General features: G+C 70.9%; 86 protein-coding genes and 1 tRNA gene. 35 read left to right on the plus strand and 52 right to left on the minus strand.

Translation table 11 applies throughout. The features are described from left to right. Nucleotides 1–592, plus strand: a 592-nt coding sequence (locus C4T78_RS36110) for a Scr1 family TA system antitoxin-like transcriptional regulator (protein WP_258958351.1), incomplete at its 5' end; no start/stop codon positions are given. Nucleotides 593–612: 20 nt separating this feature from the next. Then, entirely contained in the window at nucleotides 613–816 is a 204-nt protein-coding gene (locus C4T78_RS20330) for a DUF397 domain-containing protein (protein ID WP_093355896.1), read from the plus strand. A 19-nt stretch (nucleotides 817–835) separates the two neighbouring features. Here C4T78_RS20330 and C4T78_RS20335 read toward each other — a convergent pair whose 3' ends face one another. Continuing rightward, on the minus strand, nucleotides 836–1,000 hold the full coding sequence (locus C4T78_RS20335; protein ID WP_093355899.1) for a mycothiol transferase: 165 nt from the start codon (nucleotides 998–1,000) through the stop codon (nucleotides 836–838). A gap of 132 nt (nucleotides 1,001–1,132) precedes the next feature. Here C4T78_RS20335 and C4T78_RS20340 point away from each other — a divergent pair, with 132 nt between their 5' ends. Further along, complete coding sequence (locus C4T78_RS20340) at nucleotides 1,133–1,555, plus strand: VOC family protein (protein WP_093355901.1); 423 nt, start codon at nucleotides 1,133–1,135, stop codon at nucleotides 1,553–1,555. 61 nt (nucleotides 1,556–1,616) lie between these two features. On the opposite strand, the gene C4T78_RS20345 is transcribed toward C4T78_RS20340, so the two are convergent. After that, complete coding sequence (locus tag C4T78_RS20345; RefSeq protein ID WP_093356293.1) at nucleotides 1,617–2,078, minus strand: DinB family protein; 462 nt, start codon at nucleotides 2,076–2,078, stop codon at nucleotides 1,617–1,619. 176 nt (nucleotides 2,079–2,254) lie between these two features. Continuing rightward, on the minus strand, nucleotides 2,255–3,955 hold the full coding sequence (locus C4T78_RS20350; RefSeq protein WP_177247702.1) for a 2-isopropylmalate synthase: 1,701 nt from the start codon (nucleotides 3,953–3,955) through the stop codon (nucleotides 2,255–2,257). A 177-nt stretch (nucleotides 3,956–4,132) separates the two neighbouring features. Between C4T78_RS20350 and C4T78_RS20355 the strand changes: the two genes are divergently transcribed. Continuing rightward, a complete protein-coding gene (locus tag C4T78_RS20355) occupies nucleotides 4,133–4,810 on the plus strand; it encodes a FadR/GntR family transcriptional regulator (RefSeq protein ID WP_235863694.1) in 678 nt (225 codons plus the stop codon). 48 nt (nucleotides 4,811–4,858) lie between these two features. After that, entirely contained in the window at nucleotides 4,859–5,233 is a 375-nt protein-coding gene (locus tag C4T78_RS36115) for a VOC family protein (RefSeq protein WP_093355906.1), read from the plus strand. A gap of 49 nt (nucleotides 5,234–5,282) precedes the next feature. On the opposite strand, the gene C4T78_RS20365 is transcribed toward C4T78_RS36115, so the two are convergent. The 5 genes from C4T78_RS20365 to C4T78_RS20385 form a co-directional block, all read right to left on the minus strand. Further along, on the minus strand, nucleotides 5,283–5,753 hold the full coding sequence (locus tag C4T78_RS20365) for an SRPBCC domain-containing protein (protein WP_093355908.1): 471 nt from the start codon (nucleotides 5,751–5,753) through the stop codon (nucleotides 5,283–5,285). Next, entirely contained in the window at nucleotides 5,750–6,082 is a 333-nt protein-coding gene (locus C4T78_RS20370; RefSeq protein WP_093355910.1) for an ArsR/SmtB family transcription factor, read from the minus strand. Before C4T78_RS20370 ends, C4T78_RS20365 begins: the two co-directional genes overlap by 4 nt. Nucleotides 6,083–6,353: 271 nt before the next feature. Beyond that, nucleotides 6,354–7,760: an L-lactate permease gene (locus C4T78_RS20375; RefSeq protein ID WP_093355912.1), complete on the minus strand. Its 1,407-nt coding sequence runs from the start codon at nucleotides 7,758–7,760 to the stop codon at nucleotides 6,354–6,356. Between the two features lie 74 nt (nucleotides 7,761–7,834). Continuing rightward, nucleotides 7,835–8,638 carry an AraC family transcriptional regulator gene (locus tag C4T78_RS20380; protein ID WP_177247703.1) on the minus strand — a complete coding sequence of 268 codons (804 nt, stop codon included), beginning with the start codon at nucleotides 8,636–8,638 and terminating at the stop codon, nucleotides 7,835–7,837. Between the two features lie 58 nt (nucleotides 8,639–8,696). After that, a complete protein-coding gene (locus C4T78_RS20385; RefSeq protein WP_093355918.1) occupies nucleotides 8,697–9,884 on the minus strand; it encodes an alpha/beta hydrolase in 1,188 nt (395 codons plus the stop codon). A 246-nt stretch (nucleotides 9,885–10,130) separates the two neighbouring features. On the opposite strand from C4T78_RS20385, the gene C4T78_RS20390 reads away from it, so the two are divergent. Next, nucleotides 10,131–10,706, plus strand: coding sequence for a dihydrofolate reductase family protein (locus tag C4T78_RS20390; RefSeq protein ID WP_093355920.1), 576 nt, complete (start codon nucleotides 10,131–10,133; stop codon nucleotides 10,704–10,706). A gap of 177 nt (nucleotides 10,707–10,883) precedes the next feature. Here the strand turns inward: C4T78_RS20390 and C4T78_RS20395 are convergent, their stop codons facing one another. Beyond that, a complete protein-coding gene (locus C4T78_RS20395; RefSeq protein ID WP_093355923.1) occupies nucleotides 10,884–11,810 on the minus strand; it encodes an NADP-dependent oxidoreductase in 927 nt (308 codons plus the stop codon). Between the two features lie 186 nt (nucleotides 11,811–11,996). On the opposite strand from C4T78_RS20395, the gene C4T78_RS20400 reads away from it, so the two are divergent. Continuing rightward, entirely contained in the window at nucleotides 11,997–12,836 is an 840-nt protein-coding gene (locus C4T78_RS20400) for an AraC family transcriptional regulator (protein ID WP_093355925.1), read from the plus strand. Nucleotides 12,837–12,843: 7 nt separating this feature from the next. Beyond that, a complete protein-coding gene (locus tag C4T78_RS37065; RefSeq protein WP_258958352.1) occupies nucleotides 12,844–12,975 on the plus strand; it encodes a hypothetical protein in 132 nt (43 codons plus the stop codon). A 53-nt stretch (nucleotides 12,976–13,028) separates the two neighbouring features. Here the strand turns inward: C4T78_RS37065 and C4T78_RS20405 are convergent, their stop codons facing one another. From C4T78_RS20405 to C4T78_RS20420, 4 genes are all read right to left on the minus strand, one after another. After that, nucleotides 13,029–14,000, minus strand: coding sequence for a ferric reductase-like transmembrane domain-containing protein (locus C4T78_RS20405; RefSeq protein WP_093355928.1), 972 nt, complete (start codon nucleotides 13,998–14,000; stop codon nucleotides 13,029–13,031). A gap of 125 nt (nucleotides 14,001–14,125) precedes the next feature. Beyond that, nucleotides 14,126–15,352 carry an ATP-grasp domain-containing protein gene (locus C4T78_RS20410; RefSeq protein ID WP_093355930.1) on the minus strand — a complete coding sequence of 409 codons (1,227 nt, stop codon included), beginning with the start codon at nucleotides 15,350–15,352 and terminating at the stop codon, nucleotides 14,126–14,128. A gap of 115 nt (nucleotides 15,353–15,467) precedes the next feature. After that, on the minus strand, nucleotides 15,468–16,616 hold the full coding sequence (locus C4T78_RS20415) for a pyridoxal-phosphate dependent enzyme (RefSeq protein WP_093356296.1): 1,149 nt from the start codon (nucleotides 16,614–16,616) through the stop codon (nucleotides 15,468–15,470). Nucleotides 16,617–16,740: 124 nt separating this feature from the next. Further along, on the minus strand, nucleotides 16,741–17,481 hold the full coding sequence (locus tag C4T78_RS20420) for a class I SAM-dependent methyltransferase (RefSeq protein ID WP_093355933.1): 741 nt from the start codon (nucleotides 17,479–17,481) through the stop codon (nucleotides 16,741–16,743). 299 nt (nucleotides 17,482–17,780) lie between these two features. On the opposite strand from C4T78_RS20420, the gene C4T78_RS20425 reads away from it, so the two are divergent. Together C4T78_RS20425 and C4T78_RS20430 are read left to right on the plus strand one after the other, a co-directional pair. Next, nucleotides 17,781–18,332, plus strand: a complete 552-nt coding sequence (locus C4T78_RS20425) for a DUF1062 domain-containing protein (RefSeq protein ID WP_093355935.1) — start codon at nucleotides 17,781–17,783, stop codon at nucleotides 18,330–18,332. 151 nt (nucleotides 18,333–18,483) lie between these two features. Further along, nucleotides 18,484–19,002 carry a hypothetical protein gene (locus tag C4T78_RS20430; RefSeq protein WP_093355938.1) on the plus strand — a complete coding sequence of 173 codons (519 nt, stop codon included), beginning with the start codon at nucleotides 18,484–18,486 and terminating at the stop codon, nucleotides 19,000–19,002. 58 nt (nucleotides 19,003–19,060) lie between these two features. On the opposite strand, the gene C4T78_RS20435 is transcribed toward C4T78_RS20430, so the two are convergent. From C4T78_RS20435 to C4T78_RS20455, 5 genes are all read right to left on the minus strand, one after another. Then, nucleotides 19,061–19,327, minus strand: a complete 267-nt coding sequence (locus C4T78_RS20435) for a hypothetical protein (protein WP_093355940.1) — start codon at nucleotides 19,325–19,327, stop codon at nucleotides 19,061–19,063. 132 nt (nucleotides 19,328–19,459) lie between these two features. Further along, nucleotides 19,460–19,621, minus strand: coding sequence for a hypothetical protein (locus C4T78_RS36480; RefSeq protein ID WP_177247704.1), 162 nt, complete (start codon nucleotides 19,619–19,621; stop codon nucleotides 19,460–19,462). A gap of 155 nt (nucleotides 19,622–19,776) precedes the next feature. Further along, complete coding sequence (locus tag C4T78_RS20445) at nucleotides 19,777–20,415, minus strand: LysE family translocator (protein WP_235863695.1); 639 nt, start codon at nucleotides 20,413–20,415, stop codon at nucleotides 19,777–19,779. A 190-nt stretch (nucleotides 20,416–20,605) separates the two neighbouring features. Continuing rightward, nucleotides 20,606–20,980 (minus strand): hypothetical protein, encoded by a 375-nt coding sequence (locus C4T78_RS20450; RefSeq protein ID WP_093355944.1) that lies wholly within the window; start codon nucleotides 20,978–20,980, stop codon nucleotides 20,606–20,608. An 867-nt stretch (nucleotides 20,981–21,847) separates the two neighbouring features. After that, a tRNA-Thr gene (locus tag C4T78_RS20455) sits at nucleotides 21,848–21,921 on the minus strand. A 308-nt stretch (nucleotides 21,922–22,229) separates the two neighbouring features. Here C4T78_RS20455 and C4T78_RS20460 point away from each other — a divergent pair. Then, complete coding sequence (locus C4T78_RS20460) at nucleotides 22,230–23,441, plus strand: hypothetical protein (RefSeq protein ID WP_235863696.1); 1,212 nt, start codon at nucleotides 22,230–22,232, stop codon at nucleotides 23,439–23,441. 35 nt (nucleotides 23,442–23,476) lie between these two features. Further along, complete coding sequence (locus C4T78_RS20465) at nucleotides 23,477–23,995, plus strand: GNAT family N-acetyltransferase (RefSeq protein WP_093356299.1); 519 nt, start codon at nucleotides 23,477–23,479, stop codon at nucleotides 23,993–23,995. Nucleotides 23,996–24,010: 15 nt separating this feature from the next. Here C4T78_RS20465 and C4T78_RS20470 read toward each other — a convergent pair whose 3' ends face one another. The 6 genes from C4T78_RS20470 to C4T78_RS20495 form a co-directional block, all read right to left on the minus strand. Continuing rightward, entirely contained in the window at nucleotides 24,011–25,234 is a 1,224-nt protein-coding gene (locus C4T78_RS20470; protein WP_093355949.1) for a DNA polymerase III subunit delta', read from the minus strand. Nucleotides 25,235–25,307: 73 nt separating this feature from the next. Beyond that, a complete protein-coding gene (locus C4T78_RS20475; protein WP_093355950.1) occupies nucleotides 25,308–25,619 on the minus strand; it encodes a hypothetical protein in 312 nt (103 codons plus the stop codon). Beyond that, the gene (gene topA / locus C4T78_RS20480) at nucleotides 25,616–28,453 is read right to left on the minus strand and encodes a type I DNA topoisomerase (protein WP_218161659.1); all 2,838 of its coding nucleotides are present in this window, start codon (nucleotides 28,451–28,453) and stop codon (nucleotides 25,616–25,618) included. The genes C4T78_RS20475 and topA overlap by 4 nt, the downstream gene beginning before the upstream one ends. Before the next feature lie 202 nt (nucleotides 28,454–28,655). After that, nucleotides 28,656–29,249 carry a hypothetical protein gene (locus tag C4T78_RS20485; protein ID WP_218161660.1) on the minus strand — a complete coding sequence of 198 codons (594 nt, stop codon included), beginning with the start codon at nucleotides 29,247–29,249 and terminating at the stop codon, nucleotides 28,656–28,658. Nucleotides 29,250–29,367: 118 nt separating this feature from the next. Then, entirely contained in the window at nucleotides 29,368–29,958 is a 591-nt protein-coding gene (locus C4T78_RS36485; RefSeq protein ID WP_093355952.1) for a hypothetical protein, read from the minus strand. 167 nt (nucleotides 29,959–30,125) lie between these two features. Beyond that, nucleotides 30,126–32,435: a sodium-translocating pyrophosphatase gene (locus C4T78_RS20495; RefSeq protein ID WP_218161667.1), complete on the minus strand. Its 2,310-nt coding sequence runs from the start codon at nucleotides 32,433–32,435 to the stop codon at nucleotides 30,126–30,128. Nucleotides 32,436–32,929: 494 nt separating this feature from the next. Here C4T78_RS20495 and C4T78_RS20500 point away from each other — a divergent pair, with 494 nt between their 5' ends. After that, nucleotides 32,930–35,308 carry a DEAD/DEAH box helicase gene (locus C4T78_RS20500; protein WP_093355957.1) on the plus strand — a complete coding sequence of 793 codons (2,379 nt, stop codon included), beginning with the start codon at nucleotides 32,930–32,932 and terminating at the stop codon, nucleotides 35,306–35,308. A 106-nt stretch (nucleotides 35,309–35,414) separates the two neighbouring features. Here C4T78_RS20500 and C4T78_RS20505 read toward each other — a convergent pair whose 3' ends face one another. From C4T78_RS20505 to ssd, 8 genes are all read right to left on the minus strand, one after another. After that, nucleotides 35,415–36,080, minus strand: coding sequence for a bifunctional DNA primase/polymerase (locus tag C4T78_RS20505; RefSeq protein ID WP_093355960.1), 666 nt, complete (start codon nucleotides 36,078–36,080; stop codon nucleotides 35,415–35,417). Nucleotides 36,081–36,381: 301 nt separating this feature from the next. Further along, complete coding sequence (locus C4T78_RS20510; RefSeq protein WP_093355963.1) at nucleotides 36,382–36,726, minus strand: Rv3654c family TadE-like protein; 345 nt, start codon at nucleotides 36,724–36,726, stop codon at nucleotides 36,382–36,384. After that, nucleotides 36,723–37,109, minus strand: coding sequence for a TadE family type IV pilus minor pilin (locus tag C4T78_RS20515; protein WP_093355966.1), 387 nt, complete (start codon nucleotides 37,107–37,109; stop codon nucleotides 36,723–36,725). The genes C4T78_RS20510 and C4T78_RS20515 overlap by 4 nt, the downstream gene beginning before the upstream one ends. Next, the gene (locus tag C4T78_RS20520) at nucleotides 37,109–37,324 is read right to left on the minus strand and encodes a DUF4244 domain-containing protein (protein WP_218161661.1); all 216 of its coding nucleotides are present in this window, start codon (nucleotides 37,322–37,324) and stop codon (nucleotides 37,109–37,111) included. Before C4T78_RS20520 ends, C4T78_RS20515 begins: the two co-directional genes overlap by 1 nt. 154 nt (nucleotides 37,325–37,478) lie before the next feature. Continuing rightward, nucleotides 37,479–38,180 (minus strand): type II secretion system F family protein, encoded by a 702-nt coding sequence (locus C4T78_RS37070; protein WP_235863697.1) that lies wholly within the window; start codon nucleotides 38,178–38,180, stop codon nucleotides 37,479–37,481. Then, nucleotides 38,177–38,968 carry a type II secretion system F family protein gene (locus C4T78_RS20530; RefSeq protein ID WP_177247706.1) on the minus strand — a complete coding sequence of 264 codons (792 nt, stop codon included), beginning with the start codon at nucleotides 38,966–38,968 and terminating at the stop codon, nucleotides 38,177–38,179. The genes C4T78_RS37070 and C4T78_RS20530 overlap by 4 nt, the downstream gene beginning before the upstream one ends. Continuing rightward, nucleotides 38,962–40,170: a TadA family conjugal transfer-associated ATPase gene (locus tag C4T78_RS20535; RefSeq protein WP_093355968.1), complete on the minus strand. Its 1,209-nt coding sequence runs from the start codon at nucleotides 40,168–40,170 to the stop codon at nucleotides 38,962–38,964. Before C4T78_RS20535 ends, C4T78_RS20530 begins: the two co-directional genes overlap by 7 nt. 207 nt (nucleotides 40,171–40,377) lie before the next feature. Beyond that, nucleotides 40,378–41,466: a septum site-determining protein Ssd gene (ssd, locus tag C4T78_RS20540; RefSeq protein ID WP_093355971.1), complete on the minus strand. Its 1,089-nt coding sequence runs from the start codon at nucleotides 41,464–41,466 to the stop codon at nucleotides 40,378–40,380. Nucleotides 41,467–42,065: 599 nt separating this feature from the next. Here ssd and C4T78_RS20545 point away from each other — a divergent pair. From C4T78_RS20545 to C4T78_RS20560, 4 genes are all read left to right on the plus strand, one after another. After that, entirely contained in the window at nucleotides 42,066–42,905 is an 840-nt protein-coding gene (locus tag C4T78_RS20545) for an HAD family hydrolase (protein WP_093355973.1), read from the plus strand. A gap of 528 nt (nucleotides 42,906–43,433) precedes the next feature. Further along, nucleotides 43,434–45,206 carry a glycoside hydrolase family 3 protein gene (locus tag C4T78_RS20550; RefSeq protein ID WP_235863699.1) on the plus strand — a complete coding sequence of 591 codons (1,773 nt, stop codon included), beginning with the start codon at nucleotides 43,434–43,436 and terminating at the stop codon, nucleotides 45,204–45,206. A gap of 36 nt (nucleotides 45,207–45,242) precedes the next feature. Next, nucleotides 45,243–46,472, plus strand: a complete 1,230-nt coding sequence (locus C4T78_RS20555; RefSeq protein ID WP_093356308.1) for an exo-beta-N-acetylmuramidase NamZ family protein — start codon at nucleotides 45,243–45,245, stop codon at nucleotides 46,470–46,472. A 181-nt stretch (nucleotides 46,473–46,653) separates the two neighbouring features. Beyond that, nucleotides 46,654–48,390: a serine hydrolase domain-containing protein gene (locus tag C4T78_RS20560; RefSeq protein ID WP_093355976.1), complete on the plus strand. Its 1,737-nt coding sequence runs from the start codon at nucleotides 46,654–46,656 to the stop codon at nucleotides 48,388–48,390. A 153-nt stretch (nucleotides 48,391–48,543) separates the two neighbouring features. Here C4T78_RS20560 and C4T78_RS20565 read toward each other — a convergent pair whose 3' ends face one another. Then, entirely contained in the window at nucleotides 48,544–49,395 is an 852-nt protein-coding gene (locus C4T78_RS20565; RefSeq protein WP_235863700.1) for an MBL fold metallo-hydrolase, read from the minus strand. Nucleotides 49,396–49,458: 63 nt separating this feature from the next. Here C4T78_RS20565 and C4T78_RS20570 point away from each other — a divergent pair, with 63 nt between their 5' ends. The 5 genes from C4T78_RS20570 to C4T78_RS20590 all read left to right on the plus strand — a co-directional run bounded on the left by C4T78_RS20570 (nucleotide 49,459) and on the right by C4T78_RS20590 (nucleotide 52,954). After that, a complete protein-coding gene (locus C4T78_RS20570; protein ID WP_093156373.1) occupies nucleotides 49,459–49,872 on the plus strand; it encodes a MarR family winged helix-turn-helix transcriptional regulator in 414 nt (137 codons plus the stop codon). 62 nt (nucleotides 49,873–49,934) lie between these two features. Then, nucleotides 49,935–50,330, plus strand: coding sequence for a RidA family protein (locus C4T78_RS20575; RefSeq protein WP_093355980.1), 396 nt, complete (start codon nucleotides 49,935–49,937; stop codon nucleotides 50,328–50,330). Nucleotides 50,331–50,400: 70 nt separating this feature from the next. Beyond that, complete coding sequence (locus C4T78_RS20580; protein ID WP_093156370.1) at nucleotides 50,401–50,793, plus strand: PPOX class F420-dependent oxidoreductase; 393 nt, start codon at nucleotides 50,401–50,403, stop codon at nucleotides 50,791–50,793. Nucleotides 50,794–51,122: 329 nt separating this feature from the next. Beyond that, nucleotides 51,123–52,043, plus strand: coding sequence for a MurR/RpiR family transcriptional regulator (locus C4T78_RS20585; RefSeq protein ID WP_093355982.1), 921 nt, complete (start codon nucleotides 51,123–51,125; stop codon nucleotides 52,041–52,043). Next, the gene (locus C4T78_RS20590; protein WP_177247707.1) at nucleotides 52,043–52,954 is read left to right on the plus strand and encodes an N-acetylmuramic acid 6-phosphate etherase; all 912 of its coding nucleotides are present in this window, start codon (nucleotides 52,043–52,045) and stop codon (nucleotides 52,952–52,954) included. The genes C4T78_RS20585 and C4T78_RS20590 overlap by 1 nt, the downstream gene beginning before the upstream one ends. A gap of 35 nt (nucleotides 52,955–52,989) precedes the next feature. Here the strand turns inward: C4T78_RS20590 and C4T78_RS20595 are convergent, their stop codons facing one another. The 7 genes from C4T78_RS20595 to C4T78_RS20625 form a co-directional block, all read right to left on the minus strand. Then, nucleotides 52,990–53,355, minus strand: a complete 366-nt coding sequence (locus tag C4T78_RS20595; RefSeq protein WP_093355987.1) for a MerR family transcriptional regulator — start codon at nucleotides 53,353–53,355, stop codon at nucleotides 52,990–52,992. Nucleotides 53,356–53,407: 52 nt separating this feature from the next. Further along, a complete protein-coding gene (locus C4T78_RS20600; protein WP_093355990.1) occupies nucleotides 53,408–53,806 on the minus strand; it encodes a nitroreductase family deazaflavin-dependent oxidoreductase in 399 nt (132 codons plus the stop codon). Next, on the minus strand, nucleotides 53,803–54,021 hold the full coding sequence (locus C4T78_RS20605; protein WP_093355992.1) for an MFS transporter: 219 nt from the start codon (nucleotides 54,019–54,021) through the stop codon (nucleotides 53,803–53,805). The genes C4T78_RS20600 and C4T78_RS20605 overlap by 4 nt, the downstream gene beginning before the upstream one ends. A gap of 84 nt (nucleotides 54,022–54,105) precedes the next feature. Then, nucleotides 54,106–54,621: a cysteine dioxygenase family protein gene (locus C4T78_RS20610; protein ID WP_093355995.1), complete on the minus strand. Its 516-nt coding sequence runs from the start codon at nucleotides 54,619–54,621 to the stop codon at nucleotides 54,106–54,108. Between the two features lie 78 nt (nucleotides 54,622–54,699). Beyond that, nucleotides 54,700–55,605: a LysR family transcriptional regulator gene (locus tag C4T78_RS20615; protein ID WP_093355997.1), complete on the minus strand. Its 906-nt coding sequence runs from the start codon at nucleotides 55,603–55,605 to the stop codon at nucleotides 54,700–54,702. 63 nt (nucleotides 55,606–55,668) lie between these two features. Then, nucleotides 55,669–56,604 carry a nucleoside hydrolase gene (locus tag C4T78_RS20620; RefSeq protein ID WP_093356000.1) on the minus strand — a complete coding sequence of 312 codons (936 nt, stop codon included), beginning with the start codon at nucleotides 56,602–56,604 and terminating at the stop codon, nucleotides 55,669–55,671. Between the two features lie 49 nt (nucleotides 56,605–56,653). Then, nucleotides 56,654–57,400: a Fic family protein gene (locus C4T78_RS20625; RefSeq protein WP_093356002.1), complete on the minus strand. Its 747-nt coding sequence runs from the start codon at nucleotides 57,398–57,400 to the stop codon at nucleotides 56,654–56,656. Nucleotides 57,401–57,616: 216 nt separating this feature from the next. On the opposite strand from C4T78_RS20625, the gene acs reads away from it, so the two are divergent. The 3 genes from acs (at nucleotide 57,617) to C4T78_RS20640 (ending at nucleotide 61,692) form a co-directional block, all read left to right on the plus strand. Next, nucleotides 57,617–59,599, plus strand: coding sequence for an acetate--CoA ligase (gene acs / locus C4T78_RS20630; RefSeq protein ID WP_093356003.1), 1,983 nt, complete (start codon nucleotides 57,617–57,619; stop codon nucleotides 59,597–59,599). A gap of 326 nt (nucleotides 59,600–59,925) precedes the next feature. Then, entirely contained in the window at nucleotides 59,926–61,062 is a 1,137-nt protein-coding gene (nhaA, locus tag C4T78_RS20635) for a Na+/H+ antiporter NhaA (protein WP_235863723.1), read from the plus strand. A gap of 135 nt (nucleotides 61,063–61,197) precedes the next feature. Then, entirely contained in the window at nucleotides 61,198–61,692 is a 495-nt protein-coding gene (locus tag C4T78_RS20640) for a phage holin family protein (RefSeq protein ID WP_093356008.1), read from the plus strand. Between the two features lie 306 nt (nucleotides 61,693–61,998). On the opposite strand, the gene C4T78_RS20645 is transcribed toward C4T78_RS20640, so the two are convergent. From C4T78_RS20645 to nth, 4 genes are all read right to left on the minus strand, one after another. Next, complete coding sequence (locus C4T78_RS20645) at nucleotides 61,999–63,183, minus strand: MarP family serine protease (protein ID WP_093356011.1); 1,185 nt, start codon at nucleotides 63,181–63,183, stop codon at nucleotides 61,999–62,001. Nucleotides 63,184–63,444: 261 nt separating this feature from the next. Then, on the minus strand, nucleotides 63,445–64,146 hold the full coding sequence (locus C4T78_RS20650; protein WP_093356013.1) for an NUDIX hydrolase: 702 nt from the start codon (nucleotides 64,144–64,146) through the stop codon (nucleotides 63,445–63,447). Continuing rightward, the gene (locus C4T78_RS20655; RefSeq protein ID WP_093356016.1) at nucleotides 64,143–64,778 is read right to left on the minus strand and encodes a TlpA family protein disulfide reductase; all 636 of its coding nucleotides are present in this window, start codon (nucleotides 64,776–64,778) and stop codon (nucleotides 64,143–64,145) included. The genes C4T78_RS20650 and C4T78_RS20655 overlap by 4 nt, the downstream gene beginning before the upstream one ends. Further along, nucleotides 64,775–65,596 (minus strand): endonuclease III, encoded by an 822-nt coding sequence (gene nth / locus C4T78_RS20660; RefSeq protein ID WP_235863701.1) that lies wholly within the window; start codon nucleotides 65,594–65,596, stop codon nucleotides 64,775–64,777. The genes C4T78_RS20655 and nth overlap by 4 nt, the downstream gene beginning before the upstream one ends. A gap of 115 nt (nucleotides 65,597–65,711) precedes the next feature. Here nth and C4T78_RS20665 point away from each other — a divergent pair, with 115 nt between their 5' ends. The 4 genes from C4T78_RS20665 (at nucleotide 65,712) to C4T78_RS20680 (ending at nucleotide 68,813) form a co-directional block, all read left to right on the plus strand. After that, the gene (locus C4T78_RS20665) at nucleotides 65,712–65,966 is read left to right on the plus strand and encodes a hypothetical protein (RefSeq protein ID WP_093156579.1); all 255 of its coding nucleotides are present in this window, start codon (nucleotides 65,712–65,714) and stop codon (nucleotides 65,964–65,966) included. A gap of 93 nt (nucleotides 65,967–66,059) precedes the next feature. Continuing rightward, nucleotides 66,060–66,734, plus strand: a complete 675-nt coding sequence (locus tag C4T78_RS20670) for a Crp/Fnr family transcriptional regulator (RefSeq protein ID WP_093156348.1) — start codon at nucleotides 66,060–66,062, stop codon at nucleotides 66,732–66,734. A 169-nt stretch (nucleotides 66,735–66,903) separates the two neighbouring features. After that, nucleotides 66,904–67,161 carry a hypothetical protein gene (locus C4T78_RS20675; RefSeq protein WP_093356018.1) on the plus strand — a complete coding sequence of 86 codons (258 nt, stop codon included), beginning with the start codon at nucleotides 66,904–66,906 and terminating at the stop codon, nucleotides 67,159–67,161. Between the two features lie 419 nt (nucleotides 67,162–67,580). Then, nucleotides 67,581–68,813 (plus strand): MFS transporter, encoded by a 1,233-nt coding sequence (locus tag C4T78_RS20680; protein ID WP_093356020.1) that lies wholly within the window; start codon nucleotides 67,581–67,583, stop codon nucleotides 68,811–68,813. A gap of 87 nt (nucleotides 68,814–68,900) precedes the next feature. Here C4T78_RS20680 and C4T78_RS20685 read toward each other — a convergent pair whose 3' ends face one another. Both C4T78_RS20685 and C4T78_RS20690 read right to left on the minus strand, forming a co-directional pair. Then, nucleotides 68,901–69,689 (minus strand): MBL fold metallo-hydrolase, encoded by a 789-nt coding sequence (locus tag C4T78_RS20685; protein ID WP_093356022.1) that lies wholly within the window; start codon nucleotides 69,687–69,689, stop codon nucleotides 68,901–68,903. Then, nucleotides 69,686–70,516: an NUDIX hydrolase gene (locus C4T78_RS20690; protein ID WP_177247708.1), complete on the minus strand. Its 831-nt coding sequence runs from the start codon at nucleotides 70,514–70,516 to the stop codon at nucleotides 69,686–69,688. Before C4T78_RS20690 ends, C4T78_RS20685 begins: the two co-directional genes overlap by 4 nt. Nucleotides 70,517–70,831: 315 nt before the next feature. On the opposite strand from C4T78_RS20690, the gene C4T78_RS20695 reads away from it, so the two are divergent. Beyond that, nucleotides 70,832–71,719: a Gfo/Idh/MocA family protein gene (locus C4T78_RS20695; RefSeq protein WP_093356026.1), complete on the plus strand. Its 888-nt coding sequence runs from the start codon at nucleotides 70,832–70,834 to the stop codon at nucleotides 71,717–71,719. Nucleotides 71,720–71,867: 148 nt separating this feature from the next. Here C4T78_RS20695 and C4T78_RS20700 read toward each other — a convergent pair whose 3' ends face one another. The 5 genes from C4T78_RS20700 to C4T78_RS20720 all read right to left on the minus strand — a co-directional run bounded on the left by C4T78_RS20700 (nucleotide 71,868) and on the right by C4T78_RS20720 (nucleotide 75,000). Next, on the minus strand, nucleotides 71,868–72,989 hold the full coding sequence (locus C4T78_RS20700; RefSeq protein WP_235863702.1) for a hypothetical protein: 1,122 nt from the start codon (nucleotides 72,987–72,989) through the stop codon (nucleotides 71,868–71,870). Between the two features lie 25 nt (nucleotides 72,990–73,014). Further along, complete coding sequence (locus tag C4T78_RS20705) at nucleotides 73,015–73,593, minus strand: hypothetical protein (RefSeq protein WP_235863703.1); 579 nt, start codon at nucleotides 73,591–73,593, stop codon at nucleotides 73,015–73,017. Nucleotides 73,594–73,953: 360 nt separating this feature from the next. Then, nucleotides 73,954–74,412: a RidA family protein gene (locus C4T78_RS20710; protein WP_093356028.1), complete on the minus strand. Its 459-nt coding sequence runs from the start codon at nucleotides 74,410–74,412 to the stop codon at nucleotides 73,954–73,956. Nucleotide 74,413: 1 nt separating this feature from the next. Continuing rightward, nucleotides 74,414–74,572, minus strand: a complete 159-nt coding sequence (sp36, locus tag C4T78_RS20715) for a Sp36 family protein (RefSeq protein ID WP_093157991.1) — start codon at nucleotides 74,570–74,572, stop codon at nucleotides 74,414–74,416. Nucleotides 74,573–74,673: 101 nt separating this feature from the next. Then, nucleotides 74,674–75,000, minus strand: a complete 327-nt coding sequence (locus tag C4T78_RS20720) for a rhodanese-like domain-containing protein (protein ID WP_093356031.1) — start codon at nucleotides 74,998–75,000, stop codon at nucleotides 74,674–74,676. Between the two features lie 90 nt (nucleotides 75,001–75,090). Between C4T78_RS20720 and C4T78_RS20725 the strand changes: the two genes are divergently transcribed. The 3 genes from C4T78_RS20725 to bagB all read left to right on the plus strand — a co-directional run bounded on the left by C4T78_RS20725 (nucleotide 75,091) and on the right by bagB (nucleotide 77,880). Beyond that, nucleotides 75,091–75,678: a TetR/AcrR family transcriptional regulator gene (locus tag C4T78_RS20725; RefSeq protein ID WP_093356033.1), complete on the plus strand. Its 588-nt coding sequence runs from the start codon at nucleotides 75,091–75,093 to the stop codon at nucleotides 75,676–75,678. 64 nt (nucleotides 75,679–75,742) lie between these two features. Further along, nucleotides 75,743–76,744, plus strand: a complete 1,002-nt coding sequence (bagA, locus tag C4T78_RS20730; protein WP_093356036.1) for an ATPase BagA — start codon at nucleotides 75,743–75,745, stop codon at nucleotides 76,742–76,744. After that, nucleotides 76,741–77,880, plus strand: coding sequence for an ATPase BagB (bagB, locus tag C4T78_RS20735; protein WP_093356038.1), 1,140 nt, complete (start codon nucleotides 76,741–76,743; stop codon nucleotides 77,878–77,880). Before bagA ends, bagB begins: the two co-directional genes overlap by 4 nt. Before the next feature lie 59 nt (nucleotides 77,881–77,939). On the opposite strand, the gene C4T78_RS20740 is transcribed toward bagB, so the two are convergent. After that, on the minus strand, nucleotides 77,940–78,239 hold the full coding sequence (locus C4T78_RS20740) for a WhiB family transcriptional regulator (RefSeq protein ID WP_093157998.1): 300 nt from the start codon (nucleotides 78,237–78,239) through the stop codon (nucleotides 77,940–77,942). A gap of 244 nt (nucleotides 78,240–78,483) precedes the next feature. Between C4T78_RS20740 and C4T78_RS20745 the strand changes: the two genes are divergently transcribed. Further along, nucleotides 78,484–80,889, plus strand: a complete 2,406-nt coding sequence (locus C4T78_RS20745; RefSeq protein WP_177247710.1) for a transglycosylase domain-containing protein — start codon at nucleotides 78,484–78,486, stop codon at nucleotides 80,887–80,889. Nucleotides 80,890–81,071: 182 nt separating this feature from the next. Then, nucleotides 81,072–81,857 (plus strand): siderophore-interacting protein, encoded by a 786-nt coding sequence (locus tag C4T78_RS20750; RefSeq protein ID WP_235863704.1) that lies wholly within the window; start codon nucleotides 81,072–81,074, stop codon nucleotides 81,855–81,857. The last annotated feature ends 312 nt before the right edge of the window (nucleotides 81,858–82,169 follow it).

The following is an 82,169-nucleotide window of genomic DNA, read 5'->3' on the forward strand; positions in this document are numbered from 1 at the left end:
AAAAAAAAACGCTCACGGGCCTGAAACGGGAGGTCGGCGCCATCTGGCTTCGCTACATCGGAATCAGGCGGTGGCGGCCGGTGCACTCCTCTTGCTCCGGTGGCCAGGTGATGGGTTCCGGTGGTTGGTGGAGTGGCGTTTCGGGATGGCGGGTCTCGGCTGCTATCGCGTCGACGAGTTGCCACACCATCACCGTTCCCGGGCCGGCGTGCGCGTGCTGACCGTTTCCGCTGCGCAGCGGGAGCAGAGCGATGATCGCGGCCAGGAGTGCAATCACGCTGAGCGCGACCAGCGCGTTGGCCGGTGTTTGCACCAGGACGAGAACCGTTGTCATCACTGCGCACCTGACCTTGTTCGCGGCTTCGAAGCTGCCGCACACGATGCATTGGGCAGCTCCGACTTCCTCCTGCTGGGTTTTCCCGGGGAGGAGCTACCGAGCGTGCTCTGGCAGGAATCGATCACGTCGACGGTGCTTACAGCAGACGCAGTAACGATTCGCGAGCACTCAATCGCGCTTGCTGGCGCGACGTCGGCCGCTCTCAGTCGCGAAGAATCATTCGAGCTGGTCAGGAAGGCTACCAGCAACCTGTGAGCCCGTCCTACAGTTGAGACATGAGCATTACCCGCACTTCTCGGCGCTTATCCGAGGTTCGCTGGCGGAAGTCGAGCCGCAGCGCCAGCAACGCCCACTGCGTCGAGGTCGCGGTGACGACAGATGTGGTCGGCGTGCGCGACACCAAGGACCGCGACGGCGGCACACTCATGTTCACACCCGAGCAGTGGGCCTCGTTCACCTCCCGCCTGCAGCAGGACTGAGGTGCCTGGTCCGGGTCCGTCACACGCCGGTTGTTCCGTCGGTGGCTTCTCGGATGAGGCCTGCGTGGCCGTTGTGGCGGGCGTACCCGTGGATCATGTGGAGCAGCACCGCTCGCAGGGGTGCCTCTGCGTTCCAGCGGGCGCTGTGCACCGTCACGTCCAGCGATTCCGCCGCCAGCTCGATGCTGCGGACGTCTCACCCGCCCGGGCTCCTCATTCAACCCGGTGAATCGCTACAGAGGTGTCGTGGTTCGTCGGTAGCTTCGCTTCGCGGCGATCGAACAGCCCGATCGGTCGTATCACGAAGGAGCGTCAAGTGGGGTCTCAGGTCAATCCGTGCATCACGTTCAACGGCAACGCGCGGCAGGCGGTGGAGTTCTACCGGGAGGTCTTCGGCGGCGAGCTGGAGTTGAGAACTGTGGCGGACTTCGGCTCACCGGACTCGCCCAACGCTGACAAGGTCATGCACTCCCGTTTGGACACTCCCGCCGGCTACACGCTGATGGCATGGGACCACCCCGATGACAGGCCCGGCCACCCGCCATATCGGCCGGGCAACAATGTCGCGATCTTCCTCGACGGCGACGACCTGGGGCTTCGCGACTACTTCGAGAAGCTGTCCGTCGGTGGCACCGTCACGCTGCCTCTGGAAAAGCAGGTGTGGGGCGACGAGGCGGGCTCGCTGGTCGACCAGTTCGGGATCAGCTGGATGTTCAACATCACCACCCGGAACCGCTGATCGGCGACCGGGTCGCCTGCCTGCGCGGCCCACGGTCCTCACCTGCGAGACCGTGTGCTGGTCACACCCCGGTTGTTCCGTCGGTGGCTTCTCGGATGAGGTCTGCGTGGCCGTTGTGGCGGGCGTATTCGTGGATCATGTGGAGCAGCACCGCTCGGAGGGACACCTCCGCGTTCCAGCGGGCGCTGTGGACCGTCACGTCCAGGGATTCCGCCGCTCGTTCGATGCGGCGGGCGTGCTCCACCTCCGCCTGCCAGGCCTTGAACGCTTCTTCGCGGTCGGCTTTGCTCGCGTCGTAGGCCTGCTGGAAGTCGCCGGTGTCCGACCAGACCAGCGGGAGGTCGTGCTCTCCGTTGATCGTCCGGCGGAACCACGCCCGCTCCACCTCCGCCATGTGCCGGACCAGGCCGAGCAGCGTCAGCGACGACGTCGGCACCGGCTGGCGGCGGAGGTCCTCATCACCCAGCCCCTCGCACTTCATCGCCAGCGTGGCGCGGTGGAAGTCCAGGTGCGCTCGCAGCATCTCGCGCTCCGAACCGTTCGTCGGCGGGCTGATCCTCTCCACAGCTCTCCTTCGGTGTTGCGGCTATCCGGCCGCGTGATGGATTTCCACCCTACGACCAGATGTTGCACCAGCTCTCCGACCACGGGCAGGCCGTGCGCAACGGCGTTCGGCACCGTTGCGCACGACGAACCCGATCAAGCCGCGGCGAGCACTGCGCGGAGGCTGGCCGCGGTGGTGGACACGTCGATGCCCACCGACCAGGCCGTTCCGGAGTTCGTCCGGTACTCCAGGTAGGTGGCCGCGCGCGCTGAGCGGCCCGGCTCGATCGACTGCTGGATCAGGTTGACGATCTCCACCTCGCGGCCGTGCTGCGCCAGCATCAGCACCAGGGCGGACACCGCTCCTTCCGCCGTCACCTCGTGGGTCGTGGTCTCGTCTTTCGTGCGCAGCGTCGCGGTGAGGCGGTCACCGGACGGCACGTGCTCGACCGACCAGCCGACCAGCTCCACCGCCGGTTCGGGGTCCTCCAGGTAGGCCGCGGAGAACAGCTTCCACAGCGTGTCCGCGTCGACCTCGGTGCCGGTCTCGTCGGTGTGCCGCTGGACCACTCGGGCGAACTCGGCCTGCAACCCGCGCGGCAGCTCCAGGCCGTGCTCGGTCCGCATCAGGTAGGCGATGCCGCCCTTGCCCGACTGGCTGTTGACCCGGATCACCGCCTCGTAGTCCCGGCCGACGTCGTGCGGATCGATCGGCAGGTACGGAACCTCCCACCGGGCCTGGGATTCCGGGACGCCGGCTTCCTTCGCCCGCACCGCGTGCCGCTGGAAGCCCTTGCGGATCGCGTCCTGGTGCGTGCCGGAGAAGGCCGTGTAGACGTACTCGCCCGCGTACGGGTGCCGCTCGTGGACGCCGATCCGGTTGCAGTGCACGACGGTGTCGTGGATCGCGTCGACGTCCGAGAAGTCGATCATCGGGTCGACGCCCTGCGAGTACAGGTTCAGCGCGAGCGTCACCAGGTCGACGTTCCCGGTCCGCTCCCCGTTGCCGAACAGGCAGCCCTCGACGCGTTGTGCGCCCGCGAGCACGGCCAGCTCGGCGCAGGCCACGCCGGTCCCCCGGTCGTTGTGCGGGTGCACCGAGAGGATCACGTCCTCGCGGCGGTCGAGGTTCTTGCTCGCGTGCTCGATCTGGTCCGCGTAGACGTTCGGCGTCGCCACCTCGACCGTCGCGGGCAGGTTGATGATGACCGGCCGCTCCGGGCAGGCGTCCCACAGGTCGATCATCGCGTTGCACACTTCGAGCGCGAAGTCCGGTTCGGTCAGGTTGAAGACCTCGGGCGAGAACTCGTACCTGATGCCGGGCCGGTCCGCGCCGCAGCGGAGCACGTCCGCACCGGCGCGGCGGATCAGCTCGCGCAGCTCGTCCCGTTCGGCGCGGAGCACGGCATCGCGCCACAGCGGCGCGGTCGGGGTGTACATGTGGACGACGACGCGGTCCAGGCCGGCGATCGATTCGAAGGTGCGCTCGATGAGATCCCGCCGGGCCGGGGTGAACACCACGACGGTGACGTCCTCGGGAACCAGCCGGGATTCGGCCAGCAGGCGGACGAAGTCGAAATCGGTCTGCGATGCCGACGGGTAGCCGACCTCGATCTCCTTGTAGCCGATGGAGACCATCAGCTCGAAGAAGCGGCGCTTGCGAGCCGGATCCATCGGTTCGGCCAGCGCCTGGTTGCCGTCGCGCAGGTCGACGGGCACCCACAGCGGGGCCTGCGTGATCCGGTTCCGCGGCCACTCCCGGTCGATCTCGGCGACCGGTACGCGGTCGAAGGCGCTCCGGTAGCGGTGGTGGGGCATTCCCGATGGGCCCTGCGGATTCCAGTGGTGGGAGGTCATCTCGCCTTCCGTGTTCGTCGGACGGGTCGCCACCGGCGCACGACTTCACCCCGCAGCAGGGGGCGCCGATGCGATCAACCCCTGCTGCGGCGGGTAAGGCCGCGAGCTCCCAACCACATGATCGGCAACGTACAATAGATCAGGTCCTCAGACAACCTGATATCTCTGGAGGCAGTCGTGTCGCTGCGCCGCTACCCGCTGTCGGAGCAGGCCACCGAGGCGATGTTGCAGCGCATCGCCGGCGGCGACTGGCCGGTGGGCGGGAAGATCCCCAGCGAGACGGCGCTGGCCGCGGAGTTCGGCGTGGGGCGCTCGACGGTCCGCGAGGCGGTGCGCGAGCTCGCGGGCCGCGGTGTGCTCGAACCGCGGCACGGCTCGGGCGTGTACGTGATCCGCACCGAAGCGGTCGAGGACTGGCCCACCACGGTCCGCAAGGCGGTGATCTCGGAGGTCGTGGAGGGGCGCATCGCGGTGGAGGTAGAAGCGGCCCGGCTGGCCGCGACCAAGCGCACCGCCGACGACCTGGTCGCGATCGAGCGGGCCATCGCACGGCGATCGGAACTCCAGGACGGCACGCCGGAGGAGTTCGTCGACGCGGACATCGCGTTCCACCGCGCGGTGGTCGACGCCGCGCACAACACGATCATCACGGGCTTGTTCGACTCGCTGACCGAGCGGGTCCGCGAAGCGATGCTGGACGTGCTGGCCCTGCTGCCGGAACCGCGTCCGGTGGACCACGCCGAGCACCACGAGATCGTCGCCGCCATCACCGGCGGCGATCCCGAAGAAGCTGCCCGGACCGCCCGAGCGCACCTAGAGCAACTGCTCGCCCACGTCGCGCCCCCGCGATCGTGAGTGCTCGAACACCGTTGCGCACGCACGCTTTTCGGCTACGGTGACCGGATGATCCTCCGCCACGTGACCATCGACTGCGCCGATCCGCACCGGCTCGCCTCGTTCTGGAGCGAGGTGACCGGCTGGCCGCTCGCCGACGGCGACGTCCCGGGCGACCCCGAGGTGCTGGTGGTGGCGCCGGAACCGCAGCCGGGCATGCTTTTCATCCGGGTTCCCGAGGGCAAGCAGGTCAAGAACCGCATCCACTTCGACTGGATGCCCACCGAGCGCAGCCGGGACGAGGAGGTGGAGCGCATCCTCGCCCTCGGCGCAACCCTGCACGAGGACCACCGGAAGCCGGATGGGCTGGGCTGGGTCACCCTGCTGGACCCGGAGTCCAACGAGTTCTGCGTGGAGCGCAGCGCCGCCGAGCGCAACGCCTGAACGCGCCCCGTTCAGGATCCGCGCGGTGAAGGGCACCGCGTTCCGGTCTTCACCGGGCGCCCTCGACCAGTGCGGCCAGCTGGGTCGCGACCGTGCCCCAGCCGTCGGCGAAGCCGAGTTCTTCGTGCCGGGCGCGGGATTCCGGGTGGCCGTGGCGGACGACGATCCGGTAGTCCGTGCCGTCCGGGTGCTCGCCGAACGTGATCGTGGCGGTCATCGCGATCGGTGCCGGGTTCGCCGGGCGCCACGAGCTGTCGACCGCGTTGGTGAACACGATCCGCTCCATTTCGTCGACCGCGAGGAAGCACGCGTCCAGGTGCGAGACGAACTCCTCGCCGCCCTCGCTCATCCGCGTCACGAACGCACCGCCGGGCCGGACGTCGAGTCGGTCCACCTGGCAGCGCATCGGCGCCGGGATCCACCACTGCGCGAGCCGGGCCGGGTCGGTCCACGCGTTCCACACGGTCGCGCGCGGGGCGCGGATGATCCGCTCCAGGCCGAGGTCGAGGTCGGGATTCACGAGTTGTCCTCCTCCGTGACGAACTGTTCGAGGCGGTCGGTGCGCTCTTCCCAGATGCGGCGCTGCTCGGCGAGCCAGTCGTCGACCAGGTCGAGCCGCTCGCGCCTGAGCACGCAGGTGCGCACCCGGCCGGACTTGACCGTGCGGATGAGCCCGTTCGATTCGAGCGTCCGCACGTGCTTCATGAACGACGGCAGGGTCATCGGGAACTCGCTCGCGAGGTCGCCGACGCTCATCGGCCCGCGCCCGAGGCGCCGCACGACGGCGCGCCGGGTCGGGTCGGCGAGCGCGACGAACACGCCGTCCAGCTGAGCCGAATACTGTGCCATGAGGCTAAGTATTGCCCGGCCGCAACACTTAGCGCAAGGGCTAAGTGTTGCGGCGGTATTTCTGCCGACGTGCCGCGCCCGCCGGAGCTGCCAGCCTGTTCGGGGCAGCACCGCATCGACCGCAGAACCCCGGAACCCGCCAACGAGCGGGTGCCTCTGCCGCTGACCGACAGCCCGGTGTTCAGCACCGGCCCGGTCCGAGCCGTCACCGACGGCCAGCGGCGCGGAGCTCCGGCCCGGAGGGGCAGGCCGGGTCGGAGCTCCACTCGCGTCACGACACGACGACCGCCACCAGCGCCAGCGCGGCGTACACCGCGGCGGCCACGCCGAGGCCGAAGCGCAGCAAGGTGTGCTCCTCGGTCTTCGCGCGATCTCCGGCCACCGCCAGCACCAGCATGATCATCGGCAGCGAGGTGAACACGGCGTGCCCCGCCGCGCTGTTCTGCACGGCCGCGAACCACTCACCGACCCCGCTGGCCGCTAGCCGCTCCTGCAGCGGCATCATCAGCGCGTTGCCACCGACGTTGGACCCGGTGATGAAACCGCTGAGCATGCCGAGAGCGGGCGCGGCCAGCACGGCGACCAGCGGTGGCGCCGCCCCGACCGCAGCGCCCAGCTCGCCGATCATCCCGCTGCCCGCCATGAGCCGACCGAGCACGACGAATCCGGCCAGCGCGAGCAGCGGCCTGCCGACGCGGGCGAGCGCAGCGCGGACGTCCGGCCCGTGCAACCGCCCCCGGTCCAGCAGCAGCGCGGCGGCGAGCAGCGGCAAGCCCGGCGAGGACAGCAGCGCGAAACTGGTCTCGCCCGCGCGCAGCTCCAGCGGCGGAACTCCGAGCGCGATCGCCGCTCGGCTGGCGGCGATACCGCCGAGCACCAGCCCGTACGCCACCAGAACCGCACGCGGCGGCAACAGCCGCCCAGCCCCGGCGCGGCCCAGCACCAGCGCGATCGCGGTGGTCAGCAGCCCGGCGACGACCCCGGCCGCCTCGACCATGCCCATCCAGTTGAGCGCGAGCAGACCGAGCGACAGCATGCCGCCTACGCCCGCCGCCACCGCAGCGGAGAGGAACCGGCGTCGCGGCCGGACCAGCAGCGTCGCCCACACGGCCACCAGCGGGAAGACCAGACTGCTGGTGATCGCCGTCGCGGTGCCGAGCGCGGCGGTGCCCACGCCCGCCAGCGCGGCGCCGATGACGGTGGCCAGGCCGAGCGTTCCCCACGGCATGATGTTCATGCCGAGCATGGCCTGCCGCAGCGCCGTCGCCGGTGGCGCGAGCGCCAGCAGGACGGGCACGGTGACCAGCAGCGACACCCCGAACCCGGTGAGCGCTTCCACCGTTGGCGCGATGCCCGCGACGACCAGGGCGATCTTCGCCGGGCCGGGCAGCGGCAGCGCCCGCACCCACTCCTGCAGCGACCGGTGCACCTCCCGCCGGGTGAGGACCTGGCTGAGGTAGACGCCGGGCAGCATCACCGCGGCGGCGTTGAGCACCAGCAGCCCCGCGCCGCCCGCGTCCGCCGTCAGGTCCGCGGGCAGCGCGAAGTCCGGCAACCACCAGATCAGGGCCACCGCCAGCACCGTCCCGGCCAGCGCCGCCCAATGCGCGGGCCTGCGCAAACCGGTGATCATCACCAACACCAGGAGCAGCGGGGAAACCGCAGCCGTCCACACCATTTCGCTCGCCTTCCGTCGTGCGCTGGGCGAAGCCTCGCGCCGCGGAGGGTCGGCGGTCTTGAACGAAAGTCCCGCTACGGGCGGATCGCGCCGGGCGTGACGCCGAAGTAGCGCTTGCAGATCCGCGTCAGGTGGGCCTGATCGGCGAATCCGGCGGCGACGGCCACGTCCGCGGGCCGCTGCCCGGCGAGCAGCAGCCGTCGAGCGCGGTTGGCGCGCAACCGGAGCAGGTAGGCGTGCGGCGGCAACCCGTACGCGCGCCGGAAAGCGGCGATGAGCGTGGTCCGCGGCATGCCCGCAGCGGCGCTGAGCTCGGCCACCGTGACCGGATCGGCCCACCGGTCGTGCAGCAGCTGCCGCGCGAGATCGGCGCCCTGACGGCTCTCCGGCCTTCCCACGGCCGACGACGGACCGGTGCGGGCGTGTCGGCGCAGCACCGCGCCCAGCCCTTCGAGCAGCAAGGATTCCGCGGTGAGCGGATCACCGGCCTGCTCCTGCGCCTGGTGAACGCGGCGCATCCGGGAGAACAGGTGCGCATCCCGCACAGCGGTTTCGGGGAACCAGACCTCCGAGGTGCCGAGGTGCTCGCGGGCCAGCTCCTCGACCATCGCGGTGTCGAAGTAGAACATCCGGTAGCGCCAACCGGATTCGGCCGCGGCGAACCCGGTGTGCACCTGCCCGGGGTTGAGGACGACCAGCTGCCCGGCCGGGATCACGACCTTCCCGCCGACCACGTGCAGCCCCTCGGCGCCCTGCTCGATGACGCCGACGGAGAGCTGCTCGTGGCTGTGCCGGTCGAAGGCGAACCGCTCGAACCGCGCGGCGAACAGCTCGACCTGCGAGCTGGCCGCCGCCGTCCACAACCGCGCTTGCTCCACCCGCCCATGCTCACAAACCCGCGAGCCGCGTCCTATGCCGCGGCTCACAGGCGGAAGCTCAGGCGGACTCCACCCGCACCACGTCCGGCACACCGGGCAGCCGCCGCGCGCCGGTCAGCAGCGCGTCCGCGGAGCGGTCGTCCAGGAGGTGGCGGCGGAAGAAGGCGACGGCGTAGCCGGTCGCGATGCGGCGCTGGGTCGCCTCGCCGAGCCGGCGGTGCTCCTGGTTCCGCCCGTCCATGCTGACGCAGTGGCCGGGACGCTCACCGGGGATCGCGTCGTCCGCCGACGCCACCTGCCCGCTCGCCGGGGACCACTGGGTGTTGAAGTAGTTGTGGTTGCCGCCGGTCAGCGTGAAGTCGTAGATCGGAACCCGGTTCCGGCCCGCGTTCCACTCGAAGTACTCACCGGTGTTGACCTGGTCGCAGGTCCCCCACAGGACCGCGAACGGCACCTCGGTGACCGGCTCGGCGTCCAGCGGCGCAGCCGGGGCGAGCGCCAGCGCCGCCTTGATCTCGACGCCGTCGGGCCACTCCCCGTGCCGCTGGTCGGAAACCTGCTGCAACGCACCGCCGCCGCCCATGGAGTGGCCGAGGGTGCCGACGCGCCGGAGGTCCAGGTGCCCTCGGAAGCGCGTCCCGAGCTCGCCCAGCAGCGGCCCGGTGCCCGCATCGAGCTGCCGCCACATCGCGAGGTGCTCGTTCAGCAGCGCGGCACGCGCCCGGTAGACGGATCCGGCCTGCCCGAACCCGGTCGCGTTGAGCCCGTTCGCGCCGGTGGAGACCACCACGAAACCCTGCCGCGCGAGCGCCCGGGCGAGGTAGTCGTAGCCGGAACTGCTGGGCAGCGCGTCGACGCCCGGCGAGCAGGGCCAAGCCCACAACCGATCGCTCGCCTCGTCGATGATCCCCTGCTGCCTGGCCTGCTCGGCCTCGTCCCCGGCTTCCCCGGCCTCGGCCAACGCGTCCTCGGCCGCCTCCAACCTGCGCTGCGCCGGAGCATCCGCGCAGGTCGCCCAGGAACCGTGCTGCATCACGATCACCGGGTGCTTCCCGCGGAGCTTCGCGGGATGGTGCACCACCGCGGCCAGCTCCGACCGGCCCTCGTACGGAGCGGGAGGCGTGAACACCTGGTCACCGAGGTCGTAGGTCGCCACCCGCACGCCCTCCTGAGCGGGAACCGCACCCGCGGCACTCGTGACCACCATCGACGCCGCCAGCACCGCGACGGCCGCCGCCCTCCGCATCCCCACCATCCGCCTCCCGGCTCGCCACCACTGCCGCCGCCCATGCTCGCGCCCGCTCGTGAAGAACCCGCGAAGATCCGGTGCGAAAGCGGTGAGGCGGCGGCACGATCCGCGAAAGCACCCGGGAAAGGCCTGCGACCTGCTTGGATGGGTTCGTCAGAAATTTTTCGGCGGATGTGTCGATTCCTGGGCACCCCGTTCGATGTCCTGACGAGAGCAAGCCGAGAACAACCCAGGAGCAACAAGATGCGCACCCTGATCACCACCGCCTTCGTCTCGCTCGACGGCGTCGTCGAGGCCCCCGGCGGAGAGGCCGGCTACCGCAACGCGGGCTGGACCTTCAACGGCATCGAGTTCGACCCGGCCGCCTTCGAGATCAAGGGGCGCGAGCAGGAGGAGGCCACCGCGCTGCTGCTGGGCCGCGTCAGCTACGAGGCGTTCTCCCCGGTGTGGCCGCAGATGACCGAGGAGTTCGCGGGCTACCTCGCGATGCCGAAGTACGTCGTGTCGACGACGATCAAGGACGAGGACCTGGTCACCAACTGGGGCGAGACGCACATCCTGCGCTCGCTCGACGACGTGGCGGCCCTCAAGGAGACCGAAGGCGGCCCGATCATCGTCAACGGCAGCGCGACGCTGAACCGCGACCTCTCCGACGCGGGCCTGATCGACCGCTACCACCTCCTGCTCTTCCCGGTGCTGCTCGGCGCGGGCAAGAAGCTCTTCAGCGATGCGGACAAGGACAAGCAGAACCTGAAGCTCGTCGAGAGCGAGTCCTACTCCAACGGAATCCAGAAGCTCGTCTACGACGTCGTCCGCTGACCGCCGCCCCCGCACATCCCGAGACGCTGTTGGCGGATTGATCAGCACGGGACGCCCCCTGCACGATCACCTGATCATGCAGGGGGCATCCGTCGTGTGGGAGGAGCCCTGAGAACGGGCTGCTGCAGGTCTCCACCACCACCGCTCACGGCACCTGGTCGATCCGGCCCGGCGGGATCAGGCGGTGAGGACGAGTTTGCCCTGGAGGTGACCGTCGTCGAGCAGCCGGTGCGCGTCGGCGACGCGCTCGAACGGGAATGTCTCCTGCACGTGGACCCGGAGCCTGCCCTGTTCGGCGAGGTCGGCGAGACCGCGCAGGGCGACTGGGTCGGGGTCGACGCCGATGCCGCTGAAGCGCATGCCTGCCGCCTCGTACTCGGCGATGAGCTCGGTGTCCTCGTCGGCGACCGCCGTCACGAGGTGCCCTCCCGGTCGGAGCACACCGAACGAGCGCGCGGCGGTGTCGCCGCCGAGGGTGTCGAGCACGACGTCGATGTCGCGGACCGTTTCGGCGAAGTCGACCTCGGTGTAGTCGATCACTTCGTCGGCGCCGAGTCCCTCGACGAACTCCCGCTTGCTCCCGCCGGCGGTCGTGATCACGTGCGCGCCGCGCGCTTTCGCGAGCTGGATCGCGATGTGGCCGACCCCGCCGCCACCGCCGTGGATCAGGACTCGGTCGCCCGCGGTCACGCCGGCGAGGTCAACGAGGCCCTGCCACGCCGTCAACCCGACGATCGGCAGCGCCGCCGCCTCCACGTGCGACAGTGACGCCGGCTTGCGCACCAGGTGCAGCGCGGGCGCCGACACGACTTCGGCGTACGCGTTGGCCGCCCGGGGGAACATCGGCATCCCGAACACCTCGTCACCGGGCCGCAACCGCCATGTCGCTGCTTCTTCGACCACGCCGCTGATGTCCCAGCCGAGGATGAACGGCGGCTCGCCGAGCAACGGGAACTCACCGGCGCGCAGGCGCGCCTCCAGCGGGTTCAGCCCGATCGCCTTGACCCGGACGAGGACCTCGGTCGGGAGCGGCCGGGGCTCGGGCGCCTCCACGACGGTGAGCACGTCGGGACCGCCGAGCGACTGCTGGGTGACGACTCGCATGACTCTCCTTGCTTCGGGGTGTGCGAACGCGTTGCCGACTTCCGCGGCTGGTGACGGCGCGACCGCCGCCACGAGGCCCGTTCACTTCGACCTACCTCGACGGTGATCGACACAGCGCAGGCGTGCCACCGGTACCCCGCCAGAAAAACCCGATAACCCGCCAAGCGCGGGCTAGGCTGAGCGCTCATGAGCGAAGTGGTCGGCAAGCCGGTGCTCTGGACCGACGATTCGGCGGTCTGCGAGCCACTGGCCCACGGCGAGCAGGTCGCCGCGCACTTCCACGACTTCGGGCAGCTCAGGTATGCCGCTTCCGGAGCGCTTGTCACCGCCACCCGGGCGGGCACCTGGGTGGCGCCGACGAGCCGCATCACCTGGGTGCCGCCTTTCCACGTGCACAGCAGCCGCTCGTACGGACAGACCGATGTCCGGTTGCTCCGGGTTCCGGCGGAACTCGCCGAGCGACTGCCGGCGGAGCCCTCGGTGTTCGTGGCCAGTGCGTTGCTGCGCGAGACCTACCTGGCGTTGCTCAGCGACCGCGAACCGGTCGACAGCCCCCGCACGAGCCTGCTGCTCGAGGTTGTCGTCTCGGAACTCGCTCGCGCCCGGCGGGAACCACTGCGCCTCCCGGAGCCGAGCGACACCCGCCTCAAGGCCGTCACCGACCTGCTGCACGCCGACCCGGCCAACCCGGCGACCCTGGCGGAGCTGGGGCGCCGGACCGGCTCGAGCGAACGAACCCTCAGCCGTCTGTTCGGCAGCGAACTGTCGATGAGCTTTCACCAGTGGCGCACCCTGCTGCGCATTCAGCGGGCACTGCTCGAACTCGGCGAAGGCGCCTCCGTCACCGACACGGCGATGCGGCTGGGCTGGGCGAACCCGAGCAGCTTCATCGATGCGTTCACCGATCTCATCGGCCAGACACCCGGCCGCTACCGCGCCACGGCGCGCGCAGCTCACGACCGGCGCCGGCGTGGCGGGTTAGCTGAAAGTGCCTCCGGCGACGATGCGGCTGACCAGTCCACATGACGCGGAGGTGCGCACCGGCGCCGAACGCGAGACCGGCTGGGACGGGTACGAGGGCCACCTGACCGAGACCTGCGAACCCGATGCCCCGCAGCTGGTCACCAACGTCGCGACCATGACCGGCACACACGGGACTGGCTGAGCGCGCTGTCGTGCTGCGGTTGACGCCGATCTCCACCAGATGCAAGGGCGAACTCAGTCGTGCACGTGGCTGGAAGAGGTGTCCTCGGGAGGCGCTGTGCGGCCGCCGTCGGCTCCGCTGATGATCACGCCGATCAGGGCGGCGATCACGCCGACGATGCCGAGGCGGCCGCTCAGGCGCAGAGCCCAGCCCGTCGATGAGCCGGTGTGGGCGCGAGGGCCGAGCAGCTTCTCCGAGCGCCGGGCCGGCCGCAGCAGGCGCACCAGGAGGAGTGCGGCGATGGGGAGCTGCAGCAACCAGATCGTGGTGCGGAACCAGCCGTCGTACCAGACGTTCGTGCCGTAGAGGAGGGTGTGCCAGACGCTCAGGACGTACACGGCGATCACGAACCGGTGCAGCACGCGCCAGGTCTTGGGGCCGATGCGGTGCCTGACGTAGAAGAGCAGGCCCAGCGGGATGGCCAGGTAGAGGGCCGCCTGCCCGATGGGGATGGCGATCTTGCCGGTGCCCGAGTCGTAGCCGCCGGGGACGAAGGTCTCCACGAAAGCCGTGGCCAGCGCGGCGAACCAGCCCGCGGTGTCGGCCCGGACCAGCTCGGCGGCGAACAGCAGCGCGTGAGCGGCGATGAGCGCGATGGTGTTCAGGCTGGTGGTGCGGTGCAGGCGTTCCAGCCGCTGGCCGGACAGCGGTGCCCAGGAGGGCCGCGGGCCGGAGAGGAGGAGTCCGAGGACGACGGTGATCCAGGCCCACAGCAGGGCGGACCAGCCGAACGCCTGGCTGAGGAAGTACATCCAGAACTTCTCCGCGTCGGCCATGAACGGCATGACGGACAGCGTCGAGGAGGTCCCGGCGAGGATGCGGGCGTAGATGAGCGCGAAGACCGCGCCGGTCACGGCCACGGCGATCAGGCCGTCGGGTATGGAGGCGCGCAGGTCGGACCGCAGGGTGGGGCGCCGCCGGCCACCGGCCCCGGCGACGCGGTCGTCGGCCGGTTCGGAGGCGGGTTGCGCTGGTGATGACGTCATCGTGCAGCCTTTTCGGTCGCTTCGGCAGGTGAGCGGGTGCGTCGCCTTGCCGGGGCACGGCGCGCCAAGACGCACTGTTGGATGAGTCGGAGCGGAGCGGCGAAAGTTCCCGCCGCAGCCGAGGTTCACGCGCCGCTGACGGCGACGACGGGGCGCACGCGGGTGGCCGCGCTCCACGCCCGGTGCTGCGCCAGCTCCGCCGTCGCGGCCTCGGCCAGCACGATTCCGGTGCAGCCGCGCTGGTCGCCCACCTGCGGCACCACGTCGCCCGGCGCTCTGGTCGGGTACCAGCGCACGTTTCCGGGAAAGGCCGCCAGCTCGTCGATCCCGTGCCAGCCCTCGAGAACACCCGGCCGGTCGGCATAGACGAGGACGAAGGCGTGCGCGGGGCCGCTGTGGTCGAGCGGGGCGTCCATGAGGCGCGGTCTGCGGCCCAGCGCCTCCTCCACCACGGCGGTGTACACGTTGGTGCCGAGCGAACGGCACATGACCTCTCCGACCAGGGCTCCGCCGATCCTGCGGTTGATCTCGACCAGTTCCGGCCCCTCGGTGGTGAGGACGAACTCCACGTGGGCGAACCCGCTGCGATGCCCCGCCGCGAGCAGGACCTCTCCGACCCACTGCTCGACGGCGTTCGACTCGGCCTGCGGCAGAGCGACCGGGAAGGCGGCGGCTTCCTCCCGCACCGCGGGCTGCCGCGACGTCTGCCTGCTGAGGACGCCGAGCAGCCGGGTGGCGCCGTTCCAGCTGAGCGTCTCCGCGCTGTAGAGCGGCCCGGCCAGGAACGCCTCCGCGAACAACTCCCCCATGAACTGCTGCTGGGCGGCTTCGCCGAGCGCGCGGCGCAGTGCTTCCTCGTCCTGGGCGATCCAGACATTGCGCGAGGAGGTGCCCGAGGAATCCTTGAGCACCGCCGGCAGACCGACCGCGCGAACCACCTCGTCGGCGCTGCCCGGGCTCGGGGCGACGCACACCGCACCGCTCCGGCTCAACCCTCGGCGGTGCAGCAGCTCACGCACCTGGGACTTGTCGCGCAGCAGCCGCACCGCGGCCGGATCCGGGCCGGGGAGCCCGAATTCGGCCGCGAGGTCAGCGGCCGGAGCGCTCCAGGTGTCGGTGGTGTTGAGCAGGCCGACCAGGTCGGGCAGGGCGGCCAGCGCGCTGCGGGTCGCCGTCTCGTCGAAGGTGTCGACGTCGACGACGGTGAGCGCGTCCTCGGGCAGGGTGCTGAGTTCGTGCCGGTAGACCGACCGGTCCGCGGTGAGCAGGCACAGCTCGTGCCCGGCTTCCGCCGCTGCTGCGGCCATGCGGCCCAGGCCGAAGGACAGGGATTCCAGGGCTGCGATGGTCATGGCCGGTCCGCCTCTCCCTTGTCCGCCTCTCCATTGTCCGCCTCTCCGCGTTTTTCAGTGGTGGTTGCGTTTGGCGTTGCTCTCACGTTCCGCGGTTTCTTGTGGCTGGGTTGCATCACGGTCCCCTGAGATGCGGTTGAGTAGGACTCCGGTTGCACGAGGGCGTCACCTCCACGGGTTCGACGCTGCCCGCGCATCGGCCGGGCCGTGCTGCCGAGGGACCGGGACGCCGTTCCCACTCCATCACCGACCAGGGCGGACGCAGCTCACCGAGGGTGCGGATGCGCCGGGGCCGGAGGGTGCGCATGTCCTGCGCCTCGGCGTGCCGCGCGAAAACCCGCTCGGCGTAGCGGTGGCCGGTGTCCGCGCCCAGGACGAGGTGCAGGCGCTCGGGATCGCGCTGCGCCTCCCAGGACGAGACCAGGTGCGCGGCCCCGGTCGACAGTCCCGCGAAGGTCGCGTGCTCCTGCAGGAGGCCGATCGCCCCGGCCATGGCGTGCCGGAAGTCCAGCCAGTGCACGGTGTCGTACAGCTCGTGCCGCACGTTCTCGAAGGGGATGGAGCTCCCGATGCCCGCGATGATCGCCTCGGGATCGCTGAAGTGCTCGCTGCCGAAGGTGACGCTGCCGAACGGCTGGATCCCCACCAGCCGCACCGCCCGCCCCGCCTCCCGCAGCGTCTGCACCAGACCGCCGGTGGACGCCCCCGTGCCGACGGCGCCGACGACGGTCAGGGGCACGTCGGGCAGTGCTCCGGTGACGAGGTCGGCGAACTCCCGGTAACCGGCGTAGTGGATGGAGTCGTGGTACTGCCGCATCCAGTGGAAGTCGGGGCGATCGGCCAGCAGCTCGCGGACGCGGCGCACGCGACGTTCCTGGTCGAGCCGGAGGTCCTGGGACGGAGGCATCTGGTCGACCGTCGCGCCCAGGACCTCCAGCTGCGCGCGCATGACCGAGTCGACGGTCGTGGACGCCACGATGTGGCAGCGCAAGCCGTAGCGGTGGCAGGCCAGGGCGAGCGCCAAGGCGTAGATGCCGCTGGAGCTGTCGATGACGGTCTGCCCCGGGACGATGCGCCCGCGGTGCAGCAGCGCGCGAACGGCGCCCAGGGCCGCGTAGACCTTCATCGTCTCGAAGCGGGCGAGCACGACGTTGCCGCCGAGCCGGATCAGGTCCGGCGTCTTCAGCGCGTCGGTGATGTGCTCGTGGACGGGTGCGGCAGTGGTGCTGGGCGGCGGATCTTGTTCCTCGTGGTGCGGTGACATCGCGTACCGGTCCTCCAGGGCTGCGAGCGCCAGGCAGTTGGCCACGAGAGGGCGGCGGCGTGCGCGCAAGGCCGCCGTCCTCGCCGGAGCGGGGGCGGACCGCGTGCGGGCCTGACGGTTCGCGTCACTTCTTGCGTCCCCGGACGATCAACCGCCGGGAGTGGTTGTCGTACGCGGAACCGTCGAAGCCGCCGAAGACCTCCACGTCCGCGAAGCCGGCGGCCGCGAAGAGGTCGTGCAGTTCAGCGGCGCTGTAGAGGTAGGACGTCAGGGAGGCCGTGCGCGCCGACGTGCCGCGCACCAGCGTCCAGTCGGTCCGAAGCCTGCGCCAGCTGTCGAAGACGACGTCCCGCTGGACCACGTACGAGCCGTCCGGCAGGTCGACCACCTGGGGCCGACCGATCCAGCCGGCCAGGACCTCCTTGCCCATGACGTCCACGAGGAGCTGCCCGTCGGGGACGAGGCTCTCCCACGCGTTGCGCAGGACCTGGAGGTTGTCGTCCGGGTCATCGAAGTACCCGAAGGACGTGAACACGTTCAGGACGACGTCGAACGCCTCGGGAGCCGTGTAGGTGAGCATGTCCGCTCGCACCAGCCGCACCTCGGCACCGGCTTCCTCGCAGGCGCTCCTCGCGCGCTCCAGCATCGGCTCGCTGAGGTCGACGCCCGTGACCTCGAAACCCCGGGCGGCCAGCGGCACCAGGAACAGGCCCGGGCCGCAGCACAGGTCGAGAACCCTTGCCCCGCGCGGAAAGTCGAGGAGAGGAGAGGTGGCCACCAGCTCGGCAGCGGACGCCGCGCGCGCCGGGGAGAACATGGTGGGCGCGAAGTCGGACCACAGCGAGTCGTCCTGGTACCACTTCAAGGCGCTCGGCCTCCCTCTCGGCAGCTCCTACCGCTCCCGTCATGTCAGTAGTCGGCCGCTTCCGACGGCTGGTTCCCGCCACTTCACGACAGCAGCGACGTGCGCGGCGCCATCGCCCCGAAAACCGGTTGATCGATGCCGCCGTGCGCGCCTACTCTCCGGTGGACCGAGTCGTCGAGCCGAAGGCGTGCCGTTGTACAGCAAGTGAGACCTCCCGAGCGCTGATTCATCGCGCGACGCGCATCCGCGTCGCGCTGATGTCTGCTGCGGAACTTCTCACTTGAAACAGGTGTACATCTGTGCTGAACAACTGGGTGGTCACGCCCACCTGCCTGCCGCTCGTCCGCCGTCGTTGCCACTCGTGCGCCTCCGAGCGCTTCCGGGCGAACGGAAAATTCCGCGTCAACGCCAACCACAAGCTCATCGACGTCTGGCTCCTCGTGCTCTGCACCGACTGCGGGGAAACGGCGAAGCTCACGATCATGGAGCGGGTGCACGTCCGCACCGTGCGAGCCGAGCTGCTGGACCGGCTGCACCACAACGATCCCGACCTGGCCGCCGAACTGCTCCAGGACCCGGTCGTGCAGCGCCGCAACCGCATCGCCCTCGACTGGGCCGGTGCCTGGCGCCTGGACACGGGCGGAACGGAACAGCCCGCGGACGACGAGGCGATAGACGTCGCCGTCCGCTTCGACGCCCGGATCCCGGTCCGGCCGGTACGACTGATCGCTGAGGGCTTCGGATTCTCCCGAGCAGAGGCCGAAAGGCTGCTCGACGAAGGAAGAATCGTCTCGGCAGTCCGGCTGAGCGGCAAGCTCACCGGCGACTTCACCTTCACGCTCAAGCGCTGAGCAACGGGCCTGCCCGGCAACCCACCGGGCAGGTCCCAGTCGCTGCCGATCCGTCAATCGCAGCGGAACGGCGCAGAACCGGCTGAAACCGGATCGCCCCGCAGCGCGTCCTAGGCGTTGATTCCCAGCACTCGGAACGGAGCTCAGCCACATGACCGCCCTCTACCGGATCTCCATCGACGCCAAGACCGACGCGACCGTGCGCGGCCGGTTCCACATGATCAACCCGGATGCCGGGATCCTCCCGGACTACGAAGAACTCGTGCTGGAGATCATGCTCGACGCGTGGCAGCGGATGAAGCACGACAGCTTCTACACCGGCGACGGGCTCACCGACGACGCCCTTCCCGTCTCCGCCGAAGAGGCGGCCGCGATCGCCGACGAGCACGAGCTCCGGGAGGTCTTCGAGAGCGAGGACGACGACGAATCGGACGAAGTCCTCCTCGACCGCTTCGAGGAGATCATCGAGTCCGCCGAGGTGAGCGAACCGCGGAACACGCCGGCCTTCTGGGAGGCGGAAGGGTTCTGGGACAACGCCACCGACGACGACTTCCCGGAAGACGTCGAGGCCTACCCGTACGTCGAGTTCACCTTCACCGCCCACAACGCCCGCCACGTCGCCCACCTGCTCCCCGGCACCCACTGGGCAACGGCGCAGTACTGCGACTGACGACACCGGGCCTGCAACGGAAGCACTTCCCGTTGCAGGCCCGGTTTTTCGGCTACGGCTAGGCGGTGCGGAGCTTGCAGGCGTCCAGAGCCCACTGCTGAGGGCCGTAGTTGTCGCGGAAGATCCGGTAGCAGTCGGTGAGGTTGACCTCGTGGCAGGCGAACGCCGCGAGGTGCTCGTTGCCGCCGTTCGCGACGGCGAGGTCGATGCAGTCGTCGACGCTGGCCAGGACGACCGGCGCGGTGGCCTGAGCGGCGGGCGCGAACCCCAGCGCGGCGGCCAGCACACCCGCCGCCGCCGCGGACCGGGCGAGATGACGAAACATGATCAGCGATCTCCCTCCTGGAACCTGCTTGCAGGAGCGAGACAACCGCCAGAGCACCGACCCGGCCAGTCGGCGTCCACAACCCGGTCGAGATCTTCACCGGAGCGACGGTCACCCCGGCACGCACCGTGATCAACCCGAGCGACGCAGCTTCTCGATCAGCACAGCCACAAGCATCACGGCCACCCCGCAGAACACCGCTCCGGACACCAGCACCGCACGGGGGTAGACGACCCTCGGCCCGGCCGGGACGGCGTTGCGCATCCGCTCTTCCGTCCAGTACCCGTCCTCCACGGGAGGGAGCGTGGTGGAGACGAAGGGCAACTCCGCGCCGGGGTCCTCGCCAGCAGCCCTGATCCGACGTGATCGAGCCAAAACCGCCTCCCGAATCGCTTCCCCGATGGCCGCCAAACGATCATCCCGCATCGCAGCCGCCGTTGGGCCGCAGTTCAGCTGGGTCGGCTGATGGCCATCTTCGCGGCGAAGAAGCCCAGCAGGGTGCCGGATGCGAGACGCTGCGCCTGGAGCACGCGCGGGTGCCGGGCCAGGTACCCGGCGAGCGCAGCAGCGGCAAGCACGATGAGCCCGTTGACGCCCACACCGACCACGATCTGCGCGGCCCCGAGCTGGATGAACTGCCACCACGTCGCGCCAAGGGCGGGATCGATGAACTGCGGGATCAGCGCCGCGTACAGCAGTGCGATCTTGGGATTCAGGAGATTCGTCAGGAAACCCATGCCGAACAACCGCGCGGCGGAGTGCGGAGCCAGCTCACGCGGCTCGAACGGCGACCGGCCACCGGGACGCAGGATCTGCCAAGCCATCCACGCGAGGTACGCGGCACCGAGGAGTTTCACCGCGTGGTAGGCCTCGGGAACGGCCGCGAAGAGCGCGGACAGACCAGCGGCGGCGGCGAGCAGGTACACGACGAACCCGAGAGCGACCCCGGCGAGCGAAACGAGCCCAGCCCGCCGCCCCTGCGAGATGGCCCGCGAAGCCAGGTAGACCATGTTGGGCCCAGGAGTCAGCACCATCCCCAACTCCAACACCACAACACCGAGCAACGAAGCAAGCGGCACGAGTTCCACAGAGCGAACGTATCCGCCGGCACTCGCATTGCCCAGAGACCAAGAGCAACGCCACAGACCACCGGACGATCCTCGACCACCAGCACGTGCTGGAGCGCGTCGTGGGGCAGTCCGCTTCACACTCGCCCCACAGGCCAGACCACTGTGGACGGTCAGGACCGGCTCACCGCACGCGCCTTCCGGGCCGGATTCACGGTGTGCCCTCCGAGGGGTACAAAACATCCCACGCCCTGAGAATATCGTCGATACCCGTGACGCCCAGGAATGCGAATATGGATGCGGCGATGCCGGACAACACGCTCCAGTACACCTCCCAGGGCATCCTCCCCCGCTCGACTTCCTTGCGAAACTGATCCGCAATCAGACCGAGGAAGAACCCAGGACCAAACAGGCATGCGAGCATTAATACGCCCTGCGACCACGGCAATTCGGCATCGCGGGATACTCCGAGGGATAGAAAGTACTTTACGGCTAGGACCATCCCGGCGACAGCACCCAGGAACCACCAGATCACATCTATATCACTGTTGATCTTGTTCTTGTTCTCGTCGTTGTCATCCGCCATACGCCCACTCTCCGTTTCGGCTTGGAAAAGCCGCGAAGCCTTCCATCGCGGATACGTCACGACATGCGACGCACGTCGAGCACATGGCCACACGACGGAGCGGCGATCCGGGGGCCGGCCAGCTCAGGACTTTGCGGGTGCTGTCGGGTGCGCCTTGCGCCATGGTCGTAGATGATCGCAGCCGGGCCCGCCCAAGCGGACGTTTTCGATCAGATGCACTGGAAGAGCGGCCTCCGCCGAAGCGAAGATCCCCCACCGGTTCTGCGAAACGGTTCAGCACCCATCGGCCTAGGCTGAGTGCCGCCCCAGGAGCCACATGTCACGCTGCACGTCAGCGAACGCCGGAATCCGGCCGGCCCACTTCTCAATGCAGACCATCGTGGCGATATCTCGCCTTCGGACAGCAGGGTCCGGAGCCAGCGGTCAGCACTTCGATCGCGGTGCCCTGCGCCGACGACAGCCAGGAATCACCCGCCGAAACGGACTCCGAGATGACCGGTTCTGCGCCCCGCCGCACAGCTGCATCGAGCTTCGGGAAAGCGTCGCAGGACGGAGACGGCGATCTTCGACTACTCGCATTGCATGCTGTACTGGCGCTTGGCAGCGACCCCGTGCATCCGATGCTCGCGGGCCTACGACCCGCCGCGGCCGGTCTGGGTCGACGTAGATGCCTTGGTGTCGTACGAGCGCGGCCGGGTGCCGAGCCCAGCCGAGGTACCGATGATCGTCAAGGCCCGCAGGGTTGATCTCGCTCGATGGCCGACAAGCAGCACGCTTGGCTCCGAACCCCACGAAAACGACACTGCGGCGGGAGCCGAGATCATCGATCTCTTCTCCCGCCGCAGGTCAGCGGGTTGACCGCTGCGGAGCCGCCTGAGGGAATCGAACCCTCGACCTACGCATTACGAGTGCGTCGCTCTGGCCGACTGAGCTAAGGCGGCATTGCGTGGTCAAGTGTAGCTGGCCGTCTCAGGCGCGTGCGCGCGGCCCCCGGGCTCGGCGAACTCGGGCGTCACTCGGGCGTCGGGGCGTCGTTGAGGTCACAGTGATGCCCGTCACTCGACCTGGAGGGGGTCGGATGCGCGCTGTTCGCCGGTTCGGCGTGTGCACCGCCGTGTCGTTGGCCGTAGCTGGGCTTTCGCTGCCCGCCGCCTTCGCTCAGAGCACTCTTCCGACCACTCCCATCCCGTCGCCGGTCGATCCCGGGCAGCCTCCTGCTTCCGTGCCGACTCCGGCTCCTGGGCCGATCGTGGCAGATGCCGGGACGTTGATCGGGGTGGTGCGGATCCTGCCGAACACCGTGCCGAGCGGTTCGGTCGTCGGCGATCCCGACTTCGAGGAGCAGCTGCCGAAGCAGGCCGTCGCCGAGGCCGGGATGGGGCGGGCCGTCGCGCAGGCCAACTCCACCGCTTTCTTCGCCCACGAGCGGGCGGTCGCCGAGGCCTCTCCGTTCGGGGTCGCGGTGCTCGGGAAGTCTCCTCAGCTGCCCGTCGGGTTGGCGCAGGCCGCGCTGCCGGATCGGCCCGAGCCGATCAGTTCGAGCATGCAGCCGCCCAGCTCGCCCGCCGACCAGCTGGTCAAGCTCAGCGGGCTGAACGGCAGCGTGCACGCGCGCTGGGACAAGCAGGCCGGGCCGTGCGTGTCGCCGATCGCCGATGCCCGGTACTCGATGGGCAGCGCGTCGGCCGTGAACGCGCTGCCGGAGGGGCTCTCGCTGGGCGGGCTGCTCGACGGCGGGAAGCCCACCGAGAACGGCACCGGTTCGCTGCTGCACGTGCCGGACACCGCGCAGGCGCACTCCGGCGTGGAGCTCGTCGACGTGCCCGGGCAGGTCGGCAAGGCCGTTCAGGCCAGCTCCGACCTGCAGCTGGCGGGCGTGCGGCTCTTCGCAGACACTCCGCAGGAGATCCGGGTCGACGTGGTCGGCGCGCCGCGGCTGACCGCGACCGCCACCGGTGACCCGGCCACCTCCACTGTGGACTACGAGGCGCCGGTGCTGCGGGTTTCGCGAGGCGGTGAAGAGCTCGGCGTGCTCGACGCCGCGAACCCCGCGCTGGACGTTCCGGTGCCAGGGCTCGACCAGCGCGTGCTCGACGCCGGAGTGCTGCGGCTGAGCGTCGGCGAGCTGAAGCAGGACGTCGTGGGCACCGAAGTCCGGGCCGCCGCGCGGCTTTTCGACCTCCAAGTCCTGCGCGGCCACGCCGTCGGCCTGCCGACCTCGCTGGTGCAGGCCTCCTTCGGCGAGCAGATCGTCCGCGCCGGCGCCCCCGGCGGCGGCGTGGACTGCACGACCGCGCCGGCACCGGCTGCCGCCGCACCGGCCGCGACCCACCCGCAAGCGGTCCAGCCCCTGGCCCTCACCAGCAGCGGCTACTACGCGGTCCCGCTGTTCTGGACCGGCGCAGGCCTGCTGCTCCTGGGCTCGATCATCGTCGCCGCCCTCCCCCGCCGCCGCACCTGAGACTTCGCGGATCACCGCGGCGTATGTTCATCACCATGACTGCTGGCCCGTTGGGCGACGCCTTGGCCCAGGTCCTGCCCGGTGCCGTCACGAGCAGGTTCAGCCCGGAGGATCTGGCCGAGCTGGTCGTGCTGCAGCGGTGCTGCTGGGTTTCCGAGGCCATCGCGAACGACACCTTGGACGTGCACGCGCTGCACGAGACCCACGAAGAGGCGCTGGCCTGGACGCAGTCGTGGACGACCCTCGTCGTGCGCCGGGCGGGACGCCTGGTCGCCGCCGTGCGCGGGCGGCTGACCGCCGAGCAGGACTGGGAGATCGGTCGCCTCATGGTCGCCCCGGACCTGGCCGGAAACGGCATCGGGTCCGCGCTCCTGGCGCTGATCGAATCGCAGGCCCCGGCGTCGGTGCGGCGGTACTCGCTGTTCACCGGAGCCGCGAGTCAGCGCAACATCGGCATCTACCGGCGGGCCGGGTACCAGCTCGACGAGGAGGCATCGCGGGCGCCCGGGCACATCCCCGGCACCGTGCGCATGATCAAGCGAGCGGCCGACTGAAGTCCACTGTGGACGTCATCCGGTGAAGAGGGTGGCCAGCATCGCCTCCACCGCGATGATCGGTTTCACGTTCTGGGTCAGGGCCACTCGGCATTCCAGCACCGCGTCCAGCCGGCGGAGGGCCGACTCCGAGGTCCACTCCTGCGCCGCCTTGACCACCGAGCGCTCGAAGTCCGGGTGGTTCAGCGGGGCGGAGGAACCGGCGCGGGTCACCAGGACGTCGCGGTAGAAGCCCGCCAGGTCCACCAGGGCCAGGTCGAGGGCGTCGCGCTGGGAGCGGGTGGTGCGGGACTTCTGGCGCTTCTCCAGCTCTTTGAGCGCCGCGTTGGCGCCTCGGGTGGCCGCGGCCGTGCCCTTGCCGGTGCCGCCCGCGCCCATCGCCGTCTTCAGCTCTTCCTTCTCCGCCTCGTTGCGGTCCTCGTTGGCCGTGGTCGCCTCCGTCTCGGCCAGCTTCACCAAGCCGGTCGCCGCCGTGAAGACGTCCGAGAACCTCCGCAGGCCCAGCGGGATGCGCAGTACCGACTCGCGCCGCTCGCGCGCTTCCTCATCGGTCGCCAGCCGCCGCGCGCGGCCGATGTGCCCGCCGCACACCGAAGCCGCCCACTGCGCCAGCTCGGCGTCAACGCCGTCGCGCTCGTGCAGCACCTCCGCGATGGCGTTGGACAGCGGCGTGCGCAACTGCACCACTCGGCACCGGGAGCGAATCGTCACCGACACGTCTTCCGGGTGGTCCGATGGCGCGCACAGCAGGAACACCGTGCGCAGGGGCGGCTCTTCGACCGCCTTGAGCAGCGCGTTCGCCGCGCCCTCGGTGAGACGGTCGGAGTCCTCGATGAGCACTACGCGCCAGTGGCCGGTGGTCGGTCGGCGCGCCGCGGCCTGGACCAGAGAGCGCATCTCCGCGACGGAGATCGACAGGCCCTCGGGCGCGACGAGGCGCACATCGGCGTGGGTGCCGTGCATGACCGTCCGGCACGCCGTGCAGCTTCCGCAGCCCACGACGTCGGGATCAGTGCACTCCAGCGCAGCGGCGAAGGCGCGGGCCGCGACCGAACGCCCCGAGCCGGGCGGGCCGGTGAACAGCCAGGCGTGCGTCATGGCACCTGGCGGGACCGGTTCGCCACGGACCTGGCGGCGGGCCGCGCTCACCGCGGCGTACAGCGTCTGCACGGCGTCGGGCTGGCCGACGACCTCCGCCCACACCCCGGTGTTCAGCTGCTCCGGAGCGTCGGTCCGCATCGCGTCGCCTCCCGTGTCTGGTGCGTGCTCGCACGCACGACTCTACGGTGCCGCCCCGACCGCGGACTGAGGCCTAACCGAAGAGCGCGGCCAGGATCACCAGCAGCGGGATGGCCAGCGCCAGCAGGCAGCCGATCCTCGCGCCGACGCTCGTCCGCTGCTTCTTCTTCGGTTTCTTCTGCCGCTGCTGCGCGGGCTGGTTCGGCCTGCGCGCGGGCGGGAGCGAGAAGGGCTCTTCCGGCTCGACGGCCGGTGGCGGAGCAAGCGGTGCCGCCGACGTGGTGGTCGGCGGCACCGCTCGTGCCACGGTCAGCGCATCCGGGTAGTGGAGCAGCGGCGGCAGCGCCTGCGTGCCGTCCGGGCCGGAGAGCGCGTCGCGCGTCACGAGGACTTCGAAGAGGAACTGGCCCGCTTCTTGGCCGTCGTGCTCGTGGTCTTCTTCGCAGCGGTGGTCGTCTTCTTAGCAGCGGTGGTGGAGGTCTTCTTCGCAGCCGCGGTGGACTTCTTGGCCGGGGCCTTCTTCTTGGCCGGGGCCTTGGCCCGCCGCTCCGCGAGCAGCTCCACCGCGCGCTCCATGGACAACGACTCCACGTCATCGCCCTTGCGCAGCGACGCGTTCGTCTCGCCGTCGGTGACGTACGGGCCGAACCGGCCGTCCTTGATCACCAGCGGCTTGCCGGTGTCCGGTGCCTCGCCGAGCTCGCGCAGCGGTGCCGCCGCAGCACGCCGTCCGCGCTGCTTGGGCTGCTCGTAGATCTTGAGCGCCTGCTCCAGGGTGATCGAGAAGATCTGCTCCTCGGTCTCCAGGGAGCGCGAGTCCGTGCCCTTCTTCAGGTACGGGCCGTAGCGGCCGTTCTGCGCGGTGATCTCGTTGTCGCTCTCCGGGTCCTTGCCGACCACGCGCGGCAGCGACAGCAGCTTGAGCGCGTCCTCGAGGGTCACGGTGTCCAGCGACATCGACTTGAACAGGCTGCCGGTGCGCGGCTTGTTCTTGCTGCCCTCGGGCAGGACCTCGGTGACGTACGGACCGAACCGGCCCTCCTTCGCCACCACCTCGTGCCCCGTCTCCGGGTCGGTGCCCAGGCTGCGGCCCTCCATCGGCGTGGCGAACAGCTTCTCCGCGATCTCCACGGTCAGCTCGTCCGGCGGCAGGTCGTCGGGCAGGTTCGCCCGCTGCGACGACTCGTCCTCCAGGGTCCGCTCCAGGTAGGGCCCGTAGCGGCCGACGCGCACGTAGACGGTGCGGTCGTGGTCGTCGGTGAACATCGGGATCGAGTTGACCGCCCGCGGGTCGATCTCCTCGACGCTCGATCCGACGAGCTTCTTCAGCCCGCCGGCGCGGCCGATCGAGCCCTCCGGGCCCACGTCGCCGCCGAAGTAGAAGCCGGACAGCCAGCTGGTGCGCTGCTCGCGCCCCTCGGCGATGCGGTCGAGCTCGTCCTCCAGCGCCGCGGTGAAGTCGTAGTCCACCAGCCGCTCGAAGTGCTTCTCCAGCAGGCCGACCACGGCGAAGGCGATCCACGACGGAACCAGGGCGGAGCCCTTCTTCCAGACGTAGCCGCGCTCCTGCACGGTGCTGATGATCGAGGCGTAGGTCGACGGGCGGCCGATGCCCAGCTCTTCCATCGTCTTGACCAGGCTGGGCTCGGTGAAGCGCGGCGGCGGGTTGGTGGTGTGCCCGTCCGGCGACAGCTCCGGCGCGGTGACCGGCTGGTTCTCGACCAGCTGCGGCAGCCGGGACTCGGCGTCGTCGGCGGCCCCACCGGCCTCGGTGTCGACGGCCTCGACGTAGGCCTTCAGGAAGCCCGGGAAGGTGATCGTGCGGCCCGAGGCGGCGAAGGTGCACTCCTCGCCGCTGGTCGCGGTGCCGGTGATGCGAACCGACAAGGTGGTGCCCTTGGCGTCGGCCATCTGGGAGGCGATGGTGCGCTGCCAGATCAGCTCGTACAGCTTGAAGCCGTCGACGTCGTTGCCCAGCTCAGCGGCGACCTCACCAGGAGTGCGGAAGCTCTCGCCCGCCGGGCGGATCGCCTCGTGCGCCTCCTGCGCGTTCTTGACCTTGCGGGTGTACTGGCGCGGCTGCGCCGAGACGTACTGCTTGCCGTAGAGGTCGGTGGCCTGGTTGCGCGCCGCGGTGATCGCCGTCTCCGACAGCGTCGTCGAGTCGGTACGCATGTAGGTGATGTAACCGTTCTCGTACAGCCGCTGCGCCGTGCGCATCGTGCGGTCCGCCGAGAAGCGCAGCTTGCGACCGGCCTCCTGCTGCAGCGTGGAGGTCATGAACGGCGCATACGGCTTCCGCGTGTACGGCTTCTCCTCGACGCTGGAGACGCTCAGCTGCGCGTCGGTCAGCGCCGCGGCCAGCGCGCGGGCCTCGGTCTCGGTCAGCACCCGGATGTCGGCGTTCTTGAGCTGCCCGTCCGGGCCGAAGTCGCGGCCGGTGGCCAGCTTCGCGCCGTCCACCGTGACCAGGCGGGCGCCGAAGCGGCGCGGCGAGGCGTCCGGGCCGGCGTCCATGGTCGCGGAGATGTCCCAGTAGTCGGCCGGGACGAACCTGATCCGCTCGCGCTCGCGCTCGACCACGATCCGGGTCGCCACCGACTGCACGCGGCCCGCCGACAGCTTCGGCATGACCTTCTTCCACAGCACCGGGCTGACCTCGTAGCCGTACAGCCGGTCCAGGATGCGGCGGGTCTCCTGCGCGTCGACCAGGTCGTGGTCCAGGTCGCGCGGGTTGGCCGCGGCCGCCTGGATCGCCGACTCGGTGATCTCGTGGAACACCATCCGGCGCACCGGGACCTTCGGCTTCAGCGTCTCCAGCAGGTGCCAGGCGATCGCCTCGCCCTCGCGGTCACCATCGGTGGCGAGGTAGAGCTCGTCGACCTGCTTGAGCGCGTCCTTGAGCTCGGTGACGGTGGACTTCTTGTCGGCGGAGACCAGGTACAGCGGCTCGAAGTCGTTGTCGACGTCCACGCCGAGCCGGGCCCACGCCTGGCCCTTGTACTTCTCCGGCACGTCCTTGGCGTTCTTGGGCAGGTCGCGGATGTGGCCGCGGGAGGACTCCACGATGAAGTTCGAGCCCAGGTAGGAGGCGATCTTCTTGGCCTTCGCAGGCGACTCGACGATCACCAGGCGCCGACCCCCGGAGCCCGCCCCGTTGGCGGACCCCGAAGCCCGGCCGGTCCCGCCGGCCTTCTTCGTCCGTGTCGACCCAGCCACGCTTACCCGCTCTCTTCTCCCGGAAGCATCCTTTGCTACCCGACAAGTTCCTCAGTGTGCCCCGTGCGCGGTTCCGACCGCCGCCCGGGAAGGCACAGGGTTGCACATAACACGCCCATGTACGTCGGCGTCTTGTCTTACGAACGTATCGGGTGACGAACGTGTTCCGTTGCGTGACCTGGCGTGATATGCGTCAAATCGGTCACGAAACGAGTGGCCACGTTCGCTCGATCGCACCATCGGGAGTCGGCCCGACGAGCTCGGCCAGCCGGGCCAGGCGGCGGCGACCGGTGACGCGCAGCGCCGGGCCGCCGGCGCGGAGACCGATCGGCTTGGCCGGGAGGCCGCAGCCGAGCAGCGCCGCGGCCAGCGGCTCGTGCGTGTCGGGGGCGTGCGGGTCGAGCCCGAGGCGGTAGCCGGTGGGCTCGGCGGAGCCCGCGGTCAGCGCCCAGATCCGCAGGGCGGCGCCGTCCGGTACGTAACCGGCCGGGACGGACTTCACCGCACCTCGCAGCCAGTTCGCGGCGAGGCCGGTCAGGTCGGCCCGGAAGGCGGTGCGGATCAGCGGACGGCCTTCGTCCGAGCGGCCGAGCTCGGCTTCCACGCCGCGCTGCGCGCAGGCGTCGACCAGCGACCGGGCGCGCCACTCGGCGTCGACCACGACCGACAGCCGGGCGGCGGTGCCGCGCCCGAAACCGACGGCCTGCCCCGGCCCGCACAGCATGCCCGCCAGGTCAGCGATGACGGGTTGCCGCGCCTCGGCCGAGTAGAAGGACAGCTGGTCCACGGCCCGCATCGTAGAACGGCAGTTCGAGATGCGCCATGCCTTCACCCGAACGTGCGAGCGAACCGCTCAGGTGCCGCGACTTCAATTGAAATCGGACGTCCGATTTCAATTGAAGTCGCGGGCCAGGTCAGCGGGGTGGTTGTTGCTGCTGGGGCTTGGCGAAGAAGGGGCGGCACTCCTGGGCCTGGTGAGCCGCCGCGTTGAGCTGCTGGTTCTGCTCCAGCTGGACGAGCTTGTCCTTGAGGTCGAGCTGGCCGCCCTTGTCGAGCTCCTGCTGGACCGCGGTCATGCCCTCCTGGAAGCGCTGCTTGTCGGTCGGGTCGACCTGCTCGGCCTTCGCCCGGGCGCCGTGCAGGAGGTCCCGGACCTCGCCGAAGCTCTCCTGGAAGCCGGTGCCGAGCTGCTCGGCTCCCTTGACCGGCGGTGCACCGAGGTCCTGCAGTCCGCGCGCCGCGTCGTCGGCGGCCTTCGAGGCGGCATCGATGCGGTTGATCACCGAGTCCTTCACCGTCCCGGTGTTGCTCTGATCCAGCGCAGGCAGGTTCTGCTGGGCCGCGCTGAAACCGCTGATCAGGCCGCACATCTTGCCGGTCCAGGCGACCGCCTCCGCGCTCGGCGCCTGCGGCGCGGGCGGCTCCGGGGCGCCCGCCGGGCCCCCGGCGCAACCTGCCAGCGCGAGCGGAACGGCGGCCAGCACGGCGGTGGAACGTAACTTCATGCGCACTCCTCGCACAGATCGGAGTTGCCTTCGGCGTGCGGCCCAGACTCTCCCGCACCCGCGCTCACGCTCCGGAGCCCGGGGTGCGCGCTCGGGCGAAACCCCTGCGCACGGCGAAGGGCGCCCTCCCCGGCGAGGAGGACGCCCTTCGACGGCGATCCGGCGCCTTATGAGGGCGCGCCGTTGACCGCCTTGTCATCGGAAGGCGATGACTCGGCGATCGAGGTCGAGCGGCGCTTGGAGATCACCACCGCGACGACGATCACCGCGACCGCCACCACCGCGATGCCGATGCGCACCGGGTGGTTCGCGTCGGCCCCGACGGAGAAGGCCACCACGGCGGGCGCGATCAGCACCGACACCAGGTTCATCACCTTCAGCAGCGGGTTGATCGCCGGTCCGGCGGTGTCCTTGAACGGGTCGCCGACGGTGTCGCCGATGACCGTGGCGGAGTGCGCCTCGGAACCCTTGCCACCGTGGTGGCCGTCCTCGACCAGCTTCTTCGAGTTGTCCCAGGCACCACCGGAGTTGGCCAGGAAGATGGCCATCAGGGTGCCGGTGGCGATGGCACCGGCGAGGTAGCCCGCCAGCGGGCCGACGCCGAGGCCGAAGCCGACCGCGATCGGCGCCAGCACCGCGAGCAGACCGGGCGTGGCCAGCTCGCGCAGCGAGTCGCGGGTGCAGATGTCCACGACCCGCCCGTACTCGGGCCGCTCGGAGCCGTCCATGATGCCCGGCTTGTCCTTGAACTGGCGGCGCACCTCGTAGACCACTGCGCCCGCGGCGCGCGAGACCGCGTTGATCGCCAGCCCGGAGAACAGGAACACCACAGCAGCACCGATGACCACGCCCACCAGCACGTTCGGCGCGTAGACGAAGAACTCCGAGCGGCTGAGCGTGCCCGCCACGTCCGCCAGCGCCACACCGATGGCGTCGGTGTAGGAGCCGAAGAGCGCTGTCGCGGCCAGCACCGCGGTGGCGATCGCGATGCCCTTGGTGATCGCCTTCGTGGTGTTGCCGACGGCGTCGAGCTCGGTGAGGATCTTCGCGCCCTCGCCCTCCACGTCGCCGGACATCTCCGCGATGCCCTGGGCGTTGTCGCTGACCGGGCCGAAGGTGTCCATCGCGACGATCACGCCGACGGTGGTCAGCAGACCGCAGCCGGCCAGCGCGATGGCGAACAGCGCCACCGGCAGCGAACCGGACAGCAGGAACGCGCCGAACACCGCCGCACCGATGATCAGCGCGGTGTAGACGGCGGACTCGAAGCCGACCGACAGACCCGAGAGGATCACCGTCGCCGCGCCGGTCAGCGACGACTTGCCGACGTCCTGCACCGGGCGGTGCTCGGTCGCGGTGAAGTAGCCGGTCAGCTTGAGGATGACCACCGCGAGCAGGATGCCGATGATCACCGCGACCATCGCGATGACCGCCGGGTTGCCGGGGGTCGCCTGCAGCTCGGGCGAGACGCCGTTGAGGTCGGCGAAGGAGCTGGGCAGGTACAGCAGCGCGGCGATCACGCAGAGCACCGCCGAGATCGCGGCCGAGATGTAGAACGACCGGTTGATCGCGACCAGCGCGTTCTCCCCGCCGCGGGCCTTGGTGATGTAGACGCCGATCACCGCGGTCAGCACGCCGATGGCGGGCACGATCAGCGGGAACAGCAGGCCGTGCAGGCCGAACGCGGCGGTGCCGAGGATCAGCGAGGCGACCAGGGTCACCGCGTAGGACTCGAACAGGTCGGCCGCCATCCCGGCGCAGTCGCCGACGTTGTCACCGACGTTGTCGGCGATGGTGGCGGCGTTGCGCGGGTCGTCCTCGGGGATGTTCTGCTCGACCTTGCCGACCAGGTCGGCGCCCACGTCGGCGGCCTTGGTGAAGATGCCGCCGCCGACTCGCATGAACATGGCCAGCAGGGCGGCACCGAAGCCGAAGCCCTCCAGCACGCGCGGCGCGCCACCGGCGTAGACCAGCACGACGAGCGCGGCGCCGAACAGGCCGAGGCCGACGGTCGTCATGCCGACCACGCCGCCGGTGCGGAACGCGACGCGCATGGCCTTCTCGCGTCCCTCACCGGCTTCGCGGGCGGCCGCCGCGACGCGCACGTTGGCGCGGGTGGACAGCCACATGCCGAGGTAGCCGATGGCCGCGGAGAACGCCGCGCCGAACAGGAAGAAGATCGAGCGACCGATCTGCTCGCCGACGGTTTCCGCGGGCAGTGCGAACAGCAGCAGGAACACGAGCACCGCGAAGATCGCCAGGGTGCGGAACTGCCGGTTCAGGTAGGCCGAAGCGCCTTCCTGCACGCCCTTGGCGATCTCCTGCATCTTGGCCGTGCCCTGGCCTGCGGCCAGCACCTCCTTGATCAGGACGTAGCCGAAGGCCAACGCGGCCAGAGCGATCACCATGACCACGCCGACCACCGCGTAGTCGGCGCCGCCGAGTTCGATTCCGGAGGCTTGCTGGGCGAGGTCCATCCGGGTATGCGAGCTCGGTGGTGCAGCGCCCTGGGCCCAGCCGTGCTGGACCGGGGTGAGCAGGGACATCCGTCCTCCTGGGTTGTGCTCGGTTCAGCACCGGAGACCTGCCGGCTCGCGACCGGCTCCAGTGCGCGGTAGGCGGCCCCGCCCGGTACGGCCCGTGATCGTCCGCTGGCCGTCCGTGGCGACGTCGTGGCTCGGGAGTCTATTCAGGCCACGAGTGGCTTACCTCACGGTGTGATACGCACCTCTCTCCGACGTGGGAATCTGTTACCTGTTTATCGATTCAGAGGCGTACTTGATCACCCGTTCGGCCCGATCTTGATTTGGCCCAATCGGGTGACATGAGGTATATAGCGCCGTTTCGCGGACGTCGGCGCGGCAGCGGACCGCCGTGGACCGGAACCAGCCGATCGGGCGATACCGACACAGCTGCGGAAACCCGGAACACGTGCGCGGCCCCCGCGCCGCTCTGTGCGAGGCTCGCTGCTGTGCGCGCTGCGGAGCAGAACAGAGGGAAGCGGTTGCTCGACCGCGTGTTGGCGGGCGTGCCGACCGGCGAATCGCCGATCCGCCACGTCGCGCAGCTGCCGAACCGATCGGCCCGCACCACCGACTGGCCGGAGTGGGCCCCGCCGCAGCTGATCGAGGCGCTCCGCGAGCGCGGCGCCGACGCGCCGTGGGTGCACCAGGTCGAAGGCGCGGAGGCCGTCCGGGCCGGCGAGCACGTGGTGGTCGCCACCGGCACCGCATCGGGGAAGTCGCTGGTCTACCAGCTGCCGGTGCTGTCCCGGCTGCTCGAAGAGCGCCGCGCGACCGCGCTCTACCTGGCGCCGACGAAGGCGCTGGGAGCCGATCAGCTGCGCACCGTCGACGAACTCGGACTGAAGGAGATCCGCGCGGTCACCTTCGACGGCGACACACCGCAGGTGGAGCGGGACTGGATCCGCGCGCACGGCCGGTGGATCTTCACCAACCCGGACATGCTGCACTACGGGATCCTGCCCGGGCACAGCCGCTGGGCCCGGTTCTTCCGGCAGCTCACGCACATCGTGGTGGACGAGTGCCACACCTACCGCGGCGTGTTCGGTTCGCACGTCGCGCTCCTGCTGCGCCGACTGCGCCGGATCGCGCAGCACTACGGCGCGGATCCGGTCTTCGTGCTCGCCTCCGCCACCGTGTCGGACCCGGACGCGCTGGCGCAACGCCTCACCGGAGCGCCGTGCCGCGCCATCACCGACGACGGATCACCGCGGGGCGCGCGCACCATCGCTCTCTGGGAACCGCCGCTGCTGGACGAGATCATCGGCGAGAACGGCGCTCCGGTGCGCCGTGCCGCGGGCACCGAGGCCGCGCGGATCATGACGGAACTGGTCATCGAGGACGCCCGCACGCTGGCGTTCATCCGGTCCCGGCGCGGCGTCGAGCTGGCAGCGATCGCCGCGCAGCGCGCACTGTCCGAAGTGGATGATTCGCTGCCCGGCAAGGTCGCCGCGTACCGCGGCGGATACCTGCCCGAGGACCGGCGCGAGCTGGAGCGCTCGCTGCTCACCGGCGAGCTGCGCGCGGTGGCCACCACCAACGCGCTCGAACTCGGCGTCGACATCTCCGGCCTCGACGCCGTGGTGGTCGCCGGCTACCCGGGCACGCTCGCGTCCTTCTGGCAGCAGGCCGGTCGCGCCGGACGCGACGGCGAGGGCGCGCTGGTGGTGTTCGTGGCGCGGGACGACCCGCTGGACACCTACCTCGTGCACCACCCGCCCGCGATGCTCGACCGGCCGGTCGAGGCGACGGTGCTCGACCCGACCAATCCGTACGTGCTCGAACCGCACCTGGCCTGCGCCGCCGCGGAACTACCGCTCGACGAGGAGTCGTTCGCGATCTTCGGCGGCGAGGCCGCGCGAAGCGCGGTGCAGGCCCTCACCGCGGACGGGGTGCTGCGCAAGCGCCCGCACGGCTGGTTCTGGACCTCCCGCGAACGTCCACACCGGAACGTGGAGCTGCGCGGCGCCGGCGGCCACCCGATCGCCGTGGTCGAAGGCGACTCCGGCCGGATGCTGGGCACCGTGGACCCGGACTCCGCCTGCGGCACCGTGCACCCGGGCGCCGTCTATCTGCACCGCGGCGAGTCCTTCGTGGTCGACGACCTGGATCTGGAGACCGGCATCGCGCTGGTGCACGCGGAGAGCCCGGACTGGACCACCTCACCGCGCAACGTCGTGGACATCTCGGTGCTGCGGACCATCGAGCAGCACGACACCGGCCGGGGCGTGACGGTCTGCCTCGGCGAGGTGGAAGTCACCTCGCAGGTCGTCGGCTACCTGCGGAAGCGGCCGTCCGGGCAGGTGCTGGACCAGGTCGCGCTGGACCTCCCCGCGCAAACCCTGCTGACCCGCGCCGTCTGGTACACGGTCGGCGAGGAACTGCTGATGAGCAGCGCGCCGGGGGGCGCCGGGCTGGAACCGGCGCGCATCCCCGGCGCGCTGCATGCCGCCGAGCACGCGGCGATCGGCCTGCTACCGCTGTTCGCGACCTGCGATCGTTGGGACATCGGCGGGGTGTCCACCGCGATGCACGCCGACACCGGGGAGGCAACGGTGTTCGTGCACGACGGGCATCCGGGAGGGGCCGGATTCGCCGATCGCGGTTATGCCGCATTGATCCCGTGGTTGGCCGCGACGCGGGAAGCGATCGCTTCCTGCGACTGCCCGGCTGGTTGCCCGTCCTGCGTTCAGTCGCCCAAGTGCGGGAATGGCAACGAACCGCTGGACAAGGCAGGGGCGGTGGCTGTTCTCGATGCGGTGTCGACCGTGCTCGGGGGCGGCACCGGTGGACCGGCTGGGCTGCACGACGGTCCGCAACAGGTCTGAGCACAGAGGAACTGGTGCGTGCTCGGGGAGGTGCGGGGTCCGGTCGTGTCGGGGAGCCCGGGCGCGGGTGCCGATCCGGTCGGCGCCGGCACGGTCGGCAGGTTCGTCACCTGCGTGCCGCGAGGAGTTCCGCCACGTCTGCGTTGTTGTCAAGGTTCTCGCGACCCGTGCGGAGCGCGTCCTGCACGAAGTCCGGGGCGGGCAGCCGCCAGGCGCAGACCTCCGGCTTGACCCGCCAGTGCACCGCGCCACCCGGGTAGGCGGTCGGCGGCATGGCCACCCAGCTTCCCTTGCCGTGCAAGCGGATTCCGGGCACGTCGGCCAGTTCCGCGGCGAGCTCGCCGCCGCTGGCCATCAGGAAGTACCAGCGACCTCGCGGGGTCGCCACGATCGGCACCGGGAAGCCCAGGGCGCGCAGCACCGAGGCGCCGGCCCGGCCGAGAGCCGCGTCGACCTCGAGCGCGTCGACGGTGTGCCCGGTGGCGATCAGCAGGCTGTAGGGGTGCTCGGCCCACCAGGCCGTGACCTCGTCGGGGTTGGTGCCGAGCCGCGTCTGCCAGTCGCGGTGCACCGGCATCGGGCCGTGCTCCTGGCGGCCATGCCTGCCGATCCAGCGGTCTTCATCGGGGTAGGTTCCGGGAAGGACCGGCCAACCGCGCGAGGCGAATCCGATTGCCTGCACGCGCAGTTCGATCCGGCTGCTGGTCAACCCGGCCGGGTGGGCCGGGACGCCGCGGAAGGCACCTTGCCACCTCTCCGCCGACCAATGCATCTGTTCCGCCTCCTCGTTCCACAGTGGGCGGTGGACCGGTGGTCTCGGGGAACCACCTGGTTCGCGACCTCTTTGTCGTGAACTTCGAGTCTTCCCGCTCACACCTCCAATCAACGGCATGACACCCCGCTGAGTACACCCCGCGTCGGCGACCGGTCGTCCAGCCGCGACGAACGCCTCCGAGCAGAACACGACCACCGAAAGATCAACCGGGTGAACGGTTCCCGAACTGCTGCTGGCGCGTGCGTCGCCGTCCGCTGGCGGACCGTTCGTCGACCGTTCGTCGTGGCGGGGCCGATCACTATTCGATCGGCCCCGCGTGCGCCCGTGATCTGGCCTTTCCGCCCAGCAGCACGATGGCCGGAAGATCGGCTTCGACCGTGACGCGGGCGTTCCAGCCCTCCAGCAGGCACTCGACGACCGCCGCGCGCATGCCCTCCGCCACCTGCGCGGCCCGCTCGCACGCCGACTCCGCCCCGCTCGGCGCGTGCGCAGCGGCGGCCAGCGCCGCGAGATCGGCAGCGCCTTCCGCGCGGTGCCGGGCGATGGTCGCAGCACCGATCTGGAGAACTAGCACGAGCACCGCGAGCAGCGCCAGCACCAGGATCGCGGACAGCGCCGTCGCCGCGCCCCTGTCGCGGTTCATCGCACCACCTGCTCATCGACACCAGGTTCGAGCACGGCCACCGCCCGCGCGTGCAGCCAGCGACCGGGCAGCTGAGCGGGCAACGGCATGCTCACCTCCGCGCGGACGACATCGCCGTCCACCTGCACCTCCAGCACGGCACCGGCCGGAGCCATCCGGTGCACCGCCTCGTCGACCCGGGCCCGATCACCGCGCGCGACCAGACGGGCCGCCTCCACCGCCGCATCGGTGCAGCGGAGGTGGCCGATCAGCGCGTTGGTGCCGACCAGTCCCAGCACGAACACGGCGATCACCGAGCAGATGCCCAGCGCCGCTTCGACCGTCACCGCGCCGCGATCGGCCGCTCCGGCACCGCGCGGTGCCGGAGCCACCTGTGCAGCCATCAGATACCGCCACCCTCCAGACCGCGTTCGATGAGGCCGGTCAGGGCTTCCTTGATCGTGCCGCCGGTGACGATCTCGAACAGCAGCGAGGCGAACGCGACCGCGGCCACCGTTCCCATCGCGTACTCGGCGGTCGTCATCCCGCCATCGCCGTGCAGCAACGCCCGCAGCCTGCGAGCCGCCGACCACCGGACAGTCATGATCGATCTCGTCATGTTCTCCTCCACTCTTCCGTCCACATAGAACTGATTCGGACGTGACCGCTCTCCGCGGCTTGATCGCCCGAAAAACCCCTCTGCACAGGTACTTCCGGATCACCGGAGATCTGCGGTGCGCCGACGACCAACGGGCGCCGGGCTCCGCAGGCGGCTACCCCGGCACGGCGAGCCGGTTCAGGGTGCCCGCGACCACTGGCACCACGCCCAGGCACAGGAACGCGGGCAGGAAGCACAGGCCGAGCGGCGCGGAGATCCACACCGCTGCTCGTTGCGCGCGTGCTTCGGCCTGCTCGGCGACCGTGGCGCGGGCACGCTCGGCCAGCTCGGCCGCCACCTCCGCCAGCCCCTGACCCGTGCGCGCGGTTCGCCGCGCCGCGCGGGCCAGTTCGGCGGTGTCCGGGTTGGCCAGCGCAGGCTCCCAGCTCGTCACCGCGTCCGATCCCAGCGCGAGGTGAGCGGCTACTTCGCGCAGGGTTCGGCGCGCGCTGCCGGTCAGTTCCTCGGCCACCGCCCGCACGACCACCGGCACCGGCAGGCCCGCCCGCATCCCCGCCGCGAGCAGGTCCCAGCCCGCGGCCAGCACCAGCGGATCCGTCCGCTCCCGTCTTCGCTCCATCAGCGCTGACCAGCGGCGTGCGGCGAGCGCGGCCGCCAGCCCGATCAGCACGCCCATGACCAGGCCGAACACCTGCACCGCGACCGATCCCACGGCCAGCGGGAGCGCCCATGCGGTGACCGCAACCCGCTGCCGGGGCCGGGAGCGCGGGCGCAGAACCCGCAGCCGGTGCCGCGCCGAGCCCGTGGGAGCGATCAGCACCGCGGCCGCCACGAGCACGGGCACCGCTTCGATCACGATTGCACCACCTCCGTCAGCCGCAACGTCCAGCTCGCACCGGCCGCCAGCAGCGCCGCTCCGACCAGCAAGAGCAGTTGTCCGAACATCCCGTCGTTGAGCACCGCCAGCGGATCGGCCCCGAGCGCTTCGCCGAACAGCAGGCCGCAGACCGGCAACCCGGTGAGCACCGCCGCCGTCGAACGCGGACCGGCCAGCTTCGCCTCGACGCCGCGGTGGAACGCCGTTCGCCGCTCGACATCGCGGCGAACGGCGTCGAGCAGGTCGGCCAGCGCGACGCCGTGCCGCTCCGCCAGCGCCCACGCCCTGGCGACCCGCCCCAGCGGTGCGCGCGGCTCGACGAGGTCGTGGCCGCGCAGAACCGCCGCCACATCACCGCCGAGCCGCACCGTGGCCGCCATGTCCCGGAAGACACCGGCGACCGCCGGCCCGGCCTCGGCCGCAGCACCTTCCGCTGCCGCAGCCGGATGCGCACCCGCTCGCAACTGCGCGACCAGCAGCCGCAGCCCGGCCGTCAACTCGTCGGCCCTGGCGAGGCGGGCCCGCCGCCCGCGCAGAGATCGCCAGTGGTGCCCGCCGAGCAAGGCCAGCCCGGCCCCGGCCAGAAGGCCCGCCGGACCGGCGAGAGCCAGTCCGACGACCGCCGCTGCTGGCACGACGAGAAACCGCATGCTGCGCACCGACCCGAGCACCACGCGGACCTGCCGAGAGCGGAGCCGGTCGCGAGCGTTGATCTCCGGCCAGCACAGCACCGCCACCACGGCCAGCAGCAGCGCCAGGATCAGCACGGCAACGCACCTCCCCGGGCTGCCAGCAGCGCGGCCAGGTCTTCCCGGCCCGATGTCCAGCCCGCATCCCGCTGCCAGGCCGGGACGACCTGAACCCGCTCCCCTTCGCGCCGGAGCACGCCTATGCCTGCCAGGTGCCGCCCGCGCTGCGCGCTCCGCCGGACGTGCAGCACGACCTGCACAGCCGCGGCGAGCTGGCTGTGCAGCGCGGTGTGCGACAGGCCGCCGAGCGCCGCCAGCGCTTCCATCCGAGCCGGGACTTCTTGCGGCGAGTTGGCGTGCAGAGTGCCGCCGCCCCCGTCGTGGCCGGTGTTCAAAGCCGAGAGCAGCTCGCGGACCTCGCCGCCGCGCACCTCGCCGACGATCAGCCGATCCGGTCGCATCCGGAGCGCTTGGCGCACTAGGTCGCGGACCTGGATCTCGCCCGCACCCTCGACGTTCGGCGGCCGCGTGAGCAGCCGGACCACGTGCGGATGCCGCGGGTGCAGCTCCGCCGCCTCCTCGACGCAGACGATCCGCTCCGCTTCGGCGACCTCGCCCAGCATCGCCGCCAGCAGCGTCGTCTTCCCGCTGGCCGTGCCCCCGACCACCAGGAAAGCCAGCCTCGCGGCGACTATCTCGCGCAGGACGTCGGCCGTCGGCCCGTCGAAGGCGCCGGACTGCTGCAAGGCGGCCAGGTCGTGCACCGCTGGGCGGAGGACGCGAAGCGAGATGCAGGTGCCCTCGCCCGCCACCGGTGGCAGCACCGCGTGCAACCGCACCGCTCCGGAGGCGCTCTCCTGCGGCAACCAGGCGTCGACCCAGGGCTGGGCGTCGTCGAGCCGACGACCGGTGGACATCGCGAGGCGCTGCGCCAAGCGGCGCACCGAGTCCTCGTCGGCGAAGCGCACCGCTGCTCGCTGGAGACCGTTGCCCCGGTCCACCCAGACCTTGTTCGGCGCCGTCACCAGAACGTCGCAGACCTCCGGGTCGCGCAGCAGCGGCTCCAGCACTCCCGCTCCGCGGAATTCCTGCTGCACCAGCCGGAGCGCTGCCAGCACGTCGGCGTCGGCGACCAGTCCGCCGGATTCCTCGCGGACAGCGGAGGCGACAGCGCTGGAGGTCGGCGCGGCACCGCTGCCGACCAAGCGGTTGCGGACTCGCGCCAGCAGCTCGCCGTCCACCGCACCGTCGACGGGTTCCAGAACACGACTCGTGGACATGACCGTTCCACTCTCCTTTCCATGCGGTTTTCCGACCTCGTCCGCGCGGAGTGCCGAAATCGCCTCACGTGCTCGGCGAAAGCTCAGAGCTCAGCAGCCACGCATCGACCTGGAAACCAAAAGTTGGGCAGGTACTGCCGTTCCGCCATTGCGCAGGACAAAGCCGGAAGAAAATCAGTGCGTCGAAATGGAAACCGCCGGGGCAGATCAGCAAGCCGGGGCGGCCGGTTCGAGGCGAGCGAGCTCTGCCAGCACCTGCTGAGCCGCTCGGGCCACCGGACCGCGACGGCGCAGCCGGGACGCCAGCCCGCCGCAGTCGAGGAGCGCCGGGAGCTGCGGCTCCGGCCGCATCCCGGTCAGCACCTCGGCCCCGACCGCTCCCGCCACGTCCGCCGTCCGCAGCCCGCCCGGGGCGGGGCCGCGCACCACCAGCCGGATCGGCCCCGCTGCGTGCTCCCCGACCGCGGTCACGACTCGCTCGGCCGCGGCGACGGCGCGCAGCTCCGCAGGCACGACGACGACCACGAGATCGGCCTCCCGCAGTGCTGCGACGGCCGGTTCCGGGAGCACTCGCGGCACGTCGCACACCACGACGTCACCGGCTCGGCGCCCCGCGGCCAGCACCGCTCGCACACCTTCCGCGGTCAGTCCGGTGGAAGGGCCGTCGCGGTCGCAGGACAGCACCGTGATCGCGCCGGACCCGATCCGGCGTTCGGGCAGCGCCTCGTGCAGCGCGCTCGCGCCGAGCCGACCGGCGTTGACCGCCAGCCCGGACCAGCGCAGCCCATCGTCGGCCTCCGCGCCCACCGCGAGGTCGACGCCGCCGCCGAGCGGGTCGCAGTCGACCAGCAGCGCCCGCGCACCACCGCGTGCGGCCAGCACCGCCGACGCCGTGGCCAGCACGGACGCACCGGCGCCACCGCAGCCACCGAGCACCGCGAGGATGCGTCCGTCCTGCACCGGGACGTCGGCGGCGTCGGCCAGCAGCTCGATCAGCTTCGTCTCCTCGGCGGGCAGGGCGATCACCTGGTCCGCGCCGGTTTCGAACGCGGCCTGCCACAGCTCCGGCGTCGGATCTCGGCAGAGCACGACGACACCGCGTCTTCGCGGCAGGCCGCCGGTCACCCCGGCGGCTGCCGCGGCGGCGTCGAGCAGCACCAGCGGCGCGGTGCGCCAAGCAGGCGCGGACAGCTCCCGGGTGCGCACCAGATCGCCGCCGGACGCGGCGGCCAGGCGAGTGGTTTCTTCGGCGAGTTCGGCATCTCGCGCAATGAGAAGCGGGCGTGCAGCAGTCATGGCAAAAGCCTTCCGGTGATTCGGGGTCGAGAGCGAAAACGGCTCCGCTCGATAACCAAGGTGGCCCGAACTCCGGCCGATGCCAAGCGGGTTTTCGGAATCTGTGGACAAATCCCCGCCCTGTGGATAACTCCGCTCACTCGAAAGCGTGGCGCGAATTCGCTTTCCACCCGCGGATCACCGGCGGGCTGTCCACCCCCCACCGCCCCGCAAGATCATTCCTGGGCACGAGTTCCGGGCCCGCGCCCGCCTGGCGGCTTCGCGAATCGGACACCGCCCGCGCACCGCGGAAATGGGACGACCCCCGCCAGGGGGGAGGGGCGGGGGTCGTCGTCAGTTCAGCTCCGGGGGGTCGAGCTGAACCTGTCCGGTCGTGCCGGACTCCACACACTGTATCCCGCAGATCACCCGCATTGCCCCCCGTCCATTTGAGGGAACGTTATTGCTCTCGGTGCCCACGTATCGCCGACTAGCAATCATTCGAGTCAAGAAACTTGTCCCACTAGTCGGAATACCCGGGCAAGAATTTACGCAGCGTGAAACATCAGTGGTCCATGCCACCGTGCGTGCGCGCCCGCCCGCGGCCCGGCCCGGCTCGTATGCTGTGCGGCGTGACAGAGCCCGCGAACCCATCGCCCACCACCGGACGCCGGGTGGCAGCGTTCTTCGACCTGGACAAGACGATCATCGCCAAGTCGAGCACGCTCGCCTTCAGCCGGCCGTTCTTCCAGGAAGGGCTGATCAACCGGCGGGCCGTGCTGAAGAGCGCTTACGCCCAGTTCGTGTTCATGCTGGCCGGCGCCGACGCGGACCAGATGGACCGGATGCGCGCGCACATCACCTCGCTGTGCAGCGGCTGGGACGTCGAGCAGGTCAACGCCATCGTCGAGGAGACGCTGCACGACATCGTCGACCCGCTGGTCTACAAGGAGGCCACCCAGCTGATCACCGAGCACCAGGAGCAGGGCCACGACATCGTGGTGCTGTCGGCCTCCGGCGAGGAAGTCGTCGCGCCGATCTCCAAGCTGCTCGGCGCGGACCACTGGTCGGGCACCCGGATGGTGGTGGTCGACGGCCGCTACACCGGCGACGTCGACTTCTACTGCTCGGCGGAGAACAAGGCGATCGCCGCTCGCGAGCTGGCCGCGGAACACGGCTACGACCTCGCCGAGTGCCACGCCTACTCGGACTCGATCACCGATCTGCCGCTGCTGGAAGCAGTCGGCCACCCCACCGTGATCAACCCGGACCGGGCGCTGCGCAAGGAAGCAGTGCAGCGCGGTTGGCCGTCGCTGGCCTTCGACCACCCGGTGTCGCTGCGGGCCCGGATCCCCACTCCCTCGCGCGCCGCGGTCACCGCGGCGGGCGTCGGGATGGGCGCCGTCGCCGCAGCGGGTGCCGCGTGGTGGGGCTTGCGCGCCTGGCGTCGCCGCCGCTGACCAGCGTTTTCGCCCGCCCCATAGCGCAGAGCGCGCGATGATCGCCAGTCCCCCGAAGTCGTCGCGGCCACACCGGTCGGAACCCTTGCAGTGACGGGCGTCACCGTCTACAAATGGAAGTGCGGACCACGGTCGGCCAGGGACGTTACGGAGGAGAAGTAACGTCCACCCCGATCGGACTCCGCGCGCGAGGCCCGGAGCACCCACGCGTTGCCGCACACAAGGCTGGTCGTTCACGGGGTTGCGTACCGGGACGCCGGACGCCTAGCCCGGAAGTTACGACACGAGTGCACGCTTGGTAACCCGAGTTCTCGCGCAGTGGGGCGGCGCCCGCCGATCTGATCGGCGGGCGCCGCCGCACGTCCGCCCCCGGTTCCGCCGAGCGGAGCAGTCTCCGCGGTGGCATCTTTCGCCCACGCCGACCGGCAGCGTTGACCGGCCGTGGTCGTGTGAGTAACTTCCGAAATCGTCCGATTTCGTGGTGAACTCTTACCGCCTGGCGAAGATCTGCCCCGCAGGGAGGCGACTGTGTCCCCGAAGCCCCGAACGCGCCGCGCCGCAATAGCGCTGAGCGCCCTGGCCGCAGGAGCGGTGGCGCTCACCGCCACCGGCGGCGCCAGCACGCCGCAGCGCCCCGCCGAGATCCTCCAGGAGATGACGCTGGAGGAGAAGGTCGGGCAGCTCTTCGTCACCTACGCCTACGGCCGCACCGCCGACACCCCGCACCCCAAGAACAAGGAGGAGTTCGGCGTCGACACCCCGGCCCAGGTGGTGCAGAAGTACCACCTCGGCGGCATCATCCACTTCACGTGGACCGACAGCCTCTACGACCCGAAGCAGATCGCCGAGCTGTCCAACGGGCTGCAGAACGCCGCGGTCAACTCCGGTTCCAAGGTGCCGCTGCTGATCTCCACCGACCAGGAGCAGGGCCAGGTCACCCGCATCCACGAGCCCGCCACCCAGTTCCCCGGGAACATGGCGCTCGGCTCCGGCCGCAGCCCCGAGGACGCCGAGCGCGCCGCCGCCATCACCGGCCGGGAGCTGCGCGCGATGGGGCTGAACCAGAACTTCGCGCCGAGCGGTGACGTCAACGTCAACCCGGCGAACCCGGTGATCGGAGTGCGCTCCTTCTCCTCCGACCCGGCGCTGGCCGCGCAGCTCACCGCGGCGCAGATCCGCGGCTACGAGGATTCCGCCGGGCCCGGTGAGACGGTGTCGGCCTCGGTCAAGCACTTCCCCGGGCACGGTGACACCAACCAGGACAGCCACACCGCGCTGCCGGTGATCGAGCACGACCGCCAGCAGTGGGAGCAGCTCGACGCTCCGCCGTTCAAGGAGGCCATCGGCGCCGGGACCGACGCGGTGATGAGCGCGCACATCGTGGTGCCCAAGCTGGACGACTCCGGCGAGCCCTCGACGCTGTCGCCGAAGGTGCTCACCGGGATGCTCCGCGAGGAGCTCGGGTACCAGGGCGTGATCATCACCGACTCCCTGCAGATGGACGGCGTGCGGGAGAAGCACCCGGACGCCGAGATCCCGGTGCTGGCGCTCAAGGCGGGCGCGGACATGCTGCTCATGCCGAACGACCTGCAGGTCGCCATCGACGGCGTGCTCAACGCGGTGCGCAGCGGCGAGCTCAGCGAGCAGCGCATCGACCAGAGCGTGGAGCGCGTGCTGGCGCTGAAGTCCGGTCGCGGCGTGCTGGAGAACCCGTTCGTCGACGTGTCCAAAGTAGACAAGATCGTCGGCAGCAAGCAGCACCTGGCCGAGGCGCAGGAGATCACCGACCGCACCACCACGCTGCTGCGCAACGACGGCGTCCTGCCGCTCAAGCCGCCGGCCAAGATGTTCGTGACCGGCGCCGGGAACGACGCGACCGCCGCGCTGGCGAAGCAGATCGGGGCGCGCGGACCGCAGACGTCGGCGCTGGCCACGGGCCTGAAGCCGACGAAGGAGCAGATCGACCAGGCCGTCGAGCAGGCCAAGCAGAACGACGTCACCGTCGTGCTCACCAACGCCGCTTGGAGCGAGGCCAACGCCGGGCAGCTCGACCTGGTGCGCGCCCTGCAGCAGACCGGGAAGCCGGTCATCGCGGTCGCCACCCGCGACCCCTACGACGCGGCGCGCGCCGACGCGCCCGCCTGGCTCGCCACCTACTCGGACAAGCCGGTTGCGATGGAATCGCTGACCAAGGTGCTCTTCGGCGAGATCGCGCCGGTCGGCAAGCTCCCGGTCCCGGTGCCGGACCCGAACAAGCCCGGCACCGACGCGTACCCCTTCGGCCACGGATTGGGCTGGTGACGGCAGGTGGCTGAGTTCCGGCTCTCCCGGCGCGGCATGCTGACCGCGGCTGCGCTGGCCGTGCCCGCGGTCGGGATCGCGACGAGTTCCGCCTGCGCCGCGCCGCAGCAGCCCACCGACCTCGGATTCGCGGTGCGAACCGGGGCGGACGTGCTCGCCGGGCGGAACTGGGACGACGTCAAGGGCCGCCGGATCGGGGTGGTGACCAACCCGACCGGCGTGCTCTCGTCGCTGGAGCACCTCGTCGACGCCATGCACGCCAGCGGTGCGGTCGACATCGCCGCCGTCTTCGGGCCCGAGCACGGATTCCGCGGCACCTCCCAGGCGGGCGGCTCCGAGGGCGACTACCGCGACCCGCGCACCGGGCTGCCGGTGTACGACGCGTACGGCGCCGACGCGGCGAAGCTGGCCGGGATGTTCCGCAAAGCGGGTGTCGAGCAGGTGGTCTTCGACATCGCCGACGTCGGCGCCCGCTTCTACACCTACATCTGGACGATGTACACCGCGATGCAGGCCGCGCAGCAGGTCGGGGCCTCGTTCCTGGTGCTGGACCGGCCGAATCCGCTCGGCGACCAGGTCGCCGGGCCGCGCCTGGACCCGCGGTTCGCCTCCGGCGTCGGGTTGCTGCCGATCGTGCAGCAGCACGGGATGACCGTCGGCGAGCTGGCCCGGATGTTCAACCGCGTCCACCTGCCGGAACGACTGCCGCAGCTGGAGGTCGTCCGGGTCGAGGGCTGGCAGGGGCGCGCGGCGGGCACCGGCCTGCCCTGGGTTCCGCCGAGCCCGAACATGCCGACGCCGGACACCGCCGCGCTCTACCCCGGGACCGGGTTGTTCGAGGGCACCGTGCTCTCCGAGGGCCGGGGCACCACCAGGCCGTTCGAGATCATCGGAGCGCCGGGCATCGACTGGCGGTGGGCGGAGGCGCTCAACGAGGCCGGGCTGCCCGGAGTCCGGTTCCGCGAGACCTACTTCGTGCCGACCTTCTCCAAGCACGCCGACGTCACCTGCGGTGGCGTGCAGGTGCACCGGCTCGGCGAGGTCGACGCGATCCGCACCGCGGTGACCATGCTCGTCACCGCGCGAGAGCTGTACCCGCAGGTGTTCGGCTGGCGGCCGGACAACATGATCGACAAGCTCTCCGGCTCCGACCGGTTGCGCACGATGGTCGATGGCGGCGCCGACGCCGCCGAGATCGTCGACTCGTGGCAGGACGAGGTCGAGGACTTCCGACGACAACGCGAACCGGATCTGCTCTACCGCTGACGGCCTGTCGGTGCTCCGTCCAGCGGCGGCAGCCGCGTCGAGCACGCATTCGACGGTTTCTGAGCGGTTTCCTGGCGAGGACGGCCCCTCAGCCGTGTACTGGTCGAGGGGCACCCGCACAGGTTCCGCCAAGCGATCATCCCGGCGAGGCACACCACCAACAGGCACTGAGGGGGAACGGATGGGCAGGACGATCTTGGCGGCCGTAGCGCTGCTGTCGGTCACCGCGCTGGCCGGCTCGGCGACGGCGTCACCGGGCAACGCCGACGGCCACTTCGACCGCCCGCATCGGGGATTCGCCCCCGGCGAGACCGTGCTGCGCGACGGCTCCCCCGCCGACGTCGGGCTGGATCCCGCCCCGATCGACGCGGCGCTGCAGCAGATCGCGGCCTGGACCGAGCCGACTCCGGACCGCGAGCACCCGATGTACGCGGGCGCCGTGAGCCTGCTGGTGCACGACGGGGTCGTGGTCCGGCGCGACGCGGTCGGGCACGAGGTGCGCTACGCCGACGGCAAGGGCACCGAGTTACCCGCCGACCAGCGGGAACCGATGCGGGTCGACACGATCTTCGACGTCGCCTCGATCAGCAAGCTGTTCACCTCGATCGCGGCGCTGCAGCTCGTCGACGACGGCGCGGTGCGGCTGGACGCTCCGGTCGCGGAGTACGTGCCGGAGTTCGGCGTCAACGGCAAGCAGGCGATCACCGTCGAACAGCTGCTCACCCACACCTCCGGGCTGCAAGCCGAGGCGCAGCTGTGGAAGCTGCCCCCGGAGCAGCGGATTCCGTCGATCATGCAGCTCACCCCGGAGCACCCGCCGGGCACCAACTACACCTACTCCGACCCGAACATGATCACCCTCGGCGTGCTGATCCAACGCATCACCGGTGAACCGCTGGACCGGGTGGTGGCCGAGCGGATCACCGGGCCGCTGGGCATGCGGGACACCGGTTACAACCCGCCCGCGGCCGAGCTGCACCGCGTGGCGGCCACGGAGTTCCAGGCCGATCCGCCGCGCGGCATGGTGCGCGGCGAAGTGCACGACGAGAACGCTTGGGCGCTGGGCGGCGTCGCGGGCCAAGCCGGCGTCTTCTCCACCGCCGACGACCTGGCGACGCTGGGTCAGGCACTGCTCAACGGCGGCACCTACGCGGGCAACCGCATCCTTTCCGAGGACGGCGTGGCCCGGATGCTGACCGACTTCAACGACGAATTCCCCGGCAACGCGCACGGATTGGGCTTCGAGCTCGACCAGCGCTGGTACATGGCCGGGCTCAGCGCGCCGCACACCGCCGGGCACACCGGCTACACCGGGACGTCGCTGGTGATCGATCCGCTGTCGCGGTCGGTCGCGGTGCTGCTCACCAACCGCGTGCACCCGTCGCGGCAGTGGGGTTCGAACAACCAGGCCCGGCAGGCGCTGGCGCAGGGCATGGCGCGGGCGCTGGCGGTGCGGCCGGAGTTCGGTTCGGAGTCGTGGTCCGCCGATCGCGCGGGCACCTTGACCACCGGCCCGCTCGGTCCGGTCAGCGGCCCGGTGCAGGTCACCTACAGCGCGTTCGTGGACACCCAGCGGGATTCCGACGGCGTCGACCCGCTGCTGCTGGAATCCAGTGTGGACGGTACGACCTGGCGGCCGGTGGCGGTGCGGGCCGCCGGCCCGGGAGCGCCGGAGGGCGCCCAGGAGCAGCTGGCCGGATCCGGGCACCGGAACTGGTGGAAGGTGCGCGGATCCGTCGACGCGGAGCCGGGCGCGCAGGTGCACCTGCGGTGGCGGTACGCGCCGGACGGCCGGTACACCGGGCGCGGGGTGAACGTGGACGGCATCCTGGCCGCCGACCGCGACGCGACCCTGCTGGACGGCGAGCTCCAGGCCGACCGCCTGCACCCCGACGGTTGGGTCTCCACCGACCGCTGACGCACCGGTCTTCCGCAACTTCAATGGAAGTCAGGCGTCCAATTTCAATTGAATTTGCGCTGAGTCGGCGTGTCGAGTGCCGACGCGCCGACGCGCCACGCGATTTCAATGGAAATCGCACGTCCGATTTCCATTGAAATCGCGTCGCTCCCGTCAGGGCAGGGGTTGCCAGTGGGTGGTGCCGGAGTCGGCGATCGCGCGGCCGAACTGGACGTCGGCGAAGTGGATGCCGAAGCCGAGGGTGCCCGGTTCCCGGAGTTCCCGCACCAGTTCCCGGCGGGTGCGGACGGCCTCCGCGCGGTCGACGTCGGCCCAGACCGGCCAGGTCGGTTCGGCGATCTGCACCGCGCTGTGCAGCGCGTCGCCGAAGGCGATCAGGCGCTGGTCGCCCGAGGTCAGCGCGTAGGACGCATGGCCGGGCGTGTGGCCGAACGAGTTGCGCACGCGCACGCCCGGGAAGATCTCCTGCCCGTCCTGGACGGTTTCGACCTGCCGCTCCAGCGCGGCCAGCATCTCGTCGGTGACGTCCTCGGCGTGCTCGTCGCGGTGCTTCCACTCCTGCTCGGTCAGCAGGAACCGGGCGGCCGGGAAGGCGTCCTGGTGCGCCCAGCCGATGTGGTCGGTGTGCAGGTGGGTGATCGCGACCGCTTCGATCTCCTCGGGAGCGCGCCCCAGCACCGCGAGGTTCTCCAGCAGGTCACCGCCGCGGATCGCACCGATGATCCGGTTGCCCGGGTCGTCGGGCCTGCTCGCCGGGCCGAATCCGGCGTCGATCAGCATCGCCCGCGAGCCGTGCTCGACGAGCAGGCCGCCGATGCTGGCGACCAGGTGGCCCGCACCGTCGAGGTGTTGCGCTCGTTCGCGCCAGTCGTCCGCCGAGGTCTCCAGGAACCACCCGCGCGGCTTGAGGCCGACGACGCCGTCCGGGACGTAGCTGATCCGCAGGTCGCCGAGTTCGATCGACCGGATGCCTGCCGCTGTGCTCCACCGCTGTTCCGCAATCACGGCACGCAACTTACAACTAGAACTATTCTAATTGCAACATCTCTAACTTGGTAAGCTGCTCGCATGGACCGGTCCGCGGAAACCCGCGAGCTCTGCAGCCTGATCAGCGAGCTCGCGCACAACATCGAGGAGCACGTGCGGCGCTGCGTCGCGGACAGCGAGCTCACGGCGTCCCAGGCGATCGCCCTGCGCGAGCTGGCCGAACCGCTGAGCATGCGCGAACTCGCCAACCGGATGCACTGCGCGACCTCGAACGTGACCTTCGTGATCGACCGGCTGGAGAAGCAGGGCCTGGTCACCCGCCGACCGCACCCGACCGACCGGCGGGCGAAGGAGATCGCGCTGACCGAGGAAGGCGTGCGGCAGCGGACGCGGATCATCGAGCGGTTCTCGGTGAACACCCCGCTGTCCGGGCTCGACGCGGACGAGCAGCAGAGCCTGCACCAGCTCCTGCGACGCGCCCTGTCCGACCGCTGAGGAATTCCACGGGCCCGGATGCGTTCTCAAGATCGAGAAGCATCGCTCGGAAGGAACTCCGCGTGTCCCACCAGATCATCAACCCGGCAGCCCTGCACGACCCGGTCCGCTTCGGCTACAGCCACGTCGCCGACACCTCCACCGGACTGGTGTTCATCGCCGGCCAGTACGCCTCCGACGGCGACGGCGAGGTGACCTCGGCGGACTTCGCCGAGCAGGTCGAGAAGTCGCTGGCCAACCTGCGCACCGCGCTGGCCGCGGTCGACCTGGACTTCAGCCACGTCGTGCAGCTGCGCACCTACGTCGTCGACCACGACCTCGACAAGCTCGCCGTGATCGGCCGGCTCATCGGCGAGATCTGGGGCGACCAGCCGCCCACCCAGACGCTCACCGGCGTGGCCGCGCTGGCGCTGCCGGGCATGCTCTTCGAGATCGACGCCGTCGCCGTGCGGCCCTGACGCCGAGTCGCGAGCTCCACGACCGGCGGGCAGGGTCGAACGCGAACCGCAACCGTCGGAAGGAGTCGAGATGTCGGGGATTCCGCAGGACCGGGAGGACATCCTGGGCAAGCGGGCCTTCGGGCACGTGGCCACCATCGGTCCGCACGGCGAACCGCAGTCCAGCCCGGTGTGGATCGACTGGGACGGCCGGTACCTGAAGTTCAGCCAGACCAAGACGCGGCAGAAGTACCGCAACCTCAAGCGGGAGCCGCGCATCTCCGTCTCGGTGCACGACCCTGACCAGCCCTACCGCTACGTCGAGGTGCGCGGCCGGGTGGCCAAGGTCGAGGACGACCAGGACAACCGGTTCATCGACAAGATGGCCAAGAAGTACCTCGACGAGGACGAGTACCCGTGGCCGCAACCCGGCGACGAGCGCGTGATCGTCTACGTCGAACCGGAGCACACCACCAAGCAGTGACCGCCTGGCGGTGTCGATTTCCCACGAAATCGACCGTCACCCGGGTGAACTCGCGAAAGTGACGCGGCCCCGGGTGGCGGAGCCGGTGGTGCGGGGCGGCCGGTTGCGCACCGCTGCACCCCTGAACAGGGGTTCTGAGCACGGTGGGCCGAGGCTTCGTGCTCGTTTTTCGGGGCCGACGACGTTCTGGTGCGGGAAAACCTACCTATTACCCCTTTCGGAGTAGTTGTCGCCGGATGCAACCTGGGTAGGGAGTTGCCCCGTCTACCCGGTGGAAACCCGGAAGAGGGCCATTGACCGCCAGAAGCAACGGTTAGTAAGTTTCCCACATGGCCACTGACGACACGTCCCGCGAATCGGGCGAGGCGAGCCCCCTCGTCAAGATTCGCTCCTTGCTGCCCGGCCTCGCCCGAGCGGAGCAGCGAGTGGCCAACATCGTGCTCGCCGACCCGGCGTCGATCTCGCGGCGCAGCATCACCGAGGTCGCCGAAGCGGCGGGCACCAGCGAGACCACGGTCACCCGGTTCTGCAAGGCCATCGGCGTGGGCGGATATCCCGACCTGCGCATCGCGCTGGCCGCCGACACCGCGCGCACCTCCACCCGCGACCGCGAGCTCGGCAGCGACATCGCCCCGGACGACGACCTCCGCCAGATCATCGAGAAGGTCGGCTACGCGGACGCCAAGGCCGTCGAGGAAACCGCGGAACAGCTGGACGCCGCGGTGCTGGAACCGCTCGTCGAGGACGTCGCGCAGGCCCGCCGCATCGACGTCTACGGCGTCGGTGCCAGCGCGTTCGTCGCGCTCGACCTCCAGCAGAAGCTGCACCGCATCGGCCTGACCTGCTTCGCCTGGTCGGACACGCACAACGCGCTCACCTCCGCGGCGGTGCTGCGCGAAGGCGACGTGGCGATCGGCATCTCGCACACCGGTGCGACCGCCGAGACGGTCGAGGCGCTGCGCGAGGCGCGACGGCGGGGCGCGACGACGGCGGCGCTGACCAACTTCGCCCGCTCGCCGATCACCGAGGTCGCCGACCACGTGCTGACCACGGCGGTTCGCGAGACGACCTACCGATCGGGGGCCATGGCCAGCCGGATCGGCCAGCTCACCGTGATCGACTGCTTGTTCATCGGCGTCGCGCAGCGCCACCTGGATCAGGCCCGGGCGGCGCTGGAGGCCACGTACGAAGCGGTGGGCGGCCACCGCCTCGAAAGCCGACCGGATCGCCGGCGGCAGAAGGAGGCGTGATGAGCCAGGACCGCGCAGTGCGGGTGGATGCTCCGACCGAGCGCAACAACCCGCGGACGCGGGACATAGATCTGCTGCCGACGCTGGACATCCTGCACGTGCTCAACGGCGAGGACCGCACCGTCCCGGTGGCGGTCGGCCGGGTCCTGCCCGAGCTGGCGCGCACGGTGGACATGGCGGTCGCCGCGCTGCGCGCGGGCGGCCGCGTGCACTACGTGGGCGCGGGGACCTCCGGCAGGCTCGCCGTGCTCGACGCGGCGGAGCTGATCCCGACCTTCAACGTGCCCCCGGACTGGATCGTCGCGCACCAGGCGGGCGGTCCCGACGCCTTCCGGCGAGCCGTGGAGAACGCCGAGGACGACGTCGCCTCCGGTGCCGCCGAGATCCGCGAGAGCGCATCACCCGAGGACCTGGTGATCGGCCTGGCGGCGTCCGGCCGCACCCCGTTCGTGCTGGCCGCGCTGGAAGCCGCGCAGCAGCTCGGGGCGAAGACCGCGCTGGTCACCTCCAACCCGGACGTCGGCCAGGTGCCCGCGGACGTGGTGATCGCGGTGGACACCGGGCCGGAACCGATCAGCGGCTCCACCCGGATGAAGGCGGGCACCGCGCAGAAGCTGGTGCTCACCTCGTTCTCCACCGCCGTGATGATCCGGATGGGCCGCACCTACTCGAACCTGATGGTCAGCATGCTCGCCACCAACGCGAAGCTGCGCGGCCGCACGATCGGCATCCTGCAGGAGGCGACCAGCGCTTCCGAGGAGATCTGCGAAGCGGCGCTGACGGCCTCCGACGGAGACCTGAAGACGGCGCTGGTGCACCTGCTGACCGGCGCCGACGTCGAGAGCTCGGCGGCAGCGCTGGCGGTCGCCGACGGCCAGGTCCGGGAAGCCCTCCGCGCCCTCGCGCAGTAGCCGAACTGCGCACCGGCTCCCCGTGCGCAGCCGGATCAGGCCGCGACCGACGCACCGCCCAGTTCCGCCAGCTGGTCGACGAGCCGTCCCCGGATCCGGGACAGCTCGTCGATCCGCCGCTGGACCACCGCCAACCGCTGCTCGAACAGCCGGATCTTGGGCGTCGGATCGGCGCAGGCGTGCACCGGATCCAGCAGGCATCCGTCGATCGCCCGCAGGTCCTCGGTGGTGAGCCCGGCCGCGAGCAGCAGTCGGATGTTCTCCACCACCGCGACCGCGCCAGGCCGGTAGACCCGGTAGCCGTTGGCCGACCGCTCCGGGCGCAGCAGGCCTTGCTCCTCGTAGTAGCGCAGCGCCCGCGTGGTGGTGCCGGTCGCCGCGGCCAGTTCACCGATCCGCATCGTCCCTCCCCTGGTCCGGATCCGACCGTAGACCTCGACGCCCACGTCAAGGTCAAGCCACCGGTTCCAGGGCGACCACCGGGACGAGCCGTCCCGCGCGCTGCTGGAACTGCGCGAACTGCGGATCCGCCGCCACCTGCCGAGCCCAGAGCCGGTCGCGCTCGGCACCGTCGACGACCGTCGCCACCGCCGTGCGGGTCGCGCCACCGACCTCCACCACGACCTGCGGGTTCGCCACCAGGTTGAAGTACCAGGCGGGTGGGACCGGTGCGCCGCCGTTGGACGCGAACACGACGAACCGGTTCCCGTCGCGGAGGTAAACGGCGGGAGTGGTGCGCGACCGGCCGCTGCGCGCCCCGACGGTGGTCAGCAGCAGCAACGGCACCCCGTCGAAGATCCCGCCGACCTTCCCGCCGTTCGCCCGGAACTCCCGGACCACCTGCTCGTTCATCGCAACGCTCCGATCTCCCGCCGCGCACCGGCCGCGTCGAACGCAGCGACCAGGAACACGCTGATCAGCGCCCCGGCGAGCGGTAACGAGATGCCGAGCTCTGCCGCGATCTCCGGCAGCAGGCCGGCGATCACGATCTCGCCGGTGCCGAGCAGGAAGGCGCAGCCGGTCAGCACCAGGAGCAGCGGGCGGTGCGGGAGAAGCTTTCCGGTCATACCGCCGAGCGTCCGCGTTGACGTCAGACGTGAAGGTCAACCCGGTGTGTCCGGAAGCACTGCCCCGCTCGCGGTCCGGGCAGGTCAGGCCGTGACGCCGAGCTCGTAGCAGCGGCGGACGCTGGAGCCCAGGACAGCGATGTCCGCTCCGTAGACGTGGATCGAGATCGCCTTCACCGTGCCCGCGTTGCGGACCAGGTGGATGTCCCCAGGTGGCGCGAAACCGCACACCTCACCGGGGTGGTTGGTGGTCTGCTCCGCCGGAACCAGGTGATCGCCGCGCAGGACGTAGCGCTGCTCGTGCTCCACGCCCTCGTGCACTCCGGTGACGCACCAGGAGATGTGGTCGTGCACCGGCGTCCGCTGGCCCGGCAGCCAGACCAGCGCGACGATCGAGAAGCTGCCATCGGATTCCACGTGCAGCACGTGCTGCCGGTAGTGGTCGGGATCGCCGACGCGCTGCACCGGGCTCAGCAGGTCGGGCGCGGTGAGGAAGGGCTTCAGCGCTTCCTCGACCAGTTCCGCGGTCTGCGCCGCGGGCAACCCGCGCCGCACCTGCTCGCGAATGGTTCCGGCCAGTTCCACCAGCTGCGAAGTCATGCGAATCACCTTGCACCGCAAGGAATACGCGCGTCGACGGCAGAAAACTTGGCCACTCCCAAAGCACTGCTTGGAGATTCACCGGCGAGTCGCGGTGCCCACCTGGCGGAACGTCTCCAGCATCAACGCGGTGGCCGGGATGCGGTGGTGATCGCGCAGGACGTACGCCGACACCCGGCGGTCGTCGAGCCTGCGCACGCGGCGGCTGGTCACCTCCGGGTGCCGCAGGAACGACAGCACCAGGCCGGGCATCAGCGCGATCCCGACACCGGCCGCGACCAGGCCCTGCACCGCGAGGTTGTCATCGGTGGTGAACGCGATGTCCGGTTCGAAACCGACCGCGCGGCACTCCTGCACGAAGTGGTCCCGGCAGCGGGTGCACCCCGCGATCCACCGCTCACCGGCGAGATCGGCCAGCTCCACCGACCGGCGCTCGGCCAGCCGGTGCCCGCTGGGCAGTACGACGACCACCGGATCGTCCAGCACCGCCACGCCGAGCAGGTCGCCGTCGTCCAGCTCCTCAGCCGCTCCCGGATAGGTGAACGCGAGCGCGACGTCGCACTCGCCGCGTCGCAGCGTCTCCACCGAATCGGGCGGCTCCGCCTCGACGAGCTGGATGCGCAGGTCCGGGTGGTGGCGGGCGATCCGCGCCGCCACGGCGGGCACGATCGTGGCGCTGGCGCTGGGGAACGCGCAGATCCGGATGTGCCCGGTGCGCAGCTGCCGGATCGCCGTGATCTGGTTCTGCGCGGCGGCGAGGTCGCGCAGCGCGGAACCCGCGTGCCTGGCCAGCACCTCACCGGCCGCGGTCAACCGCAGCGATCGACCCGCCCTGGTGAACAGCGGCGTGCCGACGGCTCGCTCCAGGGCCCGCATCTGCTGGCTGACCGCGGGCTGGCTGTAGCCGAGCTCCCGCGCCGCACCGGCGTACGAACCGGCCCGGACCACGGCGTGGAACATCCGGATGTACCGCGGGTCCACCATCTTGAAAAGATCTCACGTTCGCCTCGGCGGCGGCAGTGCTGATCAGGGGACTCGCGCTGCTGGTCAGGCCGGGAGGCTGGCGGCGACGTTGCGGTAGGCGTCGGTGACCAGGCTCCAGAAGCCCTCGGTGTTCAGCGCCGTCGGGACGATCGCGTTGCGGGTGTCGGCCGGGGCCGCGAAGTCGGTGACCGTCATGCCGGAGGTGAACCGGCCCTGCGTCTCGACGTCGACGCGGGCGGGGACCGACTCGAACAGGCCGGGGTCGATCACGTACGCCACCGCGCACGCGTCGTGGATCGCCGGGCCCTTCTCCTGGTAGCTGATGTGGCTGCCGTAGAAGTCCAGGCACGGCGTGAGCAGCTCCGCCTCCAGCCTGCCGAGGTCGGCGAACCCGGCGCGCACCTCGGCGCTCGCCCGCGCCTGGTGGGTGAGGTCGAGGCCGATCATGACCGTGCGCCACGGCGCGCCGAAGGCCACCGCGGCGGCTTCCGGGTCGGCGACGATGTTGAACTCGGCGGCCGGATTCGTGTTTCCACGGGTGAAAGATCCACCCATGATGACGAATTCCTTCACCCACTCGGTGATCCGCGGTTCCTTGCGCAGCGCCAGCGCGATGTTGGTCAGCGGGCCGACCGCGGTCAAGCTGATCTCGCCGGGCGAGGCGGCCAGGGTGTCGATGATGAAGTCGACCGCGTGCTGCCCGCTGAGCTCGGACTTCGGCTCCGGCAGCACCGCACCGCCGAGCCCGGAGTTGCCGTGCACGTCCCCGGCCGTCCGCGGCTCGCGCACCAGCGGCCGCCCGGCACCGCGCGCCACCGGCGCGTCCATGCCGTAGAAGTCCCGCAGCCGCAGGGCGTTGTCGGTGGTGTGCTCCAGCTCGACGTTGCCGCCGACCGTGGTCACGCCGACGACGTCCAGCTCCGGGCTGCCGTGCGCCAGTCCCAGCGCCAGCGCGTCGTCGATGCCCGGATCGCAGTCGATCAGGATCTTCTTCGCCACGTCTTCCTCCGGCCGTGCTCGACCTGCTCGGTGGGACCGCCCGCGGCGGTCAGCCTTCCTGGACCGCGTCGGCGATGGACTTCGCCTCGCGGGCGCCCGCTTCGAGCGCCTTGCAGCAGTGCACGATCCACTCCGCGACCTGGTCCGGGTCGCCGGTCGCGAAGCCCAGCGCCAGCTCCGCGTACTCCTCCTGCCGCCGGAAGTACGCCACTTCCGGCACGACCAGGCCCTTCGGGTCCAGGCCGCTGCCGATCACGCTCAGCCGCGCGGCCGCGCGCGCGATCACGCCGTCGGCCAGGCCGAAGGGCTGCAGCGCGAGCAGTTCGCCGTGCACGACGGCCGACAGCACCGGCCCCGGGCCCTGCGCCTTCGGGTCGGTGATGATCTCGGCGAGCAGGTCCAGCCGCTCGGCGATCTCCGGGTCCGCCTGCGGGCGTCCGAGCTGATCCGGGTCGTCGACCAGGTCCGCGGCGGCGAGCACGTGCATCCGCGCCAGCGCCTGCCGCGGCGCGCGCTGCCAGGTGGGCAGCAGTCCGCCCATCCCCTCCGCGATCCGCAGCGCACCGGCCAGCAGCGGGTCGGTGACCTCCCCGGACTCCGGGATCTCCGCCGCGCCTCCCGCGATCGCCGCGGACGCACGCGCGGCGCGCACCGACGCCTCCGCCGCGGTGGTCGGCCAGCCGCGGCGGTTGGCCGGGTGCCGGTGGACCTCGTCGATGGCCGCGCGGGCGGCGGCCACGGCGTCGGCCACCCCGTCCAGCTCGACCAGCGGGGCCAGCGATGGCTTGTCGTTCACGCCCGCTGACGCTACCGTCCGGCCCTGCCCCCGCCGCCGAGGCGGGATGCGACGTGTGCCACAGTGAATCGTCCGACAGCCCTGCGTTACGCAGTGATTTCGGACCGTATGCCTGATTGGTCTGTACCAATAGCGCTAACCCTCTGTTGCAGTGAGCCCGATCGCATTACGGTGCGGTTAGCACTGGCTACCCCACGACCACGGAGGTTCTCGGCGATGAGCCAGCCCGACGGGCAGAACAACGAGCTCAGCAACCTGCTGAACGAGAGCAGGACGTTCCCGCCCTCGGCGGAGTTCGCGGCGCAGGCGAACGCCACCGCGGATCTCTACGCCCGCGCGGATGCCGATCGGGACGCGTTCTGGGCCGAGCAGGCGGAGAAGCTGCACTGGGAGACCAAGTGGGACCAGGTCCTGGACTGGTCCGGCGCGCCGTTCGCGAAGTGGTTCGTGGGCGGCAAGCTCAACGTGGCCTACAACTGCGTCGACCGGCACGTCGAGGCGGGCAACGGCGACCGGGTGGCCATCCACTGGGAGGGCGAGCCCGGCGACTCCCGCACGATCACCTACGCCGAGCTGCAGCGCGAGGTCTCGCGCACCGCCAACGCGCTGGCCGCGCTGGGCATCGGTGCCGGTGACCGGGTCGCGATCTACCTGCCGATGCTGCCCGAAGCGGTGTTCGCGATGCTGGCCTGCGCCCGCCTCGGCGCGATGCACAGCGTGGTCTTCGGCGGGTTCTCCTCAGAGGCACTGCGCACCCGCATCAACGACGCCGAGGCGAAGGTGGTGATCACCGCCGACGGCCAGTACCGGCGCGGCAAGGCGATGCCGCTGAAGGCCAACGTGGACGCCGCCGTCGCGGAGACGCCGAGCATCGAGCACGTCGTGGTGGTCAAGCGCACCGGCGGCGAGGTCGCCTGGGACGACGCGCGGGACAAGTGGTGGGACGACGTGCTGGAGGGTCAGCCCGACACCCACACCCCGGAGGCCTTCGACGCCGAGCAGCCGCTGTTCATCCTCTACACCTCGGGGACCACCGGCCGCCCGAAGGGCATCCTGCACACCTCCGGCGGCTACCTGACCCAGGCCGCCTACACGCACAGCAACGTCTTCGACCTCAAGCCGGAGTCGGACGTCTACTGGTGCACCGCCGACATCGGCTGGGTCACCGGGCACACCTACATCGTCTACGGGCCGCTGGCCAACGGCGCCACGCAGGTGATCTACGAGGGCACCCCGAACTCGCCGCACGAGGGCAGGCACTGGGAGGTCGTGCAGAAGTACGGCGTCACCATCTACTACACGGCGCCGACCACGATCCGGACGTTCATGAAGTGGGGCGCCGACATCCCCGCCAAGTACGACCTGTCCAGCCTCCGGCTGCTGGGCAGCGTGGGCGAGCCGATCAACCCCGAGGCCTGGATCTGGTACCGCAAGAACATCGGCGGCGACCGCACGCCGATCGTGGACACCTGGTGGCAGACCGAGACCGGCGCGATCATGATCTCGCCGCTGCCCGGCGCGACCGCCACCAAGCCCGGTTCCGCGCAGCGACCGCTGCCGGGCATCTCGGCGAAGGTGGTCAACGAGGCCGGCGAGGAGGTGCCCAACGGCGGCGGCGGGCTGCTGGTGCTGGACAAGCCGTGGCCGTCGATGCTGCGCGGCATCTGGGGCGACGACGCCCGCTACCGGGAGACCTACTGGTCGAAGTTCGCCGACCTCGGCTACTACTTCGCCGGTGACGGCGCCAAGTACGACGACGACGGCGACATCTGGCTGCTGGGCCGGGTCGACGACGTCATGAACGTCTCCGGGCACCGGATCTCCACCACCGAGGTCGAGTCCGCGCTGGTCTCGCACCCGAACGTCGCCGAGGCCGCGGTGGTCGGCGCATCCGACCCGACCACCGGCCAGGGCATCGTGGCCTTCGTGATCCTGCGCGGCGGCGTCGACGACGCGGCCTCCGGCGAGGCGGCGCTGAAGGAGCTGCGCGAGCACGTCTCCAGCGAGATCGGGCCGATCGCCAAGCCGCGCCAGATCATGATCGTGCCGGAGCTGCCCAAGACCCGCTCGGGCAAGATCATGCGCCGGCTGCTGCGCGACGTCGCGGAGAACCGCGAGGTCGGCGACGTCACCACGCTGGCCGACTCCAGCGTCATGGACCTCATCTCGAAGGGCCTGAAGACCGGCAGCGACGACTGACCGACGACCGCGAGCAGGGGCGTCCTCCAGCCGGAGGGCGCCCCTGCTGCTGTCAACAGGAACGTGAAGTTCCCGTCAGGTCACCTCGGAAGAACCTTCTGACCTGCGAAGACGGCGAGCCGGAACTGTTTCGCGCGGCGAACGTCCGGGAGCCGGGTGTTAGGATTTCGGCAAAGGTGTGCCGGGAAGTCTGGTCGGCGTCCGTAGTCCGTGCTACCCGCGATCGGAGCCGTTGCGTGTCGAAAGCCGACCACAGCCAGCCCCAGCCGTCCTCAGCCAGGAACTTCGACTTCGGTTCCTACCTGCGCACCGAAACCGTCGGCGGGATGGTCCTGCTCGCCGCCACCGCGCTCGCGCTGCTCATGGCCAACTCCCCGCTGTCGGAGTTCTACCGGGCCATCCGCGACTTCGAGCTCGGGCCGGAAGCGCTGCACCTGCACCTGAGCATCGGCGAGTGGGCCAAGGACGGCCTGCTGGCGATCTTCTTCTTCGTCGCCGGCCTGGAGCTCAAGCGCGAACTCGTGGTCGGCGAGCTGTCCAACCGCAAGAGCGCGATGCTCCCGGTGATCGCCGCGCTCGGCGGCATGATCGTTCCCGCCGTGCTCGCCTTCGCGATCGGCCACGGAGCGCCCGGAGCGCACGCGGCCTGGGCGATCCCGGTCGCCACGGACATCGCCTTCGCGCTGGGCGTGCTGTCGCTGACCGGGTCCTGGATGCCCACCGCCGCCCGGGTCTTCCTGCTCAGCCTCGCCGTGGTCGACGACCTGGGCGCGATCATCGTGATCGCCGTGCTGTTCACCGACGGCCTGAGCGTGCTGGCCCTGCTGGCCGCCGTCCTGCTGTGCGTCCTGTACTGGTACCTCCAGCGCAAGCGCGTCACCAGCCCGTTCATCTACGTGCCGCTGGCCGTGGCGGTCTGGGTCGCGGTGCACACCAGCGGCATCCACGCCACCATCGCCGGCGTGGCCCTCGGCCTGCTCACCCGCGTCCGCCGCGACCCGGAGGAGGAGGCCTCGCCGTCGGAGCGCCTGGAGCACCGCTTGCAGCCCTGGTCGGCCGGGCTGGTCGTGCCGGTGTTCGCGTTCTTCGCCGCCGGTGTGCCGGTGGACGGCGACGCGCTGACGGCCATCGGCGAGGACCGGGTGGCGATCGCGGTGATCATCGGTCTGGTGGTCGGCAAGCTGATCGGCATCTTCGGCAGCTCGTTCCTCGCGGTGAAGCTGGGCATCGGGGCGAAGCCGGACTCGGTGCGGTGGAGCGACATGGCGGCGCTGGCGATGCTCGGCGGCGTCGGCTTCACGGTGAGCCTGCTGATCGCGGACCTGTCGCTGGAGGGCGCCGCTGCGGAGCGCGCCAAGGCCGCGGTGCTGATCGCCTCCGCGATCGCCTCGCTGGTCGCCGCCGCGATCCTGCTCCGCCGGGGCCGCAAGCACAAGAACGCCGAGGCGGAGGCCGATTCCTGATCCGCCCGGCGAGGCCCCTCGGCGAGCTCCGGCTCCCGGGGGCCTCGCCGCTGTTGGGCCCGCCGGAAGTCACTCACGGGTAACGCACCGCGAGTCGCTCTCTCGCCCGCTGATCGCGCGTGGCACGATGGGCACGTGAACAGCGCCCAGAACAGCACCAACGGCAGCCGTGACGGTGCGGGGTGGACCGCGGTCACGTCCATCCCGCTGTCCGAAGAGGGCACTGCTCCTGATGGGCAGTCCATCGGCTCGTTGGTCCGCGATGCCACGACGCACCTGTCCACTCTGGTCAGGTCCGAGGTGGAGCTGGCGAAGACCGAGCTCGCCGGCGAGATGAAGAAGGCCGTCAAGGGCAGCGTCTACTTCATCCTCGCGCTGGCCGTGCTCGGCTTCAGCATGTTCTTCCTGTTCTTCACGCTGGCCGAGGGGCTGGCCCAGCTCGGCCTGTGGCGGTGGGCGGCCTTCGGCATCGTGTTCCTGCTGATGCTGGTGGTGGCAGGCCTGATGGCCTTCCTCGGCTACCTCCGGGTCCGCAAGATCAGGGCACCGAAGCGCACCATCGAGTCGCTCAAGGAAACCTCCCAGCTGGCCAAGCGCCACAAGGAAGAAGAGCCGACCCCCTCGGCGTAAAGACGCTCCTCGCGCCGCACCTCACCGCAGGTGCGGCGCGTTTTCGTCGGCGCACCCGGCCCTGTGCGTGTGCCCGCACCCAGCTGGCTCCGCGGCCCGCACGCGGCCCCGCGCGCTGCCGGACTCCGCCCGGGGAGCCGCCGGTCACCGCACCCCGCATGCGATTTCAATTGAAATCAGACGTCTGATTTCAATTGAAATCGCGTGAAATCGGACGCACCGTCGGTGTGTCGGGTACCGACGCACCGGAGGTGTTCGCGGGTTCCGTTGAGAGCGGACGTCCGATCTCAGCGGAAGTCGCGCCGGTCAGCTGGTGCAGGCGCCGGTGGAGACCGGGGTGGTCAGGCGCGGAGCCGCCGCCACCTCGTCGGCCACCTCCGCCGCGGTCAGCGCGAAGCCCGTCTCCGGGTCGTCGACCGCCGCGCCGAAGACCACGCCGACCACGTTGCCGTTCGGGTCGATCAGCGGACCGCCGGAGTTCCCGCTCTGCACCTTGCCGCGCACCGTGTACACGTCGCGGACCACCGTCTGCGCCTCGTAGATGTCCGGGCCGCGCAGCCTGATCCGCTCCCGGATGCGGCCTTCCGACGCCGTGTAGGGGCCGTCCAGCGGGTAGCCCAGGGCGATCACGTCGTTGCCGGGTGCCGCCTCGCCGTTCACGAAGGTCATCGCGTCGGCGTCCAGGTCCGGCACCGACAGCACCGCGAGGTCCACGTCCGGCTTGTACAGGACGACCTCGGCGTCGAACTGGCCGCGGCCGATCTCGATCGCCACCCGGTCGGTGCCCGCGACCACGTGCGCGTTGGTCATCACCCGGTGCGGCGCGATCACGAAACCGGTGCCCTCGAGGGCCCGCGCACAGGACGTCGCGCGGCCGCGGACCTTCACCACGCTGGCCCGCGAATCGCGCACCACCGGGCTGTTGGCCAGCGCCGGGTCCGGCGGCGCTATCTCGGCCACCGGTGTCTGCGAGAACGGCTCCAGGGCCTGCGGGAAGCCGGACACCCCGAGCATCTCGCGCAGATCGTTCGGCAGTTGCCGGGCCGAGTCGGGCATCACCGAGTTGACCGCGCTGAGCACCTGCGACCGGCTGATCGCGGCGGCCAGCCCGGGCAGCGCGGACGCCGAGGTGAACGGCAGCGCGACCAGCCACGCCACCACCAGCACCGCGAAGAACTGCAGCACCGAGCCCAGCGCGTTGTCCACGCCGGTCAGGCGGCGGGAGGTGATCCGGTCGCGCAGCTCGCGCCCGGCCCACATGCCGAAGGTCTCGCCGAAGGCCACCAGCAGCACCACGATGCCCACGCCGAAGCCGAGCCGGGCGACGGGGCTGTCCAGCCGGTCCAGCAGCAGCGGCGCCACCTTCAAGCCGACCACCGCGCCGATGAACACGCCGAGGAAGGAGAAGAAGGCCGTGACCAGGCCGCTCCGCGCACCCGACACTGCGGCGAGCAGTGCCAGCAGCACCACCAGCAGGTCGACCCAGTTCACCCGCTCACCCCTCCACCCGGCGATCAGACCGCACTACGGTCTCACAGACCCTGCCAGTGGTTGCTCCGCTCGGGTGGTCGCTCGGCGGAACCCGACTGCTTCCCCGGACTGCGGGTGCCCCTCCCGGTGCGTGCCCGATGCACGGCGGAGGGGCCGTCCTCGCCAGGAAACCACTCAGAACCCGCCAGTGGTCACCCCGCATGCGCACCCCAAGCGGCTGCAAGAGCGCGGGCGGCTCCGCCCGACAGGCTCTCAGACCGGTCAAGTTCGCCCGAAGCCGATGTCCTCGGCCTCCTCCGCGGCCCGCCAGGCCTCATCCAGCTCCCGGACGTCGGCGCGGTCCCAGCGGCGCGCCCAGCCCGCCAGGTCGAGCAGCCCGGACAGCAGGCCGCCGGTGAAACCCCACACCAACATGCCGGGCACGAGGAAGGCCGGGCCCGCGTGCCGCCCGGTCAGCTCGACCCGCAGCCGGTTGGCCGGGTCGGTCAGCCAGGAGATCGGCACCCGCGCCACCGCCGCGGTCTCGCCCGGGTCGACCGGCGAGACGGGCGAGGGCTCGGCCCAGTGCGCGAGCACCGGGGTCACCCGGAAGCCGCTGTGCGGGACGTGCAGCTCGGGCAGCGTCACCAGCGGGCGGACGCCCTCCGGTCGCAGCCCCACCTCCTCGACGGCTTCGCGGAGCGCGGCGTCGACCGGCCCGCGATCGACATCGTCGAGCGAGCCGCCGGGGAAGGCGACCTGGCCCGGGTGCGAGTTCAGCCCGTCGGCGCGGCGCAGCAGCAGCACGTCCGGGCCCGCCGCGCCCTCGCCGAAGAGCACCAGGACCGCGGCGGGCCGGGCGTCGGCGGGCGGGTTCTCGCGCGGCCAGCCGAAGTGGCCCGGGTCCAGCTCGGCGGCGCGCTCGATCAGCGGCCGCAACCACTCGGGCAGTTCAGCGGGGTCGACGAGCAGCTTCGGGGTCACCTCGCCCCCAGCGTGCGCTCGACGGCGGCCCGGACCTCGTCCGGCGTCTCGAACGCGACCGGTGGGTCGATGCGCCGGACCTCGCCGGCGCCGGTCACCACGTAGCTGATCGGGAGCACGTTGGGCGCCTTGAGCGCGGCCCGGATGCGGTTGTCGCCGTCATGCACGTTGGGGAAGTGAACGCCGAGTTCGGCGAGCAGGTCAAGGCCATCGCCGGGATCGCTCTGCACCTGCACCCCCAGCACCCGGATCGCGCCCGGCTGCTCGGCGTAGGCCTGGAGCGCGGGCAGCTCCGTGCGGCACGGCCCGCACCAGGTCGCCCACACGTTCACCAGCGTCGGCTCACCCGCCACGGCGGCGCCGAGGTCGACCGGCTCGCCGTCGGCCTGGCAGGTGCCGGTGATCCCGGCCAGCTGCGCCGGGGCGCCCTCCCCGGTGGGGCAGGCTTCGAGCGCGGCGGCGGCCCGCTGCGCCGGGTCGACCGGCTTCGCCGCAGGTGGCGGGGCAGGTGCGGCCGCGGAGTCGGCGCGCTGCTCGGCGTCGCGCGGCCAGAGCGCGATCACGCCCAGCACCGCGAGCACGACGACGACGATCGTCCAGCGGATCTCCGTCCGGTAGGCGCTCAGCTTCACGCCATCGGCTCCTTGGCCGCGGCCTGCTCGATGGTGCTCTCCGGGATCTCGTCGACCACCCCGGCCAGCTCCAGCAGCCGCGGCGCCTCCGGGCCGCGCACCAGCTTGGCCGCGACGGCCGGTTCGGTCGGCCCGAGCCCGTACGACGGGCAGTCCTTGGCCAGCAGGCAGGCGCCGCAGGCGGGCTTGCGGGAGTGGCAGACGCGGCGGCCGTGGAAGATCACCCGGTGCGAGAGCATCGTCCACTCCTTGCGCGGGATGAGCTCGCCGATCGCGTGTTCGACCTTGACCGGGTCCTCCTCCTCGGTCCAGCCCCAGCGGCGGACCAGCCGGCCGAAGTGGGTGTCCACCGTGATGCCCGGCACCTCGAAGGCGTTGCCCAGGATCACGTTGGCCGTCTTGCGGCCGATGCCCGGCAGCTTCACCAGCTGCGCGAGCTTCGCGGGCACCTCGCCGTCGTACTGCTCCACCAGCGCAGCGCCCAGGCCCATCAGCGACGTCGCCTTGTTCCGGAAGAAGCCGGTGGAGCGGATCATCTCCTCCAGCTCGGTGCGGTCGGCGCCCGCGTAGTCGGCGGCCGTCGGGTACTTGGCGAACAGCGCCGGGGTGACCTCGTTGACGCGCTTGTCGGTGCACTGGGCGGACAGGATGGTCGCGACCGCGAGCTCCAGCGGCGTGTCGAAGTCCAGTTCGCAGTGCGCGTCCGGATACGCTTCGGTGAGGGTTCGCAGCATCCGGCGAGCCCGCCTCACCAGGCCCAGCCGGGTTTCACCGCCCGCGCGGGACTTGGTCTTCTTGGTTCGAGCCAGATCCGACACCCCACCAGACTACGGATCCGGCCGACGCGGACGGTGGCCGTACCGAACTCACCCACCCGGCAACCCGACCCCGGTTGCACCCTGCTCGACGGCATGCGTGAGGATGTAAATCATGGTGGCTGCCTGGTTCGTCATCGTCGTGCCCGTCGTGATCATGTTCTTCGCGCTCTTCATGGAGCGCGTGGAGGCTCGGCTGCGGCACGTGGCGGTGCAGGAGAACGAGGTGGAAGAGCTGCTGGAGAACGCCCGCCCCGACGAGGTGCGGGCACTGTTCCGGCAAGGTATTGGACGAGCGCTGGAGCTGTTCCAGCTTCGCAGAGTGGGACGCGCCGGTAGGCTGCGTACTCGCCGTTCGCGCGACCAGTCTTAGAATTGCTGGTAGTGATCGGCGGCACATCGCCGGACTCGCGCAGGCGGGCCCGGCACCACAGCAAGCCGCCGCGTCTCAACATGGAGGGACGAGGTGGACGAGACCCTGGCCCGGGCCGGCATCTTCCAAGGAGTGGAGCCGGCCGCGGCGGAGGCCCTGGCACAGTCGCTGGAACCGGTTGAGTTCCCGCGCGGGCACGTGATCTTCGCCGAGGGCGAGCCGGGTGACCGGCTCTACATCATTCAGTCCGGCAAGGTGAAGCTCGGGCGCAAGTCCCCGGACGGCAGGGAGAACCTGCTGGCGATCATGGGACCGTCGGACATGTTCGGCGAGCTGTCCATCTTCGACCCCGGTCCGCGGACGTCGACGGCGACCACGGTCACCGAGGTCCGCGCGCTGAGCATGGACCGCTCCGCGCTGCGGCAGTGGATCGGCACCCGGCCGGAGATCGCCGAGCAGCTGCTCCGCGTGGTGGCCCGCCGCTTGCGGCGCACCAACGGCATGCTGGCGGACCTGATCTTCACCGACGTGCCTGGCCGCGTGGCCAAGGCGCTGCTGCAGCTCGCGCAGCGCTTCGGCAGCCAGGAGGCGGGTCTGCTGCGGGTCACCCACGACCTGACGCAGGAAGAGATCGCGCAGTACGTCGGCGCTTCCCGGGAGACCGTGAACAAGGCGCTGGCCGACTTCGCGCACCGCGGTTGGCTGCGGCTCGAGGGCAAGAGCGTCCTCATCCTCGACCCGGAGCGGCTCGCTCGCCGCGCCCGCTGATCGAAGCCGCAACGCGCGCGAACTGACGCGCGTCGGCCGACGGATCCGGGATCTTTCCCGGATTCTTCAGTCGACGCGCGCTTTTGCGTGCCCGGATGTCGGTCGTTTTGCCGTCCCGCGCCCTCCGCGCCTGGTATGAACTGGGTGCAACCGGATCTTGGGGGCAGGCATGTACTGGATCGGATTGATCGCAGGGCTCGGAGTGCTCGTGGCGCTGCTCGCGCTCGTGGCGCGTTCCCGCGGCGCGCGGCGGGCGAACCCGCGGAAGCGCGCCCGGTCGGGCGGCGGGGGTTACAGCGGCGACTCGGCCGTCTACAGCGACGGCGGTTGGGGCGGCGACTCCGGCGGCAGCGACTCCGGCGGTTGGGGCGGCGGTGACTCCGGTGGCGGAGGCGGCGACTCGGGCGGCGGAGGCGGTGGCGACTGAGGTCGCCCCAGACGTGCGAAGGGGCTGGGCGCCACCCCCGACGCGGCGCTCCAGCCCCTTCACATGTGCGTGGTTAATCCCCCGACGACCAACCACGCTCCCCCGATCCTCCAGTGCTTCGGCCCCGAATCCTCGACACCGGAGGAAAGCTCCGTACCTTCGACGATGCTGGACGACGGGTGTCGCCAGCAAGGCCCCTCTCACCTTTCAGGACGCAGCCAGTCAGCGCCTGGTTGCAGAGTTCACCCGTTCCGGCTAGCCCTCGGCAAGTGTGCCTCGTCCGCGAGCCCGGCGAACCGGGCCGAAAGTCCCCTCTTGCCCCAGGTGGTCGTGCGCCTCGCCGCTGGTGAGCGCCGCGTGAGCCGAATTACCCGCGCTCAGGTTGGTACTGGCGTACCAGTATCTGGATACTGGTCTGCGTGTCCCAATCCGCGTCCCTCGCCGACTACCGCACCGCTCTGACCGCACCCGGCGCCCGCGGACCGGTCATCACCTCGCTGCTCGGCCGGCTGCCGATCGCCATGGTCGGCCTCGCCCTGATGCTCTACGTGCAGCGCGAGACCGGCTCCTTCGCCGCCGCAGGCCTGGTCTCGGCGGGTGCGCTCATCGGCGTCGCGTGCGGATCGGTCGCGCAGGGCCGGATCATGGACCGGGTCGGACCGACGAAGCCGCTCTACGTGATGTCCGCGGTGTTCGCCGCCCTGGTGACCGTCGAGGTGCTGGTCATCGAGGCGCACGCCCCGGTGGCGCTGATGACCGGGCTCGCGTTCCTGGTCGGGCTCAGCGAGCCGATGGTGGGACCGGCCTCCCGCGCCCTGTGGTCGCAGCTGCTGCCGCCCGGCCCGGCGCGCAACGCGGCCTACTCCTACGAAGCGATCAGCATGGAGACGTTCTTCATCCTGGGGCCGGGGCTGGCCGGGCTGATGGTCGCGATGCCGTGGCCGGGGACCGGGGTCGTCGTCGGCGCGGCCTGCATGGTGCTGGGCAGCGTCGGCTTCGCCTCGACGCGCGCCGCGCGCGCCCAGCGTCCGGAGCGCAAGCAGGGCGGCACCAGCCTGCTCGGCGCGATCGCCAGCCCGGGCATGCGGACGGTGGCGCTGGCCGCGCTGGGCTTCGGCACCTTGATCGGGTTCATCGAGGTCGGTGTGCCCGCCGCAGCCGTCGAAGCCGGCTACCCGACCGCAGGCGGTCTGCTGCTGAGCGTGCTGTCGATCAGTTCGGTGATCGTGGGCGTCCTGTACGGGCTGCGCCCGTGGCCGCGCCCGATGCACCTGCGCCTGCCCGCGCTGCTGTTCGGCTTCGCCGGGCTGCTCGCGCTGCTGGCACTGCCCAGCTCGCTGTGGGGCCTGTGCATCGCGCTGCTGGTGGTGGGCAGCCTGATCACCCCGCAGTCCACGGCGCACTCGATGGCGATCGAGATCGCCGCGCCGGAGGGCACCGCGACCGAGGCGTTCGGCTGGGTGGTCACCTCCGTGACGCTCGGCGCGGCCATCGGGCAGTCGGTCAGCGGCCAGCTGGTCGAGCTCAGCGGCCCGGCCGCGTCGTTCCTGGCCGCGAGTGCGGTGGGCATCGCCGTCGCGGCGGTCCTCTGGCTGCGCCGCCGAACCCTCCTGACGACGACGCGCAACGACGTCTCGCTGGCCGGAGTCTGACCCGTTCGCGCAGGTCAAGGACCGTGAGCGTTTCGAGGGGCTATGGCACCCCAAACCACTCACGGGCTTTTACCAGCAGAAACCTCGCTACTTGGCTTCCTGGAGATAGGTGAGCTGGGCGCGGACCGTCAGATCCGCGGCGGGCCAGACCGCTCGGTCCACGTCCGCGTAGACCAGCTCCACCACCTGGCGCGGGGTGGCGCCGGGACCGAGATCGGCGAGCGCCGCGCGAACCTGGTCCAAGCGCTGGTTGCGGTGCCGCAGGTAGTGCGTCGCGATCGCCCGGACGTCCGGCAGGTCGGGACCGTGGCCGGGGAGCACGCGCATGCCCTCCGGGAGGTCGGCCAGGCGGCGCAGCGAGTCGAGGTAGGAGCCCAGGTGGCCGTCCGGGTGGGCGACCACCGTCGTGCCGCGGCCGAGGACGCTGTCGCCGGTGAACACCGCCGGTTCGTCGTGGTCGACCGCGAAGCAGACCGAGTCCGCCGTGTGGCCCGCCGTGGCGAGCACGCGCAGCTCCAGCCCGCCCGCCTCGATGACCTCGCCGTCGCGGAGCGGAGCCGCTCCTCGGCACAGCGCCGGGTCCAGGGCGCGCACCGGAGCGCCGGTGAGCTCCACGAACCGCTCGACGCCGTCGGTGTGGTCGCCGTGGTGGTGGGTCAGCAGCACCAGCGACACCGGACCGTGGTCGGCGACCCGCCGCAGGTGCTCGGCGTCCTCCGGTCCCGGGTCGATCACCACGCGGCCGACCGCGTCCGGCTCGCCCACCACCCAGGTGTTGGTGCCCTCCAGCGTCATCGGCGACGGGTTGTGCGCCAGCAGCACCGACGCGTACCGGGTGACCGGGCGCAGCGTGGCGTAGGCGGGGTGCTCGGTCACTTCGCCTCCTCGAACCCGGGTTCGCCGGGCAGCAGCACGTGCCAGCGCCCGTCGCGCTGGACCAGCTTCGGGATGATCTTCGCCAGCGTCCGCTCGGCTTCCAGCGCGGTGCCCGTGCCGCCGTGCTCGGCGAGTTCTTCCAGCGTGACGCGGGTCGGCGGGAGCAGGTGGCAGCGGCCGTCGGCGAAGTCCGCCAGCGCCTGCCGCGGTGTCGCCCAGTACGCCTCGACCGCCTCGGACGTGCTCCCGTCGGCCTGCTGGCCGGTGGGCATCGCGGCGAGGAAGAAGCGCGTGTCGTAGCGGCGCGGTTCGCCTTCCGGGGTCACCCAGTTCGACCACGGGCGGAGCAGATCCGCGCGCAGGACGAGGCCCTCGCCCGCCAGGAACTCCGCCAGCGAGAGGTCGCGGGCGACGAGCGCCGCTCGTGCCGCGGCGTAGTGGCCGGTGTCGCCGACCAGCGTCGCGGCGTCCGGACCGGCGAGCAGCACGCCGGACTCCTCGAACGTCTCGCGGACGGCCGCGCACACCAGCGCCCGCGCGGTTTCCGGCGTGCAGCCGAAGCGCTGCGCCCACCAGTCCGGCTCGGGCCCGTGCCAGGACACCGAGACGTCCGCGTCGCGCGGATCGACCCCGCCACCGGGGAAGACGGTCATCCCGGCGGCGAAGGCCATGCCCTTGACCCGCTTCTGCAGGAAGACCTCTAGACCCGCGGAGCCGTCCCTGACCAGCATCACGGTCGCCGCGTCCTTCGGCGCGACCGCTCGACCTGCGGGCACTTCGGGCGCGAATCCCGTTGGCAGGGAGCGATCTCCGGGATCTAACACCATGCCGGACACAGTACCGCCCCGCCGCGATCTCCAGGGTGGTCGCGATCCGGGGTGACCCCGCGTTTTCGGGGTTTCTCGTGGCTGGGTCGCGCCCATGGTGCGGTTGGTTGGGAGCAGGGACTCGGACTCAGGGCGCGACGAGGTCGTCCTGAGCGGGTTGTGCGCCGGTTCTGCCCTTGGTGGTGGCTGACCGGGCGTGATGGGCTGCTGGTTCCGGGCGAACCGACACCCCGCGACGCCCGGCCGGACCTTGCCCGAGCTCTGGGTGCACCCCGGCTGCCGCGAGCGCACCGGGGCATCGGCACCATTGGCGGCATGGGAGAAGCACTGCGGGTCGGCGTGATCGGAGCAGGACCTTGGGCGCACCGGGTGCACGCACCTGGACTGCAAGCGCACCGGGGAACGCGGCTGGCTTCGGTGTGGGCGCGGCGGGCCGAAGCGGCCGAAGCCCTCGCCGGGGAGCACGGGGCGGAAGTGGCCGGCAGCTTCGACGAACTGCTCGGATCCGTCGACGCGGTCGCCTTCGCGGTGCCGCCCGCGGTGCAGGCCGAGCTGGCACCGCTCGCGGCTCGCGCGGGCAAGCACCTGATCCTGGAGAAGCCGCTGGCCGACGACCTGGCCGGGGCGGAAGCGATCGTCGACGCGGTGACCGGGTCCGGCGTGGCGGCGCTGCTGATGCTCACCCGCCGGTTCGACCCGGGAGTGCAGAGGTGGCTCGCGGATCTGCCCGACCTCGGCAGCTTCCAGGGCGCGACCGGCCGCTGGCTGGCGGGAGGCCTGCTGGCGGGCGACTACGCGGCGTCGCAGTGGCGCCAGCAGGACGACGGCGCGCTGATCGACGCCGGTCCGCACGCGATCGACCTGCTCGACGCGGCGCTCGGCGACATCGAGCAGGTGCACTTCGCCCACCGCGGCGCGGACGGGCTCTGGCAGCTGGTGTTCGGCCACGAGGGCGGCACGACCAGCACGCTGACCCTCTCGCTGCGGATGCCGGTGCAGCCGTCGCTGGTGGACTTCGCGGTGTACGGCGAGCACGGCTGCTCCCCGCTGACGGGTCGCCGCACGGCGGCCCTGGACTGCTACGCGCAGCTGCTCGACAACCTGCTGGTGATGATCCGCGAGAAGCGCGTGGAGCACCCCTGCGGCGTCCACCGGGGCCTGCACCTGCAGCGCGTCATCGCCGCCATCCTCAAGGCCCGCTGAGCGGCCCGCCGAGCCCGCGCGATCCCGTTCGGCGGCCCGGTTTCCGCTGGTGGTGGACCGTGAGTGGTTTGGGGGGCTATAGCACCCCAAAACACTCACGGGCACTGAACAGCGGAAACGGAGCCGATAGCGGTGTCGCGGGCTCGGGTCAGGAGCGCTGCTGCTGGGGCGCGTAGGCCTGGTTGTTGGCCGGGGCCGCGCCGATCGGGGGGAAGCCGCCCGTGCCGCCCGGCATGGTCGACGTCCAGCCCTCCTCGCCGTTCGCCCCGTTCTGGCGGCGCGGCGGCGGGGTGGACCGGTCCTGCTCGCGCTGGGCCAGCTCCTCGTGCAGCTTGCGCAGGAGGTTGCGCTCCCGGTCGGTCAGCTTCGCGTCGACCGCCGCGGGCACGCGCATCCCCTGCCCCTCGGCCACCGCCTCGGCGCTCCGCGCGAGCGCCGGCTCCGCCGGGGCTTCCTCGCGCTGCGGCTCCGCCTCGCGCTGCGGCGCGACGCTGTGCCGCCGCTCGCTCTGCTCGCTGCGCGGCTCCGCGACGGGTGCCGCTGGCGCGGCGGCCGGCGCTTCGCGCTGCTCCGCCACCGGACGCTGCTCAACCGCCGGGCGCTGCTCGACCGGGCGCTGCTCGACGGCCGGGCGTTCTGGGGCCTGCTGTTCGGCCGCGGCCGCGTCCAGGTGCACGCGGTGGGCCGCGGCGAGGGCTTCGCGGTGGTACTCCGGCAGTTCGGCGCCGCTGTCGAAGACCTCGACCGAGCAGTTGATGCCGGACCGGCGCAGCGCCTCCAGCAGCTGGTAGGCGATGGCCGCGGTGGAGCCGTCCGCGCCGACCTCGGCGAGCAGGACGCGGCGGGGCACTGCGCCGTAGCTGACGCCTGCCGGCGTGCTGCGGGCCGCGCACCACAGGCCGCGCAGGCCGGGGAGGCGACCGGCGACCGGGGCCAGCGCGGCGACCAGGTCCGCGTCGACCCGGCCCGGGTCGCCGAAGCGGTGCTCGCCGAGCTGCACCGCGTCGACAGCGGTGAGGCGGTCGGCGAGGGCGTGGGCGGAGCGGGTTTCCTCGAGCACGCGCCGCAGGTGGTGCTGCTCGGTGGTGGTGACCTGGATGCGGCCGGCGATCAGGCAGCCGGTGAGGTACTCGGCCGCGGCCGCCGGGAGTCCGGCGCCCAGCAGTTCGCGGGCCGAGTTGATCCCGTCGTCGTCCACCCGTCCGGCCATGGCCAGCAAGAGGTTGTGCAGCCGGTCCTCCGGTCCGGCGCCCTCAGCCACGTGCACCACGTTGCCTCCTTCGGATGTCTGCCGCTCAACCACGACGACCGGCGAGTTCTTCGGCTCCCGCGCAGACCAGCGCCGATTCGGCGAGCGCTGCGCGGTGGTAAGCGGTCGGTTCCTGCTCCGGTGAGAGCACTTCGACGCGGGGCTCGGGTTCGCCGAGCGCGCGCAGGACGCGCTGGATCTCCCCGGTCAGGCCGACGACGTCGGCGGATGCGGTCACCAGCAGCACGAGCTTCGCGGCACCGCCGCCGGTGCTGCGCCAGCTGTTGCGCACCTCCCGGACGCCCGGTCGGCTGCGCAGCGTGGCACCGAGCACCAGGAGCGCCGAGTCGGCGACCGGGTTGCCCGGGTTCTCGGTGGTGAACACGTGCTGCGGGGCGGTGCCGGGTTCTGCGGGCAGAACCGCGTTGACCACCGCGGGGTCGGCTCCCAGCGGGAGCAGCGCTTCGGCCAGCAGCCGGTGCTCGTCGTCTTCGAGGCCGATCCGCTCGCGCACCAGCGTGCCCGGGAGCAGCTGCGCGATCACGTCCGCCGCGTCACCGGCGAGCCAGTCGCGAAAGCGCCACAGGTGCTGATCCGGCAACCGGTCGGCGAGTCGAAGCAGCAATTCGTGGCACCGCAACTCGTTCTCACGCACCGCCAACGTCGGCCCCTCCAGCCCGTCTCCGTCGATGCGGGTGTCGCCCGCCGCCCCCCGGCTCTGGTTACACCCGTCCAGGTGAACCTTGGTCGCGTCGGCTCGATCAATCAAGCCCTTGGCCGACCGTTTCGCCACTCACTGGAATTGATCACCCCCCGATTGGGCTAACCGGGTCCGGCGAACTCAATCACGAGGTGATCGCAGCGTACTGGTCGCGGTGGCCAGTTCGCGGCCCAGCCGCCGAAAAACAGTCGTGGATCACCCGACGTGTCGAGAACAAAACGCGGCGTCACCCGGAAAGGGCGACGCCGCGAAGATCAAATCAGATCATTCGACCTCGACGACCAGTTCGACCTCGACCGGCACTCCCAGCGGGAGCTCGGCCACGCCCACCGCCGAGCGAGCGTGCTTGCCCGCGTCGCCGAAGATCTCGCCGAGCACCTCGGAGGCACCGTTGACCACCGCAGGCTGTCCGGTGAAGCCCTCGGCGGAGGCGACGAATCCGACGACCTTGACGATCCGGACGATCGAGTCCAGCCCGACCAGGCCGTCCACCGCCGCGAGCGCGTTCAGCGCGCAGATCCGGGCGTACTGCTTGGCCTCGTCCCCGCTGATCCCGGCGCCGACCTTGCCGGTCGCCGCGACCTCGCCCGCCACGATCGGGACCTGGCCGGCGGTGAAGACCAGCGAGCCGCTGCGCACCGCGGGCACGTAGTCGGCGACCGGGGTCACCACCTCCGGCAGCGGGATGCCCAGCTCCGCCAGGCGATCCGTCCAGCGCCCCATGTCAGGCCTCCTTCGGCCGCTTGAGGTAGGCCACCATCTGCTCGCCGGTCGGGCCGGGCAGCACGGAGACCAGCTCCCAGCCGTCCTCACCCCACTGGTCGAGGATCTGCTTGGTCGCGTGGATCAACAACGGCACGGTCGCGTACTCCCACTTCTGCATGCGGGCAGCTTAGGAGACACGTCCCCGGCAGCTGCGGTTGCGGAGGGGGCTCGTGAGCACTTCGGGGTTCTGCAGCACCCCGAAACGCTCACGACTCGCGGCTAGGCGGACTGGACGGGCAGGCCGGCCTCGACCCAGTCCTGGATGCCCTCCCGGTACTTGCGGACGTCGGTGTAGCCGAGCTGCTCCAGCTTCACCGCGACCTCCTGGCTGTTCCCGCAGGCCGGGTTCGAGCAGTACACGGCGATCGTCGCGCCCTTGTCCGGCAGCACGTCGGCCGCCTTCGCCGCGACCTGGCCCGCGGTCAGCTCGACGGCGCCCGGCAGGTGCTGCTGGGCGTAGTACGACCCGCCGAGCGCGTCCACGACCGTCACCGTCCCGGCATCGATCCGCGCCTTGAGCTCGTCCCGGCTGATCAACTCCGTCATCGATTCCTCCTCGATCCATCCGGACCACGGTCCGTTTAACGCCGGGAACGCTACCGGACCACGGTCCGGTTGTCGAGTAGGATCGACGCCATGGCCGAGGAGCTGCACCGCATCGCGAACCGACCGCCGCAGGAGCGGGCCGATGCTGCGCGCAACCGGCAGCGCGTGCTGACCGCCGCCGCCGGACTGTTCGCCGAGCACGGCGTGGACGGCGTGACCATGGACGCCGTCGCGCAAGCCGCCGGAGTCGGCAAGGGAACCGTGTTCCGCCGCTTCGGGGACAAGTCCGGGCTGGTCGCGGCGCTGCTCGACGAGCGGGAGCGCGAACTCCAGGAAGCCGTGCTGTCCGGGCCGCCACCGCTCGGCCCGGAGGCGCCGGGCAAGGAGCGCGTGCTGGCCTTCCTCGGCGCCTACGTCGACTACCTGGCCGAACACCTGGAGCTGATCCGGCTCTCGGAGACCGCCGCGCCGGGTGCCCGGTACCGCATCGGCGCCTACCGCTTCTGGCACCGGCACCTGGCGATCCACTGCGCCGGGGCAGCCGATCCCGATCACCTCGCGCACGCCTTGCTGGCCGCGGTCGACGCGGACCTCAACACCGCGCTGCGCGAGGCGGGCTACAGCTGGGAACGACTGCGCGCAGGCGTCCGCCGGCTGGCCGAGCGCGCCCTGCCGTGAGCTGAGCGCCACGGCACGGTGCGACCCGGAGACATTTCGCGAGTCCGGGACCTACGCTGATCGCGTGACCGACTGGAACGGGGAACTGAATCACGCCCGATTGCACGTGGTCAGCGGCAAAGGCGGTACCGGGAAGACCACCGTCGCCGCCGCGCTCGCGCTCGCCCTCGCGACCGGCGGTCACAAGGTGCTGCTGATCGAGGTCGAGGGCCGCCAGGGCATCGCGCAGCTCTTCGACACCGCACCGCTGCCCTATTCCGAGGAGTGGATCGCCGCGGCGCCGGGCGGCGGCGAGCTCCGCGCGCTGGCCATCGACGCCGAGGCCGCGCTGCTGGAGTACCTGTCGATGTTCTACAACCTCGGCTTCGCCGGCCGCACGCTGCGCAAGATGGGCGCCATCGAGTTCGCCACCACCCTCGCGCCGGGCCTGCGCGACGTGCTGTTCACCGGGAAGATCAAGGAGTGCGTCGGCCGCACCGACGAGCACGGCCGCTACGTCTACGACGCGGTGGTCGTCGACGCGCCGCCGACCGGGCGGGTGGTCAAGTTCCTGGACGTCACCCGGGCGATGGCCGACCTGGCCAAGGTCGGCCCGATCCGCGACCACAGCGACGGCGTGGTGCGGCTGCTGCACTCCAGCAGCACCGTCGTGCACCTGGTGACGCTGCTGGAGGAGCTGCCGGTGCGGGAGACCCTGGATGCCGTGGCCGAGCTCGACGCCGCCGATCTGCGGCCCGGTGGCGTGCTGTGCAACCGGGTCCGCCCCAACCGGCTGCCCGCCCGCGCCGCCGCGGCCGCCGCCCGAGGCCAGGTCGACGCCGAGCAGGTGCGCGCCGGGCTGGACGCCGCCGGGCTGCGCGTGGACGACGACGAGCTCGACGGGCTGGTGCACGAGACGATCGAGCACGCGATCCGGGTGCGCGCCGAGGACAACGCCCGCAGGCAGCTCGGCGAGACCGACCTGCCGACCGTCGCGCTGCCCGACCTGACCGCCGGGATCGACGTCGCCGAGCTCTACGAGCTGGCCGAGATACTCACCGAACACGGCATCCGGAGCCCCCGATGAGCGAACCGCTGCGTCCCGCGCAGGTCGACGTCGACGCCCTGCTGGACGATCCGAACACCCACGTCATCGTCTGCTGCGGATCCGGGGGCGTGGGCAAGACGACCACCGCCGCCGCGCTCGCGGTGCGCGCGGCCGAGCGCGGCCGCAAGACCGCGGTGCTCACCATCGACCCCGCGCGGCGGCTGGCCCAGGCGCTCGGGCTGCGGGAGCTCGGCAACCAGCCGAAGCAGGTGGTGGTGGAAGGCTTCGAACCGGCGGGCGACCTCAACGCGATGATGCTGGACATGCGCCGCACCTTCGACGACATGGTGCTCGCGCACGCCGGCCGGGAACGCGCCGAGCAGATCCTGAACAACCCCTTCTACCAGACCATCTCCACGTCCTTCTCCGGCACGCAGGAGTACATGGCGATGGAGAAGCTGGGCCAGCTGTCGGCGTCCGGGCAGTGGGACCTGATCGTGGTGGACACCCCGCCGAGCCGGTCCGCGCTGGACTTCCTGGACGCCCCGCAGCGGCTGTCCACCGTGCTGGACGGGCGGCTGATCAAGATGCTGTCCAGCCCGGCGCGGGTCGGCGGCAAGGGCCTGCGCAAGATCGTCGGGGCCGGGTTCGGGATCTTCGCCAAGGCCGTCTCGACGATCATCGGCGGGCAGCTGCTGGCCGACGCGGCCCGGTTCGTGCAGGCCTTCGACTCCACCTTCGGCGGGTTCCGGGAGCGCGCCGAGCAGACCTACCGGCTGCTGCGCTCGCCCGGCACGGCGTTCCTGGTGGTGGCCGCGCCGGAACCGGACGCGCTGCGGGAGGCCACCTACTTCGTGGAGCGGTTGGCCGGTGAGCAGATGCCGCTGGCCGGTTTGGTGGCCAACCGGACGCACCCGGTCTTCGCCGGGCTGGCCGGGGCCCGCGCTACCGCGGTCGCCGAGGAGATCGAGGCGAGCGGTTCGACACCGATGGCCTCCGCCGCCCTTCGGGTGCACGCCGATCGAGTGGCGATCGCCGAGCGGGAAAAGCGGTTGCTGGCCCGGTTCACCCGCGCTCACCCGGAAGTCGCATTGGTAGGAGTTCCCGCACTTCCGTCCGATGTGCACGATTTGGCGGGATTGCGGGAGATCGGCAGACGACTGGCCGGTGAATAACGGGTAACGGGGCCGGGACAATCCGCTACGACGAATTGCCCGGCCCCGACCCGAATGGACTAGCTCACCTGGTACTCGTCGAAATCGACGTATTCCTGGCGAGCCGCTTCAAGCAATTCCCGCCAGTTGCGGACGTCGGGCCGACGGCGCAGCAGCGCACGCCGCTCCCGCTCCGTCATTCCACCCCACACACCGAATTCGATCTTGTTGTCGAGCGCCTCGCTGAGGCACTCGGTGCGGACCGGGCAGCCGAAGCAGACCATTCGCGCCTTGCGCTGCTCGGCTCCGCGGACGAACAATTGGTCCGGATTCTGGTCACGGCAAGCGGCGTTGACCCGCCAGTCCCCCTGCTCGAACATAGAGTTCCCCCAGCTCCTCACTGGATCGTCGGCGACCGTATTTCGTCCGGAGCCCCCCGGCACCGGATGCTGCGGCGTACGCTTCCCCGCAGCAGTGCTGTCGCTGGACGTAGACGGACTGTAGAGCCCCTCGGTTCCACAACCAACCAAGGGTTGTCGCTCCGTTATCTTTCGAACTCATCACATCGGGCGGATTTTGCCCGTGACACTCCGTCACGAACCGGTTCCGTTTTAGGCTGGCGAAGTGCGTGTCCGGGACGGCCTGTTGAAGCTTTTCGGTCTGTGTGTGCTGGCTGGCGTACTGGTCGCCGGATTGTTGTTCCCGGCAACGGGGTCACTGGGCGTGGTCTCCAACCGGGCCAGCGATGCGGTGAACAGCATCTCCGCCGACCTGATGACCAAAGAACCTCCACTTGTGACGACCGTCACAGACCGGGACGGTCGGCCGATCGCGTACCTGTTCGACCAGAACCGGACGCCGGCCGCGCCGGACCAGATCGCCGACACCATGAAGGCCGCCATCGTGGCCATCGAGGACCGGCGGTTCTTCGACCACCAGGGCGTCGACTGGGCGGGCACGGTGCGCGCCGCGGTGACCAACCAGGTGTCCGGCGAGATCGCCCAGGGCGGCTCCACCCTCACCCAGCAGTACGTGAAGAACTACCTGGTGCACGTGGTCGCCGGCGGTGACCCGGTCAAGCAGCACAAGGCCATCGAGCAGACCCCGGCCCGCAAGCTCCGCGAGATCCGGATCGCCCTGCAGCTGGAGAAGCAGCTGTCCAAGGAGGAGATCCTCACCCGCTACCTCAACGTGGTGCCCTACGGCAACCAGGCGTACGGCATCGCGGCCGCCTCGCGCACCTACTTCAACACCACGCCGGACCGGCTGACCATCGCGCAGGCGGCGCTGCTGGCGGGCATGGTCAACAGCCCCAGCGCGCTGAACCCGGAGAGCAACCCGACCGAGGCGCTGGGTCGCCGCAACCTGGTGATCAAGGCGATGGAGGACCAGCGGCGGATCACCCCGGAGGCCGCCGAGGAGGCGCGCAACTCTCCGCTCGACCTGGCCCAGCCGCTGCAGGGCATCCCCAACGGCTGCATCGGCGCCGGGCCGTCCGACGGGTTCTTCTGCAAGTACGTCATCGACTACCTGGAGCGCGCCGGGTTCACCGAGGAGCAGCTCAAGACCGGCGGCTACACGATCCGCACCACGCTGGACAAGCGGGCCACCGACGCCGCCAAGGCCGCCGCCGAGAAGGGCGTGCCGAAGACGACCAAGGGCATCGCCAACGTCATGAGCGTGGTGGAACCCGGCAAGGAGAAGCACCGGGTGCGGGCGCTGGTGGCCAACCGGGACTTCGGCCTCGACGCCTCGCGGGGGCAGACCGCCTACGCGCTGCCCAGCGGAGTGATCAAGTTCGGCGCCGGGTCGATCTACAAGGTGTTCACCGCGGCCGCCGCGCTGGAGAAGGGGATGGGCATCTACAACACCATCCAGTCCCCGGGCTCCTACACCTCGTCGGTCTACAAGAACGGCACCGCGCCCTACACGGTGGGCAACGCCGAAGGCGTGCGGCCGGGCCCGCGAACCCTGCAGATGGCCCTGGCGACCTCGCCGAACACCGCGTTCGTCGCGCTGCAGGAGCGCGCCGGGCTGGCGCAGACGGTGGACATGGCCGTGCGGCTCGGAATGCGGCAGACGCTGCAGAACTACACCGCGGCCGGTGACCCGGTGGCCGCCAGCGGCTCAAAGGTCTCGCAGGCCGAGCACGTCAAGGAGCACAACATCGGCGCCTTCACCCTCGGGTACGCGCCGACCAGCCCGCTGGAGCTCAGCAACGTCGCCGCCACGATCATGAGCGGCGGAACCTGGTGCCCGCCGACGCCGGTCGAGCAGATCCTGGACCGCAACGGCAACCCGGTGTCGATCACCGAGGAACCGTGCGAGCAGGCCGTCGACGAAGGCCTCGCGAACGCGATGGCGGTCGGCATGAGCAAGGACGACCAGCCGGGCGGCACCGCGGCCGCGGCGGCGTCCGCCGCGGGCTGGACCCGGCCGCTGGCGGCCAAGACCGGGACCACCGAGGCGCACCAGTCGGCGGGCTTCCTCGGCGCCACGCCGCAGTTCGCCGGAGCGGTGCTGACCTTCAGCGACGGCACCTCGCCGCAGGGCATCTGCGACAGCGATCCGCCGCGGCTCTGCGGGGTCAACGGCGGCAACATCTACGGCGGCAAGGTGCCCGCGCGGACCTTCTTCGACGCGATGACCGTCATCCACGAGGGCACCCCGGTCGCGCCGCTGCCGCCGACCACCAAGCGCTACGAGACCGGCGGCGACGAGTTCCAGGTGCCCAACGTGGTCGGCCTGACCTCGAAGCGCGCCGGCGAGGAGCTGGAGAAGGCGGGCTACAAGGTCCAGGAGCGCTCGGTGAACAGCCCGCGCAAGCGCGGCACGGTGGTCAGCCAGACGCCGCGCGGCTTCGCGCTGCCGGGCGAGACCGTGACGCTCTCGGTGAGCACCGGCTACGTCCCGCCGCCCTCGCCGGAGCGGCCACCGCCCCAGCCGGAGCGGCCACCGGAGCGACCACCGGAACGGCCGCCGGAGCAACCGGCTCCGCCCGGCCTCCCGCCGGACATCTTCCCACCGTGACCGACCAGTGCGGGCGCTTCCGATCCGGAGGCGCCCGCACTGCTGTTCTCCCCGGTCAGCGACAGTGAGCGCTTTGCGGGGCTATGGCGCCTCGAAGTGCTCACGACAGTTGACCATCGGAAACGGAGCGTCAGGGCGGAGCCGGGGACGGGGGTGCCGGGCGGGTTCCTAGACTCGGTGATGTGACGAACACGCAGGTGAGCACCAGGCGCGCGCGATCCCGGTACCGGCTGTTGGAGGTGCGGGCCGCGGAGCGGGTCACCCCGCGGATGGTGCGGGTCGTGCTCGGCGGCGAGGAGCTCGCCGACTTCGTCAGCAACGGCAGCGACCAGCGGATCAAGCTGTGCCTGCCGCAGCCCGGCCAGCCGATGCCGCTGGGCCGCACCCGCGCCGAGGTCTTCGCGCTGCCCCGCGAGCAGCAGCCCCGGCAGCGCACCTACACCGTCCGCCGGTTCGACCCGCAGCGGCAGGAGCTGGCGATCGACTTCGTGGTGCACGACCACGACGGCCCGGGCAGCAGCTGGGCGGCGCAGGCGGCGCCGGGCGACCAGATCGTCACGGTCGGCCCGAGCCCCGCGTACCAACCGCAGTCCGACGCGGCCCCGCTGGTGCTGGTCGGCGACGAAACGGCGCTGCCCGCGATGTCGGCGATCCTCGAGGAACTGCCCGCCGAGGCGGAGGTGCGGGTCTTCGCCGAGGTTGCCGACAGCGCCGAGGAGCAGCGGATCGACTCGGCGGCTCGCGTCGAGTGGCACTGGCTGCACCGCAACGGCACGCCGGCGGAGGACAGCACGCTGCTCGTCGACGCGGTGCGCGCTGCGGACCTCGGCCCGAACCCGCACGTGTGGATCGGAGCGGAAGCCGAGGTCGTGCACGAACTCCGCGAGCACTGCCAGCGTGAGCTGGGCCTGGAGCGCCGCCGCCTCTACGCCCTCGCCTACTGGCGCCGCAACACCGCAGCCGACTGAAACCCTTACCCCGCAACGCTTTTCGCGACAACCCCAACACCACCCGACTGCGGGCCGACGCGCACGGACGTTCGCCCCGTCGACGCGTCGGGGCACGACACGTCGACGGCTCGGCGAGACTTCCGCAATTTCAATGGAAATTGGACCTTCAACTTCAATGGAAGTTGCACGTCCCGTCGGCGTGTCGGTCCCCGACACGCCGAGTGCGAGTCCGGGATCGTGCGATTTCAATGGAAATCGCACATCTGTTTTCCATTGAAATCGCGCATCCGGACGGCTCAGCCGGAGGGATCAGCCGGAGGGATCAGCCGG

The organism is Saccharopolyspora kobensis (genome assembly GCF_900108315.1).
GTDB lineage: Bacteria > Actinomycetota > Actinomycetes > Mycobacteriales > Pseudonocardiaceae > Saccharopolyspora > Saccharopolyspora kobensis.

Excerpts from the sequence above, each read along its gene's own strand:
- C4T78_RS20330 (WP_093355896.1), top strand. The coding sequence starts at position 613 with ATGAGCATTACCCGCACTTCTCGGCGCTTATCCGAGGTTCGCTGGCGG.
- C4T78_RS20345 (WP_093356293.1), bottom strand. The coding sequence starts at position 2,078 with ATGCTGCGAGCGCACCTGGACTTCCACCGCGCCACGCTGGCGATGAAG.
- C4T78_RS20350 (WP_177247702.1), bottom strand. The coding sequence starts at position 3,955 with ATGACCTCCCACCACTGGAATCCGCAGGGCCCATCGGGAATGCCCCAC.
- C4T78_RS36115 (WP_093355906.1), top strand. The coding sequence starts at position 4,859 with ATGATCCTCCGCCACGTGACCATCGACTGCGCCGATCCGCACCGGCTC.
- C4T78_RS20370 (WP_093355910.1), bottom strand. The coding sequence starts at position 6,082 with ATGGCACAGTATTCGGCTCAGCTGGACGGCGTGTTCGTCGCGCTCGCC.
- C4T78_RS20375 (WP_093355912.1), bottom strand. The coding sequence starts at position 7,760 with ATGGTGTGGACGGCTGCGGTTTCCCCGCTGCTCCTGGTGTTGGTGATG.
- C4T78_RS20385 (WP_093355918.1), bottom strand. The coding sequence starts at position 9,884 with ATGCGGAGGGCGGCGGCCGTCGCGGTGCTGGCGGCGTCGATGGTGGTC.
- C4T78_RS20390 (WP_093355920.1), top strand. The coding sequence starts at position 10,131 with ATGCGCACCCTGATCACCACCGCCTTCGTCTCGCTCGACGGCGTCGTC.
- C4T78_RS20395 (WP_093355923.1), bottom strand. The coding sequence starts at position 11,810 with ATGCGAGTCGTCACCCAGCAGTCGCTCGGCGGTCCCGACGTGCTCACC.
- C4T78_RS20400 (WP_093355925.1), top strand. The coding sequence starts at position 11,997 with ATGAGCGAAGTGGTCGGCAAGCCGGTGCTCTGGACCGACGATTCGGCG.
- C4T78_RS20405 (WP_093355928.1), bottom strand. The coding sequence starts at position 14,000 with ATGACGTCATCACCAGCGCAACCCGCCTCCGAACCGGCCGACGACCGC.
- C4T78_RS20410 (WP_093355930.1), bottom strand. The coding sequence starts at position 15,352 with ATGACCATCGCAGCCCTGGAATCCCTGTCCTTCGGCCTGGGCCGCATG.
- C4T78_RS20415 (WP_093356296.1), bottom strand. The coding sequence starts at position 16,616 with ATGTCACCGCACCACGAGGAACAAGATCCGCCGCCCAGCACCACTGCC.
- C4T78_RS20430 (WP_093355938.1), top strand. The coding sequence starts at position 18,484 with ATGACCGCCCTCTACCGGATCTCCATCGACGCCAAGACCGACGCGACC.
- C4T78_RS20435 (WP_093355940.1), bottom strand. The coding sequence starts at position 19,327 with ATGTTTCGTCATCTCGCCCGGTCCGCGGCGGCGGCGGGTGTGCTGGCC.
- C4T78_RS20450 (WP_093355944.1), bottom strand. The coding sequence starts at position 20,980 with ATGGCGGATGACAACGACGAGAACAAGAACAAGATCAACAGTGATATA.
- C4T78_RS20465 (WP_093356299.1), top strand. The coding sequence starts at position 23,477 with ATGACTGCTGGCCCGTTGGGCGACGCCTTGGCCCAGGTCCTGCCCGGT.
- C4T78_RS20470 (WP_093355949.1), bottom strand. The coding sequence starts at position 25,234 with ATGCGGACCGACGCTCCGGAGCAGCTGAACACCGGGGTGTGGGCGGAG.
- C4T78_RS20485 (WP_218161660.1), bottom strand. The coding sequence starts at position 29,249 with ATGCGGGCCGTGGACCAGCTGTCCTTCTACTCGGCCGAGGCGCGGCAA.
- C4T78_RS36485 (WP_093355952.1), bottom strand. The coding sequence starts at position 29,958 with ATGAAGTTACGTTCCACCGCCGTGCTGGCCGCCGTTCCGCTCGCGCTG.
- C4T78_RS20495 (WP_218161667.1), bottom strand. The coding sequence starts at position 32,435 with ATGGACCTCGCCCAGCAAGCCTCCGGAATCGAACTCGGCGGCGCCGAC.
- C4T78_RS20505 (WP_093355960.1), bottom strand. The coding sequence starts at position 36,080 with ATGCATTGGTCGGCGGAGAGGTGGCAAGGTGCCTTCCGCGGCGTCCCG.
- C4T78_RS20510 (WP_093355963.1), bottom strand. The coding sequence starts at position 36,726 with ATGAACCGCGACAGGGGCGCGGCGACGGCGCTGTCCGCGATCCTGGTG.
- C4T78_RS20515 (WP_093355966.1), bottom strand. The coding sequence starts at position 37,109 with ATGGCTGCACAGGTGGCTCCGGCACCGCGCGGTGCCGGAGCGGCCGAT.
- C4T78_RS20520 (WP_218161661.1), bottom strand. The coding sequence starts at position 37,324 with ATGACGAGATCGATCATGACTGTCCGGTGGTCGGCGGCTCGCAGGCTG.
- C4T78_RS20535 (WP_093355968.1), bottom strand. The coding sequence starts at position 40,170 with ATGTCCACGAGTCGTGTTCTGGAACCCGTCGACGGTGCGGTGGACGGC.
- ssd (WP_093355971.1), bottom strand. The coding sequence starts at position 41,466 with ATGACTGCTGCACGCCCGCTTCTCATTGCGCGAGATGCCGAACTCGCC.
- C4T78_RS20545 (WP_093355973.1), top strand. The coding sequence starts at position 42,066 with ATGCTGTGCGGCGTGACAGAGCCCGCGAACCCATCGCCCACCACCGGA.
- C4T78_RS20555 (WP_093356308.1), top strand. The coding sequence starts at position 45,243 with ATGCTGACCGCGGCTGCGCTGGCCGTGCCCGCGGTCGGGATCGCGACG.
- C4T78_RS20560 (WP_093355976.1), top strand. The coding sequence starts at position 46,654 with ATGGGCAGGACGATCTTGGCGGCCGTAGCGCTGCTGTCGGTCACCGCG.
- C4T78_RS20570 (WP_093156373.1), top strand. The coding sequence starts at position 49,459 with ATGGACCGGTCCGCGGAAACCCGCGAGCTCTGCAGCCTGATCAGCGAG.
- C4T78_RS20580 (WP_093156370.1), top strand. The coding sequence starts at position 50,401 with ATGTCGGGGATTCCGCAGGACCGGGAGGACATCCTGGGCAAGCGGGCC.
- C4T78_RS20585 (WP_093355982.1), top strand. The coding sequence starts at position 51,123 with ATGGCCACTGACGACACGTCCCGCGAATCGGGCGAGGCGAGCCCCCTC.
- C4T78_RS20590 (WP_177247707.1), top strand. The coding sequence starts at position 52,043 with ATGAGCCAGGACCGCGCAGTGCGGGTGGATGCTCCGACCGAGCGCAAC.
- C4T78_RS20595 (WP_093355987.1), bottom strand. The coding sequence starts at position 53,355 with ATGCGGATCGGTGAACTGGCCGCGGCGACCGGCACCACCACGCGGGCG.
- C4T78_RS20600 (WP_093355990.1), bottom strand. The coding sequence starts at position 53,806 with ATGAACGAGCAGGTGGTCCGGGAGTTCCGGGCGAACGGCGGGAAGGTC.
- C4T78_RS20605 (WP_093355992.1), bottom strand. The coding sequence starts at position 54,021 with ATGACCGGAAAGCTTCTCCCGCACCGCCCGCTGCTCCTGGTGCTGACC.
- C4T78_RS20610 (WP_093355995.1), bottom strand. The coding sequence starts at position 54,621 with ATGACTTCGCAGCTGGTGGAACTGGCCGGAACCATTCGCGAGCAGGTG.
- C4T78_RS20615 (WP_093355997.1), bottom strand. The coding sequence starts at position 55,605 with ATGGTGGACCCGCGGTACATCCGGATGTTCCACGCCGTGGTCCGGGCC.
- acs (WP_093356003.1), top strand. The coding sequence starts at position 57,617 with ATGAGCCAGCCCGACGGGCAGAACAACGAGCTCAGCAACCTGCTGAAC.
- nhaA (WP_235863723.1), top strand. The coding sequence starts at position 59,926 with ATGGTCCTGCTCGCCGCCACCGCGCTCGCGCTGCTCATGGCCAACTCC.
- C4T78_RS20675 (WP_093356018.1), top strand. The coding sequence starts at position 66,904 with ATGTACTGGATCGGATTGATCGCAGGGCTCGGAGTGCTCGTGGCGCTG.
- C4T78_RS20690 (WP_177247708.1), bottom strand. The coding sequence starts at position 70,516 with ATGGTGTTAGATCCCGGAGATCGCTCCCTGCCAACGGGATTCGCGCCC.
- C4T78_RS20695 (WP_093356026.1), top strand. The coding sequence starts at position 70,832 with ATGGGAGAAGCACTGCGGGTCGGCGTGATCGGAGCAGGACCTTGGGCG.
- C4T78_RS20710 (WP_093356028.1), bottom strand. The coding sequence starts at position 74,412 with ATGGGGCGCTGGACGGATCGCCTGGCGGAGCTGGGCATCCCGCTGCCG.
- sp36 (WP_093157991.1), bottom strand. The coding sequence starts at position 74,572 with ATGCAGAAGTGGGAGTACGCGACCGTGCCGTTGTTGATCCACGCGACC.
- C4T78_RS20720 (WP_093356031.1), bottom strand. The coding sequence starts at position 75,000 with ATGACGGAGTTGATCAGCCGGGACGAGCTCAAGGCGCGGATCGATGCC.
- C4T78_RS20725 (WP_093356033.1), top strand. The coding sequence starts at position 75,091 with ATGGCCGAGGAGCTGCACCGCATCGCGAACCGACCGCCGCAGGAGCGG.
- bagB (WP_093356038.1), top strand. The coding sequence starts at position 76,741 with ATGAGCGAACCGCTGCGTCCCGCGCAGGTCGACGTCGACGCCCTGCTG.
- C4T78_RS20740 (WP_093157998.1), bottom strand. The coding sequence starts at position 78,239 with ATGTTCGAGCAGGGGGACTGGCGGGTCAACGCCGCTTGCCGTGACCAG.